The sequence below is a fragment of the Caballeronia terrestris genome, from assembly GCF_001544515.1.
Lineage (GTDB): Bacteria > Pseudomonadota > Gammaproteobacteria > Burkholderiales > Burkholderiaceae > Caballeronia > Caballeronia terrestris.
Window position 1 is genome coordinate 1 of record NZ_FCOL02000020.1, and the last position, 112,787, is coordinate 112,787.

The window sequence follows — 112,787 nt, forward strand, 5'->3', positions numbered from 1 at the left end:
GGCGATCGCGGGGGGGTCGTTCGTCGGCGGCGCGGTGGTCGATCACGTCGGCATTCCCGCCGATTTCATGTTGGGCGGCGCGCTGGCCTTGCTGGGGCTTGCGGCGCTCGCGAGCATCGGGACGGAGGCTTCAGAGGGCGCCGCGATTCCTTGCAACGCGACGCCGGAGTGAGCCTCAAAGTTCCGCCGAACCCAACGCCCCGGCAGACGTGCGCGCGTTGGGCGGCATAGCTAAAGCCGATCAAAGCTCCTGCCGGCGAATCACGTCAGCGCTCTTCGCCGCGAAAGTATCCAGCCCGGAAAGCTCGCCTTCGCTCAACATGTTGCGTAACAGCGCGCAAAACTCGGTCGATGCCACCGTCCGATACGCGTGCCTGCGCCGCAGCAGCGCGACCGTGCGGATCGGGAACGGCGGATCGAGCGGCACATAGGACAGGTCGCGATGCTCGCGCTCCATTGCGCCGGGCAGGATCGTCGCGATTTCGCCGCGCCGGACGATCTTCAGCACCGCGCTGATTGAATTGACCTGTAGCGAAATCTTCGGCTTGATGCGATGCGCGCGGAAATAGTCGTCCACGTAGCCGCGCGAAACGAAGTTGCTCGTGAGGAGAGCGAGGGCGATGTCCGCGAGCTGACTTGCCACCACTGCGCCTGATACGCGCGTCAGCGGATGCGCACCGCCCGCGACGAGCGTCAGCCGTTCGGCGAAAAGCGGTTCGATATCGACGTCGTCGGAACGCAGGTCGGAGAAGCCGATCGCGAGATCGATCTGGTCTTCGCCGAGCGCCGTCTCGATGGCCTCCAGCGACATCTCCGTCATCTCGATGCTGATCGCGGGATGCAGCGTGCGGAACTGTCCGACGAGCGGCCCTACGAGATACTCGGTGAACGTCGGCGTGACGGCGACGCGCACATGTCCGCGTGAAAGATCGCGCACGTCATGCAGTGCCCTTCGGCCCGCTTCGAGATCGAGCAAGGCTCGTCGTGCATGTTCGATGTACGCGACCCCGAAGTCGGTCAGACGGACGACGCGACCGCTGCGATCGAAGAGCTGGCCGCCGAGGTCGCTTTCGAGCTGGCGGATTTGTTGTGAGAGAGCGGGTTGAGAGACGCGCAGGGTCTCGGCTGCCCGCGTGAAATTGCCTTGCTCGGCGACCGCAATCAGATAGCGGATGTGACGAAGTAGCACGCTCGTTTCTTCTCCATAAGCTTTTCTTATCGCCCTGATCCGTATCCAGTCTTGGACGCGGTCAACTGCCCTCGGCACAATCGAAACTATGCCACGGGTTCAAGCGCCCGCTTCGGAAGGCGCCTTACGGGAGAAACGGAATGGATATGCTGATTGTGGCATCGGTGATCGTCGTGGCGCTCGGCGCATTCATGACGTTCACGATTGCCGATCTGCTTTCGCCCGACGTGCTGGCGAAAAACGAAGAGCATGGGCGTTTTGCGCACCTCGGAACGGAGGCCGACGCGGTGCCAGTCAATGTCCGCGAGCGCGCTGCGGCAGCGTCCCGGCCGACGCGTCGTCCGGTGCGCGCGTTTGTGCAGGGTAATGGTTCTGCAAGGCGAGCGCTGCGGCATCTGACGAGATAATTCACCCCGCCCCCACAAGCCTGCGATTCAGCCGACGCATGCCGTTGAAGATCGCATCGGCGACGTCCATCGGGTAATCGCGCGGCAGCAGGGCCGCTGTTTCGTCGATCACGCTCGCCGTTCGCGCCGTCAACTCGCCTATCATCGTCTCGATATCCGCCTTCGAAAACCCGACCCGCTGACCCTGCGCGATCCAGTGCCGCTGCTGGATCTCGTTGATCAGGTAGTGGACATTGCGGCTGCGCACGGCCATCGCGAGCTTTACGCGCTGCGCGGCGAACTGGTTGCCTTCCGTGCCAATGATGGGATGCGCCGAGAGCACGTCGTAGAGCGGCGTCGAGCGGTAGCGGTTGCCGGGAAGGTGCGCGATGCTGAAGTTCTTCGCGTGGCCGTCGGTGGCGGCGAGCAGCCAGAAGACCATCTGCGTCATGAAGAAGTCGCGCCGGTCCTCGGCGGCGCGCTCCGAGGCCGACAGCACTTCCATGATCGCCTCGATGCCGGGACCGCCGTCCGATTGATACTTCTGTAGCGCGGGCGTCCCTGTCGACTGGCACATGTCCTCCTGCGGCAGCCGTACGATCCAGGTCTCATCGCTCGACAGGCTTCGATCGAACCGTTCGACGACGAGCACCTTCTGATCGTCGAAACGGGCAATCTCGCAGCGGGCGATCGGCAAGCCGTAAGCCGCGACGATCTTCGAGCAGAGCCATTCGTTTTCCACCGAGGTCCGCATGTCGGCGCGCATGTTGCCGACGAGCCCGAGCGGCAGCTTGAAGATGTGCGTCGTCGGCGTGCTGCCTTCGGGCAGGAGCCATTGATCGCCGTGCCAGAGAAGGGCGGTCTTTTCCTGCGCGCCGGCAATCGAGAGACGCAGATCATCGACCGATTCGTGCTGTCCCATCGTGGGCGCCGCGATGGTGTCGCGCAACAGGCGCGCGATTTCCGCGTCGTTCAGGGCTCGCCCGCGGATGCTCTCCAGGTCGACGGGTTCTTCGTCGGGCGGCAGCATCTGGATCGCGCCGACGCAGTCGCGGCCGAGCTTCGCGAGCAGTTGGAAGGGCGCGGTGCCGCCGGTCCGGTAGCGCGCGGCGATACGTCGACGAATGGGCTCGCTGTCGGGCAGGAGGTTGTCGAAATAGTCGGTGACGACTTGCCCTCGATACGGCTGGTTGCCCGGCGTAAAGGGCAGCGAAAGCGATAGCGGACGGCCTTGGCGGTCGTCGATCCAGTCGTCGTGGTACACGAGGCGCTCGGCCCCGCGCGCCGTCTCCCAATAACCGACGGGCAATCCATTCATCCACAGGTCGAGCCGTCCCGGTTGCGTGCGGCGCGCCATGCTTACCAGTTCTCCCTTTTCTTCGCGGCGGCTGCCCGCTTTGCGGGCGTCGGGCTTTTCTTGCGTGCGGTGGGTTTGGGCACGTTGTACTCGGGCATGTGCTCTTCGGCCAAAGCGGTCTTCGACGGGGCATCTTGTGGATAGACGACATTGCCGGCATTCTCTGCGGTTCGCGTCAGCATCAGATTGACACCCAGCACGCGCATGACCTTGAACAGCCGCTCAACGCTGACCGCGGCCGGATTGGCCTCCAGTTGGGCATACGTCTGCTGCGTCACGCCGAGGTGAGCGGCCATTGCAGCCTGCGTGAGTCCCGCAGCCTTGCGGAAGCCCAGCAGGATCGGCCGTAGCTGGCTGAGTGTCTTGACCTGATAGCCCACCGGATGCTCCTACAAGTCTAAAGCTGTAAATCAAAATAACAGTCTATACGCTGTTTTGTATCGATACAAGCTAATGACTGTAAGGCGTGAGGTGGAGAGGCCAAAAAAGAGCCGGACAAAGCCGGCTCATGATCCCTTCAATTGCGCGCGGCCCGACCTTACACCGGCGGCCGCACGACGAGCACCGGCAAGTGACTATGCGTGAGCACCTTTTGCGTTTCGCTTCCGATCAGCAGGCCGCGAATGCCGCCATGTCCGTGCGACGCCATCACGATGAGATCGCAGTTCCGCTCTTTCGCGGTATCGAGGATCGCCTCGTACGGGTGCGCGCCGCTCGCCGCCACCGTGTCGCACTCGACGCCCGCGTGCGCGGCGATATTCCGGACCGTCGTGAGATATTCCTCGGCGCGCGCGCGGTCGGAGGCGAGGAATTCATCCTCTGTATAGCCCACCATTTCAGCGCTGTAGATGGTCATATGGAACGGGCGCACCATATAGATCCCCGTGACCGTCGCGTTGTTTTCCTTGGCGAGTCCCACGGCCATCTGGGCCGCGCTTTCCGACAGTGCGGACCCGTCTGTTGCCACAAGCAGGTGCTTGAACATGATGACGTCCTCCAATCGCGTTCCGGGCCCGCCCGACGCATCGAATGATCGCCAAGCGAACCTCGTCAACAAAATATTACATCGTGTTTACAGTATAGGCGACGGTTGAGCGAAGGCGCCGTGCAGAGAATTGACGCGTGACAAGAAAGCTCGCCTTTCCGGCGGACAACCGCGTCGCCGCTTCCTGGTTAGCGACCCGACCGCGAGCCCCGCCAAAAAATGACCATCGCAGCGCGAGGCTTCGTCACGCCTCGAACGCCACCCCGCGCCTGCGAAGCTCCCGCATGGCGCTGTCGAGATGCGCGCGAGCGCTTTCCTTGTCGCCGAGACGCATCTGCTCGTAGGCACGTTGCGCGATATCCGCCGGGACGGGCTTGAGCGGGCGATTGGCGCTCATCGCTTTGAGTTGCACCTCGGCTGCGCGTTCCAGGTAATACAGGTCGTCCCAGGCTTCCGCGATGCTCGCGCCCGCCACCATCACGCCGTGATTCTTCAGGAACAGGATATCCGCGTCGCCGAGCGCGGCCGCGATCCGGTCGCCTTCCGATTCGTCCAGCGCGAGACCGTTGTAGTCCTCGACCACCGCGGTGCGGCCGTAGAACTTCAAGGCGGTCTGACCGAGCCACAACAACGGCGGCCCTTCGAGCAGACACAACGCCGTGGCGTTCGGCATGTGCGTGTGAAACGCCGCCTTCACGCGCGGCATCAGGCGATGCAGCCGCGCATGGATATAAAACGCGGTGGCTTCGGGCTTGCCGTCACCTTCGATCACGTTGCCGTCGAAATCGCAGATCAGAATGCGCGACGCCGTGACCTCGGAGAACGCGTACCCGTACGGATTCACGAAAAACAGATCGTCATGTCCGGGCACGACGGCCGAGAAATGGTTGCAGATGCCTTCCTCGAAACCGAGCTGCGCCGCGAGCTGAAAACACGCAGCCAGTTCGATGCGTGCCTGCACGATCTCGTCGCTATCGAGTCGCCGGTTGCCTGCCGACTGAACGCTGGAAACGGATGAAAGCGTATGCGCCATGATGTTGTCCCTGGGCTCACCAGCCGAGCGAAGCAAAGAGGGGCGGCACTTCATCGAGCGTCGAAAGCGTCGCGTCCGGGCGATAGTCGGGAAGCAGCGTGCGCCCCGTGCCGCGGTCGATCCAGATGCACCGGAACCCCCGATATCGCGTGCCGCCGCATGATCGAGATGCGGGCTCGCGCAGATGTGCACGACGTCGTCCTTCGTCACACCCAGTTGTTCGTGGGCGTAATCAAACAGCCGGCGATCCGGTTTGTACGCGCCGGCCTGCTGCGCGGTGATCACGCGATCGATATGACCGCTGAGCTGCGCGACATTGCCGGCGATGATGTCGTCGTCGGTATTCGACACGATGCACAGCCGATAGCCTGATTCCTTGAGCTGCCGCAGCGTATCGACGACTTCGCCGAACGGCGGCATCGCGGAGATGCGCCCGGTCAGCAGTTCGGTGTCGCCTGGTGCGCTGGGCAAATTGAGTTCCTCCATCGCCAGCCGGAGCCCGGCGCCTGCCACCTCGCGAAACGTTCGATGCGGCGGCGTCTGTTCTAGCGCGTGCTCGTGCCGATCGTACACCGCGATAAGTCGGGCGGGGTCGACGTCGTGGCGCGGCTTCATCGCCAGGATGTTGCGTACCGCGGCCTGCAGACCTTCGTCCCACTGGATCAGTGTGCCGTAGCAATCGAAAGTCAGCCATTTTGGGCGGGGAGTCGCGTGCAGTGTCATGAGAGCATCCGTCGAAAAGTTGAAGGGATGCCGCTAGCGTAAGTCAGCCACTCGATAGTGAGAAATTAAACTTATATGTTAATGTCAGTGACAAAGTAAATATCGATCGGAACGGACCATGCTCGATCTCGAACTCCTGAACACGTTTGTTTGTGTCGTCGACGAAGGCAGTTTCACGCGTGCCGGTGAGCGCGTGCATCGAACGCAATCGACGGTGAGCCAGCAGATTCGCAAGTTGGAAGAGTCGGTGGGTTGCGCGCTGCTGCTGCGCGATCGCACCGGCAACCAGGTGACTGCCACGGAGCACGGCGAAGTGCTGGCGCAATACGCGCGGCGGTTGTTGTCGCTCGCGCAGGAAGCGCACGACGCGCTGACGAGCGACGTCGAACTGGTGCCGCTTCGCATCGGCGTGCCGGAGGACTTCGACGCGAAACGCATGACGGCGATGCTTTCCGGCTTCATGAAGGCGCGGCCGGGCGCGCGGCTGGAAACCGTCGCCGGCATGAGTTTCGACTTGCAGCGCAAGCTCACGGCGGGCGAGATCGAAATCGCGCTGGTGAAGCGCGAGCCGGGCAGCGGGGAGTGTCTCGCTTCGTGGCCCGAGTCGCTCGTCTGGGTTCAGGGATCGCAATCTCACATCGACGACGAACCCGTCGCGCTGGCGGTTTTTCCGCAAGGCTGCATCTATCGGCAGCGGGCGATCCGGAGTCTCGACAAGGCGCACCGGCGCTGGCGCATCGCGTTCGGCAGTCATAGCCTGACGGGGATTCAGGCGGCCGTATCGTCGGGGCTCGGGATTTCGGCGCTGCCCACCACTGCTTTGCTCCCCGATCATCGTGTATGCGACGGGTTGCCGCCTTTGCCTCCCTCGGAACTCGCGCTCGTCAGTTCGGGCGGGCCGCTCAATGCGCTTCAGCGATCGTTGGTCGATTTCTTGCGCTCGGAGATCGCGGTTCAGGCGTCGTCTAGCTAAAGCGTGGACGCGCGATGGCAACTTCCCAGGCGCGCGCAAACTCGCGGTTCAGCGAGTTGTAGATCTCCGTAGAGATGGTTTGATCGCCGTACATCGCAGCGACCGATGCACACCCCTCGCGCAAAGCCACCAGTAGCAACATGCGCCGTTCAAGTCTCCATGTGTATCGATAGTATTGGCTGCGCATTTCGTTGAGCGCCGCTTCGATTGCGTCGATGCGTGCATGCAGCAGCTTGTCGAGCATGCTCACGAGCCGGTCGCCGAGCAGATCGTTCAAGCGCTCGTCGTTGTAACGCGTCAATTGCTCCAGTACCGCGCGCCGGCACATGAGAAGTTCGAAGCGGTCGGCTAGAGCCGTCGCGAACAATCTGTCGAAGCGCAAGTGCAAATGCAGCCAGCGGCTCACGCGATACATGCCCGAGAGCGCCAGTATCTGCGCCGCTCTGCGCCGGTATCCGAGCCTTCCATCGCGACGTACCGCTTCGATCATGTCGGACGCGTTGCGTGTCATCCGGTCAAGATTGCTTACCTTAACGACGCCGTAACCATAGTCGGGAATCAGGTCGCGTTCCTTGCGCGCTAGCGCCAGAAGTCCGATGGCGAGGCGGTCTTGATCGCTCAGCAGGTCGTCGAGATTTGATGCGCCATCGAGCGCAACGCTCCGTCGATATTGCTCGACGACTTTATCGGCTATCTCCGGTGCGATTTCGAAGACCTTCGACGCAACTTGTACCCGCTCCTCGACACCCGTCGTGGCAATCCGCACGACTTGCCGCTGTATGGCGCGGTCCTGTGCTGAAAGACGATCGAGTCCGAGACGACGAATCAAGGGCTTTAGCGTCGGGCCGTTCATGACGAGGCTCAAGAGAACGAAGCCTGTCGCAAGGACGGCCACGAAGCGTCGAGTCGGCTCCGATAGATCGTCATTGCCTGCGATGCCCAAGGCAAGCACGATCGTGACAGCGCCCCGCAATCCGCCCCATGCGATGACGAATTTGAACGCGGGACTGACTGGTTCGCTCAGCCTCAAGCGCGCGAGTATCGGGAAGACACCGAACAGCACCGCAACGCGCGCGGCCAATGCAGCCGCGACGATCGCGCATAACGTCACGAGATCAAAAGGATGTGCGGTTCGCATCAATGCCGGAACGCGTATGGTCGCGATGAGAAACACAACTGTGCCCGCGATCGCGGCCGCCTGCTCCCAGAAGAGTTGCAAATGATCCCAGTTGCGTGGAGAAAGGCGGGTGCGTCCGAGTCCGCTGACGACCAGCCCGGCAGCCACGACCGCGACGACACCCGAGACGTGCAGGTAGTGATCGCCAACGATGTAAAGCGGGTACGGCAACGCGATCGTCAGGGTGAGTTCGGCCTTGCCTTCGCCGCCCATGTGGACGAGCGCCCACGCGAGCAGACGTCCAGCGACCGCGCCGAACAGCGTGCCACCCGCGAACGAGAAAGCGAAAACGCGCAGCGCCGTGCCGACGCCGCCCGTCGCATGATTGCCTTCCAGCGCGGCAAGCAGCACGCCCGCTACGGCGATGGCGGTGGCATCGTTCAGAAGGCTTTCACCCTCGACCAGTCGCACGAGACGGGCCGGCGCGCCGACGCTCCGAAAGACCGCGAGCACGGCGGAGGGATCAGTGGTCGCGATGATCGCGCCGAGCAGCAAGCCATCGATAACCGGTTGTCCCGACACCGCAGACGCCGCCAGCCCGATCGCACCCGTCGCGACGAACACGGCGAACACGGCCAGCAGCAGGATGGGGGCGGCGTCGGCCAGCATCTCGCGGACGTTGACGCTTAAAGCGGCTTGAAATAACAGCGTCGGCAGGAAAAGCGTGAGACAGGTCTGCGCGGGCAACGGCCACGCCACGAGCGGCGCGATGAACGTCAGCGCGCTATGCGGCAAAAGCATGTTCAGCAGAAGGGACGCCGCCCCACACGCAATGCCGACCGATGCAACCAGCAGCGCTTGAGGCAGCGCAAAGCGGACACTGCACGCCTGCACCACGCCGGTGACGGCGATCAACGTCGCGCCTAGGAGCAGCTCGGTCATCATGGCCGATTTAACCGGAGGGGTCGGTGGTTCACGGCGTCTTCTTGACGACCTGGGCGGGCGTCTGAAGCGTTTCAGGCACGTAATGTCTCGCCCTGAATCGCAGATGCGGATGGAGCCCGGGATTGAGCATCGCATGACCATGCAGCATCAGGAACGGCCGGATTGAAAGGGCCGGGCCGCTTGCGGCAATGGCTCTAAAGCAGATCGCTGCCGCCATGGCCGCTGTAAAGGCCATCAGACCGAAGAGACCGTCCGCACCAAAAAACCGCATCAGCAAGCCGGCTAACGCGGGACCGAAAAGCGAGCCTGTGCCGTTGACGAGGATCAGCGCACCGCTCGCGGGAATGGCGTCGCCTTTAGCGATCCGGTCGTTGACGTGCGCGACGGCAAGCGGATAAAGCACCGACAAACACGCGCCGAGTACACCCGTCAAGATACAAAGCGAACCGACCGACACATGCCCGAACGTGCGTGCAAGCACCATCGCGCTAACGGCACTACCAGCCGCCGCTCCAGTCATCACGAGACGTCGATCGATCGAATCCGACAGCCTTCCGACAGGCAACTGAGCGACGAGCCCACCAAACACCAGGCTCGCGACGACGAACGACACGTTGCGCGTCGGCTCATGCGCCACGCGCAATGCGGGCGCGATCATTCCATAGAAAGCGCCGCTCGCTAAACCGCTCATTGCGCAGACGAGCGCGGAAACCGGCGCAATCGATACGAGCCGTTTGATCCCAAAGCGACTCACTTGATCGACGGGAGGCGGGTTGTCACGAACGAGCGCCACCGGGATCAGCGCGACTGCGAACAACAGCCCGTCTAGCGTCAGGAGATTGACGCCGCTCGGATCGACGTTCAGCAGGAACTGGCCAGCACCCATGCAGATGTACGTCGCCAGCATGTACGTGCCGAAAACGGTGCCGCGTGTCGATGAAGTCGACGAGGCGCTCAGCCAGCTCTCGGTGACCATGAAAAGCGCGGCGCAACCGTATCCCGTCAACACGCGACACAATGCCCATACTTCGGTTTGCTTGCCGAACGTCAAGGCAAGGACACTCGTCGCGACCGTTGCAGCGAATGCCGTGAAGGCGCGAACGTGTCCAATGCGCTCGATGACGCTTCCCGTCGTCAGCGCACTCACGATGTAGCCCAGCCAGTAGCACGACATCACCAGTCCGACACCCGTATTACCCAAGCCGTGCGCGGATAGCATCACGCTGACGAGCGTCCCTAACAGCGCGTTAGCAAGCGACACGATACTGATGCCGAGAATGAGTGGGCGAGACATGACTTCTCTGAATTGAAAGGCCCTCTGCAAGCGGGCTAAACGGTAGGGGCGGAGGTTCGTCCCTACCGGACGAAACGCTGTCCTTCAAGCAGCGCGTCCAGATTCGAACAGGAACCACACGCGCCGCTCCGCTTCGTCGATCCAGTTTTCGAGCAGGCTCGCTGTCGCTACATCGCCGAATGCGTCGCACAGCGAATGCGTTTCGCGCATATAGCCCGCAAGCGCCAGGTTGTCCTCGCGCAGTTCGGCGAGCATGTCGTCCGGTGTGACGAATGCCGCGTCGTTATCGGAGATGCGTTGCAAGCGCGTGATCTGACCTGTCGAATGCAGCGTCTTGCCGCCGAGCTTGCGCGCGCGTTCCGCGATGGGATCGGTGGTGGCGAAGATTTGATCCGACTGATCGTCGAGCAGCAGGTGATAGTCGCGGAAGTACGGCCCGGACATGTGCCAGTGGAAGTTCTTCGTTTTCAGATACAGCGCGAACACGTCGGCGAGCAGCGTCGTCAATGCGGCGGAGATGTCGCGGACTGCTTCTTCGGACAGACGAGTCGGCGTTTTAAGTGAGGCTGCGCGGCGCACGGCGGCGGCTTCGAGTGCTTCATTCATGGCAATACCTTTTTTGATTGAGTCGATTGGTACAACGGCGTTCAAGCGAGTTTCGAAGGCGTCAGGGTTTCGTGAAGATCGCGCGTCAGCGTTTCGATGCGTTCCGCTAGCTGGCGCGTAAGCTCGGTGAGTTCGGTGTTCTGCTTGAGCAACTCGGCCATTTGCATTTCGCGGTTCTCACTGGCGAGTGCGATGTCTTCCCGATGATGCGCATCGGCTTCCGCGAGTGCCTTGTCGCGATCCGCCTGGCGCGTTTGCGCGAGCAAGATCAAAGGCGCGGCGTAGGCAGCCTGAAGGCTGAACGCGAGATTCAGCAGAATGAACGGATAGGGATCGAAGCGCGACATGTGAAGCAGATTGACCGCAATCCACCCGCCGACGATCAGGGTCTGCACGACGAGAAACGTGGGCGTGCCGAAGAAGCGCGCAAAGGTTTCGGCCTTGAGCGCGAACCAGTCGTTGCCGAAGACGCTCGAGAGGTGCGCATGCGGCGCCTGGAATCGCAGGTGAGGATTCGGCGAATCTGCGTAGTCGATGAGGTCTGCCATGTGTATCTTCCCAATGCAAAAGGCGGCGCGGTGCCGCCTTAACGACCTCACATTAATAGAATCATCGACGATGAACCATCCTACGAAGGACTCGACGTGACAGCCGGTGGCATGACCGCGACATACCCAGGTTTGATGTATGAATGCGCCTGCCGCTGCGCGGCGTCACACCTGCATATGAGCCAGGCAAACCAATCGCAGCGTGTTGCAAACGAACGTAGGGATGGTCCCAGCGACGCCGTTCCGATAACTTGCATTGGCCCGTCGGACTCTACAGAGAAGGACGGATGGAACCCACTTCGTTCATGCGTCACGAAGGCGAGGCATACGTGAACGTGACGGCCGCGCGCTTCCTCGGTACGATGCGTGATCCATGCTTTGGCGAAAAAATGGAGCGTTAGCGTGCAACCCGCATCCGGACCGTTTGCTGTCAGCCATGCGTTTCGGTGGGCCGTCGTCGTCGGCTTGACGGGGCTCGCTGGTGGTCTCAGCGGGCTGGGGCTCGCCGCGCTGTTGCACGCGATCCAGCATCTCGCGTATGGCTACAGCTTCGCTTCGCTCTTTCACGGCGAGAGCTTTCTCGAAGGCGTCGAGGCGGCCAGCCCGTTGCGCCGCGTGGCTGTGCTCGGTGTCTGCGGTGTGGTCGCGGGAGTCGGCTGGTGGGCGGTTTATCGCTGGTGCCGGCCGCTCGTCAGCATTGCGCGTGCGGTGAAGGGCAACGATCCGCGCATGCCTGCCGTCGCGACGACCTGTCATGCGTTGCTGCAGATCGTGACGGTTGCGCTCGGGTCGCCGCTCGGACGCGAAGTCGCACCGCGCGAAGTGGCCGCGATGATCGCGGGCAAGCTGTGCGCCTGGGCGCGCCTCACATCAGACGAATCGAAGGTGATGGTGGCTTGTGGCGCGGGGGCGGGTCTCGCAGCCGTCTACAACGTGCCCGTTGCAGGCGCGCTTTACGTCCTCGAAGGTTTGCTCGTTAGTTTCGGCTGACGTGCGCTGGTGCCTGCGGTCGTCACGTCGGTGATCGCGGCGCTGGTCGCGCGACTGGGCCTCGGCGACCTGCCGCAGTACGCAGTGCCGCACTATGTGACCACGCCTTCGCTGATGATCTGGTCGGCGTTCGCCGGGCCGCTCATCGGCCTCGCGGCGTATCAATTCACGCGGATCACCGGTTCCGCGCGCGCTCATGCGCCGCGTGGCTGCTGGCTGCCGCTCCTGTGCGTTTTCAACTTCCTCTTCATCGGCCTGCTCGCGACGCAATTCCCGATACTGCTCGGCAACGGCAAGGGGCCCGCGCAAGTAGGCTTCGATGGTTCCATACCGCTGCGCCTCGCCGCCATCTTGTTGATGCTGCGCGTGCTGATCACCTGGACGAGTCTTCGCGCGGGTGCGGAGGGCGGCTTGCTGACACCCGGTTTGTGCAACGGCGCGTTGCTGGCGATCGTGCTGGGCGGCGCATGGTCGGTGCTCTTTCCGGGTACGCCGCTTGGTGCGTTCGCCGTGATCGGTGCGGCGGCGTTTCTTGCTTCCTCGATGCGCGTACCGTTGACAGCGGTTGCGCTGATTTTCGAATTCACGCAGCCGAGTCAGGGATTTTTGATCCCAGTGTTGATTGCGGTTGCGGGGTCGGTGGCTGCGTCGGAATGCGTGAGTAACGTGGTGGCGGCGCGTGCGCGTGACGGTGTGGTCGCGCAAGCGAAGGCTTGAGCAACTCAATCCACCGACGAATCCAGCGCCGCACGATCCCATCCGCCGCCAAGCGCGGTCGCCAATTGCACGCTTGCATCGATACGGCGCCCCTGAACCTGCGCTTCCATCCGCTCGTTGGCCAGCGCGATGGTCTGCGTCGTCACGACATCCAGATAGCTCACCGCGCCCGCCCGATAGCGGTCCTGCGTGAGCTCGAGCGAAAGCTCGGCGGCGGCAGTCGCCCGGCGCTGGCTTTGCGCTTCGCTTGAGAGCGAATCGAGTTCCGAGAGCGCGTCTTCGACCTGCTGGAACGCCACGAGCACCGTCTGCCGATAGTCGGCCACCGAGCCGTTGTATTGCGCCGTGGCGCCCTTCAACGACGCGTCACGCTTCCCGCCGTCGAACAACGTACCGACGAGTTGCGGACCGATCGACCAGAAAAGACTCGGCGCCGTCAGCCAAGGCGCAAAGAACGTGCTTTCGAGCCCGGCGGTCGCGCTCAGCGTCAAGTCCGGATAGAACGCCGCTTTCGCCTGACCAATCTGCGCATTCGCCGCGGCTACGCGCCGCTCTGCCGCAGCGATATCCGGCCGACGTTCCAGCAGTTGCGAAGGCACGCCTGCGGGAATCCGCGGCACGGCCGTCGTCTCGATCTTCGGCGGCAATGAAAACGACGATGCCGGCACGCCGATCAGCGTCGCGATCGCATGCGTCGTCTGCGCGATCCGTACGTCGATGTCGGTGGCTTGCGAACGGGTGCTTTCGAGTTGCGTTTGCGCTTGCGCGGCGGCGGAAGCATCGATCGCGCCGTCGGCCACTTGCTGCTGGAGAATCCTGAACGCAGCGGCGTAAGCGGTGACGCTGTCGTCGAGGAGCTTCTTCTGGATCTCGAGCGCACGCAGCGCGAAGTAGTCGCGTGCGAGATCGCTGCTCATCGCGAGGCGCACCGCTTCGAGATCGGCTTCGCTTGCCTGCGCGTTGTCGCGTGCGTTGACCACTGCGTCGCGGACGCGTCCGAACAGGTCGGGCTCCCATGTCGCGGAGACGCTTGCTGAGTAATCGGGCACGGTCTTGCCCGCAAGCCGATGACCTTCGACATTCTGCGAAAGCCGCGTGCGCGATTGCGCGGCGCCGGCCGTCACGGTCGGCATAAAACCCGCATGCTGATAATCGATCATCGCGCGCGCTTGCTGCAATTGTGCGATCGCCTTCTTCACGGTCTGGTTCGATACGGCTAGTTGACTCTCCAGACGGTTCAGGTCGGGATCGTTGAAGACGGTCCACCAATCGCCGCGTGGCGCGGTATCGAGCGGCGTGGCTACGCGCCAGCCGGGCGCAGCCTGTGCCGTCGCGTAATGATCCGGCACGACGGTTTCCGGCACCGTATAGCTGGGCAACGTCGAACAGGCGGCCAGCGCGCACGCGACGGCGATCGCCAGGGTCCTGCGAAGAAATGGCATGGACAGGGGGCGCATCATCGGGCTCCAGTGTTGTGCGCCTGCACGACCGTGCCCGCGGTGATGGCGTCGCCGGGGTTATCGATGACCCGATCGGAAGCGTTCAGCCCCGTCGCGATCTCGACATAGGTGCCGAAATCCCGGCCGATCGTGACGGACTTAAGCGCGACCTTGCTGTCGTTGCCGACGACAGCCACCGTCACGCCTTTGGGACGAAACAGCAGGGCGCTCACGGGCAGTTCGAGCGCGGGATGCGCGGTGTCGAGCGCCAGATGCACCTGCACGTAGGCGCCCGCACGCAGCGCGCCGTTGCGGTTGTCGACATCGACTTCGACGCGCATCGTTCGGCTCGACGGATCGATCACGTCCGAACTGCGCGCTACACGCGCGGGGAAGCGTCGTCCCGGGTACTGCTGCGTCGTGAGGTAAACGCTCGTTCCTGTCGTAATAAAACTCGCGTCGTCCTGCGGGATGTCGGTGACGGTGCGCAGCACGTCCGCCTGCGCGATGTGAAACAGCTCGTTCGCAGGCGTGGCGAGTCCCGGCGTGCCGCCTGCCGTGACCAGCGCACCGACATCGACGTTGCGCACGGTGACGACGCCGTCGAACGGCGCCGTCACCTTTTCGTACGACACCATCTCCGCAAGCCTCGCCACGTTCGCCTGCGCCGACGCCAGAATCGCGCGCTTGGCCTGCATGTCGGCCGTCTTTGTATCCGCGTCCTGCTGCGCGACGGATTGCGTTTGCAGCATCTGCTGCCAGCGTTGCGAGGTGCTGGTCGCATAGTTGTAGTTGGCGAGCGCGGTGGCGGCATCAGCGCGCGCCTGCTGCAATTGCGCATCGAGTTCCGGCGTTTCTATGATCGCGAGCACCTGCCCGGCTGTCACGTGCGTGCCGATATCGGCGGACCAGCGCCGGATGTAACCGCTCGTGCGCGCATACACCGATGCTTCCGCGTAGGGCATCACCGCGCCCGGCAGCAACAGCTCTCGCGAAGCCGGCGCGTGACCGGGCGAAATCACGTCGACGACTGGCGCGCGCTGCGCCGCGACCTGCGCGGTTAGCGCCGCGCTCGCCCGCAGGCGCGGCACAATGCCTACGATCAGGAGCGCAGCGGCGATCCCCGCCAACGCAATCGGCAGACGACGGCGCAGTGCGCTCTTCTGTCCTCGTGCGGGCTGCGGCCTCGCGCGGACCACAGGAACGAGTGCGCGTCCAGTGACGGCGCGCTCGCATTCCGGATGTGCATCAGGCGTGTTCATGATTGAGTCCCTGAGTTGGCGGATTCATTGCGCTTGCGGCGCAGCGATAACGGCGCTTCGACGCGCGCGGCGCTTCGCGAGCCACGTATGAACGAGCGCGAAGACCACTGGCACGAACATCAGCGTCGAGACCGTGCCGATGGCGAGCCCGCCGATCACCGCGCGTCCGAGCGGCGCGTTCTGTTCGCCGCCGTCGCCGAGGCCGAGTGCCATCGGCAGCATGCCGATCAGCATCGCGAGCGCCGTCATCAGCACCGGTCGGAATCGGCTGAAGCCCGCTTCGAGCGCGGCGTGAAGCGGATCGGCGCCGCCTTGCAGCAGTTCGCGCGCGGCGTTGATGACGAGAATGCTGTTGGCCGTCGCGATGCCGATGCAGAGGATCGTTCCCGTCAACGCCGGGACGCTCAGCGTGGTGTGGGTCGAGAACAGCATCCATGCGATGCCCGCAAGCGAGCCCGGCAACCCGCTCACGATGATGAGCGGATCGAGCCACGACTGAAAGTTCACGACCATCAGCAGATAGACGAGTGCGATCGCGAACACGAGGCCGCTCTCCAGGCCGCCGAACGACTCGTTCATCGACTGGACCTGGCCGCGAATCACGATCGACGATCCGGCGGGCAGGCTGGCGCGCGCGGCATCGACGAGACGCGTGACGTCCTCCGCGACGCCGCCGAGATCGCGTCCCTGCGTGGCCGCGAAGATGTCGAGCACGGGCTGGACGTTGTAGTGCGAAACAACCGCTTGCTGCGTGCTGCGCGACATCGTGCCCAGCGTGCCTAGCAGGTTCTGCGACGCGTTTGAAGCGACGGTCGCCACCGGGATGTTCGCGAGCGTTTGCAGCGAGTGAATGTCGTACTGCGGCACTTCGGCCATCAGCGGGTAGCTGACGCCGTTCTTTGGATCGAGCCAGAAATTCGGCGTCGTCTGCGAGCTGCCGGACAGCGCGATCAGCAGATTCTGCGCGACGTCGCGCTGCGTGAGCCCCGCTTGTATCGCCTTGGTCCGGTCGACGTTCACGTCGATGGCGGGGGCGTCGCCCGGCTGCTGGATGCGTGCGTCGACGAGGCCGCGCACGCCGCGCAGTTGCGTGAGCAGGCGATCCGCGACGACGCGGTTCTCCTCGAGCTTGTTGCCGACGATCTGGATATCGATCGGCGCGGGCAGGCCGAAGTTGAGGATCTGGCTGACGATGTCGGCCGGCAGGAACGCGAACGTCACGCCGGGGAACGATGCGTTCAGCACGTTGCGCAGCTTCGCGACGTAGTCCGCGGTCGCGCCGGCGTCAGGCTTGAGCGTGAGCATGATGTCGGCGTCTTCGGGACCGATGGGGTCGGACGAGTCGTAGGTCAGGTTGATGCCGCTCACCGGCACGCCGATGTTGTCGAGCAGCGCGGCTTGTTCCTGCTTCGGAACTACGCTGCTGATCTTCGCTTCGACTTCGTCGGTGATGCGCGCGGTCTGTTCGATTCGCGTGCCCGTCGGTGCGCGAAGATGCAGCCGGATCTCGCCGGTATCGACTGCGGGGAAGAAGTCGCGGCCGGTGAACGGAAGCAGCGCGAGCGATGCGAAACACAGCGCGAGGAAGATCGGAATGAAGCGGCTGCGATTTTCGATCGCGTGTTGCAGCGCGTTGCGATAGCCGCCGCGCAAGCGCTCGAACCGACGCTCGAAACCCTGTTGAAAGCGCACGAGCGCACCGTGTGACGCGTCGCCGTCTTTCGATGGCGCGCGCATCAGGTACATCGCAAGCGTCGGGATCAGCGTGCGCGAGAAAAAGTACGACGCGCACATCGCGAATACCACGGCCTCGGCAAGCGGCACGAACAGATAACGCGCGACGCCCGAGAGCAGGAACATCGGCACGAACACGATGCAGATCGATAGCGTCGACACGAACGTCGGCGCGGCGATTTCGCCGGAGCCATTCAGGATCGCATCGTGCAGCGGCTCGCCGTTTTCGAGGTGATGCGTGATGTTCTCGATCGCGACGGTGGCATCGTCCACGAGAATGCCGACTGCCAGCGCGAGTCCGCCGAGCGTCATGATATTGATGGTCTCTCCCAGGGCCGATAGCGCGATCAGCGAGGTCAGTACGGCGAGCGGAATCGATACGGCGATGATCAGCGTGGCGCGCCAGCTCCCGAGAAACAGCAGGATCATGACGGCCGTCAGGCAGGCGGCGATCAGCGCTTCGCGTGCGACACCTGTAATCGCCGACTTCACGAACACCGATTGATCGGAGAGCGGCGAAATGACGAGCGCCTTCGGCAAGCCTGCCGCGATCTTCGGCAGCATGTCCTTGACTTGCTGAATGATCGTGAGCGTCGATGCGCTGCCGGTTTTCTCGACCTGCAGCAACGCCGCGCGCTTGCCGTCGCTGCGCACGATGTTGGTCTGCGGCGCGTAGCCGTCGATCACATGCGCGACGTCGCGTACGTACACCACGCCGCCATCGATCGTCTTGATCGGCAGGTTGTTGAGCGCGGCGACCGTATCGGTGCTGCCGTTCATCTGCACGTCGTACTCGCGCGAGCCGATCTTGGCGGTGCCGCCGGGAAGGAGCAGGTTCTGCGCGTTCACGGCGTTGACGACATCGGCGGGCGAGAGGCCTTTGGCCTGCAATGCCTGCGGGTCCAGTTCGACCATGATCTGGCGGATCTTGCCGCCGAACGGCAGCGGCACTGCGGCGCCTTGCACGGTAGCGAGCTGCGTGCGAATAAAGCTGTTGCCGAGGTCGTAGAGCGTCTGTTCGGGCAGCGTGTCGCTGGAGAGGCCGAGCTGAAGCACCGGCACCGTCGACGCGTTGTACGTGATGATGTTCGGCGGAAGCGTGCCCGGCGGCAGCACGCGCAGGATCGACGCGGAGTTCGATGCCGCTTCGGCGATTGCGCGATTGATGTCCGCGCCCGGATGAAAAAAGATCTTAACGACGGACACGCCATTGAGCGACTGCGACTCGATGTGTTCGATGTCGTCCACGTCAGTGGTGAGTGCGCGTTCGTAGTTCGATGTGATCCGGTGCGCCATGTCCTCTGCGGAAAAGCCGTTATACGACCAGACGATGCTGACGACCGGAATATCGATGTTCGGAAAAATGTCCGTGGGCGTGCGGATGATCGCGAGCGGACCGAGGATGAAGAGCAGCACGGCCAGCACGATGAACGTATAGGGCCGTTTCAAGGCGAGTCTGACGATCCACATCGGCGGTGTCCTTTTTCCATGCGTGTGATGGGTGGAGCGTAGGCGGTTTCAACGATCATGGATTCAGCCTGAGGCACTGTCGTTGCCGATTCGCACGATGCCCTTTAGCGAAGCAAGCGATGGGTTCGAGCGTGCGAATCCAAACAATCCGGGCGATATGAAACAGGCGTCTCTTGGCCGTCGCGAATACTCACTGTCACGCATGCCACGACGGCGCATGGCGTTCAACCAAACCGAAAGGAGCAGTAGAGATGGCTTACTTCACGACCAAGGACGGCACGGAAATCTATTACAAGGATTGGGGCACGGGCCAGCCGATCACGTTCTCGCACGGCTGGCCGCTCGACGCGGACGCCTGGGACGCACAGATGATGTTTCTCGCTGAGCGCGGCTATCGCGTGATCGCGCATGACCGTCGCGGCCACGGCCGTTCGTCGCAGCCCTGGAACGGAAACGAGATGAACACTTACGCGGACGACCTCGCGGAACTGATCGAGTCGCTTGATCTGAAGAACGTCGTGATGGTCGGTCACTCGACTGGCGGCGGCGAAGTGGTGCGCTATATCGGCCGTCATGGGACGAAGCGCGTGGCGAAGGCGGTGCTCATTGCCTCGGTGCCGCCGATCATGCTGAAGACGGAAGCGAACCCGGGCGGTTTGCCGCTTTCTGTATTCGACGATATTCGCCACGGCGTCCACGACAATCGCTCGCAGTTCTTCAAGGACCTGGCGCTGCCGTTCTACGGTTTCAACCGGCCGGATGCCAAGGTTTCGCAAGGCACGATCGACTCGTTCTGGCTGCTCGGTCTGCAAGGCTCGATCAAGGGCTTGTATGACTGCGTGAAAGCGTTTTCAGAAACCGATTTCACGGAAGACCTGAAGAAGGTCACGGTGCCGGCGCTCGTCCTTCAGGGCGATGACGACCAGATCGTTCCGCTCGACGATTCGGGCAAGCTGTCGTCGAAGTTGATGCCGAATGCGAAGCTGAAGATTTATGCAGGCGCGCCGCATGGGATGTGTACGACGCATGCGGATCGCGTGAACGCGGACTTGCTGGAGTTCATTCGGTCGTAACTGGATTTGTTGAAGAAAAACGCCGCTCTAGTGGAGACAGAGCGGCGTTTTGCGTTTGCAACCTATACCTAAGTATGACTCTGTCTCGCCTTTATTCATCCCACGCCACAGCCCGCTAAAGCCGCAAGACTAAACCTGAATATGAGTCGCCCCAACCATTGGTCGCGAGAGTCAACCTAAGGTAGGGATGGGCGCCGCGTTTGCCCTGCGATACCTTGGAGTCATCGCAGCCCCGACCTACTCAACCGGATGACCAGATCATGACCAGCTCGATGACTTTGCTTCCCGACGCCGCCGTGGATGTGGCACCGAAGAGAAGGGCCAACCCGATCGGCATCGAGCATCAATGGCGCAGTCCCGTCGATCCACAGTCGCCGTCCAACATCGTCGTCTCTCGCTGGACGCGCAACGTGGCGCAACCGCTGACGGTCGTGAATCCGGGCAACGCCGAACACCATTGCATCGCGATGAACCTAAAGTGCGCGTCACTGACGTTCAAGCATGCGGGCGCGCCGCTCGTGCGCGGCCGGGTCGCCGCGGGCGCCGTACAGGTGACCGCGCCGGACGTACATTGCAGCGCCGAGTTCGAATCTGCCGCCGACGTGCTGCATCTTTTTGTCTCGCAACAGGTACTCGCGGAATGCTACGAAGACATGTTCGGCCGTGAACATGCAGGCGATATTCGCATCGACGATCCCAGACTCGTGCGCGATCCTGCGCTCGAACGTCTCGGCCAGGCGCTCGCGGTCTCGCAATCGGACGATGCCGCGCTCGGCAAGGTCTTCACGGACAGCGTGAGTCTCGCGGTTGTATCGCGGGTGGTCGCGCGGCACTTCACGCTCGCGGAACGCCAGACACGCGAGGCGACCCCGCTGCCGTCATGGCGTCTGAGCCGCGCGATCGAATACGTCGATGCACACCTCGCCGAACCGATCGGACTCGCGGACATCGCCAGCAGCGCGGGTCTCACGCGCATGCACTTCGCCTCGCAGTTTCGCCGCGCAACGGGGATGCGTCCGCACGAATATCTGACGCGTCGCCGGATCGAGCATGCACAGCATCTTTTGCTCACGTCGAAGCACAACGTGCTGGACGTCGCGCTGAGCTGCGGCTTCCGCTCGCAGGCGCACTTCACGACGGTGTTCAAGCGGCTGGTCGGTGACACGCCTTCCAACTGGCGGATGAAGGCGAACATCGATCGGTAAGCGGGAGCGTCGAGGATCAAGCGGTCCCAAGCGGTCTATCTGGAACAGGAGAGCGAACATGCTGGACGATGCGAGTTTCACCGATCCGTGGTTACGAACCCTCGGCTTGCTGTCCGCGATATCGGATGGTACGGGCGTCGATCAACAAGCCGCGACTGCCGTGCGATCTGGACGCAAAGGCGGCCAGCCGGCAATAGCGGGGCAGCGCTTCGAGGCGCAAGTGCAGGTGCTCGACCGGCCGACGCAATCGACCGCAACCGTCGCATGGCGCAGCTCGACGCTCTGTTCCTACGGCGATCAGGTCTGGCACGCGAGCCGTGCCCGCGTCGCTGGCACGTGCGTGATGAGCGGACGCACGATTGCTCCGGGCGATGCGATCTACAAGCCGCGTCCCTATCGAACGTTGCCGCTGAATGCGGGCGCGATGATCCTGCAATCCGTGTTGCATGAGGCCGTTTTGATCGACCCTGCGATCGGCACGCCATCGTGCATGTCTGAAACTCAAGCGGCTTGATTAACACGTTTCACTTGCCTGGCGATGCGATGGCGATTCATTCAACTGGAGCTTTTATGTCGACAAATACCCCGATCCCTCCCTTTCCTCCATTCACGCTCGAAACCGCCACGCAAAAAGTGCGTGCTGGCGAAAACGGCTGGAACTCGCGCAACCCCGAGAAAGTCTCGCTCGCTTACTCCGTGGACAGCAAATGGCGCAACCGCGCCGAATTCGTCACCGGCCGCGAGCAGATCGTGCCGTTTCTGCGGCGCAAATGGGACCGCGAGCTGGAGTATCGCCTGATCAAGGAACTGTGGGCTTTCACGGACAATCGCATCGCCGTCCGGTTTGCGTACGAATGGCACGACGATTCGGGTCACTGGTTCCGGTCGTTCGGCAACGAGATGTGGCAGTTCGATGAAAACGGGCTGATGGCCGTGCGCCACGCATGCATCAACGACATACCGATTCACGAAAGCGAGCGTCAGTTCTTTTGGGCCCTGGGAACGCGTCCCGAAGATCATCCGGGGCTGAGCAGTTTTGGCTTCTGAGAGGCGCGCTCGGGGACGGTCTTCGTCGTTAGGGCTATACTGGGTGGATCGTCGGTGGCAATGCCGAAGCGCGTCGCACTGGCTTCAAAGCGTTCACATCTACCGCGCGCAGCCGACAAAAGAACACGACCGTGCATCACGATAAAGGGGACTATGCGATGGCTAATCAGGTGATTTTCAGCGGCGCGCCGTCGCAGGCCTGTAACCTTCCGGCGCTCCTCAAAGGCATTGCTGTCATGGCTGTGATCGGCGGCATTCATCTTTGCTTGTCGGGTTCCTTTCCGCTTCACTGGCCCGTGTTGCTCGCGCAAGCCGGAGCGGTGTTGATCGGTGTCGCCTTTCCGTTCAGCAAGACGGCCTTCACGCGGATCGTCATCGATACCGCGCGGATCACCTGGACGCAGGGCATCTTCAATCGCCGCTCGTCGATTCTCGAGCTTTCGCGCGTGCAGACCATCACATCGATTCATCCGTGGTGGCTGCGTCTGTTCGGCGCCGGCTCGATCATCCTGACCACCGACGATCTGGCTCATCCCGTCCGGCGTTTGCCCGGCATCCACGACGTGGAGCAGCTTCGCAAGAAACTGGTCGAGGCGGTGGCCCTGTGTCAGGAACGGCGTGGTGCTGCGAAGGCTTTCGATCCGAACGCCGCCGATTACACCGAAGCGCACGGTGTTTGAATCGGCGTTGCTCTCGGCCCATACGCCCCATACGCCGCGAACCCGAGACACTTGCACGCTCGCTTCTGACCGTCTATTGGACTAAAGTCTCATGGCGCTGCTGCTAAAACGGGAGCAGATTGCGCGTTGAGCGTCGCGCGCTCGATCCATTGAAACGAGGCGCGATATCGAACGATCGTCCATCCCCGCAAGAGTCGCCATGAACGCGCGGCTCACACTCACCGGAGCGAACAATGAATGCAATCAAGACACTCAAGTTGATGGGCGGAGCTTTGATCGTCGTCGCGTCGTTTAATGCCTGGTCGCAGACGAGCGATGCAACGGCAACGCCGAGTCAATCCGGCGCGACGGCCAGCGCAGGAACGTCGAAGTCCGCTGTCAGAAAGGCGAATCGGGCGCTTAGCAAGAAGGTGCTGCAGGCGCTGTCGAAGGGCGGCGTGAACACCGCCGGAATCAGCGTGCTCGCGAAGGGGGGCGCCGTGTCGCTGGCAGGACACGTTTCCGACCCTGCCGACATCGACAAGGCCGGCTCGATCGCGAAGGGCGTGTCTGGCGTGACGTCGGTGAAAAATGCGCTGTCGATCAATCAAGGCGGGCAGTAAGCGGGTTACACATCGGCCATGCGGCTCCCGGTCTAACGAACGGGAGCCGCGGGTTTACAAGGTTCACGCAACGACCCTCGTCAATCATCAGTCTATTGACCGCGATCCGCAACGCGATCAGCTCCCCCGATACGTCCCGAAGCTCCACGGCGAGCACAACAGCGGCACGTGATAGTGCTGCGCCGCATCGGCGACGGTGAAGCGCACCGGCACGACATCAGCGAATACATCGGGCGTCCGGAAGTAGTCCGCTACCCAGAACCTCAATTCGAAGTCGCCCGCGCGGGCCTGCGCGGCGGGAAGGATCGGCGTATCGGTGCGCCCGTCGCGATTGGAGCGCGTGCGGGTGATGAGCGTCGGGGGTTGCGTGCTCATGTCGAACAGTTCGATCTGCATGCCCGCAGCGGGCTTGCCGAGCGCTACATCGAGTACGTGGGTCGTGATGCCTGCGGCCATGCCCTCTCCTATGTCGACGAGAGTTAGCGCTAAAGCGCTTCTCTCGTCCCGTGCAAGATGGTTGCTAAACGCGGCGGGTCAGCTGCCGCGATAGTAGTTGTAGCTCCACGGTCCGAACAGCACGGGCAAGTGGATGCGCTGAGTGATGTCCGTTACGCGAAAGCGCAGCGGAATCGTCGAGAGAAAGAGCGGCTGCGGCAAGCTGGCCTTGCGCGCGGCGAAATACTCATCGACGTGCAGCAGCAGTTCATACGTGCCGGCGCGGTAAGCGTCGCCTTCGAGGAGCGGAGGTTCGCTGCGTCCGCTCGCGGCAAGCGTCACGGTCTGCAGATGCCGCGACTGGCCGTCCTCGATGCGAAACATCTCCACGCGCATGCCGGCGGCCGGCGTGCCGTGCCAGGTGTCGAGCGCGTGCATCGTGAGGCGCGGGCTGAGGCCGTCCTGCTGCACCGGGCCCGTGGTCTGGTTGGGGACGGTGGCCGCTTGCTCGCCGGCCGCCTGCGCGCCGCCTGCGAGCAGAAGTCCGCCGCCGAGCGCTACGGATTGCAGGGCGAAGCGGCGACGGCTGGCGTCGACGGGAGTCGGGTTGTCGCGCATATCAGGCTCCTTGCTTGTTGCCGAGATTGCGGATGCCGATGAGCACCAGCACCGCAGCCAGGATCTCGATGACGGCCACCATATACAGGCCCGTCGTGACCTTGCCCGTTGCGTTCTTGATCAGGCCCATCACGTACGGCGCGCCGAAGCCCGCGAGGTTCGAGACGGAGTTGATCAGCGCGACGCCCACGGCCGCGGCACTGCCTGCGAGATAACGGTTCGGCAACTGCCAGAACACGGGGATTGCGCTCATGGTGCCGACGAGCGCCACCGTCATCGCAAGCAGCGCGACGACCGGCGACAGCGTTTGCACGCCCATCAGCACGGCGAGCGCCGCCATCGATACGCCGCCGATGATCGCCGGGCCGCTGAAGTGCCAGCGCACTTCGTTGCGTCGATCGGAGCGCGCGCCATTCACGATCATGCCGACGGCGCCGCACAGATACGCGACCGCCGCGATCCAGCCGACGGCGATCGGTGAGATGAAGCCGACATCCTTGATGATGGTCGGGATCCAGAAGGTCAGCGTCGAGTTGGCGCACAGCAGGCAGAAGAAGATCGCGATCAGGAGCCACACCTTTCGGTTCGTGAGGAGCCCGCGCCAGTCGTGGCCGCGCTCGCCCATCGCGGCGCTGTCGCGGCGCAGGGCGTCCTGCACGACGCGCTTTTCGTCGTCGGTGAGCCAGCGGGCCTGCTCCGGCTTGTCGGTCATGTAGAACCACGCGAAGATGCCGGCCAGCACGGACGGGATGCCTTCCAGGATGAACAGCCACTGCCAGCCGTGCATGCCGTGAAAGCCGCCCATCGACGTCATGATCCAGCCCGCGAGCGGCCCGCCGAGCACGCCCGCAATGGCCGACGCGGACATGAACGTGCCGAACGCCCTGGCGCGCCGCTGTGACGGATACCAGTACGTGAGATAGAGAATCACGCCCGGATAGAACCCGGCCTCGAACGCGCCGAGCAAAAAGCGCAGGAGGTAGAACTGCGTCGGCGTGGAGACGGTGGTCTGAAGCATGCAGATCACGCCCCAGCAGATGGTGATGCGCATGATCGTCTTCTTAGCGCCGATCTTCTGCAACAGCATGTTCGACGGCACTTCGAAGAAGAAGTAGCCGAGAAAGAAGATACCGGCGCCGAGGCCGTAGACGGCTTCGGAGAAGTGCAGCGAGTCCAGCATCTGCAACTTGGCGAAGCCGATGTTGACGCGGTCGAGCCACGCCAGCACCCACAGCACGCCGAGGAACGGCAGCAGGCGCCAGGAAACCTTGCGATAGGCGCTGGCTTCAGCGCTTGCGACCGCACTGTTTGCCTCGTCGGCGAATGCCGGCATGGCCTGTTTGATGATCGACATGGTGTCTCCTTTCCAGTCGGTTGACGTGCGCGGCCGGGCGCCGGGAAGGTGCGGCAGCGGCCGTGTGTTCGGTTGGAAGCAAGTATAGGAATGCGCCGCCAATTGGGAACGGCGGGGGAGTGAATAAGGCCCATAGCAATGCATGTATGGGTGCGAGAGCCTTATGCGAAAAGGGTTTGCGGGATCAGCAGGCCAACCTATGATTTACCCTTGAGCCGTTTGGACATGCCCCGGATCGGTGCAAATTTGACACTTTTGTACGGATTTGACCCCGTTGCCTTGGCGGGCGCAACACGTTAAAACATCGGCATCCACCTTATGTACCAGGGGCCGCCATGAATCGCGCCGACGATCCGTTCGATACCTACCTGCTGCGCGTGCTGTGCACCGTGATTGCCGAGCGCAGCGTGTCGCGCACGGCGGTGCGCATGAACCAGTCGCAGCCGGCGATCAGCAGCGCGTTGAAGCGCCTGCGCGACATCTTCAACGACCCGCTGCTCACGCGTGAAAAGAATGTGATGGTGCCCACCGAGCGCGCACTGCAACTGGCGCGCAGCGCGCAGGCGGCATTGAGCGCGCTGGACAACCTGCTCGTATCCGACGACCGGTTCGATCCCGCGACCACCGAGCAGAGTTTTACCGTCGGCATGCCCGACTATCTGGCGCCGCCGTTTTTCGCCGCAGTGGTGCGCGAATTCCGACGCGCCGCGCCCCGCGCGAGGTTATCGGCCGTGCCGTTGAGCGCGACGTTCAACTACGAGCAGGCGTTGTCGGAAGGCTCGCCCGATATCGTCATCGGCAACTGGCCGAATCCGCCGGAGCATCTGCATCTGTCGGTGCTGCTGGAGGACGACGTGGTCTGCGTCGTGGCCGACGACAGCGTCCATGCGCAGCCGGGCAAGTTCACGGCGGAAGCGTATCTGGGCGCGTCGCACATCGTGCCGACACCGTATTCGCGCGACCAGCGCGGCGTCGTCGATACGGGGCTCAGCACCATGCGCGTGCATCGCGACAACCGCATCAGTTGCCCTTACTTCAACCTCGCGCCGAGCCTCATTCCGGGCACCGACCTGATCCTGACCACAGGCCGCCACTTCGCCAACTATCACGCGCAATATCTGCCGGTGGCGGTGCTCGATCCGCCGATCGACTTTCCGTTCATGCGCTTCTATCAGCTTTGGCATCCGTCACGCCATCGGTCGGCGTCGCACATCTGGCTGCGCGGCATGCTGACGGCGGCCGCGCAGGAATTGCGCAACCTGCGCGACATGAACCGTCGCTAGCTGTATCGCGTTCTCTTATGCGGTTTATAGAACCGCGGACCTCGCCGCTGCCGCGCGCCCTTCCTATACTCGGCCCGTATTCATCACTACGCCCGGCCAACGCGGCGGGCTTTACGGGAGAGCAGCCCATGTCACAGTCGATCGATCTCGCGCCAGTCAACGCGCTGGACCAAACGGCCTTTGTACGCACGTTCGGCAGCGTGTTCGAGCATTTTCCGCAGGCGGCGGACGGCGCGTGGCCGCGTCGGCCGTTTGCTTCAGCGCGCGCCTTGCACGACGCGATGATGGACGTAATCCGCGACCTCGATCCGAAGGCCCGGTGCGATTTTCTGAACCTGCATCCGCTTTTGTCCGGCGCGAACATCCGTGCGGGCACGATGACTTCGGATTCGAACGCGGAACAAAAGAGCGCTGGGCTCGACGCGATGACGGCCCAGCAGGAAGCCACGCTCGACCGGCAGAACGCAGCCTATCTGGAGCGGCATGGATTCCCGTTCATCATCTGCGTGCGGCATTACACGCGTGAAGGTATCTTCGCGGCACTCGAACGAAGACTCGACCGCGCAACGCATCAGGAAATCGATGAAGCGCTGGCGCAGATCGCGGCGATCACACGCGGGCGGTTGAATGAGCGCTTGGGTGCGCTGGAGCGATTGACGGTGAGCGTTACCTGACACGATCTCTATTGCCGCGGTATCGACTGAGCCAGCCCGATGAGATTCTGCGGCGCGACGCGGATCAACCCGCCGCGCGGGCTGTCGATATCGGCGATGAGCATGAACGATATCGATCCGATCACCGGCATCAGCAACAGAAACGCCTTGCGCGATTTGACACTGCGCGAGCCGTATCCCACGAGCGCGTTGCAGAACACCCCGACCAGGATCATCAGCATCCACGCGGCCACGGGAATCCGGTTCCACCATGCCGCCTGCGTGTAGCCCTGCGTGTTCAGCACGTCGTTCATGCCGGAGACGGCGAGCGCCGTGATGGGTGTCGGCTGGACGATCGCGGCCGCTTTGACCGCCGCCCACAATTCGGCTTCGAGCTGTTCGGTCGCTTTGTTGATGGGGCTGAGCTGCGCTTCGTCGTGCGTCCGATAGTAGAGCACGCGCTGGTCGAGATATTTGATGAGTAGCGAGCGGGTGAGGGCAGCCTGAGGCCCCGGCAAAAGCTCCGCTCGAAGAAACTCGGTGCCGATAGCGTTGGCTTCTTCTTCCTCGTAGGCTTTCCGCTGATCGTACCTTCCGACCGACATCGACAGCGTAAAGCCGATCATCAACGCGAGTAGCGTCAGGCTGGCGCCTTGAATGATGCCGAGGTCCTCGCGCGCTTCGGCGTCGAGCGGACGCCTTCGCTTGAGCGCGACACCAGCCCATGCCCCCAGCGACATCAGCACGAAGGAAATGGCGAAAATCTCGAAGGGGTGATTCATCGTCTGGGTCATGCTTCGGTGCCTCCGGAGCGGAAGGAGTGATGACCCCGAAAGTATAGATTCCGCCCGGCGACGCATCGACCGAAATCAACCGCCCGCGATCGACTCCTGCTCCCGCCGTACCCGCGCTTCTTCCTCGAAACGCGTCTCTTCGATTTCCATCAGCACGCCATCGAGATCGACGGGACGTGTATCGACTTCGATCACGCCGGTCAATTCGACATCGACGTGGAGCCCGCCCGCTTCGAACAGCCGCCAGATCTCCGTGCCGTAATCGGCGGAATAAAGCTGCGGCGCGAAGCGTCCGAAATACGCGGCGAGGTTGTCGACGTCGCGCTTGAGCATCGACGCGGCTTCGTTGTTGCCGGCGGCATCGACGGCTTGCGGCAAGTCGATGATCACCGGCCCGCCCGCCGCCAGGAGAATGTTGTACTCGGAGAGGTCGCCGTGAACCACGCCCGCGCAGAGCATCCGGACGACCTGATTGAGCAGCATCGCGTGCAGTTCGAGGGCGCGCGCTTCGGTCAGATCGACGTCGTTCAGCCGCGGCGCGACCTCACCCGCTGCGTCGACGACCAGTTCCATCAACAGCACGCCATCGGTGCAGATATACGGCTGCGGTACGCGCACGCCTGCGTTGGCGAGGCGGAACAGCGCATCGACTTCGGCGTTCTGCCAGACCTCTTCCTGCATCTGGCGGCCGTAGCGCGAGCCTTTTTCCATCGCGCGCGCCTGACGGCTGTTCTTGACCTTGCGGCCGTCGCGATACGACGCCGCTTGCCGGAAACTACGCTGCTTCGCGTCCTTGTAGACCTTGGCGCAGCGCGTCGAATCGCCGCTGCGCACCACGTAGACTGTGGCTTCCTTGCCGCTCATCAACTGGCCGATGACTTCGTCGATGAGTCCTTCTTCGAGCAACGGCGCTAGCCGTTTCGGCGTTTTCATCGGACCGCCGGATGCGGTTCGACGTGCGTGAGGGTTGATATGTCCGCGATCAGCCGGGCGGGCGTTGCGCGTTGGAGTACTGCGTGGAAATAGGAGGAATTCATCCAGCGAGTATACAGGCACGGGGAAATCCCGCCTTCTTACGCATCCTGCCGCACGAGGGGACGCTGTGTACGATCGGTGACGAAAGGCGTCGTCGTGTGCTGCGCGACCGCCTGTCGCGCGGGCCGCGTCGGAGCGATATGAGCGAAAGCAAGCGCAGCGGTCAACGCGACAGCCAGAAGCGAAATAGTGATGGCGTTCATTTCAGCACCTCGATGAGTAAATATCAGACGAAAGAGCGTTTCAATCAGCGATCGTCGGTGACTCGCCGGTCACCGGCGCAGCGTGCCCGGTCAAGACCGAATAGCTCGACACGAGCGGCTCGGCGAACTTCGACGGTTGCTCTTCAGGCGGCAACTGCGCGGGGCCAAAACCGTTTGCGGCCTGATACACGGGCAGCGGGGGCGCCGCCTGCACCGACGAATCGACCGGAAACACCGGCCCGCCCACGATGCCCACGCCGACGAACACATGCGCTTGCGCGGCCGTCACACAACCGGCGGTCAGGGCTGCTGCTACGAGGATTTTGCGGATTGCGTTCATGACTTTCTCCTTTCGGGTTCGTTTGTCTTGCTGCATGACTGCAGTGTGCTCGCCGAAAATGAGGAAAGAATGAGGAGCCGGGCCTTGTCCGCGAGCGAGACGGTGCGGCGCGCGTGCTCGTCGGCGGCGCGCCACGCGGATTCCTCGGACAGCCACGGCGTCGGCTTCGTGTTGCTGCAACTCCAGTGGTGCCAGACGAAGAAATCCGCGCAACGCTCGTTGCTGCCGATCGAGGCGAGGTGATGCACCGAATATCCGCATTCGATCAGCGATTCCTTGCGGGCATCGTCGAGATTGAAGGCGATCAGGTAGCCGGCCACGTTGCGCACGACCGGTCCGCGAATCTGCAGGCCGCTTTCGCCGACGCTGCATAGAGTGGGCAGGCGGATGTCGTATCGACCGCCTTCGGTCGATTGCACGACTTCCACGGTGACGAAGTCGGTGCGGTAGCCGTATTGACGGGCAGTAAAAAATTCAGCGGTCCGCATGGGACTCTCCTTTGAAATAGATCGATGCCTGCTCACCCGTGCGCGCCCGCGACCAGATCTGCTCGTCGCTGAGCGTGGTCTGGATCAGCTCGACCGGCATCCCGCCATCCACGATCACCGCGACGCGAAAGCCATCGATCGGTTCATACGGCCCGAGCACGACCTGCTTTGCGGCGGTTGCGCGAGCCAGATCGTCGACCTTGAACGCGACGTGCGGCATCGTGCGCAGCAGCGGATGCAGGATGCTGTCGGTATCGAAACGGTGGTACTGGATGCGCACGAGTTCGCTTTCGCTATCGCTCGTGTACATGCCGAAAACGGCGCTATAGCGTTCGCCAGGGCGTGGCTCGGCAGTCGGCACGCCGAGATGGTGGAACTCGTAGGTGACGTCGTCGCGTGTGAACATGGCGTTGCTCAGTAGCTTCCCGCCATTGGCAGGAGAAGGTAGGGCAGCAGGTCTTCGTAGTTCGGCGTATCGAATGACGCGGCTTGCGCGTCAGGCGACGGATCGGCACGCGGCGGTTCGGCTTCAATCGCGCCGGCCGCCTGTAGTGACGGATCGTTCTTCATGATTCACCCCGTAACGACGCACGAGTTAATGACGATCGCTGCCGGCGAGCCAGGCGTCGCGCGTATCGTGATCGATCGCCTCCATGCGGTGCTCGAGATCGGCGAGGTCGGCGGACGCGGCCAGATAGTCTTCGCGTTCGTGCTCGGCGGCGTTGTAACGGATGTTGTGGAGGACTTCGAGAAAGTGCGTGAACATGATGGACTCCGCTTCTTGAGTGGTTGCGCATCGATCGATCGTGAAACGATGCGGTTCCGACGGCCGTTGCGCCTTTGCTGGCGCTAGCGGTTCGTCGACACTGGTAAGCGTAGTCGCGCTGAATGAGCGGAAAATGAGGGTGCTGCGGGCTAGCTCGATTCGTCGCTGGACGGTGCACTGAGCATGACCGTCCAGCCGAGGCCGCGCACGTTGCGGATCACCGCGTTGCCGAATTTCTTGCGAACCGAATGGATGAGCACGTCGAGCGCATTGCTCTCGATTTCCTTGCCCCAGCCGTAGAGCTTGTCCTCGAGTTGTTCGCGCGAGAAGATCGTGCCCGGCCGTTCGAGCAGCGCGAGCATCAGCGCGAATTCACGCGCCGAGAGCGCAGCCGTCGTCCCCGAGCAGGTGAGCGTGCGTTCGTCGAGGTTGAGGTTGAGGGTGTCGTTGCCGAGACGCGAAACCGCGTAGCCCGCCTTCCGACGCAGGACCGCCCGAATCCGCGCGAGCAGTTCGGGAACGTCGAAGGGCTTGAGCACGTAATCGTCGGCGCCGACGTCGAGGCCCTGCACGCGTGTTTCCAGATCGTCGCGCGCGGTGAGGATCACCACCGGCACCGCGTTGCCCGCCGCGCGCGCCTGCCGCAGCAGTTCGATGCCGGTCATTCCCGGCAGGCCCAGGTCGAGCAGCACAACGGTGTAGCTCGCCGCCGCGATCGCGGTGCTGCCGGCGGTGCCGTCGCGGACCCAGTCGACGGCGTAGTCGGCGTCCTTGAGCGCGCGCATCAGGCTCGTGCCGATCTGCACATCGTCTTCGATCAGAAGGATTCGCATGGTGTCCCCGTCTCGCTCCCGCACACGCGCATTGTATGCGAGCCAATCAGGCGGCGCATGCGTCAGGAGCGTGGTTCGGGATCGAGCGGCAGTGTGATCGTCGCGACGATGCCTGACGGCCCGTCGCTGCGGTTCCTGAGCGATACCGTGCCGCCATAGCGCTGCGCGACGGCCTTCACGATCGAGAGCCCCAGGCCGCTGCCTTCGATGTCGCGGTTCGCGCGAAAGAAGCGGTCGAACACGCGCGGCAGCAGGTCCTCGGCGATCCCCGGCCCGGTATCCACCACCTCGATGCACGCCATGCCCGCCTCAACGCGCAGGTAGAGATCGATCGTGCCGCCGTCGGGCGTATAGCGCACCGCGTTGCTGACGAGGTTGCGCACCGCCATGCCGACGTCGGTTTCGATCGCCCGCACGTGCGCGCTCAAGATCGATTCCGCGCCGATGTCGAGGCCGCGTTGCAGCGCGATCGGCAGCACGTCGGCGACGGTCGCCCTCACGATATTCGCGAGATCGACGCGTTCGATCGCGCCGCCGTTCACCGGCGCATCGGCGCGCGCGAGGCGCAGCAACTGCGTGATGAGGCTGCCGCTGCGCGCGATGCCGCCGCGCAATTCGCAAAAGCGCTCCTGATTGCTCGCGACGATGTCGCGCTGAAGGTTATCGGCCTGGAGCTGCAGCGCGGTGAGCGGTGTGCGCAGTTCATGCGCGGCATCGGCGATGAACTTGCGCTCGGCCTCGATCGACCGCGCAAGTCGCTCGATCATGTGATTGATCGAATGGATGAAGGGATCGAGTTCCGTCGGCACGCCGGCGGTGCGCAGCGGCTGGAGATGGCCCGCATCGATCGCCTGCACTTCGCGGCCGAGCCGGTTCAGATCGACGAGCGAGCGCCGCACCACGAGCCCGACGGCGATCCATACCAGCGGCAGCAGCACGAAAATCGGCCATAGCGTGCGGGTGGCGGTCGCTTCCTCTAGTTCTCGTCGCACCGAAAGACGTTGCGCGACCTGGATCGTCATCGCGGGGCCGCGCAGTGTGTAGATGCGCCATTCCTCGCCGTTGACGGTGGACGTCGAAAAGCCGGCCGGCGCGTTTTGCGGGAGCAGCAGCGAGGGTTCGGTGGAGCGGAAAGGGGCGTCCTGCCCCGGCTTCCATACGACGAGCACGATATCGCGCGCGTCCTGCGAGCCGCGCAAAGGAGTCTCCGGGATGCCTTCCGCGAAGCCGTCGCGCATGCGCTGGCCGACCTGTTCCATGCGCAGGTCGAGCAGCGCGCCCATGCCGTTCTTGCAGAGCTGATAGGAGCTCAGTCCCTGAAGCAAGCCGATGATGCTCACGAGCAGACCGAGCGCGACGACCAGTTGACTTCTCAGCGACTTGAACATCGGTGCACTCATCGGACGAAGCGGGTACTGCATTCTACGACGCCCGTTCAAAGCCCTGTGCGTGGATCGATCGGACGCGCGGCATGCTGCGTGATCTTCGCGAGTTCAGGACGCAGCGCGTTGCTGACGATAGTCTTCTGCGCGTCGTTCAGGCCGTGATAGAACGTGAGCCACGCCTTAGCCGACTTCTCCGGCAAGCCCGCATCCTGCTGCACGGCCTTTTCGTGCGCGGCATGGAGCGCGGACAAATCGAGGATCGGCTTGTCGAGCATGGCGGTGGTTTGCTGCTGCATCACGTCCGCGTTCATGCGCTCGGCGGCGTGGGATTCGCGCATCGCATCGAGGGCGGCTTGCCATTGAATCTCCTGGTTCGGGTCGAGGTTCAACTGGTCGTGTATCTGTTTCAGGTCGACGCGCTGGATCTGTTGCATCACAGCGGTCATCGGCGGTACGGATTGAGCAAACGCGGACCCCATGCCGACACTCAATCCGATGAAGGCGGCGGCTACGTAACGTGAAGTCTTGCTGAACATGATGTGCTCCTTGACAGTGACGCGGATCGCGCCGGTTTTTTTAGGTGGCCGGGGTTTTCGCCTCGGCCGGAGTTCATGTAAAGCAGTCTAGGGGCGCTGTATTAGGGAAAAATGAGCGCGCTTTTTTTCGGCTGCACGTTCTGCGGTTCGGCCGAAGCCGAAGGATGCGCCGCGAACTTCGCAATCCGCCATCCAAATACAATGGCAGGCCCGAGCGTCGTACCCGGTCCCGGATAGGTGCCACGGAAGATCGACGCGAGATCGTTGCCGCACGCGAAGAGGCCCGGAATCACGCTGCCGTCGTTGTCAAGCACCTGACCGTTTGCGTTGCCCGCGAGGCCCGCGCTGCACGCGAGATCGGCGGGCCAGACGGTGACGGCGTAGTAAGGCCCCGCGCCGATCGGCCGCAGACACGGATTCGGCTTTTGCGCGGGGTCGCCGTTGAAACGGTTCATCGGACTCGATCCGCGATGAAACTCCGGGTCAGCGCCCTGCGTTGCGTTGCGGTTGTATGTCTCGACCGTGCGTTCCAGCCCCTTCGCATCGACCTTCAGCTTGGCGGCCAGCGCGGCGAGCGTGTCACCCTTTATCAAATAACCCGCCTTTTCGAAGCTCACGATGCGTGCCCGGCTGCGTCCGCGCATGAGCAGGCCCAGGCCGTAGTCGCGAATGAACGCGGCATCGACGATCAGATGCGCCGGCACGCTGTCGGTGCGCAGCATGCCCATCACGAAGTCGTGATACGAATCCGACTCGTTGACGAAGCGCTCGCCATGGCTGTTCACCGCGATCAAGCCGGGCTTCGCGCGGTCGAGAATGATGTGCGGCCAGACGCCGTCGGGCTTGCCATTCTTGCGCAGGATCGAACAGGGCATCCAGAGGCCGGGGCTTTCGCAACCGTTGTCGAGCTTCGCGTTGAGTTCAAGCGCGCTTTTCACGCCGTCGCCGGTATGCGTTTCGGGCGAAAGCGACAATGGCTCCGCGCCCGCGGGAAACAACTGCTTGCGTAGCACCGGATTGCGCGTGATGCCACCGGTCGCGAGGACCACGCCGCGACGCGCGCCGATTCTTTTCTTCCCAGAACCTTTCTGCTGTACCACGGCGCCCGTCACTTTGCCGTTCTCGATAACCAGTTCCACGAGCGGCGTGTCGAAGCACACTTCGACGTTCTGTTTGCGCAGGCTGTAGAAGAGCCGCGCGGCGAGCGCGTTGCCCATGACGAGATGCGTGCCGCGCGGATAGCGCAGCCGGTCGAGCACATAGCGCCCCACGACGGCCAGCGTGCGCGAAAAATTCTTCGTCGATGCGAACGGCGCGAGCAGCGCGTCGAGATCCGTGCGCGCCACCATCATCCCGCCGAGGCCCATGAATTCCGCACGCGGCGGCTTCACGCGGACGAATTCATCGCCGAGCAGACGCCCGTCGAAAGCCACTGGCGCGAGCGCGCGTCCGCCGAACGCGGCGCCCGGTCCGCTCACGTAATCCGGATGAGCCGCGGCCGCGACGAACTTTACGTCGCTGATGCGCTGAAGTTCGTCGATTGCCTTCGGCCCGCTTTGCAGGAACGCCTCGCGCGCTTCATCGCCGCCCCGGTCGCCGACGACCGACGCGAGAAAGCGCCGCGCATCGTCGATGCTGTCAGGCACGCCGTCGCGCACGCTGAGGCTCGTGCCGGGCACCCACGTCGTGCCGCCCGACGTCGACGTGATCCCGCCGACCGCATCGGTCTTTTCGCACACGACTACCTTCAGCCCTTCGTGATGCGCGACGAGCGCCGCCGTCATGCCGCCCGCGCCGGCTCCGAACACCAGCAAGTCGACTTCTTCGTCCCAACGTGCCTGATTGACTGCATCCATGATCTTCGTTGTCTCCTTCGTCATACCGATACCGGTGCTTTCGATTCCGCCGCGCGATGCACGGCGAATGTTGTCGCAAGGGTGCGCGTGGCGTCGTCGCCGGAACAGACCGGCTGTTCCTCGCCATCGATCACCGCACAAAAATGCCGCAACTGCTCGTGATACGGATCGCCGCGATGCGGCGTGCTCTGCTCGACGGTCAGCGGGTCATGCCAGCCCTTGCCGCTGCGGTACTCCCACACTTCGAGCAGCGGCAGCGTGAGCGACGCATCCGTGCCGGTCAGGAAATGCGTGTTCACGTGCTGACGCGGATAGTGCGCCGCCTCGCCCGCCGCGAGATCCCAGTTCCACGGCGACGCCGCGCAATCGGACACTGCCAGCGTTCCGAGCGCGCCGCTCGCGAAGCGCAGCAGCACGGCCGCCGTGTCTTCCACTTCGAAGCCGCGCACCGCATTCGACGTCACCGCCTGCACTTCGACCACCTCGCCGAGCAGGAACTGCATGATGTCGATATCGTGGATCAGATTGATCAGCACCGGGCCGCCGCCTTTTTCGCGGCGCCACGTCATGTCGAAATAGCTGTCGGGCTTGTAGAAGGTCGCGAGCGCCATCGCCGCGACGGGCGTGCCAAGGCGCCCCGAGCGCACGATTTCGCGGGCGCGCCGCAGGATTGGATTGTGCCGGCGATGATGGCCGACGAGCAGCGGCACGCGTGCCTCGGATGCCGCGCGCGTCAGTTGCGCGGCCTGCTCGACGGTATCGGCGATCGGCTTTTCCATCAGCACCGCGATGCCCCCTTCGATGCACGCAAGGCCGACTGGAAGATGCGTCGCGTTCGGCGTCGCTACGATCGCGCCTTGCGGCTTCGTTTCGTCGAGCATCGCGGCGTAGTCCGCGAACCATCGCAGTCCCTCGGCGCGTGCGAACGCTTCCGCAGCCGGCGACGGGTCGGCGATCGCCATGATCTGGCAATCCGGATGCGAACGCGCGCGCTCCACGTGCATGCGCCCGATCGCGCCCGCGCCGATTAAGGCAAGTTTCTTCTTGCTCATTTGTCTCCCCTATAGAACGCCACGGTCTGCTTCAATCCGTCTTCGAGTGATGTGTTCGGCAAGTCCGGCAGCAGACGCGCGAGTTCGGGATCGGCGGGGAATGAAGTCGCGATCGGCAACGGAACGCCGCTGGAATCAATCCGCGCGCCCGGCACGATCGAGCAAACATGCTCGATCACCGTCCCGACAGACGCAATCTCCCCTGCGAGCGTGAACGCGTGCGCGCCTTCGACGCGAGTGAACAACGCGGCTTCATAAGCGGCGGCGACATCGTCGGCGAAGACCAGCCCCGTCGATCCCGTGAACGGAATCGTGTACGGCTCGCCGCGCGCGGCCGCCCGGCAGGCGAGGCTCGGCCCTGCGCTCGATCCGCTCTCGCGTCCCGCGCCGTACACGACGAGCGGCCGAAACCCCACGCTCGCAATGCCGTGATCGTTCCAGTAAGCGCGCGCCGATCCCTCGCATGCGAGCTTGAACGCGCCGTAATGTGTCTGAGGAAAGGGCGCGACGCCGTCGTCGGGGCCGAAGACGCCCGCGCTGCTGGCATAGAGCACGGTTTTGAGTCCGGCGGCGCGCGCCGCTTCGAACACGTTCAGCGTGCCGATCAGGTTGATCTGCGCGCCGCGCACGGGGTCGGCGGCGCAGGCCGGCGTGAGCACGCCCGCGAGATGGATGACCGCGTCGCAACCGTTCATCGCTTGAACGACATCGCTCGCAGAGGAGATATCGCCCGTGCGCCATTCGACTTCGGCTGCACGTTGCGGCGCAAGCAACTCCATCACGCTCGTGTCCTGTCGCACGTCGGACGCGCGTACCTCTATTTGCCGCTTCAGCAGCCGGCGCATCACCCACGCGCCCAGGAAGCCGCTCCCGCCTGTTACCAGCACTTTCATCGCCGTCTCTCCGTCGTCTCGAAATCGCTTTGCAAATGTCGCGTTTGTGGAATAGTATTCCAACATCAAAGAATATTCCACAGCGATGTTGATTTTCTGATTCACGAACGACCAAGGACAACGCAATGACTCTCTACGACACAGTGACCCTCACCGTGAAGATCGGCGCCAACGCGCAGGTCTTCGAAAACATCAAGGCGAATGGCGACCGGCCCGGCGCGAAGCTGCTCGGCTGCTGGTACTCGGATATCGGCGCGCTCGGCAAGGTGATGGTGTTGCGCGGCTTCGAATCGGAAGCAGCGCTGATCGACGAACGCCGCCGCCTTTTGCTCGAAGGCAATCCGTTCGGCTGCGGCGAATACACGACCGATGTGAAGGTCGAAAGCTATGCGCTCTTCCCGTTCCTGCCGCCGGTCGAGCCGGCGGAGCACGGCGGCATCTACGAGATGCGGGTCTACGGGACGAAGCTCGCGAGCCTGCAGCACACGATCGACGCTTGGGAAAACGCCGTGCCGGAGCGCACGAAGCGCTCGCCGCTGATCGGTGCGATGTACTCGCTCGACGGAACCGTGCCGCGTTTTCTCAACATCTGGCCGTACAAGAGCGTCGATGCACGCTCGCGCATTCGCGCCGAAGCCGTGAAGGACGGCATCTGGCCGCCGAAGGGCGGACCCGCGCATCTGACGACGATGGAATCGACCATCTACGTGCCCGCGCCGTTCTCGCCGCTGCGCTGAAAGGAGCCGACATGTCACAGCAAAACCAGCGTCCGCTGTCGCTCTCCGCGTTGACGGCGCTCGAACTCACGCCGCCGCAGATGGTCGAGTGCGCGGCCGAGGCGGGCTACGAGTACGTCGGCTTGCGGCTGTTGCCCGCGACCGATCACGAAGCGCGCTACGACTTCACCGGCGATTCGTCGTGGAAGCGCGAGACGCTCGCGCGCCTGAAAGATACTGGCGTGCGCGTGCTCGATACCGAGATTTTGCGTCTGAAACCCGATACCGATGTGGCCACCTACGAGCCGGTGCTCGAAGTCGCGGCGGAACTCGGCGCGAAGTATGTGCTCGTCGCGGGCAACGATCCCGACGAAGCGCGCACCGTCGACCGCCTTGCGCAGTTGTGCGACATCGCCGCGCCGCTCGGACTCTCGCCGTCGCTCGAACCGATGCCCTGGACCGACGCGAAGGACATCACGCAGGCGGCGCGCATCGTGAAGGCATCGGGGCGCAAGAACACGGGTCTCATCATCGATCCGATTCACTTCGACCGCGCGGGTTCGTCGCTCGATGAACTGCGCGATTTGCCGCGCGAATACTTCGGCTATCTGCAGTTCTGCGACGCGCCCGCCGAGCGTCCGACGGATCTCGAAACGTTGCTCTATCAGGCGCGCTGCGAGCGGATGATTCCGGGCGAGGGCGGACTGAATCTCGCGGGCATCCTGCGCGCGTTGCCGGCGCACTTGCCGGTGAGCGTCGAAGTGCCGATGGACGGCTGGGCTAAGACGGCGAAGGCCGTCGAGCGCGCGCGACGGCTGCGTGAAGCGACGCTTGCGGTGATCGCGAAGGCTTACGCGGCATAAAACGAGCGTCCCTATCGTGAGCGCTCGAAAATGACAGGGAATCTGACGCGGGCGCTGGCGATCATCGAATTGCTGGCGAAGCACGGCGGACGCATGCAGCTCGCCGCCATCGCCGACACGCTCGACATTCCGCGCAGCGGCACGCACCGGCTGTTGTCGATGCTGATCGGCGAAGGCTATGTGCGCCAGGATGAGGAACATGGCGAGTACAGGCTCGCGCTCAAGCTCGTCTCGCTCGCGCTGACCCATCTCTCGACGGGAGGGATTCTCGACGTCTCGCAACCGGTGCTCGACCGGCTCGCGGCGGCGTCGGGGGAACTGGCGCGGCTTGGCGTCGTCGAGGGCGATCACCTCACGTTCGTCGCCAAGGCGCAGGGAGCGCGGTCGGGCCTTCGCTACGACCCCGACATGGGCAGCCAGCCGCCGCTCTATTGCACCGCGAACGGACAGGCGTGGCTCGCGTCGCTTTCCGATGAAGAGGCGTTAGTGCGCGCGGGCGGGCTTGGCAAGGCGGGGCAAGGCGGTCCAAACGCGCCAAGAAGCATCGCGCAACTTCTGCAGGACCTTCAAACCACGCGCCTGCGCGGCTACAGCATTGCGATCGAAACCCATGAGGCCGGCATGACGGCGATGGCAGCATCGATTCGTCACGCGGTCACGAGAGACGTCGTGGGCGTCGTGAGTATCGCCGGGCCGACGAGTCGATTATCCGAGCGGCGATTGGAAGCGCTCGCGCCCGCGTTGCTCGAAGCGGCGTCGGACATGAGCGCCGCGACTCTGAACTCGCCGTTCCTCAAACGCAGTCCCGGCGCACGCGCGCCTGCGGTCATCTAGCGTCGCTTTCCCCCTCGTTTCAACATCCATGAAAACCCTGTAACGCATTTTAAATGTTGAACACAGTTCCATTATAAATTAGCATTCGTTAAAACTTGAATCGACTAGAGCGTGACGAACGCCATCCACGAAAACCGGAAACAGGAGCGAAGACAGATGAGCCAGAACCACGGTGGGGACAAGAAGGACAACGGCAACGTAAGCACGATCGGCGGCGGCATGACGCGTCGCGACTGGCTGACCACAGCGGGCAAGACGCTCGCGAGCGGGGCGGCGGTGATGGCCGCGCCCGCGTTCGTGCGCGCGCAAGGTGACCAGCCGCTCAAGGTCGGCCTGGTCATCGCGAAGCAGGGGGTGTGGACCGAGCAGGGCGAGATGATCGCGAACGGCGTGAAGCTCGCGCTCGCCGAGGCGGGCAACCAGGTGCGCGGACGCCGCATCGACCTCATCTGGTACGACGAGCCCAATCCGCAATCGGCGCAGCAGAACATGCAGAAACTCGTCGACGAGGACAAGGTCGTCGCCGTGATCGGCGGGACGAACAGCGGCACGTCGCTCGCGATGGCATCGGTCGCGAATCGCACGAAAGTGCCGTACATCTCGCCGAATGCGGCCGCGCGCGAACTCACTGGCAGCAGTTGCAACCCGTACACGTTCCGCACGCTCGCGCCCACGCCGGTGACGTGCCGCGCGCTTGCGCCGTCGCTCTTGTCGAAGGGCAAGCGCTGGCACTTTCTCGTGGCGAACTACGCGTACGGACAGGACATCCAGCGCGCGATGTCGGACTTGCTGAAGCAGGCCGGCGGCACGATGACCGGCGCCGACGTCACGCCGCTCAACACCACCGACTTCAGCTCGTTCATCCTCAAGATTCGCCAGTCGAAGCCGGACGTGGTCGTGCTGGGCCTGCCCGGCGGCGATCTCTCCACCTTTCTCAAGCAATACGCCGAGATGGGCATGAAGGGCACGATTCCGGTGGCCTGCCCGATCATCGGCGATTCCGACCTGTGGTCGATCAGTCCCGAAGCCGCGACCGGTTACTACGGCAAGCCGTGGCACTTCAGCTCGCCGGGCCATACGCCTGCGGAAGTCGCGTTCATCAAGAGCTACACGGCGAAGTACGGCAAGCCGCCCGCCGACAAGGCATGGCTCGGCTGGTTCTCGACGCGCGGCCTTCTCGAAGGCATCAAGCAGGCGAAGAGCACGGGCGGCGCGGACATCGCGTCGAGCCTCGAAACCGTCAGGCTCGACGACGGCGCCGTTCCCGCGTACTTCCGTTCGTGGGATCACCAGATGGTGCGCAGCTGGACGGTGTTCAAGGTGAAGGACCGCATCACCGACAAGTGGGACTGGCTCGACAAGGTATCGCTCCTGCCGCAAAACCCCGCCGATGTCGATGCCCTCTACGGCACGCGCGAGGAAGTCGGCTGCACGATGGCCGCGCGCGCCGCCTGAAATCGACCCAACTGTAAGGCCGGAACCAGGAGTACGGACATGGCAGAGATTGTCTTGTCCCAGATCGCCAATGGCTTGGTGCTGGGATTTCTTTACGTGCTGCTCGCGATCGGACTGTCGATCATTTGCGGGCTGCTCGGAATCGTCAACTTCGCGCACGGGGCGTTGTTCGCGCTCGGCGCGTACTTTGCCATCGCGCTCTCGACGCAGTTCGGCTGGTGGGCCGTATTGCTCGCGCCGGTGCTGGTGGCCGCGGTCGGCATGCTGATCGAGGTCGTCTTCATTCGCAGACTCTATGGCAAGGAGCCGCTGCTCGGGCTGATCGTGACGTTCGCGTTGTCGTTGCTTCTCACCGCGCTGATCCGGCTCGTGTGGGGCGCGGGCGGCCTGCCGTTCAGCCCGCCTGCGGCACTGTCGGGTTTCATCGTCTACGGGCCGCTCTTGCTCACGAAATACCGCTTGTTCGTGCTCGTCACAACGGTCGTGATCCTGCTCGCGCTCTGGTGGTTCCTCAAGTTCACGCCGTACGGACGCATCCTGCGCGCCGGCAGCCGCGATCCGGAGATGGTCGGCCTGCTCGGCATCAACCTGCCGCGCGTCCTGACGGGCGCGTTCGGTCTCGGCGCGCTGCTCGCGGGCGCGGCGGGGCTGCTCGCGGCGCCGCTCTTGACCGTCACGCCGAGCATGGCGACGGCCGCCGTCATGCCGGCGTTCGTGATCGTGACGATCGGCGGACTGGGCTCGTTCGCGGGCGCGGTGGTCGCGGGGCTGCTGGTCGGGATCGTGACGGCGCTGGCCGTGCAGTTCTTCCCGGAGGGCTCGGCGGTGGCGATGTACATCCTGATGGCCCTCGTGCTGCTCGTGCGTCCGCGCGGGCTATTCGGTGAACGCTGGGAGCGCTTCGAATGAACTTCAAACTCGTATCCCGACACCCGGTCGCGCTCCTCGCGATCTGTCTTCTGTTCGTTTCGGCGCTGCTCGCGATGACCGGCACGCCGCTCGAACGCGCGACGCAAGTCGCGATCTACGCGCTCTATGGCATGGGCGTGAACCTGCTGGTCGCGTACACGGGGCTCGTGCCGTTCGGGGCGTCGGTGTTCTTCGGGACGTCGACGTATCTCGTCGCCGTGTCGCTGCAGCGCTACCTGCATAACGAAGTGCTGGCGCTGGCGTTGAGCGTGGTGCTGTCGGCGGCGATGGCGTTTCTCATCGGCGCGATCGTGCTGAAGCGCCGTGGGCTCTACTTCTCGCTGCTCACGCTCGCCTGCTCGCAGATCGCGTTCGAAATCGCGTTCAAGTGGACAGACGTGACCGGCGGCGAGAACGGCCTGCAGGACGTGCCGCGCCCGATGTTCGCGACGTTCCCCGCATTCCACGTCTTCGCTTGCGTGACGGTGGTCCTCGTGGCGTGGGCGTTGTGGCGGCTCGTGCATTCGCCCTTCGGCCGCGCGTTGCAGGCGCTGCGCGACAACGAGCAGCGCGCGTCGAGCCTCGGCTACGACACGTATCGGCTGAAGCTCTCCGCGTTCGTGATCTCGGCGGCGATCATCGGCTATGCGGGAGGCTTGCTCTGCCTGATGCTGCAGGGCGCTTACGCGAACAACCTGAGCTGGGAACACGCAGGCGACAGTTTGCTGATGACCGTGCTCGGCGGCGTGCATCAGTTCCTCGGGCCGCTGTGGGGCGCGATTGCGTTCATCCTGCTCGAAGACAAGCTGAGCGGCCTCACGGAACACTGGTGGCTGCTGTTCGCGCCGATCATCATCGCGTTCGCATTCTTCTCGCCGGAAGGCATTCAGGGACTCGTGCAGCGTGTGCTGAAAAAGCCGCGCTGGACGCTCGTGCGCGACACAATCCCCGCGCGTCCGAGCGTGATCCAGCCGTACAAAAGCGCTCGCATCGACGCCGATCCGAATACGCCGATCCTCTCCGTGCGCGGCCTGTCGAAGCAGTTCGGCTCGCTCGTTACCGCTGACAAGATCGACCTCGATGTCTTTCCGTATCGGCTGCACAGCTTCATCGGTCCGAACGGCGCGGGCAAGACCACGTTCTTCAACATGCTGACGGGCGTGCTCCAACCGACGTCCGGACAGATCCTCTTCGACGGCCAGGACGTCACCCGCCTCGCGATGTTCAGGCGCGTGCGGCTCGGCATGAGCCGCTCGTTCCAGATCCTGAGCGTGTTCCGCAACCTGACGGTGTTCGAGAACGTGCGCGTCGCCGTTCAGGCGGCCGGGCGCGGACGTCTCGGCATGTGGCTCGATGCGCACGGCTCGGAGGCGCAGAACGCGCGCACGTGGTCGCTGCTCGCGGCGGTCGGGTTGGTCGATAAAGCGGCGGCGTCGTGCGAGAACCTGTCGCATGGCGAGCAGCGTCTGCTCGAGATCGCGATCTCGCTCGCGACGCAGGCGAAGATCCTCCTGCTCGACGAACCGCTCGCGGGACTGGCGGAAGCGGATCGCGAGATCGTCGCGAAGATTGTGCGGGAACTGGCGAATCACCATGCGGTGGTGTTGATCGAACACGATATCGATCGCGTGCTGGCGATTTCCGATCGCATCAGCGTGCTGCATCGCGGACATCTGATCGCCGATGGCGCGCCTTCGGAAGTCGCGGCGCACCCTGAAGTGATCGAGGCGTACATGGGTCGTTCGAAACTGACCGTGCCTGCGGCCGAGCGCGTGAGCACGCGCATCAAGCGCGCCCCGGCGACGAAGCCGCTTCTCACGATCAGGAACCTGAAGGCCGGCTACGGCGGCAACACGATCCTCGATGGTCTCGACCTCACGCTCAACGAAGGCGAAGTCGTGGCGATCCTCGGACGCAACGGCGTCGGCAAGACGACGACGCTGCGCGCGGCCACAGGTATCGTGCAGTCAAGCTCGGGCACGATCACGTTCGACGGCCACGACATCACCAACAAGCCGAGCCACTACATCAACCGGCTCGGCCTTGCGATGGTGCCCGAAGGACGCAGGCTCTTTCCGAACCTGACCGTCTACGAGAACCTGCGGCTCGCGGCGCGCAAGGGCGGCGCAAGTGTGGACGAAATCTACACGCTCTTTCCGCGGCTTGCGAACCGCAAGGACACGCGGGCAGAAAACCTGTCGGGCGGCGAGCGGCAGATGGTGGCGATCGCGCGCGCGTTGATGGCGCCAGCGAAGGTCATCCTGCTCGACGAGCCGTTCGAAGGGCTCGCGCCCGCTGTCGTGCAGGAAGTACTCGATGCCGTCGTGCGGTTGCGCGACCGGGCGAGCGTGATCATCGTCGAGCATCAGGCCGATATGGTCCTGCCGATCTCGGACCGCGTATACGTGTTGGTGAACGGACGCGTCGCCTACCAGAACACGGCCGAAGCGCTGGAGCAGGACGAGTTCACGCAGGCGAGGCTGCTCGGGGTCATGCATGAGGAAGCGACGTCGCAGCCTGAGGCCGCTGCATGACGGCAATCGTGACTGGCGGCGCTCGCGGGATCGGATTGGGCATCGCGCGAAGGCTCGCGGCAAAGGGGCGCCGGATCATTCTCTGGGACATCGATTTCACCGACTTCGATTCGTCCCCGGCAGGATTCGAGCCTTTGCTGAAGCAGAAGGTGAACGTCGCCGATCTGGCATCGGTGACGTCCGCTTTCGACGATGCCCTAGCGGTGGCCGGCCGCATCGAGATCCTCGTGAACAACGCGGGCATCAACGGACCGATCGCTCCAACGTGGGACTATCCGGTCGATCAATGGCAACGCGTGCTCGATATCAATCTGACGGGCGTGTTCAATTGCTGCCGCGCCGTCATTCCGCACATGCGGGAAAACGCGTACGGACGCATCGTGAATATCGCATCGGTGGCGGGGAAGGAGGGCAATCCCGGTAATAGCGCCTACTCGGCCGCGAAAGGCGGCGTAATTGCTTTTACGAAGTCGGTCGCAAAGGAACTGGCGCAGTCGGGCGTGCTGGTCAATTGCGTAGCCCCGACGATGGCCGAAACCGGCTTGCTTGAGCAAATGACGCCGGAATTTATTGCTTCGATCAAGGCGAAGATACCAATGGGCCGGTTCGTTGCCATTAACGAAAATGCGAACATGGTCGCGTGGATCGCAAGTCCCCAGTGCAGTTTCACGACCGGCTTCACTTTCGATCTGACTGGCGGGCGCGCGGCGTATTGAACGCTCATCTTATATTCGGACGAAATCCAGGGCGCTGATTGCGCCCTTTCTGTTTTCTTCTCCTGCCAAACGATAAATCGGTCAAAAAGACCCGGGAAATCGTTTGAGTCCGCGGTAATCCATACCTATGAACATTTACCCCGGCTCGTTATGGGGTGAATCGTGTCGCTTTCGCACAGCATCCCAAACCTCACACGAGAAATCTTCTGTAACAGGTGGCTAGATCAATAGGTATTTTCTTAACGGCATACCATATCACTAAAGCAATTCTTGCCTTTCTTCAGACTGTTACGTCTCGTAACAGCATCTGGCATTTGCGGACAAATATACTTCGTTCATCCAATCACACCGCAGATACTACCGATGAAAGCCAACAACGAGACGAATCACCAAGGCAGCGTTGCAGTAGAGAATACCGATTCCAATGAATCGAAAGTTTCACGTAGAAATTTCCTGTCGATGATGGCGGCAGGTGCAGGAAGCATGGCTCTCGCGGCCTGCGGTGGCATTGGTGAAGGCGATGGCGATTCTGCCGCGTTGAACGGCGTCGCGAAGGCTGCGACCACGGGTTCCGCCGACGGCACCACGATCCCGCCGGCAGCGTCCATTACCGATTCGGCTGGCGCGATCTGGACGGTGGTGAGCGGCGTCGTAAAGAAGAACGGCGCATCCGCCGGCTACACGAGTCAAGTTCAGATGCTGCTCTACAAGGGCGGCAAGGTTTATCAGCAGAACGTCACCGGCAACTTCTGGTACTGGAGCGGCACCGCATGGGTCGCAACGACGGACCCGCGCACCACGACCTCCGTTGCAGCGCCGCTCTTCTACGGCGTGAACGGCCACATGGCGTGGGGCAGCGGCATCTATCAGACGCTTTCGGCAGCCGCGCAGCTCGCGATCCTCAAGGACCTGGGCGCGAGCGTCTACCGCGCCGACACGGCCGACGCCGGCATGTCGCAGACGATCGCCAATGCGTTGAATGGCGCGTTCAAGAACAGCGGCGTGACCATCATGCCGGTCATCAATCCGCGTTCGGCGGGCTGGAATCAGTCGGGTACCGAAGCCGCGGCGTACACGCTCGGCTACAACCTCGCCGTGAAGTGCACGACCCCGCTCAAGGGCCTCGTCACGCACATCGAATGCGGCAACGAACTCGATACGGTCGGTCTCAAGATCGGCGGCGACGGCAGTGCTTCGACCGACTGGAGTCCCGCTTACTGGCCGGCATTCCGCGGCGTGATCCGCGGCATGATCGATGGCGTAAAAGCGGTCGACCCGACGATCAAGTGCGGCGTGAACGTGGGCATCCCGATGGCGTACCGCGCGCTGCAGATGCTATGGAGCGGCATCACGCCGAACGGCACGGCGAACGGTGTCGGCGGCGCGGCGAACGTGCGCTGGGACTTCACGACGTATCACTGGTACAAGAGCTCGTACAACATCCAGAAAGCCGGACCGAAGGCTTCGGTCGACGTGCTCCAGATCCTCAAGGACTCGTTCGGCGTGCCGATCTGGCTGACGGAATTTGGCTGGTCCGGTTCGAAGGACTCGGCTCAGTCTGCCGCGGACTACGTCACGACGGCAATGACCCAGTACAAGTCGGTCAAGGACAAGTACAACGTCGAGTGCATCATGCTTTACGCAGTGATCGATGCCAGCTACGGCCTGATGCAGATGGACGGCAAGACGAAGAACCCGGCGTACTCGGCTTACAAGAACTTCGTCGCGGCCAATCCTGTTTGATGACAGGTGGTTCCAAGGTGCGCAGTGCGATCAACGTGCTGCGCTGCGTGAAGTTTCCTTGCCTTTGATGAACAGGTGAACGTCGCATCGAAGGGCGTCGATGCACAGGCGGTCAGGACAAAAGAACAATGAGAGATTCCGCCGAAGTCGGGTACAAGGGTTTTTCCCTCACGCCATTAACGGTAGAAGAAGACGGGTCGTACACCGCGATGCTCATCGTGTGCGATCCCGACGGGGTTCAGCGGGCGAGCGGCGCGCTGGGAAACTTTCCCTCCGCGCTCGAAGCGATGCGGTTTGCGCTCAGGTACGGGATGGCCGAAATCGACGGCTGTCGTGTGCCTGTGGTGATGTGAGAGGCGGGCGACGAAAGCGCCGTGACGTGCTTTCTCACTCTGTCTCGTTGTCGTCAGTGTCGGCGTTGGCGCCATTCGACTCCTTATTCATGGCAGCGTCCACGAGTGTCGTCGCGATCTCCGGGCGGGCTTCCTTTCGCTCGCTGTATCGATCGGTCAGATAATCAGAGCGATCCCGCACCAGCAGTGTGAACTTGTAGAGCTCTTCCATCACGTCGACTACGCGGTCGTAGTAGGAAGAGGGCTTCATTCGGCCCTCGGCGTCGAACTCCTGCCATGCCTTTGCGACCGAGGATTGATTCGGGATGGTCACCATACGCATCCAGCGTCCGAGAATGCGTAGTGCATTCACCGCATTGAACGACTGTGACCCACCGCACACCTGCATGACCGCCAGCGCGCGGCCTTGCGTGGGACGCACGCCACCGCTCTCAAGCGGTAACCAGTCGATCTGGTTCTTGAACACGGCAGTCAGTGTGCCGTGACGCTCCGGACTGCACCACACCTGGCCTTCCGACCATTCCGAGAACTTGCGCAATTCAATTACTTTCGGATGATCGGCCGAAACGCTGTCCGCGAGCGGCAAGCCGTGTGGATCGAAGACACGCGTCTCGGCGCCGAAATGGCGCAGAATCCGTTCAGCTTCGAGTGTGAGAAGCTGGCTGTACGACGTGGGGCGCAACGAGCCGAAGAGAAGGAGGATTCGCGGGGAGTGCGTTGAAACGGCGCGTGGCTCGAGCTTCTGGACATCTGGCGTATCGAGGTGCGTTACGCTAACGTTGGGCAACTCCTGCATCATCAAAACTTCTCCGTCCTGGTTCGTAAATGATTACGCGTTGATTCGGTGCTTCGCTTCGTACCAGCCTTGTGAACGATTGACGATGCCGACAACGAACAGCATCACCGGCACTTCAATCAGCACGCCGACTACCGTGGCAAGTGCTGCACCGGAATGAAAACCGAACAGGCTGATAGCGGTGGCTACGGCAAGTTCGAAGAAGTTGCTTGCGCCGATCAGGCTCGAAGGGCCTGCTACAGAGTGCGCGACGCCCAGGCGGCGATTCAACAGGTAAGCGAGTCCCGAATTGAAGAACACCTGAATCAGGATCGGCACCGCGAGCATGGCGATGACGAGTGGTTCCTTGACGATCGCCTGCCCCTGAAACGCGAACAGCAGTACGAGTGTTGCAAGCAGCGCCCCGATGGAATACGGGCCAAAGCGTGCGACCGCTCGCGAGAAATGCGCTTCCCCTTTCGCCAGCAGATGGCGCCGAAGCAACTGCGCAACGATCACGGGGATGACAATGTAAAGCCCCACCGAGATGATCAGCGTATTCCACGGAACCGTGATCGCCGACAGTCCAAGCAGCAGCGCGACAAGCGGAGCGAACGCCACGATCATGATCGAGTCATTCAGCGCCACTTGCGACAGCGTGAAATACGGATCGCCTTTGCAAAGTTGCGACCAGACGAACACCATCGCCGTGCAAGGTGCGGCGGCGAGCAGAATGAGGCCAGCGATGTAACTGTCGACTTGATCTGCCTGGAGCCAGGGCGCAAAGACATGTCGAATGAAGATCCAGCCGAGCAAGGCCATCGAAAACGGCTTGACGAACCAGTTCACAAAAAGCGTTACGCCGATGCCACGCCACTGACTTTTGACCTGCGTCATGGCGGCGAAATCGATCCTGAGCAGCATCGGGACGATCATGACCCAAATCAATACGCCGACCGGCAGATTGACCTGCGCCACTTCCATACGACCGATGGCCTGAAAGAACGGCGCAAACATCTGGCCGAGCAGGACGCCGCCCACGATGCAGAGCGCAACCCAAACCGTCAAATAGCGCTCGAAGAATCCGATCGCGGGGTGTTCGGCGGGGAGCGCCGTGTCAGTGCTGCTCATATCATTCCTCTACGGGGTTCTCGCCGATGGCACACATCTCGTGCTGGCTTGCAAGGTCCACCCGACCGAGTACAGTTGTCCCGGAATTGCACCTTGCGCGAGACGTCGGTATCCAAGCGCTTCACGGGGCATCTCCGCAACAGTCTGGAGGATCGCTCGCCTCGCACGCCGTGCCAGAGCAGCAGTTCTCCGTCAGAAAACCGATGAGGTCCGTCATCGCGCAGAAGTTCGCCGTGTAGATAACGAAGCGTCCGTCCTGTCGCGATTCAACCATGCCGGCATGCGATAAATCTTTCAGGTGAAACGAAAGGCTGGAAGGGGAGAGCCCCAACTCCTGGGCGAGCTCACCCGCGGCCTTTCCTTCCGGGCCTGCCACGACCAACAGGCGAAAGATCGCGAGGCGCGATTCGTGAGCGAGGGCGCTCAGGGCGCGCACAACAAGTTTCGAGTTCATGTGCTGAACGATAAATGAACGGATTTGACATTTCAAGTAATATCGAAATGATGACTCTAAAGGGTCTAGTTTTTTGGGCACAGCAGGGCACGCACAGGCACAGATAGGCCGCGCCTACACGTCACTTCGCATACTGCGCAAGAAACATATCGGCGGCCGCTTCCGCCACTTTCTTTTGCTCTTTCTCCGAGAGCCGCGGCTGGCCCATCGTTACCTGAGGCCAGAACGCGAACGCCTTCACCAATCCATGTAACTGCTGGGCGGCGAAGGCCGGGTCTTTAATCGCGACACGGCCATCCACCGCCGCCGCGCGGATCCACACGCTCAAGTCCTCCTCCCGCTCGCCCATGCGCGCGACCATATCCCGCGCACGCTCCGGTGAATGAATGCCCGCCGCGATCGCCACGCGCGCCAGCGACAGAAACGCCTCGCTGTCGAGAAGACGCAGCTTGCGCATGAGCAAATCGAGCAGTTGCGCGCGCAGGGGCGCATCGGCGTCGTAGGCGGGGGCGTCGCTCGTCTGGCTTGCGTCCCACAGTTCGTGCAGGATCGCCGCAAAGAGGACTTCCTTGCTCTCGAAATGGTTGTAGACCGTGCGCTTCGAGACGCTCGCGCGCGCGGCGATGCGATCCATGCTGGTCGCGTCGAAGCCGGACGCGATGAACTCCTCGACAGCCGCATCGACGATCGCGGCGCGCTTCTTGTCCGTCAGGCGTTGAGGAATGGCGTTCGAATTCATCGTTCGATTTTACACTGACAAGTTTACTTTTTTCTCAAAAATAAACTACACTGTCCAGTCTACTTCCGAACCGGTACCGACATGTCAACGCTCATCGATCTCATCGGCCGCAAGCTCGGTTTCGCCGCCGCCAAGCGCTCACGCGTGCTGTCCCGCACCTCGCCGCAGCACGACGGCGAGCGCTTTCGCAACGTCAAGCCGCGTCCGGCCGAAGGCTTCGGCAAGACCTTGCGCATCATGTGGAACGTGCTGCTCAACAAGCCGGGCGGCACGGTGCCCGCGCAGGCGCCGGACGTCGAGACGGTGACGCGCGCGCAGCTGGACGCCGCGCCTGATCGCAGTCTTTACCGCCTCGGTCATTCGACGCTGCTATTCAAACTGCGCGGGGAGTTCTGGCTGACCGATCCGGTGTTCGGCGAGCGGGCATCGCCGTTCAAGCGTGTCGGTCCGAAGCGCTTTCACGCTCCGCCGATCGCGCTTGACGACTTGCCGTCGCTTGCCGGCGTGATCCTCTCGCACGATCACTACGACCACCTGGACCGCGAAACCGTGCTGGCGCTGGCCGCGACCACGGGCGTGTTCGTGACGCCGCTCGGCGTCGGCGACCGGCTGATCGAGTGGGGCATCGACGCGTCGAAGGTGCGTCAGCTCGACTGGTGGCACAGCGCGTCGATCGGCGGGGTGACGCTGACGGCCACGCCCGCGCAGCACTTCTCGGGGCGCAGTCTGTTCGACGGCAACAGTACGCTATGGGCGTCGTGGGTCATCGTCGATGACGATCTGCGCGTCTTCTTCAGCGGCGATACCGGCTATTTCGACGGTTTTCGCGCGATCGGCGAGCGGCTGGGTCCGTTCGATGTGACGCTGGTCGAAACGGGCGCCTACGATGCTCAATGGCCCTACGTCCACATGCAGCCCGAGGAAACCGTGCAGGCGCACGTAGATCTGCGCGGCCGCTGGCTCGTGCCGATTCACAACGGCACGTTCGATCTCGCGATGCATCGCTGGCAGGAGCCGTTCGAGCGTGTCACGGCGCTGGCGCTCTCACGCGGCGTCGCGGTTTCGACGCCGCGCATGGGCGAGCGGCTGGATCTGGAGGCGCCGCATCGCGGGGAGAAGTGGTGGCGTGAAGTTGCGGAAACGGTCGAGGCGCCGAAGACGTCGTGGCCGTGGTGTGCGTCGTCGGAGCAGAAGTCGTAGCCGATGGCAAGTCAGATTGATGTGGGCGGAATGGGTTGTGCCTCGTAAATGAAGCGCAATAGGGCCTTGAAACGCTTATACGCTTTTTATAAGTGTTTTTTAGCACCGAGGTGCGGTCCTCGGATCACCCCGCGCCTCCCTCCTTAACCCTCTTCCGATGCGCCGCGACTTTCGCGCGGTTTCCACAAATCGCCATGCTGCACCAGCGGCGCGCGTGCCCGCGCGTGTGATCGGCGAACAGCAGCGTACACGCCGGGCCCTGGCACGCCTTCACCTGCGCGAAGTCCTCCTCGCACACGAGTTTCGCCAGCGCTTCGACGATTGGCATCAGCAACGATTCGGCCGCAGACCATCGCCGGCGCATGCGAAAAGCAAACCCCACTTCATCGACGACGATCTCGCCATGCTGCTCGTCGCGTTCCAGCGCGCGATTCAGCGGCTCGAGCTCACGCAAATCCTTCGGCGATAGCGCGCGCCCTTTGCGCTTCTGTACGAACACCCTGAACCAGTCGCGCAAATCGCGCGCCTTCGCCGCGATTTCATCGAGCTCGGCCGACGACGCTTCCGCCCGCACGCGTCGGATCACATCCGCCGGCACGAACTCCGCCTGTTCGAGCCAGCTCAACAAACCCTCACCATCGGCGATCCAGTCGATCGGCTCATCGATCGGCGTGGCCAGCGAGTTCAGGAAGTCCAGTCCGGGTGCATCGGCGAGGAAGATCGCCGGAATCTCGCGGTAGTTCATTTTTCAGGTCAAGCGAAAGCATCACGATAGATTCATCGTAACCACTAAAAACTTGGTTGACAAGTTACTTGTTAAATAAGTAACCTTCTAATCACGTTTTTAAAGGTTACAACAACCACCGGAGAACACGCCATGTCCACGATCGCCAATCGCCAGATCGATGTCGACGGTTTCAAGGTTTTCTATCGCGAAGCCGGTCCGGCCGACGCGCCAAAGCTCCTTCTGCTGCACGGCTTTCCGAGTTCCAGCCATATGTTTCGCGACCTGATTCCGTTGCTCGCGGACCGCTTTCATATCGTCGCGCCGGACCTTCCGGGCTTCGGCCAATCCGACATGCCGAGCCACGATTCCTTCACCTACACCTTCGACAACATCGCCCACGTGATCGACCGCTTCACCGAGACGATCGGTTTCGATCGATACGCGGTCTACGTCTTCGACTACGGCGCGCCGACCGGCTTCCGGCTTGCGCTGAAGCATCCGGAGCGAATCACGGCGATCGTTTCGCAGAACGGCAACGCTTACGAGGACGGCTTGAGCGAAGGCTGGAATCCGATTCGCGCTTATTGGCAGGCGCCTACGCAGGCGAACCGCGATGCGCTGCGCGCGATGCTGACGAAGGAGACGACGACCTGGCAATACACGCACGGCGTGAGCGAACCGTCGGCGCTATCGCCCGACGGCTATTCGCTCGACGACTACTACCTGAGCCGCCCCGGCGCACATGACATCCAGCTCGACCTCTTCGGCGATTACCGGAACAACGTCGCGCTGTATCCGGCGTTTCAGGAATATTTCCGCACGCATCGGCCGCGCTTTCTGGCGGTGTGGGGCAAGAACGATCCGTTCTTCCTGCCCGCGGGCGCGGAAAGCTTCAAGCGCGACATTCCCGATGCGGACGTGCGCTTCTTCGATACGGGCCACTTCGCACTCGAAACGCACGCGAAGGAGATCGCGGCGGCCATCGCCAGCTTTTTGGCTTACTGACATGCCGCTGCACAACATGACGGTCGAAGCGAACATTGCGCGGTATGGCACGCTGGAGGAAATCGCGGAATTGATGGGGTTCGTGGGATCGCCCGGCGCTCGCTGGTTGCGCATGGACGGCGGCGAAGTGAAGTCGATATGAGCGTCACCCGGTTGCTATCGCCCAGTCGACGGCCGGCAGCCAGGTGACGAATCCCGCATCGGCCAGTTCGGAGCGCACGCGCTGAAGCTCGCATGTCAACGTTTCGTCGGCGCGGCCCTGAAGCACAACGGCAAGGGCACGTCCGCGTGCCGCGAAGAGCGTCGCCCAGGGCAGCGTCTCCAAACTCGTGTAATCCGCCAGCGCATCCGCGTGCCGCGTCGCGCCCGCCGCGTCGCTTGCCGCGAGCATCGCCTCGATGGCATCGCGATGGAACCAGAGATGGTTGTGGCCGACCGCGCCCTGCCGCAGCAACTCCGCGCCTTGCGCAAGAAGTTGCAGTCGTTCGGCAGGATCGTCGACGGCGCGGCTCAGCGCGCTCAGCGCCTTAGGCCCGCTGAACTGCGTGCCCACCTCGTCGCAGATCGCGAGCGCCTCGCGCAGCAGCCGCGCGGCGCTCCCGCGCTCGTTCGCGTCGATCAGCAAGCGCGCCCGGTTCTCCAGATTCTGCGCCTCGAAGCGCCGCGCGCCGAGTTGCCTGATCAGCCGCATCTCGCGTTCGAGATGCAGCCGCGTTTCCTCTGCACGCCCGAGTTCGAGCGCGGCGAACACGCCCATCGTCTCGCCGAGCATCTCCGCGCGTGGCTGGCCGACGAGCGCGGCGGCGCGCACCGCCGCCGCGCCGTCGTCGCGAGCCTGGCGCGCTTCGTTCAGGTACATGCGGCTGAAGCCGACCATCGACCGGTTCGCGACTTCGATCCGCCCGAGCCCGTGCTCGCGGCTCAATTCGACGCAGCGGCTGAAGTGCTCGAACGCCGTGCGCATGCGGCCTTGCGCATAAGCGGCGTCCGCGAGACCGCCGAGCGCGCGCGCCTCGGCTTCCGGTGAACCCGAGCGGCGCGCCTGAGCGAGACCGCGCTCGTGCTCGTCGCGACAGCCGTCGATCCGGCCGAGCGGGAAAAGGATGTTGCCGCGCAGATGATGCAGCCGCGCGCGTTCGGCAACGAGATCGTGCCGCTCGGCGACTTCCTGCGCAGCGTCGAGCAGCGCCTGCGCTTCGGTCAGCCCCTCGCTCACGCGCAGGCTCTCCGCGAGGCCAAGTTGTGCGCGGCAGAGGCACACGTCGTCGGGTGCGGCGGCCACGGCCATGCGGTATGTCTCGATCGAAGCGGCGACGTCACCCAGATCGCGCTGCAATTCGCCCATCAGGCAGCGAAGCGCGTGACGCTCGCCGTCGTCGCGAGCGATCGCAAGGCCGCGCGCGATCAGGCGCAACGCATCGTCCGGCAGCCACGCCGCGCGCTGTGCAAGCGCCGCGTCGAGATAGGCGTGCGCGGCGCGCGCGTCCTCCGCGCGGTCCAGATGCTGCGCGCACAGCACCGGGTCGCTCGCCGCGAACCATTCCGCCGCCCGCCGATGCAGCTCGCGGCGCCGCGCGTGCAGCAGCGTGGAATAGGCGCCCTCCTGGATCAGCGCGTGCGCGAACAGAAAATCATCGCCTTCGGGCAGCACGAGCGCATTCGCGACGAGCCCGTCGCACAAGTAGTCCGGGGCGTCGATCAGTTCACGCAACAACGCAAGCCCGAAGCGCTGGCCGATCGCAGCCGCGGCCTGAAAAGCCTGCCGGTCGAGCGTGGGCAGGCGGTCCATGCGCGCTAGGACGAGGCTGCGGATCGACGCGGGCACGGCTTCGTCGCGGCCTTCCTCCGCGTTGCGCAGCAGTTGTTCGAGAAAGAGCGGATTGCCGTCAGCCCGTTCGATGCACGCTAGTGCGACGCGCTGGGTCGCATCGATGAAACTCTCGGCGAGATCGAGCGCTTCGTTGCGTCGCAAGGGGCCCAGGTCGATCGTCGCGAACGGTGTGCCCCGGCAGCTCGCGCGCCACGCGGCGTCGAGCGGATCGCCCTCGACGCGCGATGTCATCACGACGAGGCCCGGCCCGTTCGCCAAAGCCGACGCGATCGCCGAGAGAAAGCCGAGCGTTTGGGGATCGGCCCAGTGCAAGTCCTCGACGACGATCATCACCGGCCCGCGCACGCACGCGCCCTGCACGAGCGACGCGACGAGCGCGCGTTTGCCGCGATCGCGCGCGCGGTTGTCCATCGCGTCGTAGAGCGTGCGCCATTCGCCGGTTTGCGGCAGATCGAGCAGATCGTGCAGGAACATCAACTGATCGGCCGCAGCCACGCGCAGCGCCGTCTCGCCGCGCTCGAGGACATCGGCCGTGGGCGCGAGCCCGAGCAGACTCCCGACGATCGCACGAACCGGGTCTTGCCCGCGACCCATGCCGAAGTCGAGCACGCGGCCGCGATGCGTCGCGAAGCCGAGCGTCTCGGCCGTGCGCCGCATCTCGTCTGCGAGCCGCGACTTTCCGATCCCCGCTTCACCGCGAACGTAGACGGCCTGTCCCACCTGCGCCGCCAGACACGCCCGCGCGATGCCCCGGAACTGCTCCAGCTCCGCCTTGCGCCCGACGAAGCGGCTGCGGTTGTCGCTCGAACGCTCGCCTTCGATGCCGGTCAGGCGCCACACGCGTACGGGCGCTTCTATGCCCTTGAAGCGCATTTCGCCGAGGGCGTCGGCGCTGACGGCCTCGCCCAGCGCGCGGCGCAGACCGTCGGCGATCAGCGTGTCGCCGGGGCCGGCCGCATCGACCAGGCGCGCGGCGAGATTCACCGAATCGCCGATGACCGTGTAGTCGCGAACGCCCGCACGGCGGTGCGTGCCCGCAATCACCTCGCCGCTCGCGATGCCGATATGCGCGACGAGCGGATGCGCCGCGAGCTTGCCGAGGTCCGCGAGCGCCGCGTGGATGTCGAGCGCGGCGCGGGCGGCGCGCAGCGCGTCGGTGTCGTGGGCGCGGGGTGCGCCGAAGAGCGCCATCACCGCGTCGCCGATGTGCTTGTCGATGGTGCCGCCGTAGCCGAGCACGATGTCGTCGACGAGCGCCGTATAGCGGCCGATGCGCTCTTTCAGTTCCTCCGCGTCGAGCGTGTGCGACAGCGCCGTGAAGCCGCACAGGTCGGCGAACAGGATCGTGACTTGACGGCGCTCGTCTGAAGAGGGCGCAGACGTCGGCTCGGAGCGTTCGGCAATCGCGGCCAGCAGCCGCTTGCGATGCCCGAGCGACGCGACGCCGATCTCCTTCAAATCGGCATCCGATATCTGCGCGAGCATGGCGAGATCTACGTCGTTATTGGCGAACGATTGTGCGTATTGTCCGAGCCCGAGCGCGTCGAGCCATTGACCGATATCCATCGCCACGACTCCCGTCACGTCAGATGATTCGAACGGCGTGCAATTACAGTGTAGGCCGCGGCGTAGCGCACCGCGCCTTGCAAATTGACACGCCCGCGCGCCACGGCGGATACTCACCGACGGACCGGCCTCCCGAAGTCGCCCCGGGGCCCTGTTTCCCACCGTCGTTCTCTGCGTCCCGCAATCCGCCAGCACCGTCCCGCATTCCCCGGGAGAGCGCCGTGAAGCCAGCCACAGCAGGACCGGCCATCGTGCCGCGAAGAGGCGAGCGCATCGCTCGCGTGATCGGCGACCTCTCCGCCGGCACGATATCGACGCTCGTCATGCTCTGCTACGCGATGAGCCTCGGCATGATGATCTTCAGCGCCGACCTCGCGCGCTACGCGGAACTCGGCGTGCCGACCGCGCTGGTCAGTTGCGTCGTGACGGCGCTCGTCATCGCGCTCACCAGTTCGATGCGGATGAGCATCGGCGGCCCCGACAGCAACGCGACGGCGTTCCTCGTCGGCGTCGCGGCGGGTGTCGCGAGCAGCGTGCGCGCGAACGGCGGAACGCCCGCCGCCATCCTGCTGACCGTGCTGATTTCGATTGCGCTGTGCTCGCTCGTGACGGGCGTCATCCTGCTCGCGATCGGGTCGTCCAAGCGCAGCCGCTCGCTGCAGTTCCTGCCTTATCCGGTGCTCGGCGGCTTTCTCGCCGGCACGGGCTATCTGCTGCTCGCGGGCGCGTTCCGCGTGCTGACGGGCCACGCGCCGACCTGGCAGACGCTGCCGCTCGTCACACATCTGCACTGGCTCGCGTGGGCGCCTGCGCTCTTCGTCGGCACCCTGGCTACGGTTCTGCATCGCACGTGGAAGAACGTGGCCGCGCTGCCGCTGACGCTCGGCTTCGGCATCGTCGTGTTCTATGGGCTGCTGCGGGTCGCGGGCATCGGCATCGAGGAGGCGCGCGGCATGGGCCTGTTGCTGCCACATGTGCCGTTGCATGGGCTGCAGATTCCCGAGCTGCATCTGCCGGGTTCCTTCACTAAAGGCGATATCGACTGGCACGCGATCGTCGCGCATCTGCCGGAGACGCTCGTCGTTACCTCGGTATCAGCGATCACGATTCTGATGAACGCCACCGCCATCGGCAACGCGACCGGACAGGACGTCGACCTGAACCGCGAAATGCGCGTGGCGGGCCTCGCCAACATCGCGAGCGGGATGCTCGGCGGCATGGTCGGCTATCAGTCGTACAACCGCTCGATGCTCAACGCGCGCGCCGGCGCGACGAGCCGCGTCGCGGGCGTGTTCGCCGCGCTTGCGTGTCTCGTGGTGCTGGCTGTGTCGCCGGATCTGGTCGCGCTCTTTCCGGTGCCGGTGCTTGTCGGGCTGCAGGTTTTCATGGGGCTGCGCCTGCTGATGGACTGGCTCGTCGGCGCGTGGGGCAAGCTCGATCTCGGCGACTATCTTCTCGTGCCGCTGATCCTCGGCGTGATCGCGTTCTATGGCGTGGTCGCGGGCGTCGCGGCCGGCGTGCTCGCCGCGTGCGTGAAGTTCGCGTTGCTGTATGGCCGCGTGAGTTGCGTGCGCATGGAGTTCGATGGCAGCACGCGCACGTCGAACGTCGAGCGCACGCTCGAACAGGCGCAGTGGCTCAAGCAGCGCGGCCACCAGGTATGCGGATCGTGCCTGCAAGGGTTCCTGTTTTTCGGCACGGCCAATTCGATCGTGCATCGCCTGCGCGAGCGGCTTAAGCAGGACACGCCGATGCCGGTGCGCTACGTCGTGCTCGATTTTCAGGCGACGAACGGGATGGATGCGTCGGTGTCGGTCAGTTTCATGAAGCTGCATCAGGTGTGCAAGGCGCGCGGGGCGGTGCTCGTGCTGACCGCGCTGCCCGCCCGCTCGCGCGCGTTGCTTGCGCGCACGGGCGCGTTGAGTCCCGGCGATCTCGAATTCACCACGCTGGATGCGGGGCTCGAATGGATCGAGGAGCGGCAACTGGAGGGCGGCGCGAAGGCACGCGCCGACGGCGAAGCCGATTTTCATAAAACGCTCGCGCTGCACTTCACGCCCGATGCCCTGAGCCGTCTGATGGCGTGCCTGGAGATGTGCGAGGTCGATCGCGGCGAGCCGCTCTTTCTGCACGGCCAGCCGGGCGACGCGATGTTCATCGTCGAGCGTGGACACGTGACGGTGTCGCTGCCGTTCGCCGACGGGCGCTCGGTGCGGCTGCGGACATTCGGGCCGGGGACGATCGTCGGCGAGATGGCGGTCTACTCGCGCAGGCCGCGCAGCGCCAACGTCTTCGCCGACGAACCCGCGCGCCTCTGGAAGATGTCGCTCGACGCGTTGCAGCGCCTGGAACGCGACGATCCGGTCACGGCCCAGCAGTGGCACCGTTTCGTCGTGAAGATCATGGCGGCGCGGCTCGCGAGCGCGGACGATGCGTTGCGCGCGGCGTTGTAAGCCAGCTCACTTCGTATCGAACGTATGGACGCCGTCCCAGTCGTCGGGGAGCGGCGTGGCTTGCAGCAGTGCGATGCGCTCACGATACACCGCGAAAAGCCCGCAGCCGGGATGCCGCTCGATCAGCGCCGCGAGCTTCGCGGACGCCGCCGCCCACTGCCGCGCGCGATAGTGGGCGAGCGCCGCGTGCCATTGTTCGAGGTCGTCGTGCTCGGCGGGATCGGCGCTGTCCCACGCGGCGCGCGTCATGAGCGGCTCGAACACGGCTACGGGTGTCGCGCGCCCGAGCACTCGCACGCGATCGATCTCGCGATACACGATTTCCTGTGTACGCGCGCGTGTCGCTTCGCCGACGAGAATCTCCACGCGATAGTGTCGCGTCAGCCCTTCGAGCCGCGCCGCGAGATTCACGGCATCGCCCATGACGGTGTACGCCTTGCGTACCGACGATCCCATGTCGCCGACCGTCATCGGCCCTGTGTTCACGCCGATGCCCGCCCAGAGCGTCGGCCAGCCGCGAGCGGCGAACGCGCGGTTCAAATCGACGAGCACCGCGCGCATCCGCAGCGCCGCGGACACCGCGCGCCGCGCGTGATCGCGGTCTTCGACCGGCGCGCCCCAGAAGCCCATGATCGCGTCGCCGATGTATTTGTCGAGCGTGCCGCGCTCGTCGCGCATCACGGCGGTCATCGTGCCGAGATACTCGTTCATCAGCTCGGCGAGCGCCTCCGGTTCGAGCGTCTCGGCGATGGCGGTGAAGCCGAGCACATCGGAGAAGAGCACGGTCAGCTCGGCGCGGCGCCCGGCCATGCTGTAGCTCTCGGGGTGCCGGCTCATCTCCTCGACGAGTTCGGGCGGCACGTACTGGCCGAAAAGCCGCGTGATGTGCCGCCGCGTGCGCGACTCGACGAAAAACGCATACGACATGTTCAGCACGAACAGCGCGCCGATCGCGAGCAGCAGCGCGGCGACCGGCTGCGACCACGCGCCATAGCGCCAGAGCGCGAGATCGCCCGCGATCACGCCGCCCGTCAGCAGGATCGTGAGCAGCGTCGCGCGGGCGGGGACGCGCCACGGCCAGGCGAAGATCATCGCGAGGCCCGCGACGGCGAGCACGAGCGCCTGCAGCACGCCCGCCGATGCGGGCTCGGAGCGGATCGAGCCGTCGAGCATGCCGGCGATCAGGTTCGCATGGACCTCGACGCCCGGAAACACTTCGCCGACCGGCGTCGTGCGCTGGTCGACCAAGCCCGGCGCGGTGGTGCCAAGCAGCACTATCTTGCCGCGCAGCGCACCGGGCGCGATGCGGCCGGCCAATACATCCGCGACCGAGTAGTAGGGAAAGCTGCCCTGTCGGCCGCGATACGGCACGAGCGCGGCGCCGTTCGCATCGACGGGGATCGCGAGCGTGCCGCGCGGCGTGCGCAGCGTGAGCGCGGAGAGCGTGGATCTGGCGTCGGCGGGGGCATCGAAGGCGAGGGAGAGCGGCGCGGCGCCAAGGAGCACGCGCACGACCGCCAGCGACAGCGCCTCGTACACCTCGCCGCGAAATTCGGTGACGAGCGGCACGCGCCGCACCGAGCCGTCGAAGTCGATCACCGGGTTGAAGAAGCCGCCACGCCGCGCGGTTTTTTGCAGCGCCGGCAGGTTGCCGCCGTAGCTGCTCCAGTCGAAGAGCGTCATCGGATGCGGGTCGAAGGCGTGCGCGGGCAGCACCGGCGGTGGAATCGCGCCGCTCGCCTGCGCCTGGTTCGCGAAGTAGTAGCCGAGCACGACGGGCCGGCCTTCGAGCGCATCGGCGAAGCGGCGGTCGTAGTCGAGTTGCGCGGCGAGGCCCGGCAGCGTGCGCTGAAACTGCGGGTCGTCGCGAAGATCGCCGGTTGCGAGGCGATTGAGCGCCGCCAGTCCCGAACTCGCGTCCGGCTCGGCGAAGACGATGTCGAATGCGAGCAGCGCGATGCGCTCGCGCGTAAAAAGCGTATCGGCGAGCGTTGTCATGCGCGCGCGGTCCCACGGCCAGCGACCGAGCTCCGCGAGACTCTTTTCGTCGATATCGAGGATCGCGATGCGGCTGTCCACGTTGCGCGGCATCGTGAGCTGCACCTTGGTGTCGTAGATGAGCGCGTCGAGCGTATCGATGAAGCGCACGTCGTAGCGATTCAGCACGTGCCCGAGCAGCGCGAACACGATCGCGAGGCTGGCGGCATAGCGCAGTGCGTGCAGTTTCAAATGAGCCTCACGCCTTTAGTGCGACGTCCGCAACTGTTCATTCGCGACCGCGAGCCGCGCCGCCAGCATCCGCACGACGAACTCGTGAAAGCGCGACGCGAGCGCCGGGTCCTCGGCTTCAAGGCGCCGGAGCGTCGGCAGCGCGAGGCGCAGGACCACGGCCGGCGTCTCGGCGATCACGTCGGCGCTGCGCTTCGCGCCCGTATATACCGCCATCTCCCCGACGATCGTGCCCGCGCCGAAACTGCGCAGGCGCATCGTCTTGCCGTCGTCGAGCGCGAGCGCCACACACACGCGCCCCGATTCGACGAAATACACCGAATTGCCCGGATCGGCCTGACGGAACAGGAACTCGCCGGCCGCGAGCATCACCGTGTCGAGGTGCGGCCGCAACGCGCGCAGGCTCGCGGGCAAGCGCGACTCGCCGGGATCGAGCGAACGTTGCGCGGCGGCGCGGCTGCTTGCGAGCAGTTCGTCCTCGATCCATTCGAGGCCTCGATCGAGATCGTCGAATTCATGCACGCCCGCGACCAGCGTCCCGCCCTTGCGGAACCACGCCTGCAACGGCGTCGACAAGCCGGTCAGCACCAGCTCCGCGCCCGCGCGCAGACACGCCTGGCGCAGCCGCACGAAGCTCGCGGTGCTCGATGCATCGACGCCGTGCACGCGGCCGAAATCCACCAGCACGAAGCGCACCCCGCCATCCGCCGTCGCGCGCGAGCTTTCGATCCGCGCGCGCATGTGCGCGAGGATCGAGTGCGACGTGCCGAAGAACAGAAACCCCTGCAGCGCGATGCCGTAGAGCCGCGCGGCCTCGCGATCGAGCAGGCGGTTCTCGTCGACGGTGCGCTCCACGTTCGAGCGTCGAGCGCGCCCGTTGAACTCCGCGCGAATGCAGTTGATGCGGCCGTAGCGCACGACGAACAGCAGGCACGCGGCCACGACGCCCAGCACGACGCCCGCGACGATGCCGTGCGTCGCGATAATCAGCATCATCGCGGGGATCAGCAGGTAGTCGTGCCACGGCAGGCGCCGGAAGGAATAGAAAAGCCATTCGGCAAGCATCGCGCCGCCGAGATAAATTTGCAGCCCCACTATGACAGGCTTAGGGAAGAGCGCGATCAGGTCCGGCAGTGCGCCGATCACGAGGAAGCAGATCAGCGCACCGAGCACACCCGCGCGTCGCCCCCGGACGCCCACGCGCCAATTCATCAGCGTGCGGCTCGTCGACTGGCATCCCGCGATGCCGCCGAGCGCGCCCGTCAGCACGTTCGACAACCCGGCGCTGCGCAGTTCGCGATTGAAGTCGATGTCGTGCGACGTGCTGACGCCGATGCTCGTCGTGTTGAGCAGCACGGTCATCGCCGTGACGGCCGCGACCGCGACGATCTCCGCCGCGTGCGAGACGAGCGGCGCGAGCCAGGCGTCGCGCAGCAGCACGACCGGCAGGCGCAGATCGCGGATCGGCTCGGGTTGAAACAGGAGGCCCGCGTGACGCGCGCTGTCGAGCGATTGACCGGTCGCGAAAAGCCCCGCATAAAACACGACGACCCCGGCGAGAATCACGAGCGGCACGAGCGCCACGCGCCGCGTGAACTTCGCGCCGATCAGCAGCCCCGCGCCGACCAGGAGCGCGGGCGCGGTATCGAGCCACGACAGACGCGCGACGAGCGGTAGTGTGCGCATCGTAAGCGGCGCGCCGGTCATCACGCGAAACGCGCCTTCGAGGATCAGGAACCCCGTGCCCGCGAGAAAGCCGCCGACTACCGGAAACGGGATGTACTGGATCGCGTTGCCGCGCTTCCAGTGGGCGAGGGCGTAGAGCAGGGCGCCCGTCGTGAGCGAGGCCGTCGCGAGCAGGATCAGCACGGTCGCGAACGCCGCCCGATTGCTGCCGCCGCCCGCGCGCACGTTCATCGCGACGGCGGACGCGATGCCCGCGAGCAGTGCCGCCGCGTTTGAATCCGGCCCGCCGATCATGAACGGCACCGAGCTTGCGAGCGAGATCACCAGTCCCACCACCACGCAACTGACGAGCACCGCCGGCATGCCGGCCGCGAGCCACGGCGCGAGGCTCGCGCTGAAGATCATCGCGCCGTAGCCGATCGCGTAGGAGAGCGCGAGCACGGCGGCGAGCGTGCCGGCGACCGCGTCCAACGCCAGCGCCGACGCCTGCGCAGTCCGGCTGGCGCGGGTCGAGTCGTGGACGGCGGTCACGCGCGCTGTCCCCGGGCCGTCAACGGCACGCCGCCGATGGCACCACCGGCGTCACGCGCCCCGCGGGCAGCACACGAAACGGCGCGATGGGGCTGATCACGATCACGCCTTCCCCTGCGCGCACGACGCGTTTTTCGTGTTCGTTGGTGACGATGATCTCGCCCGCGAACACGACGATCTGATCGCCCTGACACACGGTGTCGTCGCCGCAATCGGTCACCGAGTACTCGGTGCCGCGGATGCCGATCGTCGAGGTCGGCGTCTTCAGCTTGTAGTTCTGCCCCTTGCCCTCGCTCGCGACGAGCCCGTCGAGCATGCGCAAGCCGCCTTTCACGAGCGACAGGAAGCTGCGGCTTTGTGAGGCATCGGCGGCGGCGTAGTTGAAGTCGTCGACGCGGAAGATCGTGCCCGGCTTCAGGTAGACGCGCTGATGATCGGTGAAGATCATCACGATTTCCGACCCCGCCGCGGTCTCGACGGTGTCGCCGTTCTCGACCGCGCCGCCGACCGCCGCAAGCCGCTTCGTCCCGCCCGCTGATTCGATCGCGACGCTCCCGACCAGCGCCGTGACGGTCGCGACCGGGCCAGCCGCGCCAGCGGGCGCGCTCGTAAAGAGGAGGAGCACTAGGCAGAGGCAGGAAGCAATCGCACGGAACGGGTTCACGATTTTCGCGGATCAGTTAGAACGACTTCGCCAGCGTGAGCCAGAAGCGGTTCGCGTGGCCGGTGCCAAGCGTCGAGGGCACGTAGCCGAGCGTGTGCGCGTACGACATCATCAGCAGGTAGTTGCCCGGCGCCACGAGCGAGGCGCCGATGCCCCCGCCCGAGAGCCGCAAGTGGTTCGTCCCCGGCACGAACGGATGCGCGGCGAGCTTGCCGTCGCCGGTATCGAGGAAGCCGAACAGCGTGAAAAGCCCCGGCACGAGCGACTGCCGGATCGATTGCCGCAGTTCCAGCGTGGCGACGTAGCCTTCGTCGAGCGCGCCGTCGCCGGTGGCGTAGGCGCGTACGGCGTACGGTCCGCCGAGCGACATTTGCTCCGACGAATCCAGGTTGCGCGAGGTGAACTGGCCGTTGAGCGCGACGAAGACCTGCGTCGCGTCGGTCAGCGCCTGCGTGTGCGTGAACGAGTACACGAACTTCGTGAACGCGCCGACGGTCTGCGCGGCCTCCTGCGCGGCCACTTGCTGTGGCTGCGGGTCGGAGAGGCGCAGGTTGCCTTGCTGGACGGTCGTGTCGAACGTGGTGATGCTGCTGGTGAGCGTCAGGTTGCCCGAGAAACCCAGGCGGCCGACGTCGCTGTTCTTGTCGTCGGCGGTGCCGAAGGCGCCGAGGTTGTCGGCGAGCAGCTTGTGATCGATACCGAGCGTCGCGTAGACGTTGGCGTTCACCGAGCGCAGCAGCGGATAGCTCAGGTAGGTCGAGACGACGTTCGCGCTGCCGTGCGCATCGAGCGCGCTGAAATCCCCGCCGACGACATACGTCGAGCGCGTGTAGGCGACGCTCCACGCGAGGCCGCTGCCGCCGAGCGGCAAGGTGTAGCCGATGTTTCCGTAGGTTTGCCCGGTGATCGACGTGAGGGCGCGCACGCCGAGCTGGTCGCCGAGTCCGAGCGGGTTGTTCCACAGCATCGTGCCGATGACGCGCGCCGAGCCCGTCGACGTCTCGCCGAAGTTGTCGACCTGCACGGTGCCCGAGAGCGGACTGGCCGCCGGCACCTGCAAGGTCAGGTCTGACGTGCCGGGCGCCGCGCCGGGCGAGACCGTCGCGCTGGCGCCGGTGGTGCCGCTCACGTCCTGCATCAGGAGCGTCGCGCGAGCGAGCTTGTTTTCGTCGATCACGTCGCCGAGGCGCTCGGGCGTGGCGAAGCGCTTGAGCACCGAATCGCGCGTGCGCGACTGGTTCGCGAGCTCGACCGTACCGTAGCGCCCCTCGCTGATCGCGATCCGCACGACGCCGTTGTCGATCTGCTGAGGCGGCACGTAGGCGCGCGCGACCAGATAGCCGTGCGCACGGTAGTACGCGGTGATGCGCGCGGCGGCGGCATTCAGGTCGTCGAGCGAGCGGGCGGGGCCGGTGTCTTCGGTCAGCAGCGCGAGCAGGTCGGGCGTCGCGATCGCCGTGTTGCCGCTCAGCTCGAACCGGCTGACGGCGAAGCGAATCCCGCCCGATGACGGCACCGGCGTGGCGGCGGGCGGCGGCGCCACCTGCAGCCGGAAGTCCGACGGCGGCGGCGCGGGCGCCGGCTGTTGCTGCTGCTCGCGGAGCGTGCTGCCGGCGTTCGGGACGATCTGCGGGACTTGCGCATGCGCGCCGTGGGCGCCGATCGCGAGCGCGATCGCCGTCCACCGCATGCGCACGGCATGGCGTTTTCCGGCGCTATCCGAGCGTTTTCGACGATGACGACGCATCACATCCGGCATACGTTGCCGGGCCACGCGTCGTCGGGCAGGCGGCTGCCGTCGCTCGCGGGGTCGCTCGTCGTCTGGACGACGGGCGTCACGGGCCGCGCCAGGCCGGTGGGGAGCGCGAGCGCCGTGCGACCGGAATCGTCTGCTGTTTCGGCGGCGACGGTTTGCACCGCGTTGATGACGGCGGGCGCGGTCAGCACGGGTGGCGCGCTCAGCACGGGCGGCTCCGTCGCGATCGGTGTTGCAGGCGCTTCGGGTGCCTCAGGCGAAATCGGTGGAACAGGCGGAACAGGTGGAACAGGCGGCACGGGTTGCGCCGTCCCCGCGACGCGCAGCGTGCCGCCCGACGTGACGACGCGATACCCCGCGGGCAAGGCGGACCCCGGCGTCACGGTGATCGTATAGATGCCGGGCGCCGCGTCCGGCCCCGTGCCGGCGCTCGACACGGTGAACGTGAACGGCTCGTGCGTCGTGGGGCTGTCGGTAAATGCGTTGCCGTAGGACGCGCCCGTATAGCGCAGGCTCAGCGACACGTCCTGCGGCCCGAGCACGCGCGTCATGCCGACGGTCTTCGCGATGTCCGGGCTCACGGTCAGCTCGGCCTGTTGCTGCACCGCGAAAACGAAGCGGTTGCCGCTCGCCGCAGCCGGCACGGCGCTCCCGCTCGACGGCGCCACGCCCCACAACGCGAGGTTGCCGCTTTGCAGGCCGCCGAAGGTGTCGGCGTCCGGGTTGCTGGAAAAGACGAGCCAGCGTCCATTCGGCGTCGAAATCGCGTTCGGGCCGATGAGGTTGACGAAGCCCGCGTCGGCCACGAGCGTCACCGCGGTGCCTGTCGCCGTGCTGACGATCGGCGGGTCTAGCGTAATCGTCGGCGCGTGCAAGGTGACCGGGCCGGAAGCCGTGATGCCCGAAACGGTCCCGACCGCACCCACCGTGAGCGGCACGCTGTCTACGAGCGTGACCGACCCGGCGTTCGCTGCGACGATGCCGATGCGGTTCGATGCATTGTCGAGGCGATACTGGCCCCGGCTGCCGTCGAGAGCGACGCCTGCCGCCGTGATCGGCGCGGTCTGCGTCACCGTCGCGCTGGTGCCGAATAGCACGACGCCGCCAGGCGCGCTGACCGGCGCGTTCACGCGGATGCCGTCGCCCGCGACGAGCACGAGCGCGTTCGACGTGTTCCACGTCACGGCATCGTTGATGGCGATCGTGCCGGGGTTCATTGCGGATGGATCGGCCGATCCGATCGCGACGTTCGTCGTGCCAAGCGCGCGCGAAAGCGCGGCGCCGGTGACGTCCGCGCGGCCTTGTCCGTTGCCGACGTTGACGTCGCGCGCGGCGATCAGCCAGACACCGGTCGTGCCCTGCGGCGCCGCTGTCGAGAGAACCGCGTCGGGTGCGATCTTCACGCGCGAGCCCGACGTTTCGATGATGCCGCCGTCGCCCCCGTTCGGCGCCGACGCATCGAGCACGCCGCCGACGAGCGCCGTGCCGCAATCCGCGACGAGCCGGATCACGCCGTTCTGGCTGACCGCGCTGTGCGCGACGATCACGCCGCTGTTGTTGACGACGCCCGCGAGCACCGCGTCCCGCCCGCTCGCGGCGAGCAGCGCTTGCCCGCCGTCCGATTCGATAAGGCCGCGATTGGACGCGAGCGCATCGAGCACGCCCTGCTCGACGACGAGCCCGACCATCTGATGATCGCCGAGCGTCACCGTGACGCGGCTTCCGGCTGCGATTGCCGCGTAGCCGCCCGGCGTTTTGATCGAGCCGTCGTTCACGGCGCGCCGTCCGATCAGCGCGACGTATCCGCCCTGCGCGGCGGCGATCGAGCCCTGGTTGACGACGGCGCCGCCGTCGCCGTCCTTGTGGAACGCGTAGCGGCCGTGCAGGAAATCGCGGTTCGAGATCTGAAGCGTAGACGCGATCAACCCGCCGACATTGACCGTCGATCCCGCGCCGAACAGCACGCCGCGCGGATTGACGATGAACACCTGCCCGTTGGCGTCGAGCCGGCCTAGCAGCACGGACGGATTCTGTCCGACGACGCGATTCAATGCGATCGCCTGCGCGCCCGGCTGACTGAACGTAATCGATTCGTTGGGACGCGTGCCGAACGAATTCCAGTCGATCACGAGCCGGCTGGAGTTCTGCTGCACTGCCGTATTCGACCCGCTCGCCGAAATCGAACCCGAACCGGCGACGACTTGCCCCCCGCCCGGCGCGGCGATCGCGCACGTGCTGGAAGCGCAAAGAGCGGTGATCAAGGCCAGGCGTACCCGGCCGATGCCGCGCGGCTCGCGGCATGCAGCGACTGTGCCCGTCATGGTTCGGATCCCGTGACAGTTCGTTCTATTGTTGCGGGGTTGCTTGATGCGTCATGCGCGGCGAACGCGGAGGCGGTGACGACGCAGCGAATCCATTGATCAGTGTAGTGAACCAGCGGCCGCTTTTAAATGCGTTTTCTGTAAATGCGTGCGGTGCGATTCGTCTGCGGATTGCGCGTACTTCAGCTTTGATAGCGAGAATCGTCGGGTTTGAAGCGGCATCCCAGCCGATAGCGCGACCCGGGATGCACGAAACGCGCGAACGTCACCGCGACGCTGCCCGTCCACGTGCGGCGCACGAGCGTGAGGCAAGGTTCGTGCGCCGCGATTTCGAGCAGATCGGCTTCGGAGCGCGTCGGCAGGCACGCATCGACGACGTGCTCGATTTCGTGCGCGGGCACCGTCGCCGAGAGATATTCGGAAGGCCGCACCGACGTGAAATCCTGATCGAGAAACGCGGGCGCGACGGCCGGGTTCACGTAGCGGTCTTCGAGTCGCACGGGCACGCCGTTCTCGCGATGCACACAGATCAGATGAAACACCGACGAACTCGGCGGCAGGCTCAAAGCATTCGATACCGCGGGCGGCGCGCTCTCGCGTTGCACGAGCAGCGTTTCGTAGGTGTATTCGTGGCCGCGCGCGCGAATCTCGTCGCCGATGTGCGCGATCATCAAGAGCGTCGACTGCGGCTTCGCTTCGGCGACGAACGTGCCGACGCCCGACAGGCGCGTGATCCAGCCTTCGCCGGTGAGTTCGCGCAGCGCGCGGTTGATCGTCATGCGCGAGACGCCGAGCGATTCGACGAGGTTCAGCTCCGACGGAATGCGATCGCCCGGCTGCCATGTGCCCGCTTCGATCTTGCCGCGGATGTAGGTCTTGACCTGCGCATAGCGCGCGAGCGGGGCTTCGGGTTCGGTAAGAGAGGCTTCCGGAGGTGGTGCGTGCATCGTTCCCGACATGGCGCCTTCTCCTCAGTCAAGCGTTGCACGCACGATGCGCGTCGTCTTGCTCACAGCGGCGTCCCTTCGCTGCCGCGCGTCCAGAACGCGTTGCGGTCGAAGTAGTTCTGCAGGAACTGGCGCAGGCGCGGATGCTCCGCGTCGTGGAAGACTTCGCGCGGACGGCCCTGCACGGCGATGCGTCCCTGATCGATAAACATGACCTTGTCGGCGACTTGCGCGGCGAAGCCCATCTCGTGCGTGACGACGGCCATCGTCATGCCGTCGCGCGCAAGCTGCTTCATCACCTGCAGCACCTCGCCGACGAGTTCGGGATCGAGCGCGGACGTCGGCTCGTCGAAGAGCATGATGTGCGGCTCCATCGCGAGCGCGCGCGCAATCGCGACGCGCTGTTGCTGTCCGCCAGAGAGCTTCGCGGGATACGCGTCGCCCTTGTGCGCGAGGCCGACGGTGTCGAGCATTGCGTTGGCGCGCTGCTTCGCCTGCGCGCGCGGCAAGCGGCGCACGCGCAGTAGCGCCTCCATTACGTTTTCGAGCGCGGTCATGTGTGGCCATAGATTGAACTGCTGGAACACCATCCCGATGTTGCGCCGCACGCGATTGATTTGGCCCTGCGACGCGCGTACGCGCCGGCCGTTGCGCTCGCCATAGCCAAGCAGTTCCCCTTCGATGCGCACCTCGCCTTCGTCGTAGGTTTCGAGCGCCGCGAGACAGCGCAGCAGCGTGCTCTTGCCCGACCCCGACGGACCGATGATGCACACGACTTCCGATCGCCCGATGTCGAGATCGACGCCGCGTAGCACTTCCACTTCACCGAAGCGCTTGCCGAGGTTGCGCACTTCGATCAGCGGCGCGGGCGGCGGCACTTCGAGCACGGCGGGCTCGGAGGCGGGGGCGGGGAGATCGATCATGACGGTCATCGGTTTACCTGGTATCCATCCATGAATCACGCCATGAAGCGCGTGAGCCGAGCTTCGGCCCAGAGTCCCGCGCGCGACGCGAGTTCGACGAGCAGCAGATAGCAGACGCACAGCGCGAGCAGCGTCTCCACGAAGGCGAACGTCGCCGAGCCGATGCCCGTCATCACGAACGTGAGCTCGGGAACGGTCACGATGGAGAGCACCGCCGTCTCCTTGCTGAGCACGATGATCAGGTTGACGAGCGCGGGCACGATCAGCACGAACATCTGCGGAATCTGGATGCGCACGACAGCCTGCCAGCGCGACATGCCAAGACATGACGCCGCTTCCAGATGCCCCGGCGGCACCGATCGAAAGCCCGAACGGAACGCTTCGGCGAAATACGCGCTGCCATAGAGGCCGAGGCCGAGCACGCCCGCTGTCATTGGTTCGAGCGTGATGCCGAACGACGGTCCGCCGTAGTACAGCAAAAAGAGCTGCACGAGAAACGGCGTGCCGCGAAAGAGTTCGATGTATGCGCGCAGAATGCCGCGCACCCATCGGCCGCATACGAGTTGCAGGAGCGCAATGACGAAACCGATCGCGAGCCCCAGCACGACGCCCGCGATCCAGGTGCCAAGCGTCGTCGCGAGTCCGGCGCCGATCGCGGGCAGATTGTGCGTGATGACGGACGGATCGAATTGCTGCATGACGTGGCCTCAGGCGTGCTGCAACCGGACTTCGGCGGCATGCGCGACGAGCGAGAGCGCGCCGCAGATCACGAAGTAGATGATGCCCGCGGCGACATACGCTTCGAGCGGCCGATAAGTGCTCGCGGCGATGTTCTGCGCGGTGCGCGTGATCTCCGCGATGCCGACCACCGAGATCAGCGACGACGCCTTGATGAGCAGCACCATCTCGTTGACGAGCGACGGCAGCGTCAGCTTGAACGCCTGCGGGACGAGGACGCGGCGCAGGGTATCCAAGGGCGCGAGGCCGAGCATGCGCGCCGCTTCGATCTGCCCCGGCGCGATGCTGAGGAACCCGCCGCGCAAGATCTCAGCGATGTACGACGCGGAGCAAAGCGAAACCGCGCTGATCGCCGCGACGAGCGGCGGCACGTTGATGCCTGCGAACGGCAGCAGGTAATAGACGAGCAGCAATTGCACGAGCATCGGCACGCCGCGAAAGAAGAACACGTACGCGCCACCGGCCATGCGCCACGCGCGATGCGGCGAGAGCCGCGCCGAGCACACGCCGATCGCCACGAAGAAGCCGATCACGAGCCCGGCGAGCGAGATGCCGATGGTCGCGACCGCCGCCTGCAACAGCAGCGGAATGCCTTGTAGGAAGACGGTCATGCTGAACATAGCGGGTCCGTGTTCAGTGCTTTTTTGGCCTGACGCCGGATCAGTAGTTCGGCGTGGGCAGCGTCGCGGGGACTTCCATCGCTACGCCGAACCATTTCTTTTGCAGCGTTGCAAGGCGGCCGTCTTTGCTGAGTTTGAGTAGTGCGTTGTTGAAGGCATCAGCGAGCGGCTTGCTGTCCGCGTCCTTGCGCAGGCAGTACGCGAAATACACTTTCGCACCGAACGGCGGCTGCACCACGGCGAACGTCTCGGGCCGCTGCTTCGCGACATACGCGATGTTGGTCATCGAATTGGCAACCGCGACGATACGGCCCGCCGCAAGGTCCGCGTAGGCCTGGTTGTTGTCGACGTATTCGCGGATTTCCGGCGGCTTCGGCAGGGTGGCCGCGTAGGTCTTGAGCTGGTCGAGCTGCGCGGAGCCCTTGCCGCCGCCGACCGTCTTGCCCGCTACATCGGACGATTGCTTGAGGCTCGAATCGTTGGCGCGCTTGAGGAAGGCGTCGGTGGCGTCGGCGACGGGGAGCGTGTACGTGTAGCGCTCCATGCGCGCCTTCGTGACCGTGATCGGGCCGCCGACCATGTCGAACTTGCCGGCTTCGAGGCCGGGGAGCACGCTCGGCCACGGCAGGTCGATGAAGCGCACCTTCACGCCCATCTCCTTGCCGATTTCGGCGAAGAGGTCCTTGTTGAAGCCCGCTTGCTGACCGTTCTCGAGGAAGTCGAACGGGGCGAACTGCATCTCCGTGCCGACGACTAGCTCGCCCGCTTTCTTGACCTTCGCGAGTTGATCTTCGGCGTGGGCGCACACGCTCGCGGCGCACAGTGCCAGCATCAGCACACGACTTTTCCAGCCTGCAAGGACTTTCATGAGTGAGTCTCCGGAGGTGCGAAGCGGGTTTTTTTCGTCGAATAGCGTGAGGTTGCGAGGCAGTATATACCGCGAAATTTCAGCGGCCAAAAAGAAAAAACGGGTGGGAAACCCTTAGAAGAAGCGCCGTCTTTTTGCGCTGCACCGCAACTTGCACCTCACGAATTGGCGGTATATACAACCGGTGACGCGCCCTGTATCTCTGTCATTCACGAGGACCCCGCCGATGCCGTCCCCCACAGCTATCCCTCTCATCGACTTCGCAGGCGTCCGTACAGGCGACCCAGCCGCACTCGAACGCGTGGGCCGGGAGATTCGCGACGCCTGCACCACCATCGGCTTCTTCTACATCGTGAATCACGGCGTCCCGCAACCCGTGATCGACGCAGCCGAATCAGCCGCCCGCAAATTCTTCGCATTCCCCGTCGATACCAAACGCCGCGCAGCGGTCAATCACCGGCATCGCGGCTTCAACTCGCTCGGCGACGCGACGATGTATCAGGCGAAGCGCCCCGACTACAAGGAGTTCTTCAGCATCGGCCTCGAACTGCCGGAGGACGATCCCGATGTGCAAGCGGGCCAGGCGTTGCGCGGCCCGAACAACTGGCCGGACTTCATGCCCGAACTGCAGCCCGCGCTCTACGGCTACTACGAAGCCATCGGCGAATGCGGCAGTCATCTGCTGCGCGCGGTCGCGAAGAGTCTCGGCATCGACGAAAATTTTTTCGCTTCGCGCTACACGAAGCGCATGCAGCGCACGCAGATGGTCTATTACCCGCCGCAGCCGCCGCAGTCCGATACCGATCAGTTCGGCGTCGCCCCGCACACCGACTACGGTTGCATCACGCTGCTGTGGCAGGATCAGGTCGGCGGGCTGCAAGTGCGCGAGATCGCGAACGACACATGGATCGACGCGCCGCCGATTCCCGGCAGCTTCGTCGTGAACGTCGGCGATTTGCTCGCGCGCTGGACTAACGATCGCTTTCGCTCGACGCTGCATCGCGTGATTAATTCGTCGGGCCGCGAGCGCTATTCGATCGCGACGTTCTACGATCCGACCTACGGCGCAACCGTCGATCCGGCCGATCTCGGCACGCCGGCCGCCGATGTGCATCACGCGCCGGTAGCGGCGGGCGACTACATCCTCGGGCGCATCAACGATTCGATGGGTTATAGGAAGAAACGCGCGGCCGAGCAGCAGGGATCGGCGGCATGAGCGCGCCTTTGCAAGCGACGATTGCAGCGCTGCGCGAAGCATTGGGCGACGATCGCGTGCGCGTCGGCGACGAGATCGGCGAGCGCTCGATGACCGACTGGACGCATCACGCGCCGGCGCGCGCGGCCGCGCTTCTCGTGCCGCGCTCGACGCCGGAAGTCTCGCGCGCGCTCGCGATCTGCTACGAGGCGCGCCAGCCCGTCGTTCCGCAAGGCGGCATGACGGGGCTCGCGGGCGGCGCGATTGCAAGCGCGACGGACATCGCGCTCTCGCTGGAAAAGCTCGCGGGCATCGAGGAAATCGACACGGCGTCGGCCACGATGACCGTGTTCGCCGGCACCACGCTGCAGGCCGCGCAGGAAGCAGCCGAAGCGGCGGGCTTCGAACTCGCGCTCGATCTCGGCGCGCGCGGGTCGTGCCAGATCGGCGGCAATCTCGCGACGAATGCGGGCGGCAATCGCGTGATCCAGTCGGGCACGGCGCGCGAGCAGGTGCTCGGAATCGAAGCGGTACTCGCGAACGGCGCCGTGCTCAGTTCCATGAACAAGATGATCAAGAACAATACGGGCTACGACCTGAAGCAGCTTTTCGTGGGCTCCGAAGGGACGCTTGGCGTCATCACGCGCGCCGTGTTGCGCTTGCATCCGCCGCGCGCGTCGCGGCATACGGCGCTCGTCGCGGTCGATGGATACGATGCCGCGGTCGCATTGTTGCGCTCGCTCTCGGCGCGCTTCGGCAATGACATCGGCGCGTTCGAAATCATGTGGCCGGACTTCTTCGACTTCGGCGTGTCGCTCACGCCATCGGCGCGCTCGCCGTTCGAAGCGGCGTATCCGCTTTACGCGCTGATCGAGCACGCGGGTTTCGATGCAAGCGACACCGGCGAGCGCTTCGCTACTTTCCTCGCCGATGCATTCGATGCGAACGCCGTGCGCGATGCGATCGTCGCGCAGTCGGTGAGCGATGCGCGCGCGCTCTGGCGCATCCGCGAATGCACGGCGGAGTTTCCGGCGCGGCTCGATCCAATCAACTTCGACGTGAGCCTGCCGATCGGATCGATCGGACGCTTCGTCGGCGAATGCCGCGCTGCGCTCGATGCACGCTGGCCGTCGAACCGCTCGTACTACTTCGGCCATATCGGCGATTCGAATCTGCACGTCACCGTCGATGGACACTCGGTGCCCGGCGTCTCGCATCACGACGTTTATGCGTTCGTGTACGACCTCATCGTGCCGTATCACGGATCGGTGTCGGCGGAGCATGGCATCGGCTTGCTCAAGCGCGAGTTCCTGCCCCTCTCGCGCTCGCCCGAAGAAATCGCCGCGATGACCGCGATCAAGCGCGCGCTCGATCCGAACGGCATCCTCAATCCGGGCAAGCTGATCTGAGCATGCAGCGCTATCGCGGCGTGCGCGAAGTGACCTGTTCAATCGACGCCGCATCCCAGCCACCGCCCAACGCTTTGACGAGCGCCACCGAAAGATTCCACTGCTGCCCGCGAATCTGTACGTCCTGGCGTTCGCTTTGCAGCAGCGATTGCTGTGCGGTAATGACGTCGAGATACGCGACGAGTCCGCCCGAGTAGCGATCGTTCGCGAGCGACAGCAGGCGCTGCGAATCGGTTACGGCCGCGTGCGATTCCTTCGCGGCGTCGTCGAGCACCGACAGTCCGACGATCCCGTCCTGCACCTGCTGAAACGCGTTGAGCACCGTCTGACGATAATTCGCCTCGGCAGCCTTATAGCCCTCGTTCGCGAAGTCGACGTTGGCCGCGCGCCGGCCGCCATCGAATACGACTTGCCCCACCGTCGTGCCGAGCATCCAGAGCAGGCTCGGCGCGCTCAGGAGATTCGCGAACTGCGTGCTCTCCCAGCCGACGTTGCCGTTGAGCGTGACGCTCGGAAAAAACGCAGCCTTCGCGACGCCGATCTGCGCGTTCGCGGCAGCCATCGCGCGCTCGGCCGATGCGATGTCGGGACGCCGTTGCAACACGTCGCTCGGGACGCCTAGCGGGATCACGGGAACTGTGCTCGTGATCAGCTTCGGCTCGATCGAAAACTGCGGCGCGGGCACACCGGTGAGCGCCGCGATCGCGTGCTCGAATTGCGCGCGCTGTGTGTGCAGCAAGCGCGCCTGCACGCGTGTGGAGTCGAGCAGCGACTGCTGTTGCAGCACGTCGAGCCCCGATACTGCGCCCAGATCGTGCTGCGCGGTCACGTAGTCGAGCGCCTTTTGCTGTAGCACCACCGATCGATCGAGCACGTCGATTTCGGCATCGAGCTCGCGCATCGAAAAGTAATCGGTGGCGAGGTCCGTCGTAAGGATGAGCCGCGCGTTGGCTAGATCGTCGGCCGATTGATCCGCCGATGCCGCCGCACCTTCGACCTGTCGACGGATACGACCGAAGAGGTCCGTGTCGTAGTCGATGGTGGGTCCAAGCTGAAGGTCGTTCTGCACCGTCGAGTGGTTTGCCTGCGCATAGCTGGTGAGCGGCCGGTTGCTGGAAATCCGCGAACGCGACGCCTGCGCGTTAAGGTCGATCTCCGGCACGCGCTGGGCCGCCGTGTTCGCGAGCGTGGCCTTCGCCTGCGCATAATGCGCGCTCGCGGCGGCAAGGGTTTCGTTCTGCGCGAGCGCCTGAGTCATCAACGTGTCGAGCAACGGATCGTCGAAGCCGAGCCACCAGTCGGGCGCAAGCGGCGCATGCGACGGCTCGGCGAGCCGCCAGTACGAATCGGTCTTCCAGGCGGGCGGGGCGTCGGCGTGCGGACGGGCGTAATCGGGGCCGACCGTGCAGGCCGATAACAGCGCAGCACAGAACGCGGCAAAAAGCGGTGCACGCGCGTGCTTCATGATGCCGGCTTCCGGTTCGGCGCCGCAGCCGCGACGACGACTTGATCGCCATCCGCGATCGAATCGCTCGGATTGACGATGACCTTGTCCGTCGCGTCGATGCCGCTTTCGATTTCGAGCGACTGCCCGAGGTCCTGCGCGATCACGATCTTGTGCAGATGGACCACACCGTTCGCATCGACGGCGGCCACGCGCGGACCTTCCGCGCGAAAGAGCAGCGTGTTGCCGGGCACGAGCAGCCGCGCATGCGTCGCCGACGGCAGCGCCACCTGTACATAGGCGCCGGGCCTCAGCTTGCCGTCGGGATTGGGCAGCGTCACTTCGACTTGCAGCGAGCGCGTGGGCACGTCGATCGCGCCCGAGATGTGCGTGATCGTGCCGCGAAACTGCTCGCCGGGCAATTCCGCCTGGGTCACAACGACCTGTTGCCCGCTCGTCACGTTCTGCGCATACGCCTGCGGAAGCTGCACGTATACGCGCAACGGGTCCGATTGCGCCAGCGCGAAGAGCGCGCGGCTCGCGCCGCTGCCCGCATCGATCAGATCGCCGACATCGACGTTACGCTGTGTCACCACGCCCGCGAACGGCGCGACGATCCGCTTGAACGATTCGAGTTGCTTCAGACGCCGCACGTTGGCGTCGGCCGCTGCGAGATTCGCGACGTCCTGGTTATACGTGCTCTGGCGTTCATCGAGTTCCTGCTGCGAGACCGCATCGCGTCCGCGCAATTGCTGCCAGCGTGCGAGCGAACTCTTGGCGAGGCCGAGACTCGAGTTCGTCTGCTCGCGCTGGGCCACGGCTTGCGCGAGTTCCTGGTCGATCTCGGGCGTGTCGAGGTCGGCGAGCAACTGACCCTGCTTCACGCGCGCGCCGATATCGACGTACCAGTGCAGCAGATAACCGGTCGCGCGCGCGAAGATCGGCGACTCGACGAAGCCGCGCAGCGTGCCGGGCAAAAGCGTCTCGCCGCCGCGATCAGGCTGCTTCGGCGTGACGATATTCACGTACTGGCGCGTGTTCTGCCGCGTAGTCGCGTCGATCGAACGGCTGTGCATGATGTCGACGACCACGGCTCGCACGGCGCCCAGTGCGAGCAGAAAGAGCACGATCCATAGCGCAATCTTTGCGCGCTTCCACTCGACGTTGCGCGGCGGCAGCGCGGGACCTTCGTTAGGATCTCGCGCCGGTATCGCGAGCAATGCATGGGTTTTCTCGGTCATTTCAGTCGTTCAATCGAAAGGGATGTGGGGCTACGCATGATCGCCGTCGCCGCGCGCTGCGGCGCGCCGCGCGAGGCGGCTGTGGATGCCGGCGAAGACGAGCGGCACGAAAAAGAGCGTCGATACGGTCGCGAACAAGAGCCCGCCGATCACCGCGCGGCCGAGCGGCGCGTTCTGTTCCGCGCCTTCGCCCAAGCCGAGCGCCATCGGAATCATGCCGATGATCATCGCGAACGCGGTCATCAGAACCGGCCGGATGCGGCTCGCGCCCGCTTCGAGCGCGGCGGAGAGCGGCGGCACGCCGGCCGAGAGCCGCTGGCGGGCGAACGAGACCATCAGGATGCTGTTCGCGGTCGCGACACCCATCGTCATGATGGCGCCGGTCAGCGCGGGCACGCTCAGGTGCGTGCCGGTGAGAAAGAGCATCCAGACGATGCCCGCGAGCGCCGCCGGCAACGCGCTCACGATGATGAGCGGATCGACCCACGACTGGAAGTTCACGACGATCAGCAGATACACCAGAACGATCGCCATCGCGACCCCGATGCCCAGGCCGAAGAACGAACTGCGCATGGTCTGCACCTGGCCGCGCACGGTGATCTGGCTGCCGCGCGGAAGCGCCTTGCCGTATGCGCCGACGAGCTTGTCGACTTGCCGCGCCACGCTGCCGAGGTCGCGCCCCTCCACACTCACGAACAGATCGATGACAGGCCGGATGTTGTAGTGCGTGACGACCGCGAATTCGGATTTCGGCTGCAGGCGCACGAGATTGCCGAGCAGTTGGGGCTGGCCGCTCGCCGTACCTGACACGGGCGTGCGCAGCAATTCGTCGATCGATCCGACCTGGTACTGCGGCGTCTGGATCGCGAGCGTGTATTCGACGCCGTTCTTTGGGTTGAGCCAGAACGCGGGCGCCGTCTGCGAACTGCCGGAGAGCGATATGAGCACGTTCTGCGCGACGTTGGCTGCGCTCAGGTTGAGTTGCTGAAGCCGGGTGCGATCCATCTGTAGGCTGATCGTCGGCTCGTCGAGCTTTTGCTGGATGTGCGTATCGACCGTGCCCGAAATCATGCGCACCGCTTTCATCAGCTTGCTCGCTACTTCGAAATTGGCTTGCTGGTTCGCGCCGGAAATCTGCACGTCGATGGCGGCGGGCAGGCCGAAGTTCAGGATCTGCGTGACGATGTCGGCGGGTTGAAAGAAGAACTCGACGCCCGGAAAGCGTTGCGGAAGGATCGCGCGCAACTTGTCGACGTAGGTCTGCGTCGGCGCGTGGTCCTCGGTCAGCGCCAACTGGATTTCGCCGTCGAGCGTGCCGATCGTGCCCGCGTTGCTGTACGAGAGGTTGATGCCGCTATAGGGCAGGCCGAGGTTGTCGAGCACGGTGGCAAGCTGCGTCGCGGGCACGACTTCGCGCACCACTTTTTCCACTTCGTCGGCAAGGCGCGCAGTTTCCTCGATCCGCGTGCCGGTCGGCGCGCGCATGTGAAGGCGGATGTCGCCCGCATCGACGCTCGGAAAGAAATCTTCACCGAGCACGAAGACGAGCCCCGACGTCAGCAGGCAAAAGCCGAGGAAGAGTGTCCCGAAGAGACGCCGCCGCACGAGCAGGCTGCTCAGAATGACGATGTAGCCCGCGCGCATTTTTTCGAAGCCGCGATCGAAGCGCTTGTAGAGACGCGTAAAGAGTCCTTGCTTCGCGTTCGAGTCGGGCTTGTGCGCGTGGCCCATCAGCAGCATCGCGAGCGTCGGCACGAGCGTGCGCGAGAGCACGTAGGACGCGAGCATCGCGAACACGACCGCCTCCGCGAGCGGCACGAACAGATACCGCGCGACGCCGGTCAGGAAGAACATCGGCACGAACACGATGCAGATGCAAAGCGTCGATACGAGCGCCGGGACCGCGATCTCGCCCGCGCCTTCGAGAATCGCGTCGTGCAGGTTCGTACCCAAATGCAGGTGCCGCTCGATATTCTCGATGGTCACTGTCGCGTCGTCGACGAGGATACCCACCGCGAGCGCAAGACCGCCGAGCGTCATGATGTTGATCGTCTGCCCGAGCGCATGCAGCGCGAGCAGCGACGACAGAATCGACAGCGGAATCGATACCGCGATGATGCAGGTGCTGCGCCAGTTGCCGAGAAAGAGCAGGATCATCGCGGCCGTCAGCGCGGCGGCGATCAGCGCTTCGCGTACAACCCCCTGGATCGATGCCTTCACGAACACCGACTGGTCGAAGAGCGGTGTGATGTTCAGGTCAGGCGGCAACGCGGCACGCGCACCCGGCAACAGTCCGCGCAACGTGCTCACGATGGAAAGCGTCGAGGCGCTGCCGTTCTTCAGAATCGAAATCAGCACGCCGCGATGGCCGTCCTGGCGCACGATGTTGGTCTGCGGCGAGAAACCGTCGCGCACGTGCGCCACTTCGCGCAGGTACGTGGTCGCGCCGTTCACCGTGCGCACGGGAATGTCGTTCAGGCCCGCCACGGTCCCCGGTGAACCGTTCATGTCGATCGTGTATTCCTTCGGCCCGATCTTCGCGGTGCCGGTCGGCAGGATCAGGTTCTGCGTATTCACCGCGCTTACGACGTCGGACGGCGTCAGACCTTTTGCAAGCAGTGCGCGCGTGTCGAGATCGACGGAGATGAGGCGCGTCTTGCCGCCATAAGGGTAGGGCACAGCGGCGCCCGGGATCGTGATCAACTGCGGGCGCAGGAAGTTGAGCGCCGTATCGTTGAGATCCTGCTCGGAGAGCTTCGGGCTGGACAGCCCCAACTGGATCACAGGAATGCTCGACGCCGAATAGCTGATCACGAGCGGCGGCGTGGCGCCCGCGGGCATCTGCTTCAACTGCGCCTGTTCGACGGCGACCGTTTGCGCGATGGCAGTCTGGATGTTCGCGGTCGGTTGCAGGAAGAGCTTGATGATCGCGATGCCGGGCAGCGACTGCGATTCGATATGCTCGATGTCGTTCACCGTCGTCGTCAGGCTGCGCTCGTTGACGGACGTGATGCGGTTGGCGATGTCCTCCGACGAGAGACCCGTGTAATTCCAGATGATGCTCACGACCGGGATGTTGATGTCGGGGAGGACATCAACGGGCGTCGTCAGCAACACGAAAGGTGTTGCCAGCAGGATCAGGATGGCCATCACGATGAACGTGTATGGCCGCTTGAGCGCAACGTTGACTATCCACATTGGAGCTTGGGGCGAAAGATCGGCAATCAGCGAAGTTGGACGGGGAGCGCGCCGCGGCAGTGGCCGGGCATGCGTCGGAGGGTTCACGGATGGTAGAACGCGAGCCCCAACGCCTACCCGACGCCAAAATGGCAGAACGGTCAGAAAAGGGACATGAGACTTACAAACGAATGAAGAATGCACGCGGGTACGCGTTATATAAACCTTTAGTCAAGTAAGATGACCGGGCAAAGCGTCACCACATCGAAAGACAACGGGGCAATCGTATGAATGATTCGAACACGTCGACTGTTGCTCCAGAGGCGCCGGTGGCGATCCGTGCACACGCTTCGCAGATCGACTCGTTGCAGATCGGCATGAACTGGTTCGACGAGAGCCCCGGTGGAATGGAACGCATGGTCAAAGCGCTCGTGCAGACCTTGCCCGCGCAAGGCGTCAGCGTGCGCGCGCTGGTGGCAGCGAGTGAGAAGGTCAGGGCATCGACGCTTGGCGTCGTGACGCCGTTCGCTACGCCGGACATGCCGATGCTCAAGCGCATCCTCGCTTTGCGGCGCTCGGCGCTACAACTGCGCAGCGAACGGATGCCTGATGTCGTCGCGGCGCATTTCGTTTTGTATGCCGCGCCGATTCTGCGCATGTTCAACGGCGTGCCGAAGGTGATCCACTTTCACGGGCCGTGGTCTGAAGAGGCCGCTCGCGAAAACGAGCACATGCTGCGGGTCAGGATCTATCGCGCGCTCGAGGACTATACGTACCGGCATGGCACGCGATACATCGTGCTCTCCAACGCCTATGGGAAGATTTTGACGCGATACGGTGTCGACGAACGCACGATCCGCATCGTCCCGGGATGCGTCGATGTCGCGCGTTTCGACATCGGCGTCGATCGTCGGACGGCGCGGGACACGCTAAATCTCCCGCAAGACCGACCGATCGTGCTGTGCGTGCGCCGCCTTGTGTCGCGCATGGGCATCGAGGACCTGATCGATGCGATCGCGAGCGTTCGCCAGTCCGTGACCGACGTGCTACTCGTGATCGCGGGCAAGGGGCCGCTCGCGTCCGCGTTGCAAGCGCGCATCGAGGAACGCGGCTTGACGGATCACGTTCGCATGGCCGGGTTCGTCAGCGAGGAATCGTTGCCGACGTGGTATCGCGCCGCGAACATGTCCATCGTTCCGACGGTCGCGCTGGAAGGCTTCGGCCTGACGACCATCGAGTCGCTGGCGTCCGGCACGCCGGTGCTCGTGACGCCGGTCGGCGGGCTGCCGGAGGCCGTTGCTCCGCTGAGCCCGGATCTCGTGCTCGAACGAAGCGGAGCCGAGGCGCTCGGCGCCGCGCTCACCGACGCGCTGCTTGGCCGCATCGCGCTTCCCGATCACACAAGCTGCATCCGCTATGCGCGCTCACGCTTCGATTTGGACGTCGTGGCCGCACAGATCGCGGACGTCTATCGCGAGGCGATCGATCACGCCAGCTAGTTTCCGCCATATCGATGATGACGTTGCCCTGATTCGGATCGCCCTTCATCAGCGCCGATGCGAACGCCTTTGCCTGCGCAAGCGTAATGTGCGCCGACAGCGCAAGGCATGTTCCCGTGCGTAACTCTCGCCAAAGCGCTTTTTCATCAGACGTATAACGCTCGGTTCATAGCGGCACTACGTGTCTCTTCCGGCTATCAAACCTATCGCGCGATTAAATCGCATGCGATTGACATCGCTGATTTCTTCGTTCATTATGCGTCGCATGCGATCTAAACGCATGCGAGCAAAAGACGTACAATCCGCCATCCATCAAGGAAATCCATCATGACCAAGATCGAAAAAGTCATCTTCTCGGGCAACACCCACACCACGATCAACCGCGACCCCGACGCCCAGCGCGGCGAGCACGGCGTCGTCGACATCAGGCTGTCGGCGCCGGGCGGGCAAAACCACCAGTTCATCGCGGCCGAACCGCATCCGACCGCCGAGCAATTGTTCGCCGGCGCCTGGTCGGCCTGTTACATCAGCGCGCTCGGCATCGCGGCGTCGCTGAAGAAGGTCACGCTGCCGCCTGACGCTTCCGTAGATATTCAGGTCGACGTCGGCCAGACTGGTCCCGGCTGGTTTCTCGGCGCGCAGTTCACCGTCCGCGTACCGGGCGTGGCGCAGGACGTCGCCGAGGCGATCGCACACTCGGCGCATCAGATCTGCCCGTATTCGAAGGCCGTGCGCGGGAATATCGACGTCGCTTTGAACGTCATTACGGCTTGATGCGGCAAGGCCCGCACCTCTCAATCTTTTCGAGGACTTACATCATGAAGACCAAACTTATCGCTGCGCTGCTCGTCGCACTTTCGGTTTCTGCCGCCGCTCCTGCTTTCGCCAGCGGCTATGGTCCGGCACCTTTCTACACGCCATCGATCGGCGCGCCCGCAACGCAACGCGGTCAGAGCGTGCAAACGCTCGCCGCCGAGCGTGACGACGCTGCCGGTGCGCAATCGGCTTATGGCGGCGTTGCCATCGGCCGGTCGCAGACTGGGAGTCGTGTCACCGTGACTCAGCGCGACGCTCTCTATTCACGTCACTAGATCGCGCCGGTCACGGCACCGGACGGGTCACGATTTATTCACCAAAGGAACGAGCAAGCAATGTTCAGTCATGTAGCGGTCGGCACGAACGACCTGGAAAAAGCGAAGCAGTTCTACGATGCCGTGCTGGGTGCGCTCGGTTATGAGGAAGGTTTTGACGACCTCGGTCAGGGTCTGCGCTACGTTTATCGCGACGAGGAGGGCCTTTTCATCATCACCCGCCCACGCGATGGCGCGCCGGCCACGCATGCCAACGGCGGCACGATCGGCTTTACCTGCCAGTCGCCGGATCAGGTCGATCTCTGGCATGCCGCCGGGGTCGCCAATGGCGGCAAATCGGAAGAGGACCCACCCGGCGCGCGTGGCGCAGGGCTCTATCTCGCCTATCTGCGCGATCCGGACGGCAACAAGCTCGGCGCGCTGTATCGCATGCCCGCCTGAGGCGAGCGTCCTTCGCTCCGCCACGCAGCAAGGGAAGGGAATTCCAGCTATCGTATCGAACGACGAATCGATTCACCTTGCAACGGTTTTTCGGCTATACGCCACTCTTGGAGAGAATTGAAATGACGACGCAAACCGAAACCGCCATCCTGGCCGGCGGCTGCTTCTGGGGCATGCAGGACCTGCTGCGGCGCTACTCCGGCGTGTTGTCCACGCGCGTGGGCTACACGGGCGGCGACGTTCCCAACGCCACCTACCGCAACCACGGCACGCACGCCGAAGGCATCGAGATCGTGTTCGATCCCAGCCAGATAAGCTATCGCCGGATCCTGGAATTCTTCTTCCAGATCCATGATCCGACGACAAAGAACCGCCAGGGCAACGACATCGGAGCGAGCTACCGTTCGGCCATCTTCTATCTCAACGATGAGCAGAAGCAAGTGGCCCTGGACACCGTCGCCGACGTCGATGCCTCCGATCTCTGGCCCGGCAAGGTCGTGACCGAGATCGTTCCTGCAGGCCCGTTCTGGGAGGCCGAGCCGGAACATCAGGACTATTTGGAACGCCTTCCCGACGGATATACGTGCCACTTCGTCCGGCCGGGCTGGAAACTTCCGGTCAAGTCAGCTTAAGCGATGGTTGGCTGCAGTCCTCGTCTCGCGTCATTCGCGATATAATCGCATGCGATACATCGTCTTGCATGCGATACATCGTCTTGCATGCGATACATCGTCTTGCATGCGATATATCGTCTTGCATGCGAGACGTTGGTCTTCAGCCAGAGAGGATGCAGATGAAAAACAAGGATCAGGCGGCGCCCGCGAACGTGATGCTTTCCGATTTCCTCTGCTTCGCGGTCTATTCCGCGAACCTGGCGTTCGGCAAGGCCTACAAGCCGATTCTCGAGGAACTCGGGCTGACCTACACGCAATACATCACGATCATTGCGCTGTGGGAAGAAGACAACCAGACCGTCGGCGGCCTGGGAGAGAAGCTCTTTCTCGAATCCAACACGCTCACGCCGATCCTGAAGAAACTTGAGGCAATGGGTTATCTGGAAAGGCAGCGCGATCCGGAAGACGAACGACAAGTGCGGGTCAGCCTCACAAAAATTGGCCGACGGCTGCGCGAAAAAGGCTTCAGGAAGGACCTCGTCGAGGCGACTGGCCTCGCGCCCGAGGAGTTCGCGAAAGTGCAGAAGGCGATCGTGACGCTGCGCAAGAATCTGATCGAGTCGCTTCAGACCGATTGACGCGCGATGCTGTAGAGAAACATCACGGTCTCCGACCCTTTCCCGCAACGCGGCGACGGCGAGCCGCGTCACAGGATTTGTCGGATCGCGCAAAATGCATCGTTTCCACGATCCGGAATCGTCGTCACTGACGATATCGAGCGTCGGAAGCTCAATCCGCCCAATCGACGAGCCCGAAGTGCGCCGTCAACAGCACCGCGATCCCGAACGCGATCCGATACCACGCGAACGGCACGAAGTTATGCGTCGCGACATAGCGCAGCAGCCAGCGCACGCACACCCACGCGCTGATGAACGAAAACACGAGCCCGACGGCAAAGAGCGGCACGTCACCGACCGACAGCAGATGCCGTTCCTTGTACAGGCTGTACACGCCGGCGCCGATCAGCGTGGGGATCGCCAGAAAGAAGCTGAACTCCGTTGCCGTGTTGCGGCTCAGGCCGAACAGCATGCCGCCGATAATGGTCGAACCCGAACGACTCACGCCCGGCACGAGCGCCAGGCACTGCATCAGCCCGACCTTGAGCGCATCGAGCGGCGACATGTCATCCACTGAAAATACGCGCGTCGCGCTGGCGGGCCGGCGCTCGGCCCACAGAATGACGATCGCGCCGACGATGAACGACGTCGCCACGACCGTCGGCGTAAAGAGATGGGCCTTGACCGCTTTGCCCGCCAGCAAACCGATGACCACGGCCGGCAGAAACGCGATCAGCACGTTCAGCACGAAACGCCGCGCTTTCGCGTCGGCGCGGATGCCAGCGGCGGTGTCGGCGAGACGGCGCCAGTAGAAAAGGATGATGGCGAAGATCGCGCCGGTCTGGATTGCGATATCGAACACCTTGGCCTTCTCGCTCGTGAAGTGCAGCAGCGAGCCTGCGAGTATCAGGTGGCCCGTCGAGGAAATGGGCAGGAACTCGGTTAGCCCTTCCACGACGCCCATGATTGCAGCTTTGATCAGTAGCAAAAGATCCACGGATTCCCCGGTAATAGGAAGTTGAGAAAAGGGGTGAAGCTAACACGCGGTTATTACACCTGTCAGCGCGCCGGCGCTCCTTCCGCCACCGCGCGTTTCGGCTGTCGCCCGGCAATCCGGTGCGAGAGACGGGATCAGGCCCGAGTGAGGCTGCGGCGTTTGTCGCAAGCGATTCCGCTGGTATGTCTTTTCGACATCGCGAACGTTTGCCCTGTTAGCCTGAGCGCTAGAAGCTCACTGCGAACCCGAACGATACGCCGTGCACGTTGTGTCCGAACACGTATCGGACCATCGCGCGCGTCCTCGTGATCACGACCGGGTACTTGCTGCTGTCGAGTTCCAGACCGACCCCGAGCGACGTGAGGTTGTTGAAGCCAAGCACGCCGGCGCTGTCGCCGAAATATTGCGAATACGCGGTTTCGAGCACGTAGCGAACCGGCTTGTCGAGCGCATGCCAGCCTGTAGGCGCGCGCCAGCGTGCCCACAGGCTCAGTTGCTGCGCGTCGGCCGTTCCATGAACCGCCTGAGACGAGCCGCCGAAGCTCTGCAGATGGATGTCGGTGGCCCGCAATTCGACGTCGATCTCGTAGTTCTCGCGGTAATGCTCGAAATCCAGCATGAGCGAGCCTCCGTATCCATAGGCGTTGAGCACGCCGTCTTCGAGGAACTGGAGGTTGCTGTCGGTGACGTGGTTGACGACCGACTGCGCCACCCTCAAGTCGCTCGCAACGCGGCCGATCACGCCGTTAAGGATAGGGCGTATCGCCAGTTCATCGGTGATCGGGAAGTTCCAGCCGACACCGACCGTTGTGCTGAACGAGTTCCACTTCACTGGAAGCGGGCGCTGCTGTATGCCGTCCGATGCGACGAACGTCGGGTCGTAGCGACTGTATGCGAGCGTGCCCTCGAGATAGAGTGGGAACGATTTGCTCAGCACGAAGCCGCCGCCGAGCTGGGTCTGACCGAAGCCAGGGTTGCCGGTCGCGCCGCTGTTGATCGAGAGGGAACTGGTGGTGACGTCGGGAACGGTAGTGTAGGTCATGAGCGACAGCACGGCGTCGGCGTGGTCCTTGACGTCGCCGCCTATCACGGTGCGGTTCGAGAGCGGAGGAGCGGCCTGGGCGCCGCATTCGGTTGACAGTAGGGCGGACGCGAACGCGATGCAATACGCGACAGACGCCTGCCGCAGGAAACGTGCAAATAATTCCAGACGATTCGGCTGAACCAGGCAACGAATCAACGTGCATGAAATCATCGCGCACCTCGTGTGGACGATCGCTGCAATCCGGGAGACGTCGAATGGCAAGAGTACACGGCCCGGCCTAAAACGAATACGGTTCGCTTGAATGCCCCGGTCGAATGGTATAGAACTGACGATGCGGTCATTCAAAACATGACTCAGCAGGAAGGGAGCGTTGTCGATCGCATTGCTCCAGCTCTTATGGCCGCGATTCGAATCATCGAGCGTTTCTCCAGGCAGGGAATCCGGGGCAAGCGATGTTTCCTCCCGCGCAATGGCTCAGGCTCTATCGGCCGCAGTGGCTCGCGCGCGATGCCGTCGCGGGCGTGACGCTCGCCGCCTACGGCATCCCGGTTTCGCTCGCGTACGCCTCGCTCGCCGGGCTGCCGCCGCAGTACGGCGTCTACTGCTATCTGGTCGGTGGTCCGTTCTACGCGCTGTTCGGATCGTCGCGACAACTCGCGATTGGGCCAACCTCCGCGATCTCCCTGCTCGTCGGTGTCTCGGTCGCGGGCATGGCCGCGGGCGATCCCGGACGCTGGGCGTCGATCGCGGCGCTGACCGCCGTGATCATGGCCGGCATGTGCGTCCTCGCGTGGCTCTTGCGCATGAGTTCGCTCGTTAACTTCATCAGCGAAACGATATTGCTCGGCTTCAAGGCCGGCGCTGCGCTGACCATCGCCCTGACGCAACTGCCGAAGCTTTTCGGGGTGAAGGGAGGCGGCGACCACTTTTTCGAGCGCATCGCCACGCTCGCCGGACAGCTCCCCGCGACCAACCTCGCGGTGTTCGCGTTCGGCATGGTGGCGCTCGCCGTGTTGCTGCTCGGAGAGAAGTTCTTGCCAGGCCGTCCCGTTGCGCTGCTCGTCGTAGTGGTTTCGATCATCGTGCTGTCGGTTACGTCGTTGCGGTCGCTTGGGTTCAGCGTGGTCGGCGCGTTGCCGCAGGGCTTGCCCGAGTTCCGTTTGCCCGGATTGCGCGCGCGCGACGTGGACGGCGTTATTCCGCTGGCTTTCGCATGCCTGCTGCTTTCGTATGTCGAGAGTGTGTCAGCCGCGCGCGCGTTGGCGCAGGCGCACGGCTACGAAATCGATTCGCGGCAGGAGTTGCTCGGACTGGGCGCGGCGAATCTGGCGGCGGGACTGTTTCAGGCTTATCCGGTCGCGGGCGGGCTGTCGCAGTCATCGGTCAACGACAAGGCAGGCGCGAAGTCGCCGCTTGCGCTGGTATTCGCGTCGGTCACCATCGGCTTGTGCCTGATGTTCCTCACCGGACTGCTGGCGAATCTGCCGAACGTCGTCCTCGCGGCCATCGTGCTGGTTGCCGTCAAGGGCCTGATCGACGTCGGCGAAATGCGTCACGTTTGGCGCGTCAGCCGTTTCGAGTTCAGCGTATCGATGGTCGCCTTCGCGGCCGTGCTGCTGCTCGGGATTCTCAAGGGCGTCATCGTTGCCGTGCTGGTTTCTATGCTGCTGCTGATCCGGCGCGCCGCGCGCCCGCATGTTGCCGTGCTCGGCCGTATTCCAGGGACGCGCATTTTCTCGGACATCGAGCGCCATCCGGAGAACGAGCCTGTCGCGGGCGTGCTGGCATTTCGCGTCGAGGCGTCGCTGCTTTATTTCAACGTCGAGCATGTGAGAGCTGTGGTTCGACAGAGAGTTGGCTCGACGGAAGTGCCGCTCAGGCTGGTGATCTTCGATCTGTCCACGACGCCCATCGTCGATCTTGCAGGCGCGCGCATGCTGGCTGCTGTGCACGCGGAACTGCATGCCGCGGGCATCGATATGCGAATCGTGTCGGCGCATGCCGAAGTGAGGGACATGTTGCGCGCTGAAGGTCTCGAAGAACGCGTCGGGCAGATCGGGCGACGCGCCTCGGTGGCCGATGTGATCGAGAGTATGCAGGGCGCTGTGTGATGTGCGCTGGAACAGCCGATTGTCTTTTGCGGTGCTTGATCTAGATTAATAGATGATCCGTCGGGGTTCGGCCCAAGAACCCGACGGCGACGAGCAGCCTGACTACGCGTTTAAATACATTCCCCGGCGGGCGTGGAGGGGCCATGAAAGCCATCGTCGCCTGCGTGGCGGCATGCCTTGGCGAGCTGGCCGGCGCATCGCTCGCCGATGCCGCAATCCGCTATGCGCAAGACTTGCGGCCCAACGGTTCGATCTTGCTAGCAATGTCGTCGTCTGCGTTGCTGGTTCCGCAACGATCTGTCTATGACGAGATGCTAATGGAGAACGGCATCGAGCCCGGGTCGAGCAAGGCGAAGTTGATCGTCGCGTGGGTCGAGCGGATCCATCACGACCCGACGATCACAAGCAACATGCAGCAAACGAGGGCGCTTTTCCTCGGCGCGCAGTCCCGCTCCGACCTCGTCGCGGACGGGCTCGCGCGTCTTGCGCCGCCGCGACGCCTGCAATACGTCACGCTGATCACCAGGTTCCTCGACACGCTCGTCCCGACCGACTGCTTTGGGTTGAACGATATGAGCGAGGTCGTGAACCACGTGAGCCTTGGCGAGATGTCGGAAACGGACATCGACGAATACTTCCGGATGCTGCTCGACGCCATTCGCGCGTCCGCATCGAACGCGCCTCTCGACGTACCCACGCCGCAGCAATCCGCCGATGCGCAAACGAGCCTGAACAACGCGTTGCTGATCGAGCTGGACAACACGGAGGCGAACGTCGCGCGTTACGAGGCGTATATGTCGAACCCGAGGAATGCCGCGCCGGACGATGCATGCTGGGCAATCAGAGTAACGATGCACGCGATCCTTGCGATGCCGGAACCGTATCGTGACGTCGTGCTGCGCAACACGGTCAGTCCGCGCAATCGTCGGGTAACGCCCGATACGCGCGGGTCTCCAATGAAAGAAAGCGTTCCGGCATTGCCGCAGACGCGAATCCGGATTACGCATGCCGGAGCATGCTTGCAATCGGCGCGCTTTAACATAAGCTTGCTTGAGGGAAGGACTGGTGCCGTGTTCTGAAGCGCATAAAAAACATCAGCTTCGAACCCATCAACCCGATGCGCGTGCATGATGGTAATCGAGCGACGATGCTCAGCGCGGCGCCCGGGTATCCCGAGGGCCCAAGCATGGACGACTCCCCCACCAACGCCTCGCCCTGCTCCGATCCTGCGCGCAGTGGTCTGGATCGTGGCTCGCTGCAACGCGGCATCCTCGACAACCTCATCTGCCTGCAAGGCCGTTACCCCGGCGTCGCGACGCCGCACGACTGGTACATGGCATTCGCCTACACCGTGCGCGACCGGCTGCTCGCGCGGTGGGTGGCATCGGCGCATACCTACCTTTCGCGTGAGGTGCGGATCGCTTGTTATCTCTCGGCCGAGTTTCTGATCGGTCCGCAGCTCGGCAACAATCTGGTGAACCTCGGCCTCGAAACGGAGGCACGCGCGGCCTTGCAGGCGCTCGATCAGGATCTCGACGCACTGCTTGCGCTGGAAGAGGAACCCGGCCTCGGCAATGGCGGGCTGGGGCGGCTTGCCGCCTGTTACATGGACTCGCTGGCGACGCTTGAAATACCCGCAATCGGCTACGGCATTCGATACGAATTCGGCATCTTCGACCAGGAGATTCGCGACGGCTGGCAGGTGGAAGTCACCGACAAGTGGCTGCAAAAAGGCAACGCATGGGAGATCGTGCGGCCTGACGTGAGCTTCTATGTCGGCTTCGGCGGGCACACCGAAAACGAGACCGATGAGCAGGGTCACCTGCGCGTGCGCTGGATACCGACGCGTCAGGTCAAGGGCGTCGCATGCGACATGCCGATGCAGGGCTATCTCGTCTCCACATGCAACACCTTGAGGCTGTGGAAGAGCGAGGCGGTTGAATCGTTCGACCTCAAGGACTTCAACGCCGGCGACTACTATCAGGCCGTGCAGGAGAAGGTGATATCCGAAACGCTATCCAAGGTGCTCTATCCGAACGACGAGCCTGAATCCGGAAAGCGCCTGCGTCTCGCGCAACAGTACTTCTTCGTTTCCTGTTCGTTGCAGGACATGCTGCGGCTGCTCAAGCTGAAGGGCAAGCCGGTGAATCGCTTCGGCGAAGTCTTTGCGGCGCAGTTGAACGACACGCACCCGTCCATCGCCGTCGCGGAGCTGATGCGCTTGCTCGTCGACGAGCGGCAACTGCCATGGGATGAAGCGTGGGAAATCACGCGATCCACGTTCGCCTATACGAACCATACGTTGTTGCCCGAAGCGCTCGAAACCTGGGGACTGCCGCTCTTTCAAAGACTGCTGCCGCGCTTGCTCGAAATCATCTACGAGATCAATCGCCGCTTCCTGGACGAGATCCGTCAGCGCTTTCCGGGCGATGATGAGCGCGTAAAACGAATGTCCCTCATCGACGAAGCCGGCGACAGGAAAGTGCGCATGGCGAACCTCGCGACGATCGGCAGCCATGCCGTCAATGGTGTGGCCGCGTTGCATTCCGAATTGCTGAAGCAGACTGTCATGCGCGATTTCGCGGACGTGTGGCCCGATCGGTTCTGCAACGTGACGAACGGCGTGACGCCGCGCCGCTTCATGACGCTGAGCAATCCGGGCCTCGCCCGTCTCCTTGACGAGACGATCGGCTCAGGATGGGTCACCGATCTCACGCGACTCAAGGCCCTGGAAGCGCACGCCGACGACGCGTCATTCCAGGACCGGTGGCAAAAGGTCAAGCAGTCGAACAAGGAGGCGCTGGCGCGGCTGATTCAAGAGAGGACAGATATCGTCGTCGATCCAGCTGCATTGTTCGATATTCAGGTCAAGCGCATCCACGAGTACAAGCGACAGCATCTGAACGCGCTATACATCATCGGTCTCTATCAGCGTTTGCGACGTGATCCCCGGCTTGCTGGCGCGCCGCGCTGCTTCGTGTTCGGCGGAAAGGCGGCGCCGGGTTATGCGATGGCAAAGCTCATCATTCGGCTGATCACGGGCGTGGCCGAAGTCGTGAATGACGATCCGCAGATTGGCGGGCGGTTGAAGGTGGTGTTCTTCCCGGACTTCAACGTGAAGAACGCGCACAGCGTCTATCCCGCTGCGGACCTGTCCGAGCAGATCTCGACGGCGGGCAAGGAGGCATCGGGTACGGGCAACATGAAGTTCATGATGAACGGCGCGCTGACGATCGGAACGCTCGATGGAGCGAACGTCGAGATCCGCGAGGAAGTGGGCGCGGAGAACTTCTTCCTGTTCGGACTTTCGGCCGCGCAGGTCGAGCAGGTCAAGCGCGAAGGATATCGTCCGGCGGAGCGGGCGCAAGCGGACGACGGCTTGCGGGAAGTGCTGGACCTCATCGCCAGCGGACACTTCTCGCGCGGTGATCCGGATGTGTTCCGTCCGCTCGTCGATAACCTGCTGCATGCCGATCCGTTCCTGGTGCTCGCGGATTATGCCGATTACGTCGCGTGCCAGGATCGCGTGAGCGCGGCCTGGCACGACACGCGGCGATGGACGCGCATGTCGATCCTGAATACGGCACGCTCGGGCAAGTTCTCTTCGGATCGCGCAATCAGAGAATATTGCGAACGCATCTGGAAGACCCCCGCCGTGAGGATCACTCTTGCCCGATCCTGAGTGCGAATTGGCCGCGTATTGAGGAGGGTATCGAGCGATGTCAGTGAGCAAGTCACCACGCGTGGATGAATCCGAAACACGAGAGCCTGTGCTCGATACGGTCGATCGGGTCTCGGAGTTGTGCTTCGGGCTGTTCATGGCGTTGACGTTCGTCGGCACGGTATCGGCGGCGACGAGCGGCGGGGATGCCGGGCGAAAGATGCTCTACACGGCGCTGGGCTGCAACCTCGCATGGGGGCTCGCCGACGCCGTCATGTACCTGATACGTACGCTCACGAATCGCGGAAGGCGGCTCTCACTCGCGCTTGCCGTCAGGAACGAGCCCGATCCCGCGGCCGGCGTGCGCGCGCTGCGCGACGCCTTGCCCAAGTCGCTGAGGGCGCTGGTCACCGACGCTGAACTCGAACCCGTCCGCAGACGCCTCGCCGAGGCCGAGGGCTTACCCGACCGACCACGCTTCGTCCGTGACGACTTCGTCGCGGCCGCCGGCATCTTCACGATCATCGTCCTCTCGACGTTCCCGGTTGCCGTGCCGTTCGTCGTCATCGGGCACGTTCCGACCGCCTTGCTCGTTTCGCGAGTGCTCACGCTTGCGATGCTGCTCGGCTGTGGCCTCGCCCTCGGAAGCTATGCCGGCTGGGGCGGCTGGAAGGCGGGTTTCGCGATGGTCGTGCTGGGCGTCCTGCTGACGATGGCGATCATCGCGTTGGGCGGTTGATCGGCGTATGAAGCGGCAATCAGCCGTCATCGCCCCTTCCACGGTACCAGTCGCCGCTCCAGCACCCGCATGCCGAAGTCGAAGACCCACGCGATCAAACCAATCAGCACGATCCCCATCACCACGACGTCGGTGCGCAGAAAGCTCGACGCATTAAGCACCATCTGCCCGAGTCCCGCGGTCGCGGCGACCATCTCCGCCGCGACGAGCGTCGTCCAGCCGAAGCCGACCGCGATGCGCAATCCGGTCAGAATCTCGGGCAGCGCGGCGGGCAGCACCACGTGCCAGACCACCTGCCGGAAGTTTGCGCCGAGCGACCACGCGGCATTCACCTGCTCGGCGGTCGCGCTCTTCACGCCGGCCCGCGCGGCCATCGCGATCGGCGCGAAGCAGGCAAGCCAGATCACGACGATCTTCGCGGTCTCGTCGATGCCGAACCAGATTACGACGAGCGGCAGGTAAGCCAGCGGCGGCAGCGGCCGATAGAACTCGAGCGGCGGATCGAGCACGCCGCGCGCGATCCGGCTGACGCCCATCAGGATGCCGATGGGCACCGCCGTCACGACGGCGAGAGCAAAGGCACCGAACACACGAAGCGCGCTCCAGAGCAGATGCTCGGACAGCGGCAGGCCGCCCTGAAGGCGCCCGTGCACGGCATCGACGAAGGCGCGCCATACGGCCTCGGGCGAGGGCAGAAAGAGCGGCGGCAGCCAGTGGAAATGCGTCGCGGCCCACCAGAGCGCGGCGAGCGCCACGACGCATGCGATGCTCGGCACGGCCGTCGGACCGGCGCCCGGCATGCCGCGATAGCGCCTGCCGCGTCTCGGGCGGCCAGCGCGAGGTTTAGTGGTTGTCGCCGCATGCGGCAACGGCGCGTCCTGAACGGATTCCGTCACACGGCCTCCGTCACGGGACGATGCAGACGGCGCGTCAGACGCTCGCGCCATTCGATGAACGCCGGCGACGACTTGACCGCGCGCGCATCGCGATCACGCACGTATTCGCGCGAGAACGGCAATTCGTGCACCTCTTCGATGCGGCCCGGACCCGGCGTCATCAAGACGAGCCGCGTCGCCAGGAAGAGCGCCTCCTCGACGCTGTGCGTGATGAAGAACACCGTCTTGCCCGTGCGCGCCCAGACATCGAGCACGAGTTCCTGCACGTTTTCGCGCGTGAGGGCGTCGAGCGCGCCCATCGGTTCGTCCATCAGCAGCACTTCGGGATCGCTCGCGAGCGCGCGCGCGATCCCCACGCGCTGCTGCATCCCGCCCGACAACGCATAGACCTTCGCATGCTCGTGCTGCGCGAGGCCGACGAGCGCGAGCGTGCGACGCGCGATCTCGTGGCGCTTCGCCCGGCTGACGCCGCGAAAGCGCAAACCGAGCGCGACGTTGTCTAGCACGTCGAGCCACGGCATCAGCGCGTGCTTCTGGAACACCACGCCACGCTCCGCGCCCGGCCCGATGATCGGCTCGCCGTTGAGCGACGCAGCGCCCTCGGTCGGTTCGAGAAAGCCGGCGAGGCAGTTCAGCAGCGTGGTCTTTCCGCATCCCGACGCACCGAGCGCGACGACGAACTCGCCGCTGCCGATCTGCAGATCGACACCTTCGAGCGCGGGCGTGCTCGCGCCTTCGTAGGTCACGCCGAGATTGCGGATGGACAGCGACGTCATTTCGCGGCCTGCTGCGCGAAGCGCGGATCGACGCCGGTCGAATAGTCCGCAAGCACGTTCTGGATCGTGCCCTGCTGCTTGAGGAACTGTGCGGTCGCCGTCAGCGATTTCGCGGCGCCCGATTGCTGGCCGCCGCCGAGCCAGGTCGGCGATGCCTGTTCGCCCGCGGTCGGGAATGCGTAGAGCGCGAGGCTTGCGGGGACGTCGGCCGGCGCGGCGCCCGACTCCTGCGCGACCGCCTGCACCTGCTTCGAGCCGGCGGTCCAGTCGGCTTTGTGATCGCGATACTGCGCATCGGTATCGGCGAGCACTTTCACGAAGCCGGCGAGGAACGCGGGATTGTCCTGCGCGAACTTGCGCGACGCGACGATACCGTCGAAGGTCGCCTTGCCGGTGTCCTTCGCCACTTCGCCGGACGTGATCAAGACCTTGCCGTTCTGCTTGACCTTGGCGAGCACCGGGTCCCAGATGTAGGTCGCGTCGATGTTGCCGCGCTCCCACGCCGCGGCTACTTCGGGCGGCCGCAGATTGACGATCTTCACCGACGACGGATCGACACCCGCCTGCTGCAGCGCGACGAGCGCATGGAAATGCGACGTCGACACATACGGCACGCCGAGCGTCTTGCCCTTCAGGTCAGCGAGCTTCGTGACGCCCGAGCCATTGCGCACGACGAGCGCTTCGGCGTCGTTGATGTTGTCGAGGATCCAGAAGAGCGACAGGTCGACGCCTTGCGACAGTCCGGCTGCGATCGGACTCGAGCCCGCTTCACCAACCTGGATCGAGCCCGAAGCGAGCGCGCGGATCACGTCGGCGCCGCTGCCGAGCTTGCGGTAGGTGACCTTGTAGCCGGTGGCTTTCTCGACGGCGCCGCTCGCCTGCGCATAGCGCCACGGCACCACCATGTCCTGATAGCCGATGACGACCTCGCGCGTTTCCGCCTGCGTCGCAGGGGATGTGAAAGCGAGCATGGCGGCGACGGCAAGCGATGCGCTGGCGATCGGAAGGCGCAGAAGTCGAACGATGTGATTCATGGAGCGTGTGAAATGGTCGTTGTGAAGCTTCCGACTATAGGCACTTCGCGTGCCGCGCCTTCTAACGATTTATGCGTAGCAAATGACGCGCACGCAGGTTTTTCTTTCATCGGGTAAATGCTCATGCGCTGAAAGCCAGGCGTAACGCCACGCGGCTTCTATGCAAATGACATTTGCTTGGTTTGCCTTTGCGCTCATGTCTCGCATCATCGTCGGTGATGGCTATAGACGGTTGCGTTTCGTCAGACGACTGTCGGAGCCATCGCTTCTGGACGAAACGAAAACGGAGACGTCATGACGCACGAAGTACAAGAACGGGTGAGCCATCCTGTGCTCGAAGCGGCGCGAGAGGCCGCTACCGCTGCTCAATTGCCGTATGCAGGCGGTGTATCCCCGCGCGATGCCTGGGCGCTCGTGCAGGCCGGCGACGCGGTCCTGGTCGATGTGCGCACCGCCGAGGAGCGCAAGTTCGTGGGCCAGGTGCCCGATAGCGTGCACGTCGCGTGGGCCACTGGCACGAGCCTGACGCGCAACCCGCGCTTTACGCGCGAACTGGAGGCGAAAACCGGCAAGGAAACGGTCGTGCTGCTGCTGTGCCGCAGCGGCAACCGCTCGGCGGCGGCGGCCGAAGCGGCGGCGAAGGCAGGCTTCACCAATGTATTCAACGTGCGCGAGGGCTTCGAAGGCGAACTCGACGCGCATCAGCGGCGCGGCACGCAAAACGGCTGGCGCTATCTCGGCTTGCCCTGGGTTCAGGATTAAGCGAGCAACGTTCAAACCAAAAGGACTGACACTGTGGCTGTATTCGACATCGACGACATCGTCCAATCGCTTCAGACGGTCCGCCAACAATGGCGAGAGGTGCAAAAGCGCTCGCTCGAACCGGGTGGCCGCGAGCTTCCCGCGCGCGAGGCGCTTGCCGGCATCGTCGGCGCGCTGAAAGGCGCGCTCTTTCCGATGCGGCTCGGTCCGCCCGATCTGCGGCAGGAAAGCGAAAACTTCTACGTGGGTCATGCGCTCGACTTCGCGTTGCAGGGCCTCCTTGGGCAGGCGCGGCTCGAACTGCAATTTAAGGCGCGTCATCAGCCGCGCGACGATCACGCGATCGAGACACGCGCGAGCTCGGCCGTACGCGCGTTCGCAAAAACGCTGCCGCGCATCCGCAGCCTTCTCGACACTGACATTCTCGCGGCGTATCAGGGCGATCCGGCAGCGGGCAGCGTCGACGAAGTGCTGCTGTGCTATCCCGGCATTCTCGTGATGATTCACCATCGCATCGCGCACGAGTTGTATCGGCTCGACTTGCCGCTGCTCGCGCGGATCGTCGCGGAGATCGCGCACAGTGAAACCGGCATCGACATTCATCCGGGCGCGCGCATCGGAGGGGGATTCTTCATCGATCACGGGACGGGCGTGGTGATCGGCGAGACGACGGTCATCGGCGACCGGGTGCGCATCTATCAGGCGGTGACGCTCGGCGCGAAGCGCTTTCCGCGTGATGCGGAAGGTCATCTTGAGAAAGGGCTCGCGCGCCATCCGATCGTCGAGGACGACGTCGTCATCTATGCGGGCGCGACGATCCTCGGGCGCGTCACGCTCGGCCAGGGCGCGGTGATCGGCGGCAACGTGTGGCTCACGCACGATGTCGCGCCCGGCAGTTCCATCACGCAGGCGCTGTCGCAAAGCGGCGAGGCAGGCGCGCGCGTCCATGCGCTGCGATCCGAGCACGTCGCGCGATGAGCACGCTCGTGCGCCATTTTGGCGCGACCGTGCGCGAACTGCGCGAGTCGCAGGGCTGGACGCAGGAACAACTCGCCGAACACGCGGGGTTGAACCGGTCGTACGTCGGCGAGATCGAGCGCGGCACCTGCATCGCGTCGATCGTGACGCTGGACAAGCTCGCGAAAGCACTCGATGTGACGATGGCACGCTTGCTGGCCTCGTCTCGCCCCGGCGCGTGCGGGCTTGCAGCCGAAGCGCAAAAGAGCGAGACGTGACGGCTATAGCATGTTGAACGGCGTTTATGGCGTCGTGATAATGACGCCCGTTCATAAGCATTCCCGTCCTACTTCTATAGACCCCCGGAGTTTTCTATGACCGCAACAGTCGGCGGACCGACCGCGCTCGGCGATACCGCAGCACGGCAACTAGCCAACGCCACCAAGACAGTCCCGCAGCTCTCGACGATCACGCCTCGCTGGCTAACGCATCTGCTGCAGTGGGTGCCGGTCGAGGCAGGCATCTATCGGCTGAATCAGGTCAAGAATCCCGAAGCGGTGCGCGCGCTTTGCACGCAGCGCGAAGACGAGAGCATGCTGCCGCGTACCTTCGTGCCTTACGACGAAGCGCCGAGGGAGTACTTCCTTAACGCGGTGAGCACGGTGCTCGACGTTCACACGCGCGTGGCCGATCTCTACAGTAGCCCGCACGATCAGACCAAGGAGCAGTTGCGTCTCACGATCGAGACGATCAAGGAGATTCAGGAAAGCCAGCTCATCAACAATCCGGACTACGGCCTGCTCGCGAACGTCGCGGAAGAGCAGCGCGTCTTCCCGCTGACCGGTGCGCCGACGCCCGACGATCTGGACGAGTTGCTCACACGCGTCTGGAAAGAGCCGGCATTCTTCCTGACGCATCCGCTCGCGATCGCCGCATTTGGCCGCGAGTGCACGCGCCGTGGCGTGCCGCCGCCGACCGTCAGCCTCTTCGGCTCGCAGTTCATCACGTGGCGCGGCATTCCGTTGATCCCGTCGGACAAGGTGCCGATCGCCGACGGCAAGACCAAGATCCTGCTCTTGCGCGTCGGAGACAAGCGTCAGGGCGTGGTCGGCCTGTATCAGCCGGGCGTCGCGGGCGAGCAGGGACCGGGGCTGTCGGTGCGCTTCATGGGCATCAACAACCACGCGATCGCGTCGTATCTGATCTCGCTGTACTGCTCGCTCGCAGTGCATTCGCCGGATGCTCTGGCGGTTCTGGACGACGTGGAGATTGCGAAATACCATGAGTATTCCGACACCTACAAGTAATCCCGTCAGCCACGCCGCGCCTTCCTTGCCGCAAGCGGATTTGCCGGCGGGTTTGCCTGACGTGGCGACGCTCGCGCGGCTCGCCAACGAGTTCTTCTCGAGCGTGCCGGGCAGCGCGACGCCCGCCGCCGCGAGCCTCGGCAGCGGTGCGGGCGAATCCCTTTCGGCGACGCTGCCGCTCACCGCGCCGGTGACGAGCTCGGCGAGCAATCCCGCGCCGTCCGGATCGCCATTCGCGGGGCCGGGAGGCGCGGGCACCGGCATACCCGGTCTTTCGATTCCGCAAGGCAAGGTGCCGGGCGCGAATCTCGCGCCGTCATCGCCGATGCATGTGCTGTCGCTCGGCAATCGCGGGCCCGCGCTCGCGCCGCATGCGATCTCGCATGACGGCGTGCCGGACACGCTGCAGACCGTCGCGCCCGCGATGGAGCCGCGCTTCGGCGGTGGGGCGTTGGGCACGGAGCCGGTGCAGGTCGAACCTCCTTCGGCGTCGAGTGCGGCTACGTCGGGCTATTACTTCCTGAACGACGCTGGCCCGCCGACGCACGCACGTCAGGAGGCACTGAAGCCGGGACAGGGCGTGAGCGCGGAATCGTTCGGCCTTCCCGGCGACGACTTCCTGCGCACGCTGTCTGCTCCGCAACGCGGAGCAACGGCGCCAGCACCGGCGCCGGGCGGTTTCGATCGTGCAGGCTCGTACTACTTCGTCGACGATGAGCGCAAGCAAGCGTCGTATGCCAGATCCGCGCATCCACCGTTCGATGTCAACGCGATTCGCCGCGACTTCCCGATTCTTCAGGAACGCGTGAACGGCAGGCAACTCGTCTGGTTCGACAACGCGGCGACGACTCAAAAGCCGCAATCGGTCATCGACCGGCTCGCGTACTTCTACGCGCACGAGAATTCGAACATCCATCGCGCGGCGCATACAATCGCGGGCCGCGCAACCGATGCCTACGAAGGCGCGCGCGACACGGTGCGCCGTTTCATCGGCGCAGCATCGACAGAAGAGATCATCTTCGTGCGTGGCACGACCGAAGGCATCAACCTGGTCGCGAAGTCGTGGGGCGTGAAGAACGTCGGCGAGGGCGACGAGATCATCGTGTCACATCTCGAACATCACGCGAACATCGTGCCGTGGCAGCAGCTCGCGGCGCTGAAGGGCGCGAAGCTGCGCGTGATTCCCGTCGACGATTCGGGACAGGTGCGGCTCGACGAGTATCAGCGCATGCTCAACGGTCGCACGAAGATCGTCTCCGTCACGCAGGTTTCGAATGCGCTCGGCACGATCGTGCCGGTGCAGGAGATCGTCGCGATGGCGCATCGGGCGGGTGCACGCGCGCTCGTGGACGGCGCCCAGTCGGTGTCGCACATGCGCGTCGACGTGCAGCAGATCGATGCCGACTTCTTCGTGTTCTCCGGCCACAAGCTGTTCGGGCCGACCGGCATCGGCGCCGTGTACGGCAAGCGCGAGGTGCTGGAAGACATGCCGCCGTGGGAAGGCGGCGGCAACATGATCGCGGACGTGACCTTCGATCGCACCACGTATCAGCCGCCGCCAAGCCGCTTCGAAGCCGGGACGGGCAACATCGCGGACGCGGCAGGGCTGGGCGCGGCGATCGACTATGTGACGCGCATCGGCATCGAGAATATCGGACGCTACGAGCACGATCTGCTCGCCTATGCGACGAGCAAGCTGCAGCCGATTCCCGGCGTGCGGCTGATCGGTACGGCGAAGGACAAGGCGAGCGTGCTGTCGTTCGTGTTGAAGGGCTACGAGACCGAAGAGGTTGGGCAGGCGCTGAACGAAGAGGGCATCGCAGTGCGCTCGGGACATCATTGCGCGCAGCCGATCCTGCGCCGCTTCGGTGTCGAGGCGACGGTGCGGCCGTCGCTCGCGTTCTACAACACCTGCGACGAAGTGGACCGGATGATCTCGGTCATACGGCATCTTTCGTCGCGTCGTTGAGCGGGTGCCGGGCGAGTATGTTTCTCGCTCGCCTGGCATATGCTGCGCTTCCTTTACACCTTCCCGAGCACGCCTAGCCACGCTTGCCCGATCACTTCGTGGCTCGCGTCCGCATTGGGCGGATGAAACGCCCCGGCGCGCACATCGCGATAGAGCCGCTCGAGCTCGTTGTTGCGTGAAAGGGCGCCAGCGCCCGCGATCTTCAACGCGAGATTCACCACGCGTAACGCGCCATCGACCGCGTGCTGCTTCGCGGCGAGCAGATGCGCGATCCACGGCTCGTCTTCGCCGTAGCCTGTCCACCAGCGATTCGCGACACGCTCCACCAGCGCCTCGATACTGTCCAGCTCGATAGCCGCCTGCGCGACGGCTTGCTGCGTCAGCGGCCTGTACGCGTAGGTCTTGCCGCCGATCGCGGGCGATGCACGATGCTTCGCCGACTCCACCGCAATATCGAACGCGCGCTTCGCAATGCCGTAATACACCGCCGCGAGCCCCGGCAATACGGCACCGAGGATGCCGTCGACGAACGGATCGTCGGGAATGCCGGCGGGCAGCACACGGATCACCTGGGCGCGCGGCGCGATTGCACCTTCGAGGTAGGTATCGTCGCTGCGCGTGGCGCGCAGGCCGAGCGCGTCCCACGTCTGCACCGTTCGATGGCCGGCCGCATCGCGCCGGATGAACGCGTGGACGATCTTCGGCGCCAGCGGGTCGGACTCGTCGATGCCGTGCACGCCGAGCCAGTCCCACGCGGGCGCGAGCGACGTGAAGATCTTGTGGCCATCAAAACGGTAGCCGCCGTCGGGCAGCGGCGTTGCTTTCACCGACGACCAGGCGAGACCGAGATCGTTACCCGGCTCGCCGTGGCCCGCGGCAAAGACCTTGCCCGCGCCGGCTTCTTCGAGAATCCATTGGGCCGACGTATCGCCGCGCCGGTACAGATGCAGCGCGGCCCCGACCCAGTACAGATGCATGTTCAGCGCGAGCGCAGTCGCGGGCGCGCGTGCCGCGAGACGCGCCTGCTCGCGAACCAGTTGCGGCAGCGTGAGCCCCAGTCCACCGAATTCGACCGGCACGCTCGCGCGCAGAAAATTCGCGTCGTGCAGATCGCTCAGATCCTCGGAGAAAAAGTGATTCTCGCGATCGTAGCCGGCGGCTCGCGCGCCGATCGTGTCGAGCAGTGCATCGGACAACACGGCCGCCGGGCGCCGCGTTGCCGGAGCCGGCGTGGTCACGGGTTCGAGTACGGTACTCATCGATGGTTTCCTTTACGTGAGAGCCGCGAAATATTTTTCGTCCGGCACGACGCCGGCCGCGATGAAAATACGGTTGGTATGGTTGAACCACGATGCGGTTTCGATCGCTTCGAGAATATCGGCGTCGTCGAGGCCGACGCCGCGCAGCCTGTCGAGGTCTTCCGTCGTGATCGCGCGCGGCGACGTCGTGATGGTTTCGGCAATCTCCGCCAGTGCGAGTTGTCTCGGCGACAAGCCGGCAAGGTGATAGTCGAGCGCGATGCGGCGCGCCTTGACGCGATCGCCGAGCACAGCGCCGAGCGCGTGCGCATGATGAATCGTGCAGAGCCCGCAGCCGTTCGTGCGGGACACGATGACCGCGATCAACTCACGCTCTTCGATCGGCAGTCGGCCGTTCGTCGCGCTAAAGAGCTTTTCGAAATACTGCGTGAAGCGGCGCGCCGTGTCCGGATTCAACGACAGCGCGCGAATCCAGTTGTCGCCGTCGTGTTGGTCGATCAACTGGCGGATGTCATCGCTCAACGCATCGCGCTCGGGAACATCCAGGCGACCGACGGCGTGTGCGCCCGCACTGAGGACTTCTGCCATGTCGCATTCCTCGCAAGTGGAGTGGAGAAAGCTGCAGGCCATTATGTGCAGCGGTGGCGCACGCGATCCAATATCGATTTGCGATTTGCTTTTTCGATCCGCCCGCGATGCGCGCGATACGATTTGCTTATGAGAAATCGGCCATACGAAGCGTCGGCGTGTGCGCTAATTTGAACGCTTTCCCTCAAGCCCTAGGAGAAGCCGCCGATGTCCGCGCTCGCGCCTGAAATCGTTCATCTCGCGGATCACGCGAAAGCCGAAGCCGAACCGGTCTCGCGTTTCGGCGCGCCCGATGAAAACCGCCTGCCGCCGCATGTCGCATCGATCTACGCGAAGTTTCGCCGTCAATACGGTTTCGTGCCGAACTGGCTTGCCGCGCTCGCGATCAATCCCGATACGGCTTATCGGCTCGTCACGTTCTACGAGCATCTGTTCGATCCTCATCGCAGCCAGCTTACGGCGGCGGAGCGCGAACTGATCGCGGTGGTCACGTCGGCCGCGAACCAGTGCAGCTATTGCGTCTTCAATCACACGCAGGCGCTCGCGAACGTGCTGGGCGACACGGTGCGCGCACAGCGGATCGCGCAGGGCTTCCATCACGTGCGTCTCTCGGCGAAGGAAGCTGCGCTCGCCGAAATTTCCGAGCGCCTTACGCGCGACCCAAGCGCTATCCGGGAAGAAGATCTGCAATCGCTGCGGTCGATCGGGTTCACTGCGCAAGCGGTGACGGAAGTGCTCGAAATCTCGGCGTTCTATGCGAATCGCCTGACGATCGCGTTGAACGTCGTGCCGGACGAACAGTTCTTTTCCGGGCGGGACATCGGGAGCGCGTCGACGCCTTAGCGCCTCGATTTCCAGACGTAAGTGTCTCGCGATCGACGCGAGATTCGGCTAGTCCATCCGATGGAGACCCAACCCGATGAGTCGTGACTTGCTTCTGCTGCTGGAAAACGGCTTCAATGATCCCGAGCGTCCGGGCGAGTTGTTCGTCTGTCCCGACTGTGCGCCGATCGAGGCCCTGCTCGCGAGCGATCCGTCGCGCAACGCGCGGCTGGATATCCGCCGCGTACCGTTCGCGCGACCCCGCAAGGCAGTGATCGAAGTGCTCGGCGAGGCGCGTCAGGGCTTGCCCGTGCTGATCCTCGGCGACGAATACGCGTTCCCCGCTGACGCTCACACGTTCGGTGAGACCCGCTATATCAGCGACACGCGCCGCATTCTCGAACTCCTCGCCGAGCGCCACGGCTTTCCCAAGGTGCATTGATCGTTGGCGCTGCGCGGCGCAAGACGCGCCCGGTCGCCGTCGTCATGCACGCCCGGCGACGCCCTTTCGCTGTTCTTCGATAAAAGCGACTAACGGTCACGTCGCGCGCTCTCCTGCAATGCCGCAGGATGAGATCCCATCGCCGCACGCATGCGTGCAATCCGCTTCGCCCCATTCGCTCTCAAGGTCTCGATGATGGACAATCACACCATCTGACACGGGGAGCCTTCGCTCCTCCTTAACAAGGAGACACGCCATGACCCGCACCGTCGCCGAAAAGCGCTCCGCCTTCAAGGCATTGCACGCTTCCGGATGCTTCATCCTGCCCAATCCGTGGGACGCAGGCAGCGCCCGCTATCTGAAGACACTCGGTTTTCAGGCGCTCGCAACGACGAGTTCCGGTTTCGCCTGGTCCACCGGACACGCCGACAACTCCTTGCCTCGCGATGCCATTCTTGCGCATCTGCGCGAGATCGTCGAGGCGACGGACCTGCCGGTCAACGCGGACTTCGAAAGCGGCTTCGGTCGCGATCCCGCCGGTGTCGCTGAAAGCGTCAGGCTGGCGGTGGAAACCGGCGTCGCGGGCCTGTCGATCGAAGACTCCACCGGCGATGCCGCCGCACCGCTTTTCCCGATCGATGTCGCCGTCGAACGGCTTAGCGCAGCGCGGAAAGCGATCGACGAAAGCGGCGGCGATACGCTGCTCGTCGGCCGGGCGGAGAATTTTTTCGCCGGCCAGCCGGACCTCGACGATACAATCGCGCGCCTCAAGGCCTACGCCGATGCCGGCGCCGACTGTCTCTACGCGCCGGGCATCAAGACGCGCGAGCAGATCGACGCCGTCGTCGCGGCGGTGGCGCCGAAGCCGGTCAACCTGTTGATCGGCTCGACGTCGACGTTCACGCTGCAAGACGTAGCCGCGCTCGGCGTGCGGCGGATCAGCGTCGGCGGGGCGCTGGCGCGGGCGGCCTGGGGCGGTTTCATGCAGGCGGCTCAGGGACTTGCTGACGGACGCTTCGACGGCTTTGCCGGGGCGGCTTCCGGCGCGCAACTCGATGCCCTTTTCCGCGCGCAGTCGTGAAATCCGGACTACGGGATTTCCCCGATCCCAGCCGATGTCGATGCTGGCGCGGCTGGAGCGTCGTAGAGATGTGACCCACTTTGAATGTAAAAAACGAGCCCACCATGACGACTGGAACCATTCAGATTCACCGCGTCTTGCGCACAACGCCCGAACGCCTCTACCGCGCCTTCCTCGAACCCGATGCCATCGCGAAGTGGCTTCCTCCCTACGGCTTCACGTGCCAGGTCCACCATATGGAAGCCCGCGTCGGCGGAACGCACAAGATGTCGTTCCGTAACTTCGGCACTGGCCACGGTCATTCGTTCGGCGGCGAGTACCTCGAACTGGTGCCGAACGAGAAGATCCGCTATACGGATCGCTTCGACGACCCGAACCTTCCCGGACAGATGCAGGTCACCGTTACGTTGCGGCAGGTTTCCTGCGGCACCGAACTCAGCATCGTGCAGGAGGGCGTGCCGGAGGTCATTCCGGTTGAGATGTGCTACCTCGGCTGGCAGGAGTCGCTCGTTCAACTGGCGCGGCTGGTCGAGCCGGAGATTCCTGACTGACGCTCACACTTTCTCATCGGCGTTTGACGTACTTGTGGCTCGGCAAGGTGAAGGACGATTCAAACCGGCTCGCGCTGCTCCCGCTTTTGCTCCCCGCATATGGCGCGTTGCTCGACGCGTTCGCGGCACAAGGCGTCGACTGGGTGCAGATCGATGAACCGGCGCTCGTCACCGAGCTCGATCCTGCATGGCAAAAGGCATTCGTCGACGCCTACGCGGCGCTTGAAACCCGCAGGGTCAAACTGCTGCTCACGACGTACTTTGGCCAGTTGAAGGACAACCTCGACCTCGCGTGCAGGCTGCCCGTCGACGGCCTGCACGTCGATGCGATCAATGCGCGCGATGAGATCGACGTGATCGAGTCGCGGCTGCCCGAGACGTCCGTACTGTCCGTCGGTGTCATCGACGGGCGCAACATCTGGAAGACCGATCTGGGCGCGGCGCTCGGATGGCTGGAGCCTTTGCATCGCTCGCGAGGCGATCGTCTGTGGATCGCGCCTTCGTGTTCGTTGCTGCATACGCCCGTCGATCTGGACAGTGAAGACAGGCTTGATGCTGATATCCGCTCATGGCTTGCATTTGCGCTGCAAAAAATCGATGAGCTGACTGTGCTTGCCGGCGCGCTCAACGAGGGACGCGCATCTGTCGCTGACGCGCTCGCCGACAATGCCGCGGCGATCGAAAGCCGCCGCGTTTCGCCGCGCGTGCACAACCCATCGGTCAAGGCGGCCATCGCTCGTATCGATGCAAAAACGGCCGAGCGTGCATCCGCCTACCCGCAGCGTGAGCGCAAGCAGGCCGTCATCCTGAAGCTGCCCGCTTATCCGACCACTACGATCGGCTCTTTTCCGCAGACTCCGGAAATCCGTCGCGCGCGCAGTCAGTACAAAAGCGGCGAGCTCGGCCGGGCAGGCTACGAGTCGGCGATGCAACGTGAGATCGCCCGCGCGGTGCAGGAACAGGAGGCGCTGGGGCTCGACGTCCTGGTGCACGGTGAAGCGGAACGCAACGACATGGTCGAATACTTCGGCGAACAACTCGACGGCTACGCGTTCAGTCAGTTCGGCTGGGTGCAATCTTACGGCTCGCGCTGTGTGAAGCCGCCGATTCTGTTCGGCGACATCAGCCGTCCGAAGGCGATGACGGTCGAGTGGACCCGCTATGCACAATCGCTCACGACGAAGCCGATGAAAGGCATGCTGACCGGTCCCGTGACGATCCTGAACTGGTCGTTCGTGCGCGACGATCAGCCCCGCCCGGTGTCGTGCCGTCAACTGGCGCTCGCGATCCGGGAAGAGGTGCTCGACCTCGAACGGGCGGGCGTGAAGGTCATCCAGATTGACGAAGCGGCGCTTCGGGAGGGCCTGCCGCTACGCAAGTCGCTGTGGGACGAGTATCTGCAATGGGCGGTGGAATCGTTTCGCATCGCCGCCAATGGCGTGCAGGACGAAACGCAGATCCATACGCATATGTGCTACTCGGAGTTCAACGACATCATCGCGTCGATTGCGGATATGGACGCGGACGTCATCACTATCGAAACATCGCGTTCGGAAATGGAACTGCTCGATGCATTCGATGACTTCGAGTATCCGAACCAGATCGGCCCCGGCGTGTACGACATCCATTCACCCAATATCCCGACGCAAGAGCACATAGTCAGCTTGATGAGGAAGGCGGCGGAGCGCATTCCGCGGGAGCGTCTGTGGGTGAATCCCGACTGCGGGCTAAAGACGCGCGCATGGGAAGAGGTAATTCCGGCGTTGAGGAATATGGTCGCTGCGGCGCATGCTCTCCGTCGGGAAGGTTAAAGATATCGACGGCGCATGTTTCTTGCTTGTAGGTGCTCCTTATCGGCGAGCGACGCACTAGACGGCCGCAACCCCGGCCGCTGCTCCCCGGCCGGTCAAGGAGAGCAGCAATGCGAGGAAAAAACGACTGGGTACGCGCTGCAATTTTTGCCTTCGCGATAGCGATACTTTCAGCTTGCGGCGGCCACGGTGACGACTCGAGCGACGGCGGCGGCACGCCTACGACTCCGCCCGCAGGCGGCGTTCAACTGCAAGTCGTATCGTTCGGCGACAGTCTCTCGGACGTCGGTACCTATGCGCCGATAGCGAGCCCAATCGGCGGAGGGCGCTTCACGACCAATCCCGGACAAGTGTGGAGTCAGAATGTCGCGCAATACTACGGCGACACGCTGACGGCCGCCTACACGATCGACTTCACGCATAAGCTCAGTGCGCAGAGCGGCTTCGGCTATGCGGAAGGCGGGGCTACAGTCGCAACGCCTGCAGATCAATCGGATTTCCTGACCGCCGTGATCGGCAACATCGAAATGCCGGTCACCCAGCAACTGTCGAGCTATCTGGCCTCGCACGGCAGCTTCAACTCGAATCAACTGGTGCTTATCTGGGCCGGCGCCAATGACGTGCTTCGCGCAGGCCAACTCCCCGCCGCAGCGCCAACCGTGCAGACGGCCGCCACGACCCTCGCGCAGATCGTCGGGCAGATCGTACAGAGCGGCGCTACGCACGTCGTGGTGGTGAATCTTCCGAACGTCGGTTTGTCGCCGGAGGGCCTTGCTTCGTCCGATGGCGGGGCTAATCTCACGCAGTTGTCGCAACTCTTCAACGACACTCTGAACTCCGCCTTGCAGACGAACGGCGTCCAGTCCAAGGTCATTCGCGTCGATGCCTTCACGTGGCTGAACCAGATCATCGCGAATTTTCAGGCCAATGGGTTTGCGGTGTCGAATACCGCCGTCGCCTGCGATCCCAAAAAGACGCCCAATCAAACGGCATTGCTGTGTTCGCCCGTGACCTACGTGACCAGCAACGCGGACCAGACATACATGTTCGCGGACGAGCTTCATCCGACGACGCATCTGCATGCGTTGTTTGCGCAGTATGTGGAGCAGCAGATCGCGAGTAGCGGGCTGGGGCACTGAGCGTCGCGGACAAGCTCACGAAACCGGCAAGCCATTGCGCCTGCGCAGTTCGCGAATCAACGCGCTGTGATCCAGCTCGCCGTCGCCGTGTTCGACCATGTCGGTGAAGAGGCCATCGACGAGCCCCAGTACCGGCAATTCCAGCCCCACGCTTTGCGCGAAACCGAGCGCGGTTTTCGTGTCCTTGATCTGATACTTGGCCGGGCCGCCCGGCTCGAAGTCCCGCGCGATCATGCGTGCCGCGTGCTGGCGCAGGATCGTCGAGTCGGCGAATCCGCCGAGCAGCGCCGCGCGGACCTGCGCGGGATCGGCGCCGCCGCGCTCCGCGAGCAGCATCGCTTCGGCGACGGTGGCGATCGTGCTCGCGACCATCATCTGGTTGACGAGCTTCGCGAGCTGGCCCGTACCGGCGGGACCGATGCGAGTCGGACGGCCCATCGTCTGCAGCACCGCGCGCACGCCTTCGAAGACCGGCGCCTCACCGCCTGCCATGATCGCGAGCGTGCCGTCCTGCGCGCCTTTCTCGCCGCCGGAAACGGGCGCGTCGAGATAGCCGATGTCACGCGCCGTCGCCGCCTTCGCATGGCGCTGCGCGGTATCGACGGGAATCGAGCTCATCACGATCAGTACGCTTCCTGCACGCATACGGGCGATGATGCCGTCATCACCGAGCAGGATATCGTCGCATGCGGGGCCGGAGCTCAGCATGCAGATCACGACATCCGCATCGCGCGCGGCTTCGCTTGCATGACCGACTACCTCGACTCCTGCGCCGGCAAGTGGCGCCGCCTTGTCCCGGGTGCGGTTCCACGCCGCGACCCGGTAGCCGGCGCCGGCGATGCGCCGGGCCATCGGCAAGCCCATGATGCCCGTGCCGATAAAGCCCACTGCAAGACTCGCGCGCATCATGCAGGCTCGCGGCGGCCGAAGCGCACGGGGCGCTCCGCGACGATCAGCGCCGGAAAGCCGGCACGAAAGCGATCGAGGTGCGGCGTCTGCAAGTGCGCATCGAACGCTGCGCGATCGTCGTAGACCTCGTAGAACATGACGCGCGCCGGCGTCTCGTCGAGCTGGACGATGTCGAACTGCCGGCAGCCGGGCTCGTCGGCGAGCGAGTGCCGTGCGTCGTCGCGTGCGAGCGCGAGGAAGTCGCGCACGCAGTCGGCCTTTACTTCGAACTCCGCGACGACCACGAACGCTTCGGTTCCGCTATCCATGCTGGACTCTCCATTCGATGCCATGATGTGCGCGCCTCATGCTGCCTTCGCAGGCTTGCCGAGCGCACTTTGCTCCATCTCGCGACGCAGCGCGACGACATCGAGATCGCGTTCCAGTTCGACATCCTCGAAGCGCACGATGGTGTCCTTCGCGACCGGACGCTTCAACCTGACGTTGTGCGCGAGCCCGATCGGCAGGCCGCCGATGGCAAGGCTCTTGGATGCCGGGATCGCATTGGCCCAGACCGCGTAGCCGCCTTCGCCGTCGAGCATCTCGCCCGGCTTGAGGTCGCGCTTGGCGGTCGCCACGGCGTCGCCCCGGAATTCCTTCGACGACCCCGTCGCCTCGCCGCGAAGTACGGCCGACAGCACGCTCACGCTGGTTTCGAGGCCGATCATGTGGAACGGGCGCCACATCGAGCCGTACCAGCCGGTCGGATCGACGAGCAGGCCGTATTGCTTGAAGCAGGCGCGCGCGTATTCGTTCGGCGCCTTGAACGTGACGAACACGCCGTAGCGAATGTTGTTGAGCACTTCGCGGCCGTCCGGTTCCTGGCTGGCAGCGATGTCAACGAGGCCGCTGCGCGACAAGCGTCCGCCATCTTCCTCTGGCCGGAAGACGCGCGCCAGATCGTGCAGGCCCGCGGGAGGAAACGCGAGGCCGTTGTCCGGGCAATCGAGGCCCGTGCCGTTCGCGACCGCCGCCATCTCGATCGCGGCCTTGGTGCCGTCGGTGAAGGAGTTGTACATCTTCGGGTTGAAGTCGCCCTTGGCCACTTCCTCATCGGTCCATCCGAAGAAGCTCCACACTGTGTCCGGCGTCGAATAGCGATAGCGCGGTTCGAAGTTCATGCCTTTGCCGGCCGAGGTCAGCTCGAATCCGCACGAGCGCACCCAGTCCACGAGTTCGCAGATGATCGCGGGCTGGTCGCCGTATGCCATGCTGTAGACGAGGCCGCGCTCGCGAGCGCGCGCGGCGAGCAGCGGGCCACACATCGCGTCGGCCTCGACGTTGACCATGACTACATGCTTGTTGCCTTCGATCGCGGCCAACGCGTGACGCACGCCGGCGATCGGATGACCCGTCGCTTCGATGATGCATTCGATTTCATCGCAGGCGGCGAGCGCGGCGGCATCGTCGAGGACGCAGGTGGCGCCGGTCTTGACGGCATCGGAGAGGGTACGTGCGCCGTATTGCTCGGCCGGCCAGCCGACTCGCGCAAGCGATGCGCGCGCCTTGCCGACGTCTAGATCGGCGACGCCTACTACATGCAGCCCTTCGATATGGCGGGCCTGCGACAGCACCATCGAGCCGAACTTGCCGGCGCCGATCAGGCCGATGCGAACGGGACGTCCGGATGCGTTGCGTGCCTGGAGCAGACTGGAGAGATTCATGTGCAATCCTTTGTGGTCGAGACTATGGATCGTGGCCGCGAACGCGGCGCGCGGTGATTGGCCGGGGTGGCGTGATCGAAGGCATGACAGCGGTGCGCCTTACTTGCGAGCAAGTGTAGTCAGGGGCTTCTGCCAGAACAATTAACATTTCCGAGGCGATTTGTTAGCCAGGCTTCAACATCAGCGGGCGGCGGGAAGTTGGGACGCGGATTGCCAGGCGGCACGCTCGGCGCGCAGCCAATCGAGGAACAGGATCACTTTCTTCTTGTGCAGATGCTCGAACGGGCAGACGATCCACTGCGTCGTCAGGCGGA

General features: G+C 64.0%; 104 protein-coding genes and 3 pseudogenes (1 of these 107 running past the window's edge). 47 read left to right on the plus strand and 60 right to left on the minus strand.

Going from position 1 to position 112,787, the window contains the following annotated elements; translation table 11 throughout:
* Nucleotides 1-241 precede the first annotated feature (241 nt).
* The gene (gene cynR / locus AWB67_RS17805; protein WP_087657582.1) at nt 242-1,189 is read right to left on the minus strand and encodes a transcriptional regulator CynR; all 948 of its coding nucleotides are present in this window, start codon (nt 1,187-1,189) and stop codon (nt 242-244) included.
* 146 nt (nt 1,190-1,335) lie between these two features.
* On the opposite strand from cynR, the gene AWB67_RS17810 reads away from it, so the two are divergent.
* Entirely contained in the window at nt 1,336-1,596 is a 261-nt protein-coding gene (locus AWB67_RS17810) for a hypothetical protein (protein ID WP_159964860.1), read from the plus strand.
* A gap of 1 nt (nt 1,597) precedes the next feature.
* On the opposite strand, the gene AWB67_RS17815 is transcribed toward AWB67_RS17810, so the two are convergent.
* The 5 genes and pseudogenes from AWB67_RS17815 to AWB67_RS17835 all read right to left on the minus strand — a co-directional run bounded on the left by AWB67_RS17815 (nt 1,598) and on the right by AWB67_RS17835 (nt 5,673).
* A complete protein-coding gene (locus AWB67_RS17815) occupies nt 1,598-2,932 on the minus strand; it encodes a type II toxin-antitoxin system HipA family toxin (protein ID WP_087657584.1) in 1,335 nt (444 codons plus the stop codon).
* Nucleotides 2,933-2,934: 2 nt separating this feature from the next.
* On the minus strand, nt 2,935-3,312 hold the full coding sequence (locus tag AWB67_RS17820) for a helix-turn-helix transcriptional regulator (protein ID WP_087657585.1): 378 nt from the start codon (nt 3,310-3,312) through the stop codon (nt 2,935-2,937).
* Between the two features lie 158 nt (nt 3,313-3,470).
* The gene (locus AWB67_RS17825) at nt 3,471-3,917 is read right to left on the minus strand and encodes a universal stress protein (protein ID WP_087657676.1); all 447 of its coding nucleotides are present in this window, start codon (nt 3,915-3,917) and stop codon (nt 3,471-3,473) included.
* A 244-nt stretch (nt 3,918-4,161) separates the two neighbouring features.
* Complete coding sequence (locus AWB67_RS17830) at nt 4,162-4,950, minus strand: aldolase (RefSeq protein WP_087657586.1); 789 nt, start codon at nt 4,948-4,950, stop codon at nt 4,162-4,164.
* Between the two features lie 16 nt (nt 4,951-4,966).
* A pseudogene (locus AWB67_RS17835) lies at nt 4,967-5,673 on the minus strand (haloacid dehalogenase type II).
* Between the two features lie 118 nt (nt 5,674-5,791).
* Between AWB67_RS17835 and AWB67_RS17840 the strand changes: the two are divergent.
* A complete protein-coding gene (locus tag AWB67_RS17840) occupies nt 5,792-6,646 on the plus strand; it encodes a LysR family transcriptional regulator (protein WP_087657587.1) in 855 nt (284 codons plus the stop codon).
* On the opposite strand, the gene AWB67_RS17845 is transcribed toward AWB67_RS17840, so the two are convergent.
* The 4 genes from AWB67_RS17845 to AWB67_RS17860 all read right to left on the minus strand — a co-directional run bounded on the left by AWB67_RS17845 (nt 6,639) and on the right by AWB67_RS17860 (nt 11,156).
* On the minus strand, nt 6,639-8,708 hold the full coding sequence (locus AWB67_RS17845) for a cation:proton antiporter (protein WP_087657588.1): 2,070 nt from the start codon (nt 8,706-8,708) through the stop codon (nt 6,639-6,641). The genes AWB67_RS17840 and AWB67_RS17845 overlap by 8 nt on opposite strands.
* Nucleotides 8,709-8,736: 28 nt before the next feature.
* The gene (locus tag AWB67_RS17850; RefSeq protein WP_087657589.1) at nt 8,737-10,002 is read right to left on the minus strand and encodes an MFS transporter; all 1,266 of its coding nucleotides are present in this window, start codon (nt 10,000-10,002) and stop codon (nt 8,737-8,739) included.
* An 84-nt stretch (nt 10,003-10,086) separates the two neighbouring features.
* On the minus strand, nt 10,087-10,608 hold the full coding sequence (locus AWB67_RS17855; RefSeq protein ID WP_087657590.1) for a Dps family protein: 522 nt from the start codon (nt 10,606-10,608) through the stop codon (nt 10,087-10,089).
* A 41-nt stretch (nt 10,609-10,649) separates the two neighbouring features.
* On the minus strand, nt 10,650-11,156 hold the full coding sequence (locus AWB67_RS17860; RefSeq protein ID WP_087657591.1) for a DUF1003 domain-containing protein: 507 nt from the start codon (nt 11,154-11,156) through the stop codon (nt 10,650-10,652).
* A gap of 402 nt (nt 11,157-11,558) precedes the next feature.
* On the opposite strand from AWB67_RS17860, the pseudogene AWB67_RS17865 reads away from it, so the two are divergent.
* Nucleotides 11,559-12,863: pseudogene (locus AWB67_RS17865) on the plus strand (chloride channel protein).
* Between the two features lie 5 nt (nt 12,864-12,868).
* On the opposite strand, the gene AWB67_RS17870 reads toward AWB67_RS17865, so the two are convergent.
* Genes AWB67_RS17870 through AWB67_RS17880 form a run of 3 tightly spaced genes read right to left on the minus strand, consistent with a single transcriptional unit; the run spans nt 12,869 to nt 18,768 of the window.
* The gene (locus AWB67_RS17870) at nt 12,869-14,320 is read right to left on the minus strand and encodes an efflux transporter outer membrane subunit (RefSeq protein ID WP_087657592.1); all 1,452 of its coding nucleotides are present in this window, start codon (nt 14,318-14,320) and stop codon (nt 12,869-12,871) included.
* On the minus strand, nt 14,320-15,564 hold the full coding sequence (locus tag AWB67_RS17875; RefSeq protein WP_087657593.1) for an efflux RND transporter periplasmic adaptor subunit: 1,245 nt from the start codon (nt 15,562-15,564) through the stop codon (nt 14,320-14,322). Before AWB67_RS17875 ends, AWB67_RS17870 begins: the two co-directional genes overlap by 1 nt.
* A 24-nt stretch (nt 15,565-15,588) precedes the next feature.
* A complete protein-coding gene (locus AWB67_RS17880) occupies nt 15,589-18,768 on the minus strand; it encodes an efflux RND transporter permease subunit (protein WP_087657594.1) in 3,180 nt (1,059 codons plus the stop codon).
* A gap of 251 nt (nt 18,769-19,019) precedes the next feature.
* On the opposite strand from AWB67_RS17880, the gene AWB67_RS17885 reads away from it, so the two are divergent.
* From AWB67_RS17885 to AWB67_RS17910, 6 genes are all read left to right on the plus strand, one after another.
* Complete coding sequence (locus AWB67_RS17885; protein WP_087657595.1) at nt 19,020-19,841, plus strand: alpha/beta fold hydrolase; 822 nt, start codon at nt 19,020-19,022, stop codon at nt 19,839-19,841.
* 260 nt (nt 19,842-20,101) lie between these two features.
* Nucleotides 20,102-21,046, plus strand: coding sequence for a helix-turn-helix domain-containing protein (locus AWB67_RS17890; protein WP_087657596.1), 945 nt, complete (start codon nt 20,102-20,104; stop codon nt 21,044-21,046).
* Nucleotides 21,047-21,104: 58 nt separating this feature from the next.
* Nucleotides 21,105-21,560, plus strand: a complete 456-nt coding sequence (locus tag AWB67_RS17895) for a DUF3331 domain-containing protein (protein ID WP_087657597.1) — start codon at nt 21,105-21,107, stop codon at nt 21,558-21,560.
* A gap of 56 nt (nt 21,561-21,616) precedes the next feature.
* Nucleotides 21,617-22,093 (plus strand): nuclear transport factor 2 family protein, encoded by a 477-nt coding sequence (locus tag AWB67_RS17900; RefSeq protein ID WP_087657598.1) that lies wholly within the window; start codon nt 21,617-21,619, stop codon nt 22,091-22,093.
* A 131-nt stretch (nt 22,094-22,224) separates the two neighbouring features.
* Nucleotides 22,225-22,773 (plus strand): PH domain-containing protein, encoded by a 549-nt coding sequence (locus tag AWB67_RS17905; protein ID WP_125477615.1) that lies wholly within the window; start codon nt 22,225-22,227, stop codon nt 22,771-22,773.
* Between the two features lie 233 nt (nt 22,774-23,006).
* On the plus strand, nt 23,007-23,375 hold the full coding sequence (locus AWB67_RS17910) for a BON domain-containing protein (RefSeq protein WP_087657600.1): 369 nt from the start codon (nt 23,007-23,009) through the stop codon (nt 23,373-23,375).
* Between the two features lie 117 nt (nt 23,376-23,492).
* On the opposite strand, the gene uraH (AWB67_RS17915) is transcribed toward AWB67_RS17910, so the two are convergent.
* The 3 genes from uraH (AWB67_RS17915) to AWB67_RS17925 form a co-directional block, all read right to left on the minus strand.
* Nucleotides 23,493-23,831, minus strand: a complete 339-nt coding sequence (gene uraH / locus AWB67_RS17915) for a hydroxyisourate hydrolase (protein ID WP_087657601.1) — start codon at nt 23,829-23,831, stop codon at nt 23,493-23,495.
* 78 nt (nt 23,832-23,909) lie between these two features.
* Nucleotides 23,910-24,428, minus strand: a complete 519-nt coding sequence (gene uraH / locus AWB67_RS17920) for a hydroxyisourate hydrolase (RefSeq protein ID WP_087657602.1) — start codon at nt 24,426-24,428, stop codon at nt 23,910-23,912.
* A 1-nt stretch (nt 24,429) separates the two neighbouring features.
* Nucleotides 24,430-25,782, minus strand: coding sequence for an MFS transporter (locus tag AWB67_RS17925; RefSeq protein ID WP_087657603.1), 1,353 nt, complete (start codon nt 25,780-25,782; stop codon nt 24,430-24,432).
* A gap of 335 nt (nt 25,783-26,117) precedes the next feature.
* Here AWB67_RS17925 and AWB67_RS17930 point away from each other — a divergent pair, with 335 nt between their 5' ends.
* A complete protein-coding gene (locus AWB67_RS17930) occupies nt 26,118-27,065 on the plus strand; it encodes a LysR family transcriptional regulator (RefSeq protein ID WP_087657604.1) in 948 nt (315 codons plus the stop codon).
* Between the two features lie 128 nt (nt 27,066-27,193).
* Nucleotides 27,194-27,739: a 2-oxo-4-hydroxy-4-carboxy-5-ureidoimidazoline decarboxylase gene (gene uraD, locus AWB67_RS17935; RefSeq protein WP_087657605.1), complete on the plus strand. Its 546-nt coding sequence runs from the start codon at nt 27,194-27,196 to the stop codon at nt 27,737-27,739.
* Between the two features lie 8 nt (nt 27,740-27,747).
* Here uraD and AWB67_RS17940 read toward each other — a convergent pair whose 3' ends face one another.
* The 14 genes from AWB67_RS17940 to AWB67_RS17995 form a co-directional block, all read right to left on the minus strand.
* Complete coding sequence (locus AWB67_RS17940; protein WP_087657606.1) at nt 27,748-28,512, minus strand: hypothetical protein; 765 nt, start codon at nt 28,510-28,512, stop codon at nt 27,748-27,750.
* 75 nt (nt 28,513-28,587) lie between these two features.
* A complete protein-coding gene (locus AWB67_RS17945; protein WP_087657607.1) occupies nt 28,588-29,445 on the minus strand; it encodes a PA4780 family RIO1-like protein kinase in 858 nt (285 codons plus the stop codon).
* A gap of 140 nt (nt 29,446-29,585) precedes the next feature.
* On the minus strand, nt 29,586-29,750 hold the full coding sequence (locus AWB67_RS40810; RefSeq protein ID WP_159964864.1) for a hypothetical protein: 165 nt from the start codon (nt 29,748-29,750) through the stop codon (nt 29,586-29,588).
* 40 nt (nt 29,751-29,790) lie between these two features.
* The gene (locus AWB67_RS17950) at nt 29,791-30,090 is read right to left on the minus strand and encodes a hypothetical protein (RefSeq protein ID WP_087657608.1); all 300 of its coding nucleotides are present in this window, start codon (nt 30,088-30,090) and stop codon (nt 29,791-29,793) included.
* Entirely contained in the window at nt 30,087-30,578 is a 492-nt protein-coding gene (locus AWB67_RS17955; protein ID WP_087657609.1) for a hypothetical protein, read from the minus strand. Before AWB67_RS17955 ends, AWB67_RS17950 begins: the two co-directional genes overlap by 4 nt.
* Nucleotides 30,565-30,984 (minus strand): VOC family protein, encoded by a 420-nt coding sequence (locus tag AWB67_RS17960; protein WP_087657610.1) that lies wholly within the window; start codon nt 30,982-30,984, stop codon nt 30,565-30,567. Before AWB67_RS17960 ends, AWB67_RS17955 begins: the two co-directional genes overlap by 14 nt.
* Before the next feature lie 8 nt (nt 30,985-30,992).
* Complete coding sequence (locus tag AWB67_RS41450; protein ID WP_200822252.1) at nt 30,993-31,148, minus strand: hypothetical protein; 156 nt, start codon at nt 31,146-31,148, stop codon at nt 30,993-30,995.
* Between the two features lie 25 nt (nt 31,149-31,173).
* Complete coding sequence (locus AWB67_RS17965) at nt 31,174-31,344, minus strand: DUF3563 family protein (protein ID WP_087657611.1); 171 nt, start codon at nt 31,342-31,344, stop codon at nt 31,174-31,176.
* Between the two features lie 149 nt (nt 31,345-31,493).
* Nucleotides 31,494-32,177, minus strand: coding sequence for a response regulator transcription factor (locus AWB67_RS17970; protein ID WP_087657612.1), 684 nt, complete (start codon nt 32,175-32,177; stop codon nt 31,494-31,496).
* Between the two features lie 62 nt (nt 32,178-32,239).
* Nucleotides 32,240-33,565 (minus strand): sensor histidine kinase, encoded by a 1,326-nt coding sequence (locus AWB67_RS17975; RefSeq protein WP_087657677.1) that lies wholly within the window; start codon nt 33,563-33,565, stop codon nt 32,240-32,242.
* A 47-nt stretch (nt 33,566-33,612) separates the two neighbouring features.
* Nucleotides 33,613-34,098 (minus strand): Spy/CpxP family protein refolding chaperone, encoded by a 486-nt coding sequence (locus AWB67_RS17980; protein WP_087657613.1) that lies wholly within the window; start codon nt 34,096-34,098, stop codon nt 33,613-33,615.
* A 101-nt stretch (nt 34,099-34,199) separates the two neighbouring features.
* A complete protein-coding gene (locus AWB67_RS17985; RefSeq protein ID WP_087657678.1) occupies nt 34,200-35,954 on the minus strand; it encodes an FAD-dependent oxidoreductase in 1,755 nt (584 codons plus the stop codon).
* Between the two features lie 20 nt (nt 35,955-35,974).
* Nucleotides 35,975-37,006, minus strand: a complete 1,032-nt coding sequence (locus tag AWB67_RS17990) for a Gfo/Idh/MocA family protein (RefSeq protein WP_087657614.1) — start codon at nt 37,004-37,006, stop codon at nt 35,975-35,977.
* Complete coding sequence (locus tag AWB67_RS17995; RefSeq protein ID WP_087657615.1) at nt 37,003-37,899, minus strand: NAD-dependent epimerase/dehydratase family protein; 897 nt, start codon at nt 37,897-37,899, stop codon at nt 37,003-37,005. The genes AWB67_RS17990 and AWB67_RS17995 overlap by 4 nt, the downstream gene beginning before the upstream one ends.
* A 125-nt stretch (nt 37,900-38,024) precedes the next feature.
* Between AWB67_RS17995 and AWB67_RS18000 the strand changes: the two genes are divergently transcribed.
* From AWB67_RS18000 to AWB67_RS18040, 9 genes are all read left to right on the plus strand, one after another.
* Nucleotides 38,025-38,636, plus strand: a complete 612-nt coding sequence (locus AWB67_RS18000; protein WP_087657616.1) for an NIPSNAP family protein — start codon at nt 38,025-38,027, stop codon at nt 38,634-38,636.
* A gap of 11 nt (nt 38,637-38,647) precedes the next feature.
* Nucleotides 38,648-39,478: a sugar phosphate isomerase/epimerase family protein gene (locus AWB67_RS18005; protein WP_087657617.1), complete on the plus strand. Its 831-nt coding sequence runs from the start codon at nt 38,648-38,650 to the stop codon at nt 39,476-39,478.
* 30 nt (nt 39,479-39,508) lie between these two features.
* A complete protein-coding gene (locus tag AWB67_RS18010) occupies nt 39,509-40,312 on the plus strand; it encodes an IclR family transcriptional regulator (RefSeq protein ID WP_087657618.1) in 804 nt (267 codons plus the stop codon).
* A 156-nt stretch (nt 40,313-40,468) separates the two neighbouring features.
* Nucleotides 40,469-41,767, plus strand: a complete 1,299-nt coding sequence (locus tag AWB67_RS18015) for an ABC transporter substrate-binding protein (RefSeq protein ID WP_087657619.1) — start codon at nt 40,469-40,471, stop codon at nt 41,765-41,767.
* Between the two features lie 39 nt (nt 41,768-41,806).
* Complete coding sequence (locus tag AWB67_RS18020) at nt 41,807-42,676, plus strand: branched-chain amino acid ABC transporter permease (protein ID WP_087657620.1); 870 nt, start codon at nt 41,807-41,809, stop codon at nt 42,674-42,676.
* The gene (locus AWB67_RS18025; protein ID WP_087657621.1) at nt 42,673-45,210 is read left to right on the plus strand and encodes a branched-chain amino acid ABC transporter ATP-binding protein/permease; all 2,538 of its coding nucleotides are present in this window, start codon (nt 42,673-42,675) and stop codon (nt 45,208-45,210) included. Before AWB67_RS18020 ends, AWB67_RS18025 begins: the two co-directional genes overlap by 4 nt.
* Nucleotides 45,207-45,926 carry an SDR family NAD(P)-dependent oxidoreductase gene (locus tag AWB67_RS18030; RefSeq protein ID WP_087657622.1) on the plus strand — a complete coding sequence of 240 codons (720 nt, stop codon included), beginning with the start codon at nt 45,207-45,209 and terminating at the stop codon, nt 45,924-45,926. The genes AWB67_RS18025 and AWB67_RS18030 overlap by 4 nt, the downstream gene beginning before the upstream one ends.
* Before the next feature lie 483 nt (nt 45,927-46,409).
* The gene (locus AWB67_RS18035) at nt 46,410-47,669 is read left to right on the plus strand and encodes a glycosyl hydrolase (RefSeq protein WP_235025207.1); all 1,260 of its coding nucleotides are present in this window, start codon (nt 46,410-46,412) and stop codon (nt 47,667-47,669) included.
* A 128-nt stretch (nt 47,670-47,797) separates the two neighbouring features.
* Nucleotides 47,798-48,022 (plus strand): hypothetical protein, encoded by a 225-nt coding sequence (locus AWB67_RS18040; RefSeq protein WP_087657624.1) that lies wholly within the window; start codon nt 47,798-47,800, stop codon nt 48,020-48,022.
* 34 nt (nt 48,023-48,056) lie between these two features.
* Here AWB67_RS18040 and arsH read toward each other — a convergent pair whose 3' ends face one another.
* From arsH to AWB67_RS18060, 4 genes are all read right to left on the minus strand, one after another.
* The gene (arsH, locus tag AWB67_RS18045; protein WP_087657625.1) at nt 48,057-48,821 is read right to left on the minus strand and encodes an arsenical resistance protein ArsH; all 765 of its coding nucleotides are present in this window, start codon (nt 48,819-48,821) and stop codon (nt 48,057-48,059) included.
* Nucleotides 48,822-48,851: 30 nt separating this feature from the next.
* Nucleotides 48,852-49,928 carry an ACR3 family arsenite efflux transporter gene (gene arsB, locus AWB67_RS18050; RefSeq protein ID WP_087657626.1) on the minus strand — a complete coding sequence of 359 codons (1,077 nt, stop codon included), beginning with the start codon at nt 49,926-49,928 and terminating at the stop codon, nt 48,852-48,854.
* A gap of 121 nt (nt 49,929-50,049) precedes the next feature.
* Nucleotides 50,050-50,382: an ArsR/SmtB family transcription factor gene (locus AWB67_RS18055; RefSeq protein WP_087657627.1), complete on the minus strand. Its 333-nt coding sequence runs from the start codon at nt 50,380-50,382 to the stop codon at nt 50,050-50,052.
* A 121-nt stretch (nt 50,383-50,503) separates the two neighbouring features.
* On the minus strand, nt 50,504-51,121 hold the full coding sequence (locus tag AWB67_RS18060) for a TetR/AcrR family transcriptional regulator (protein ID WP_087657628.1): 618 nt from the start codon (nt 51,119-51,121) through the stop codon (nt 50,504-50,506).
* Nucleotides 51,122-51,202: 81 nt separating this feature from the next.
* Between AWB67_RS18060 and AWB67_RS18065 the strand changes: the two genes are divergently transcribed.
* The gene (locus AWB67_RS18065; protein ID WP_087657629.1) at nt 51,203-52,321 is read left to right on the plus strand and encodes an MBL fold metallo-hydrolase; all 1,119 of its coding nucleotides are present in this window, start codon (nt 51,203-51,205) and stop codon (nt 52,319-52,321) included.
* A gap of 124 nt (nt 52,322-52,445) precedes the next feature.
* Here the strand turns inward: AWB67_RS18065 and AWB67_RS18070 are convergent, their stop codons facing one another.
* On the minus strand, nt 52,446-53,066 hold the full coding sequence (locus AWB67_RS18070; protein WP_087657630.1) for a CGNR zinc finger domain-containing protein: 621 nt from the start codon (nt 53,064-53,066) through the stop codon (nt 52,446-52,448).
* A gap of 132 nt (nt 53,067-53,198) precedes the next feature.
* Here AWB67_RS18070 and AWB67_RS18075 point away from each other — a divergent pair, with 132 nt between their 5' ends.
* Entirely contained in the window at nt 53,199-54,053 is an 855-nt protein-coding gene (locus AWB67_RS18075; RefSeq protein ID WP_087657631.1) for an alpha/beta fold hydrolase, read from the plus strand.
* Nucleotide 54,054: 1 nt separating this feature from the next.
* Nucleotides 54,055-54,195: a hypothetical protein gene (locus AWB67_RS39565; protein WP_235025208.1), complete on the plus strand. Its 141-nt coding sequence runs from the start codon at nt 54,055-54,057 to the stop codon at nt 54,193-54,195.
* Nucleotides 54,196-54,198: 3 nt separating this feature from the next.
* Here the strand turns inward: AWB67_RS39565 and AWB67_RS18080 are convergent, their stop codons facing one another.
* On the minus strand, nt 54,199-57,450 hold the full coding sequence (locus tag AWB67_RS18080) for an adenylate/guanylate cyclase domain-containing protein (protein ID WP_087657632.1): 3,252 nt from the start codon (nt 57,448-57,450) through the stop codon (nt 54,199-54,201).
* Nucleotides 57,451-57,671: 221 nt separating this feature from the next.
* On the opposite strand from AWB67_RS18080, the gene AWB67_RS18085 reads away from it, so the two are divergent.
* Nucleotides 57,672-59,903, plus strand: coding sequence for a SulP family inorganic anion transporter (locus AWB67_RS18085; RefSeq protein ID WP_268808037.1), 2,232 nt, complete (start codon nt 57,672-57,674; stop codon nt 59,901-59,903).
* Between the two features lie 6 nt (nt 59,904-59,909).
* Here the strand turns inward: AWB67_RS18085 and AWB67_RS18090 are convergent, their stop codons facing one another.
* The 10 genes from AWB67_RS18090 to AWB67_RS18135 all read right to left on the minus strand — a co-directional run bounded on the left by AWB67_RS18090 (nt 59,910) and on the right by AWB67_RS18135 (nt 73,186).
* On the minus strand, nt 59,910-62,132 hold the full coding sequence (locus AWB67_RS18090; RefSeq protein ID WP_087657634.1) for a CHASE2 domain-containing protein: 2,223 nt from the start codon (nt 62,130-62,132) through the stop codon (nt 59,910-59,912).
* A 15-nt stretch (nt 62,133-62,147) separates the two neighbouring features.
* On the minus strand, nt 62,148-64,349 hold the full coding sequence (locus tag AWB67_RS18095; protein WP_087657635.1) for a SulP family inorganic anion transporter: 2,202 nt from the start codon (nt 64,347-64,349) through the stop codon (nt 62,148-62,150).
* Between the two features lie 19 nt (nt 64,350-64,368).
* Nucleotides 64,369-65,013, minus strand: a complete 645-nt coding sequence (locus AWB67_RS18100; protein WP_235025209.1) for a FecR family protein — start codon at nt 65,011-65,013, stop codon at nt 64,369-64,371.
* Between the two features lie 16 nt (nt 65,014-65,029).
* Nucleotides 65,030-66,703, minus strand: coding sequence for a ShlB/FhaC/HecB family hemolysin secretion/activation protein (locus tag AWB67_RS18105; protein WP_087657680.1), 1,674 nt, complete (start codon nt 66,701-66,703; stop codon nt 65,030-65,032).
* 56 nt (nt 66,704-66,759) lie between these two features.
* Nucleotides 66,760-69,090 (minus strand): filamentous hemagglutinin N-terminal domain-containing protein, encoded by a 2,331-nt coding sequence (locus AWB67_RS18110; protein ID WP_087657636.1) that lies wholly within the window; start codon nt 69,088-69,090, stop codon nt 66,760-66,762.
* Between the two features lie 182 nt (nt 69,091-69,272).
* Nucleotides 69,273-70,049 (minus strand): histidine utilization transcriptional repressor HutC, encoded by a 777-nt coding sequence (hutC, locus tag AWB67_RS18115; protein ID WP_087657637.1) that lies wholly within the window; start codon nt 70,047-70,049, stop codon nt 69,273-69,275.
* Nucleotides 70,050-70,099: 50 nt separating this feature from the next.
* Nucleotides 70,100-70,960, minus strand: a complete 861-nt coding sequence (locus AWB67_RS18120; protein WP_374729832.1) for an amino acid ABC transporter ATP-binding protein — start codon at nt 70,958-70,960, stop codon at nt 70,100-70,102.
* A 35-nt stretch (nt 70,961-70,995) separates the two neighbouring features.
* A complete protein-coding gene (locus tag AWB67_RS18125; RefSeq protein ID WP_087657639.1) occupies nt 70,996-71,658 on the minus strand; it encodes an amino acid ABC transporter permease in 663 nt (220 codons plus the stop codon).
* Nucleotides 71,659-71,667: 9 nt separating this feature from the next.
* A complete protein-coding gene (locus AWB67_RS18130; RefSeq protein WP_087657640.1) occupies nt 71,668-72,318 on the minus strand; it encodes an amino acid ABC transporter permease in 651 nt (216 codons plus the stop codon).
* A gap of 40 nt (nt 72,319-72,358) precedes the next feature.
* Nucleotides 72,359-73,186 carry a transporter substrate-binding domain-containing protein gene (locus tag AWB67_RS18135; protein ID WP_087657641.1) on the minus strand — a complete coding sequence of 276 codons (828 nt, stop codon included), beginning with the start codon at nt 73,184-73,186 and terminating at the stop codon, nt 72,359-72,361.
* A gap of 226 nt (nt 73,187-73,412) precedes the next feature.
* On the opposite strand from AWB67_RS18135, the gene AWB67_RS18140 reads away from it, so the two are divergent.
* Together AWB67_RS18140 and AWB67_RS18145 are read left to right on the plus strand one after the other, a co-directional pair.
* The gene (locus AWB67_RS18140) at nt 73,413-74,402 is read left to right on the plus strand and encodes an isopenicillin N synthase family dioxygenase (protein WP_087657642.1); all 990 of its coding nucleotides are present in this window, start codon (nt 73,413-73,415) and stop codon (nt 74,400-74,402) included.
* The gene (locus AWB67_RS18145; RefSeq protein ID WP_087657643.1) at nt 74,399-75,790 is read left to right on the plus strand and encodes an FAD-binding oxidoreductase; all 1,392 of its coding nucleotides are present in this window, start codon (nt 74,399-74,401) and stop codon (nt 75,788-75,790) included. The genes AWB67_RS18140 and AWB67_RS18145 overlap by 4 nt, the downstream gene beginning before the upstream one ends.
* A 10-nt stretch (nt 75,791-75,800) precedes the next feature.
* On the opposite strand, the gene AWB67_RS18150 is transcribed toward AWB67_RS18145, so the two are convergent.
* Genes AWB67_RS18150 through AWB67_RS18160 form a run of 3 tightly spaced genes read right to left on the minus strand, consistent with a single transcriptional unit; the run spans nt 75,801 to nt 81,673 of the window.
* On the minus strand, nt 75,801-77,255 hold the full coding sequence (locus AWB67_RS18150) for an efflux transporter outer membrane subunit (RefSeq protein WP_087657644.1): 1,455 nt from the start codon (nt 77,253-77,255) through the stop codon (nt 75,801-75,803).
* Nucleotides 77,252-78,475, minus strand: coding sequence for an efflux RND transporter periplasmic adaptor subunit (locus AWB67_RS18155; RefSeq protein ID WP_087657645.1), 1,224 nt, complete (start codon nt 78,473-78,475; stop codon nt 77,252-77,254). Before AWB67_RS18155 ends, AWB67_RS18150 begins: the two co-directional genes overlap by 4 nt.
* A gap of 30 nt (nt 78,476-78,505) precedes the next feature.
* The gene (locus tag AWB67_RS18160) at nt 78,506-81,673 is read right to left on the minus strand and encodes an efflux RND transporter permease subunit (RefSeq protein ID WP_087657646.1); all 3,168 of its coding nucleotides are present in this window, start codon (nt 81,671-81,673) and stop codon (nt 78,506-78,508) included.
* A gap of 356 nt (nt 81,674-82,029) precedes the next feature.
* On the opposite strand from AWB67_RS18160, the gene AWB67_RS18165 reads away from it, so the two are divergent.
* The 6 genes from AWB67_RS18165 (at nt 82,030) to AWB67_RS18190 (ending at nt 85,935) form a co-directional block, all read left to right on the plus strand.
* Complete coding sequence (locus AWB67_RS18165) at nt 82,030-83,151, plus strand: glycosyltransferase family 4 protein (protein WP_235025213.1); 1,122 nt, start codon at nt 82,030-82,032, stop codon at nt 83,149-83,151.
* A gap of 327 nt (nt 83,152-83,478) precedes the next feature.
* Complete coding sequence (locus AWB67_RS18170; RefSeq protein ID WP_087657648.1) at nt 83,479-83,925, plus strand: Ohr family peroxiredoxin; 447 nt, start codon at nt 83,479-83,481, stop codon at nt 83,923-83,925.
* A 44-nt stretch (nt 83,926-83,969) separates the two neighbouring features.
* Nucleotides 83,970-84,242, plus strand: a complete 273-nt coding sequence (locus AWB67_RS18175) for a hypothetical protein (protein WP_087657649.1) — start codon at nt 83,970-83,972, stop codon at nt 84,240-84,242.
* Between the two features lie 60 nt (nt 84,243-84,302).
* Nucleotides 84,303-84,683, plus strand: a complete 381-nt coding sequence (locus AWB67_RS18180) for a VOC family protein (RefSeq protein WP_087657650.1) — start codon at nt 84,303-84,305, stop codon at nt 84,681-84,683.
* Between the two features lie 122 nt (nt 84,684-84,805).
* A complete protein-coding gene (gene msrA / locus AWB67_RS18185; RefSeq protein WP_087657651.1) occupies nt 84,806-85,315 on the plus strand; it encodes a peptide-methionine (S)-S-oxide reductase MsrA in 510 nt (169 codons plus the stop codon).
* 161 nt (nt 85,316-85,476) lie between these two features.
* A complete protein-coding gene (locus AWB67_RS18190) occupies nt 85,477-85,935 on the plus strand; it encodes a MarR family winged helix-turn-helix transcriptional regulator (protein WP_087657652.1) in 459 nt (152 codons plus the stop codon).
* 151 nt (nt 85,936-86,086) lie between these two features.
* Here the strand turns inward: AWB67_RS18190 and AWB67_RS18195 are convergent, their stop codons facing one another.
* Together AWB67_RS18195 and AWB67_RS18200 are read right to left on the minus strand one after the other, a co-directional pair.
* Nucleotides 86,087-86,911 carry an undecaprenyl-diphosphate phosphatase gene (locus tag AWB67_RS18195; protein WP_087657653.1) on the minus strand — a complete coding sequence of 275 codons (825 nt, stop codon included), beginning with the start codon at nt 86,909-86,911 and terminating at the stop codon, nt 86,087-86,089.
* A 226-nt stretch (nt 86,912-87,137) separates the two neighbouring features.
* Nucleotides 87,138-88,166 carry a hypothetical protein gene (locus AWB67_RS18200; protein WP_235025210.1) on the minus strand — a complete coding sequence of 343 codons (1,029 nt, stop codon included), beginning with the start codon at nt 88,164-88,166 and terminating at the stop codon, nt 87,138-87,140.
* A gap of 242 nt (nt 88,167-88,408) precedes the next feature.
* Here AWB67_RS18200 and AWB67_RS18205 point away from each other — a divergent pair, with 242 nt between their 5' ends.
* From AWB67_RS18205 to AWB67_RS18220, 4 genes are all read left to right on the plus strand, one after another.
* A complete protein-coding gene (locus AWB67_RS18205) occupies nt 88,409-90,067 on the plus strand; it encodes a SulP family inorganic anion transporter (RefSeq protein ID WP_087657654.1) in 1,659 nt (552 codons plus the stop codon).
* 143 nt (nt 90,068-90,210) lie between these two features.
* Entirely contained in the window at nt 90,211-91,146 is a 936-nt protein-coding gene (locus tag AWB67_RS18210; RefSeq protein ID WP_087657655.1) for a hypothetical protein, read from the plus strand.
* A gap of 107 nt (nt 91,147-91,253) precedes the next feature.
* A complete protein-coding gene (locus AWB67_RS18215) occupies nt 91,254-93,749 on the plus strand; it encodes a glycogen/starch/alpha-glucan phosphorylase (RefSeq protein ID WP_087657682.1) in 2,496 nt (831 codons plus the stop codon).
* 37 nt (nt 93,750-93,786) lie between these two features.
* Nucleotides 93,787-94,467 carry a hypothetical protein gene (locus AWB67_RS18220; protein ID WP_087657656.1) on the plus strand — a complete coding sequence of 227 codons (681 nt, stop codon included), beginning with the start codon at nt 93,787-93,789 and terminating at the stop codon, nt 94,465-94,467.
* Between the two features lie 26 nt (nt 94,468-94,493).
* Here the strand turns inward: AWB67_RS18220 and AWB67_RS18225 are convergent, their stop codons facing one another.
* From AWB67_RS18225 to tauA, 3 genes are read right to left on the minus strand one after another with little or no spacing between them, the layout of a single operon-like run.
* The gene (locus AWB67_RS18225) at nt 94,494-95,414 is read right to left on the minus strand and encodes an ABC transporter permease subunit (protein WP_125477616.1); all 921 of its coding nucleotides are present in this window, start codon (nt 95,412-95,414) and stop codon (nt 94,494-94,496) included.
* Nucleotides 95,360-96,139, minus strand: a complete 780-nt coding sequence (locus tag AWB67_RS18230; RefSeq protein WP_087657657.1) for a taurine ABC transporter ATP-binding protein — start codon at nt 96,137-96,139, stop codon at nt 95,360-95,362. Before AWB67_RS18230 ends, AWB67_RS18225 begins: the two co-directional genes overlap by 55 nt.
* Entirely contained in the window at nt 96,136-97,173 is a 1,038-nt protein-coding gene (gene tauA, locus AWB67_RS18235; RefSeq protein ID WP_087657658.1) for a taurine ABC transporter substrate-binding protein, read from the minus strand. Before tauA ends, AWB67_RS18230 begins: the two co-directional genes overlap by 4 nt.
* A gap of 294 nt (nt 97,174-97,467) precedes the next feature.
* Between tauA and AWB67_RS18240 the strand changes: the two genes are divergently transcribed.
* The 5 genes from AWB67_RS18240 to AWB67_RS18260 all read left to right on the plus strand — a co-directional run bounded on the left by AWB67_RS18240 (nt 97,468) and on the right by AWB67_RS18260 (nt 102,168).
* A complete protein-coding gene (locus AWB67_RS18240) occupies nt 97,468-97,935 on the plus strand; it encodes a rhodanese-like domain-containing protein (protein ID WP_087657659.1) in 468 nt (155 codons plus the stop codon).
* A gap of 33 nt (nt 97,936-97,968) precedes the next feature.
* The gene (gene epsC / locus AWB67_RS18245; RefSeq protein WP_087657660.1) at nt 97,969-98,913 is read left to right on the plus strand and encodes a serine O-acetyltransferase EpsC; all 945 of its coding nucleotides are present in this window, start codon (nt 97,969-97,971) and stop codon (nt 98,911-98,913) included.
* Nucleotides 98,910-99,170 carry a helix-turn-helix domain-containing protein gene (locus tag AWB67_RS18250; protein WP_087657661.1) on the plus strand — a complete coding sequence of 87 codons (261 nt, stop codon included), beginning with the start codon at nt 98,910-98,912 and terminating at the stop codon, nt 99,168-99,170. The genes epsC and AWB67_RS18250 overlap by 4 nt, the downstream gene beginning before the upstream one ends.
* Before the next feature lie 96 nt (nt 99,171-99,266).
* Nucleotides 99,267-100,199: a family 2A encapsulin nanocompartment shell protein gene (locus AWB67_RS18255; protein ID WP_087657662.1), complete on the plus strand. Its 933-nt coding sequence runs from the start codon at nt 99,267-99,269 to the stop codon at nt 100,197-100,199.
* Nucleotides 100,174-102,168: a family 2A encapsulin nanocompartment cargo protein cysteine desulfurase gene (locus tag AWB67_RS18260; protein ID WP_087657663.1), complete on the plus strand. Its 1,995-nt coding sequence runs from the start codon at nt 100,174-100,176 to the stop codon at nt 102,166-102,168. The genes AWB67_RS18255 and AWB67_RS18260 overlap by 26 nt, the downstream gene beginning before the upstream one ends.
* A gap of 53 nt (nt 102,169-102,221) precedes the next feature.
* Here AWB67_RS18260 and AWB67_RS18265 read toward each other — a convergent pair whose 3' ends face one another.
* Together AWB67_RS18265 and AWB67_RS18270 are read right to left on the minus strand one after the other, a co-directional pair.
* Nucleotides 102,222-103,427, minus strand: coding sequence for an acyl-CoA dehydrogenase family protein (locus AWB67_RS18265; protein ID WP_087657664.1), 1,206 nt, complete (start codon nt 103,425-103,427; stop codon nt 102,222-102,224).
* Between the two features lie 12 nt (nt 103,428-103,439).
* Nucleotides 103,440-104,015: a peroxidase-related enzyme gene (locus AWB67_RS18270; RefSeq protein WP_087657665.1), complete on the minus strand. Its 576-nt coding sequence runs from the start codon at nt 104,013-104,015 to the stop codon at nt 103,440-103,442.
* 207 nt (nt 104,016-104,222) lie between these two features.
* On the opposite strand from AWB67_RS18270, the gene AWB67_RS18275 reads away from it, so the two are divergent.
* The 6 genes and pseudogenes from AWB67_RS18275 to AWB67_RS18300 all read left to right on the plus strand — a co-directional run bounded on the left by AWB67_RS18275 (nt 104,223) and on the right by AWB67_RS18300 (nt 109,861).
* Nucleotides 104,223-104,858: a peroxidase-related enzyme gene (locus tag AWB67_RS18275; RefSeq protein ID WP_087657666.1), complete on the plus strand. Its 636-nt coding sequence runs from the start codon at nt 104,223-104,225 to the stop codon at nt 104,856-104,858.
* Between the two features lie 76 nt (nt 104,859-104,934).
* Complete coding sequence (locus AWB67_RS18280) at nt 104,935-105,279, plus strand: DUF3088 domain-containing protein (RefSeq protein WP_087657667.1); 345 nt, start codon at nt 104,935-104,937, stop codon at nt 105,277-105,279.
* Nucleotides 105,280-105,535: 256 nt separating this feature from the next.
* Complete coding sequence (locus AWB67_RS18285; protein ID WP_087657668.1) at nt 105,536-106,360, plus strand: isocitrate lyase/PEP mutase family protein; 825 nt, start codon at nt 105,536-105,538, stop codon at nt 106,358-106,360.
* 104 nt (nt 106,361-106,464) lie between these two features.
* Nucleotides 106,465-106,911: an SRPBCC family protein gene (locus tag AWB67_RS18290; RefSeq protein WP_087657669.1), complete on the plus strand. Its 447-nt coding sequence runs from the start codon at nt 106,465-106,467 to the stop codon at nt 106,909-106,911.
* A 23-nt stretch (nt 106,912-106,934) separates the two neighbouring features.
* Nucleotides 106,935-108,722 (plus strand): annotated as a pseudogene (metE, locus tag AWB67_RS18295) (5-methyltetrahydropteroyltriglutamate--homocysteine S-methyltransferase); the annotation flags it as partial.
* A 110-nt stretch (nt 108,723-108,832) separates the two neighbouring features.
* Nucleotides 108,833-109,861 (plus strand): SGNH/GDSL hydrolase family protein, encoded by a 1,029-nt coding sequence (locus AWB67_RS18300; protein ID WP_087657670.1) that lies wholly within the window; start codon nt 108,833-108,835, stop codon nt 109,859-109,861.
* Nucleotides 109,862-109,876: 15 nt separating this feature from the next.
* On the opposite strand, the gene AWB67_RS18305 is transcribed toward AWB67_RS18300, so the two are convergent.
* The 4 genes from AWB67_RS18305 to AWB67_RS18320 all read right to left on the minus strand — a co-directional run.
* Nucleotides 109,877-110,770 (minus strand): NAD(P)-dependent oxidoreductase, encoded by an 894-nt coding sequence (locus AWB67_RS18305; protein ID WP_200822253.1) that lies wholly within the window; start codon nt 110,768-110,770, stop codon nt 109,877-109,879.
* A complete protein-coding gene (locus AWB67_RS18310) occupies nt 110,767-111,078 on the minus strand; it encodes a putative quinol monooxygenase (RefSeq protein ID WP_087657671.1) in 312 nt (103 codons plus the stop codon). Before AWB67_RS18310 ends, AWB67_RS18305 begins: the two co-directional genes overlap by 4 nt.
* A gap of 36 nt (nt 111,079-111,114) precedes the next feature.
* Entirely contained in the window at nt 111,115-112,473 is a 1,359-nt protein-coding gene (locus tag AWB67_RS18315) for an NAD(P)H-dependent oxidoreductase (protein ID WP_087657672.1), read from the minus strand.
* 180 nt (nt 112,474-112,653) lie between these two features.
* Nucleotides 112,654-112,787, minus strand: the final stretch of a protein-coding gene (locus AWB67_RS18320; RefSeq protein ID WP_087657673.1) for a LysR substrate-binding domain-containing protein. Its footprint extends 775 nt past the window's final position; the window shows 134 of its 909 coding nt (coding positions 776-909); its start codon lies beyond the right edge, outside the window — the gene reads right to left on this strand; it ends in the stop codon at nt 112,654-112,656.

Excerpts from the sequence above, each read along its gene's own strand:
- AWB67_RS17810 (WP_159964860.1), top strand. The coding sequence starts at position 1,336 with ATGCTGATTGTGGCATCGGTGATCGTCGTGGCGCTCGGCGCATTCATG.
- AWB67_RS17815 (WP_087657584.1), bottom strand. The coding sequence starts at position 2,932 with ATGGCGCGCCGCACGCAACCGGGACGGCTCGACCTGTGGATGAATGGA.
- AWB67_RS17825 (WP_087657676.1), bottom strand. The coding sequence starts at position 3,917 with ATGTTCAAGCACCTGCTTGTGGCAACAGACGGGTCCGCACTGTCGGAA.
- AWB67_RS17830 (WP_087657586.1), bottom strand. The coding sequence starts at position 4,950 with ATGGCGCATACGCTTTCATCCGTTTCCAGCGTTCAGTCGGCAGGCAAC.
- AWB67_RS17840 (WP_087657587.1), top strand. The coding sequence starts at position 5,792 with ATGCTCGATCTCGAACTCCTGAACACGTTTGTTTGTGTCGTCGACGAA.
- AWB67_RS17845 (WP_087657588.1), bottom strand. The coding sequence starts at position 8,708 with ATGATGACCGAGCTGCTCCTAGGCGCGACGTTGATCGCCGTCACCGGC.
- AWB67_RS17850 (WP_087657589.1), bottom strand. The coding sequence starts at position 10,002 with ATGTCTCGCCCACTCATTCTCGGCATCAGTATCGTGTCGCTTGCTAAC.
- AWB67_RS17855 (WP_087657590.1), bottom strand. The coding sequence starts at position 10,608 with ATGAATGAAGCACTCGAAGCCGCCGCCGTGCGCCGCGCAGCCTCACTT.
- AWB67_RS17860 (WP_087657591.1), bottom strand. The coding sequence starts at position 11,156 with ATGGCAGACCTCATCGACTACGCAGATTCGCCGAATCCTCACCTGCGA.
- AWB67_RS17870 (WP_087657592.1), bottom strand. The coding sequence starts at position 14,320 with ATGCGCCCCCTGTCCATGCCATTTCTTCGCAGGACCCTGGCGATCGCC.
- AWB67_RS17875 (WP_087657593.1), bottom strand. The coding sequence starts at position 15,564 with ATGAACACGCCTGATGCACATCCGGAATGCGAGCGCGCCGTCACTGGA.
- AWB67_RS17880 (WP_087657594.1), bottom strand. The coding sequence starts at position 18,768 with ATGTGGATCGTCAGACTCGCCTTGAAACGGCCCTATACGTTCATCGTG.
- AWB67_RS17885 (WP_087657595.1), top strand. The coding sequence starts at position 19,020 with ATGGCTTACTTCACGACCAAGGACGGCACGGAAATCTATTACAAGGAT.
- AWB67_RS17890 (WP_087657596.1), top strand. The coding sequence starts at position 20,102 with ATGACCAGCTCGATGACTTTGCTTCCCGACGCCGCCGTGGATGTGGCA.
- AWB67_RS17895 (WP_087657597.1), top strand. The coding sequence starts at position 21,105 with ATGCTGGACGATGCGAGTTTCACCGATCCGTGGTTACGAACCCTCGGC.
- AWB67_RS17900 (WP_087657598.1), top strand. The coding sequence starts at position 21,617 with ATGTCGACAAATACCCCGATCCCTCCCTTTCCTCCATTCACGCTCGAA.
- AWB67_RS17910 (WP_087657600.1), top strand. The coding sequence starts at position 23,007 with ATGAATGCAATCAAGACACTCAAGTTGATGGGCGGAGCTTTGATCGTC.
- uraH (WP_087657601.1), bottom strand. The coding sequence starts at position 23,831 with ATGGCCGCAGGCATCACGACCCACGTACTCGATGTAGCGCTCGGCAAG.
- uraH (WP_087657602.1), bottom strand. The coding sequence starts at position 24,428 with ATGCGCGACAACCCGACTCCCGTCGACGCCAGCCGTCGCCGCTTCGCC.
- AWB67_RS17925 (WP_087657603.1), bottom strand. The coding sequence starts at position 25,782 with ATGTCGATCATCAAACAGGCCATGCCGGCATTCGCCGACGAGGCAAAC.
- AWB67_RS17930 (WP_087657604.1), top strand. The coding sequence starts at position 26,118 with ATGAATCGCGCCGACGATCCGTTCGATACCTACCTGCTGCGCGTGCTG.
- uraD (WP_087657605.1), top strand. The coding sequence starts at position 27,194 with ATGTCACAGTCGATCGATCTCGCGCCAGTCAACGCGCTGGACCAAACG.
- AWB67_RS17940 (WP_087657606.1), bottom strand. The coding sequence starts at position 28,512 with ATGACCCAGACGATGAATCACCCCTTCGAGATTTTCGCCATTTCCTTC.
- AWB67_RS17945 (WP_087657607.1), bottom strand. The coding sequence starts at position 29,445 with ATGAAAACGCCGAAACGGCTAGCGCCGTTGCTCGAAGAAGGACTCATC.
- AWB67_RS40810 (WP_159964864.1), bottom strand. The coding sequence starts at position 29,750 with ATGAACGCCATCACTATTTCGCTTCTGGCTGTCGCGTTGACCGCTGCG.
- AWB67_RS17950 (WP_087657608.1), bottom strand. The coding sequence starts at position 30,090 with ATGAACGCAATCCGCAAAATCCTCGTAGCAGCAGCCCTGACCGCCGGT.
- AWB67_RS17955 (WP_087657609.1), bottom strand. The coding sequence starts at position 30,578 with ATGCGGACCGCTGAATTTTTTACTGCCCGTCAATACGGCTACCGCACC.
- AWB67_RS17960 (WP_087657610.1), bottom strand. The coding sequence starts at position 30,984 with ATGTTCACACGCGACGACGTCACCTACGAGTTCCACCATCTCGGCGTG.
- AWB67_RS41450 (WP_200822252.1), bottom strand. The coding sequence starts at position 31,148 with ATGAAGAACGATCCGTCACTACAGGCGGCCGGCGCGATTGAAGCCGAA.
- AWB67_RS17965 (WP_087657611.1), bottom strand. The coding sequence starts at position 31,344 with ATGTTCACGCACTTTCTCGAAGTCCTCCACAACATCCGTTACAACGCC.
- AWB67_RS17970 (WP_087657612.1), bottom strand. The coding sequence starts at position 32,177 with ATGCGAATCCTTCTGATCGAAGACGATGTGCAGATCGGCACGAGCCTG.
- AWB67_RS17975 (WP_087657677.1), bottom strand. The coding sequence starts at position 33,565 with ATGTTCAAGTCGCTGAGAAGTCAACTGGTCGTCGCGCTCGGTCTGCTC.
- AWB67_RS17980 (WP_087657613.1), bottom strand. The coding sequence starts at position 34,098 with ATGTTCAGCAAGACTTCACGTTACGTAGCCGCCGCCTTCATCGGATTG.
- AWB67_RS17985 (WP_087657678.1), bottom strand. The coding sequence starts at position 35,954 with ATGGATGCAGTCAATCAGGCACGTTGGGACGAAGAAGTCGACTTGCTG.
- AWB67_RS17990 (WP_087657614.1), bottom strand. The coding sequence starts at position 37,006 with ATGAGCAAGAAGAAACTTGCCTTAATCGGCGCGGGCGCGATCGGGCGC.
- AWB67_RS17995 (WP_087657615.1), bottom strand. The coding sequence starts at position 37,899 with ATGAAAGTGCTGGTAACAGGCGGGAGCGGCTTCCTGGGCGCGTGGGTG.
- AWB67_RS18000 (WP_087657616.1), top strand. The coding sequence starts at position 38,025 with ATGACTCTCTACGACACAGTGACCCTCACCGTGAAGATCGGCGCCAAC.
- AWB67_RS18005 (WP_087657617.1), top strand. The coding sequence starts at position 38,648 with ATGTCACAGCAAAACCAGCGTCCGCTGTCGCTCTCCGCGTTGACGGCG.
- AWB67_RS18010 (WP_087657618.1), top strand. The coding sequence starts at position 39,509 with ATGACAGGGAATCTGACGCGGGCGCTGGCGATCATCGAATTGCTGGCG.
- AWB67_RS18015 (WP_087657619.1), top strand. The coding sequence starts at position 40,469 with ATGAGCCAGAACCACGGTGGGGACAAGAAGGACAACGGCAACGTAAGC.
- AWB67_RS18020 (WP_087657620.1), top strand. The coding sequence starts at position 41,807 with ATGGCAGAGATTGTCTTGTCCCAGATCGCCAATGGCTTGGTGCTGGGA.
- AWB67_RS18025 (WP_087657621.1), top strand. The coding sequence starts at position 42,673 with ATGAACTTCAAACTCGTATCCCGACACCCGGTCGCGCTCCTCGCGATC.
- AWB67_RS18030 (WP_087657622.1), top strand. The coding sequence starts at position 45,207 with ATGACGGCAATCGTGACTGGCGGCGCTCGCGGGATCGGATTGGGCATC.
- AWB67_RS18035 (WP_235025207.1), top strand. The coding sequence starts at position 46,410 with ATGGCTCTCGCGGCCTGCGGTGGCATTGGTGAAGGCGATGGCGATTCT.
- AWB67_RS18040 (WP_087657624.1), top strand. The coding sequence starts at position 47,798 with ATGAGAGATTCCGCCGAAGTCGGGTACAAGGGTTTTTCCCTCACGCCA.
- arsH (WP_087657625.1), bottom strand. The coding sequence starts at position 48,821 with ATGATGCAGGAGTTGCCCAACGTTAGCGTAACGCACCTCGATACGCCA.
- arsB (WP_087657626.1), bottom strand. The coding sequence starts at position 49,928 with ATGAGCAGCACTGACACGGCGCTCCCCGCCGAACACCCCGCGATCGGA.
- AWB67_RS18055 (WP_087657627.1), bottom strand. The coding sequence starts at position 50,382 with ATGAACTCGAAACTTGTTGTGCGCGCCCTGAGCGCCCTCGCTCACGAA.
- AWB67_RS18060 (WP_087657628.1), bottom strand. The coding sequence starts at position 51,121 with ATGAATTCGAACGCCATTCCTCAACGCCTGACGGACAAGAAGCGCGCC.
- AWB67_RS18065 (WP_087657629.1), top strand. The coding sequence starts at position 51,203 with ATGTCAACGCTCATCGATCTCATCGGCCGCAAGCTCGGTTTCGCCGCC.
- AWB67_RS18070 (WP_087657630.1), bottom strand. The coding sequence starts at position 53,066 with ATGAACTACCGCGAGATTCCGGCGATCTTCCTCGCCGATGCACCCGGA.
- AWB67_RS18075 (WP_087657631.1), top strand. The coding sequence starts at position 53,199 with ATGTCCACGATCGCCAATCGCCAGATCGATGTCGACGGTTTCAAGGTT.
- AWB67_RS39565 (WP_235025208.1), top strand. The coding sequence starts at position 54,055 with ATGCCGCTGCACAACATGACGGTCGAAGCGAACATTGCGCGGTATGGC.
- AWB67_RS18080 (WP_087657632.1), bottom strand. The coding sequence starts at position 57,450 with ATGGATATCGGTCAATGGCTCGACGCGCTCGGGCTCGGACAATACGCA.
- AWB67_RS18105 (WP_087657680.1), bottom strand. The coding sequence starts at position 66,703 with ATGCGGTGGACGGCGATCGCGCTCGCGATCGGCGCCCACGGCGCGCAT.
- AWB67_RS18110 (WP_087657636.1), bottom strand. The coding sequence starts at position 69,090 with ATGACGGGCACAGTCGCTGCATGCCGCGAGCCGCGCGGCATCGGCCGG.
- hutC (WP_087657637.1), bottom strand. The coding sequence starts at position 70,049 with ATGTCGGGAACGATGCACGCACCACCTCCGGAAGCCTCTCTTACCGAA.
- AWB67_RS18120 (WP_374729832.1), bottom strand. The coding sequence starts at position 70,960 with ATGATCGATCTCCCCGCCCCCGCCTCCGAGCCCGCCGTGCTCGAAGTG.
- AWB67_RS18125 (WP_087657639.1), bottom strand. The coding sequence starts at position 71,658 with ATGCAGCAATTCGATCCGTCCGTCATCACGCACAATCTGCCCGCGATC.
- AWB67_RS18130 (WP_087657640.1), bottom strand. The coding sequence starts at position 72,318 with ATGTTCAGCATGACCGTCTTCCTACAAGGCATTCCGCTGCTGTTGCAG.
- AWB67_RS18135 (WP_087657641.1), bottom strand. The coding sequence starts at position 73,186 with ATGAAAGTCCTTGCAGGCTGGAAAAGTCGTGTGCTGATGCTGGCACTG.
- AWB67_RS18140 (WP_087657642.1), top strand. The coding sequence starts at position 73,413 with ATGCCGTCCCCCACAGCTATCCCTCTCATCGACTTCGCAGGCGTCCGT.
- AWB67_RS18145 (WP_087657643.1), top strand. The coding sequence starts at position 74,399 with ATGAGCGCGCCTTTGCAAGCGACGATTGCAGCGCTGCGCGAAGCATTG.
- AWB67_RS18150 (WP_087657644.1), bottom strand. The coding sequence starts at position 77,255 with ATGAAGCACGCGCGTGCACCGCTTTTTGCCGCGTTCTGTGCTGCGCTG.
- AWB67_RS18155 (WP_087657645.1), bottom strand. The coding sequence starts at position 78,475 with ATGACCGAGAAAACCCATGCATTGCTCGCGATACCGGCGCGAGATCCT.
- AWB67_RS18160 (WP_087657646.1), bottom strand. The coding sequence starts at position 81,673 with ATGTGGATAGTCAACGTTGCGCTCAAGCGGCCATACACGTTCATCGTG.
- AWB67_RS18165 (WP_235025213.1), top strand. The coding sequence starts at position 82,030 with ATGAACTGGTTCGACGAGAGCCCCGGTGGAATGGAACGCATGGTCAAA.
- AWB67_RS18170 (WP_087657648.1), top strand. The coding sequence starts at position 83,479 with ATGACCAAGATCGAAAAAGTCATCTTCTCGGGCAACACCCACACCACG.
- AWB67_RS18175 (WP_087657649.1), top strand. The coding sequence starts at position 83,970 with ATGAAGACCAAACTTATCGCTGCGCTGCTCGTCGCACTTTCGGTTTCT.
- AWB67_RS18180 (WP_087657650.1), top strand. The coding sequence starts at position 84,303 with ATGTTCAGTCATGTAGCGGTCGGCACGAACGACCTGGAAAAAGCGAAG.
- msrA (WP_087657651.1), top strand. The coding sequence starts at position 84,806 with ATGACGACGCAAACCGAAACCGCCATCCTGGCCGGCGGCTGCTTCTGG.
- AWB67_RS18190 (WP_087657652.1), top strand. The coding sequence starts at position 85,477 with ATGAAAAACAAGGATCAGGCGGCGCCCGCGAACGTGATGCTTTCCGAT.
- AWB67_RS18200 (WP_235025210.1), bottom strand. The coding sequence starts at position 88,166 with ATGATTTCATGCACGTTGATTCGTTGCCTGGTTCAGCCGAATCGTCTG.
- AWB67_RS18205 (WP_087657654.1), top strand. The coding sequence starts at position 88,409 with ATGTTTCCTCCCGCGCAATGGCTCAGGCTCTATCGGCCGCAGTGGCTC.
- AWB67_RS18210 (WP_087657655.1), top strand. The coding sequence starts at position 90,211 with ATGAAAGCCATCGTCGCCTGCGTGGCGGCATGCCTTGGCGAGCTGGCC.
- AWB67_RS18215 (WP_087657682.1), top strand. The coding sequence starts at position 91,254 with ATGGACGACTCCCCCACCAACGCCTCGCCCTGCTCCGATCCTGCGCGC.
- AWB67_RS18220 (WP_087657656.1), top strand. The coding sequence starts at position 93,787 with ATGTCAGTGAGCAAGTCACCACGCGTGGATGAATCCGAAACACGAGAG.
- AWB67_RS18225 (WP_125477616.1), bottom strand. The coding sequence starts at position 95,414 with ATGGCGCGAGCGTCTGACGCGCCGTCTGCATCGTCCCGTGACGGAGGC.
- AWB67_RS18230 (WP_087657657.1), bottom strand. The coding sequence starts at position 96,139 with ATGACGTCGCTGTCCATCCGCAATCTCGGCGTGACCTACGAAGGCGCG.
- tauA (WP_087657658.1), bottom strand. The coding sequence starts at position 97,173 with ATGAATCACATCGTTCGACTTCTGCGCCTTCCGATCGCCAGCGCATCG.
- AWB67_RS18240 (WP_087657659.1), top strand. The coding sequence starts at position 97,468 with ATGACGCACGAAGTACAAGAACGGGTGAGCCATCCTGTGCTCGAAGCG.
- AWB67_RS18250 (WP_087657661.1), top strand. The coding sequence starts at position 98,910 with ATGAGCACGCTCGTGCGCCATTTTGGCGCGACCGTGCGCGAACTGCGC.
- AWB67_RS18255 (WP_087657662.1), top strand. The coding sequence starts at position 99,267 with ATGACCGCAACAGTCGGCGGACCGACCGCGCTCGGCGATACCGCAGCA.
- AWB67_RS18260 (WP_087657663.1), top strand. The coding sequence starts at position 100,174 with ATGAGTATTCCGACACCTACAAGTAATCCCGTCAGCCACGCCGCGCCT.
- AWB67_RS18265 (WP_087657664.1), bottom strand. The coding sequence starts at position 103,427 with ATGAGTACCGTACTCGAACCCGTGACCACGCCGGCTCCGGCAACGCGG.
- AWB67_RS18270 (WP_087657665.1), bottom strand. The coding sequence starts at position 104,015 with ATGGCAGAAGTCCTCAGTGCGGGCGCACACGCCGTCGGTCGCCTGGAT.
- AWB67_RS18275 (WP_087657666.1), top strand. The coding sequence starts at position 104,223 with ATGTCCGCGCTCGCGCCTGAAATCGTTCATCTCGCGGATCACGCGAAA.
- AWB67_RS18280 (WP_087657667.1), top strand. The coding sequence starts at position 104,935 with ATGAGTCGTGACTTGCTTCTGCTGCTGGAAAACGGCTTCAATGATCCC.
- AWB67_RS18285 (WP_087657668.1), top strand. The coding sequence starts at position 105,536 with ATGACCCGCACCGTCGCCGAAAAGCGCTCCGCCTTCAAGGCATTGCAC.
- AWB67_RS18290 (WP_087657669.1), top strand. The coding sequence starts at position 106,465 with ATGACGACTGGAACCATTCAGATTCACCGCGTCTTGCGCACAACGCCC.
- AWB67_RS18300 (WP_087657670.1), top strand. The coding sequence starts at position 108,833 with ATGCGAGGAAAAAACGACTGGGTACGCGCTGCAATTTTTGCCTTCGCG.
- AWB67_RS18305 (WP_200822253.1), bottom strand. The coding sequence starts at position 110,770 with ATGATGCGCGCGAGTCTTGCAGTGGGCTTTATCGGCACGGGCATCATG.
- AWB67_RS18310 (WP_087657671.1), bottom strand. The coding sequence starts at position 111,078 with ATGGATAGCGGAACCGAAGCGTTCGTGGTCGTCGCGGAGTTCGAAGTA.
- AWB67_RS18315 (WP_087657672.1), bottom strand. The coding sequence starts at position 112,473 with ATGAATCTCTCCAGTCTGCTCCAGGCACGCAACGCATCCGGACGTCCC.